The following is an 88,219-nucleotide window of genomic DNA, read 5'->3' on the forward strand; positions in this document are numbered from 1 at the left end:
GGGCGAACTCTTCGGCGACCGTCGCCAGGACGCCGGGACGGTCGGCTACGTCGAGCTGGATGTAGTAGCGCGTCACCGTCTCGCCCATGGGGAGAACGGGCAGCTGCGCGTACGTCACCTCGACCGGTCCGGACGTGCCGCCGACCAGGTTGCGGGCGACGGCGACCAGGTCGCCCAGCACGGCCGACGCCGTGGGCGCGCCGCCCGCACCCGCGCCGTAGAACATGAGGGAGCCCGCCGACTCGGCCTCGACGAACACCGCGTTGTACGCCTCGCGGACGCTCGCCAGGGGATGCGACCGGGGGATCATGGCCGGGTGGACGCGCACGGAGACGCCGCGCCCGTTGCGCCCGTCCTCGGACGGCACGCGTTCGCAGATGGCCAGCAGCTTGACCACGCTGTCCATCTCCTGGGCGCCGGACACGTCGGCGGCGGTGACCTCGGTGATGCCCTCGCGGTGCACGTCGGCGGCGGTCACGCGGGTGTGGAACGCGAGCTGCGCCAGGATCGCCGCCTTGGCCGCCGCGTCGAAGCCCTCGACGTCGGCGGTCGGGTCGGCCTCGGCGTACCCAAGCGCCTGGGCGTCTTCCAGTGCGTCGTTGAACCCGGCGCCGTGGGCGTCCATCTGGTCGAGGATGTAGTTGGTGGTGCCGTTGACGATGCCGAGCACCCGGTGCACATGGTCACCGACCAGCGACTCGCGCAGCGGGCGGAGCAGCGGGATCGCCCCGGCCACGGCGGCCTCGTAGTAGATGTCGGCCCCGTACTCACGGGCGGCCGCGAACAGCGTCTCGCCGTCCTCGGCCAGCAGCGCCTTGTTCGCGCTGATCACCGACTTGCCGGCCTTCATGGCCTCGAGGATGAGCGTCCGGGCGGGCTCGATCCCGCCGATCACCTCGATGACGATGTCGACGTCGTCGCGGGTGACCAGGGTGTGCGCGTCGGTGGTGAGCAGCGCCGGATCCACGCCCTCGCGCTGCCGGTCCAGGCGCCGCACCGCGATGCCGGCCAGCTCCAGGGGGGCGCCGACGCGCGCGGCGAGGTCCGCCGCCTGCTCGCTCAGCAGCCGGACGACCTCGGTGCCGACGACGCCGCAGCCCAGCAGCGCCACCCGCAGGGCCGCCCCGGGTTTCAGCGCCCGGCCGGGTTTCGGCGCCCGTTCGGGTTTCACGCTCCTACCTCCGTTTTCACGCCCCCGCGCCCGGCGCCGTCGAGCCCGTGCTCGGCGTCCGCACGCCCGCGCCAGGTGCCGTCACGTCCGCGCCCGGTGTTCACACGCCCGCCTCGGCGTCGAGCCGCAACAGGTCGTCGTCGGTCTCGCGGCGGACGATGATCCGCGACGTGCCGTCCTTGACCGCCACCACGGCGGGCTTGGGGACGTAGTTGTAGTTGCTGGCCATCGATCGACAGTACGCACCGGTCGCCGCGACCGCCACCAGGTCCCCCGGCGCAAGATCTTCGGGCAGCCAGAGGTCGCGCACGACAATGTCGCCGCTTTCGCAGTGCTTACCGACAAGTCTGCTGAGCATAGGCGAGGCGTCGGACGTCCGGCTGGCCAGCACGCAGGTGTACTCGGCGCCGTAGAGGGCGGTGCGCAGGTTGTCGCTCATCCCGCCGTTCACCGAGACGTACGTCCGCAGGCCCTCGACGTCCTTGACGGTGCCGACCTCGTACAGCGTGACTCCGCCAGGGCCGGTGATGGCGCGCCCAGGCTCAACGGTCAGGCGCGGCATGCTCAGCTCGTACGCCTTGCACTCGCGGGCCACGATCGCCCACAGCCCGTCCGCGATGGCCTTGGGGTCGTGCGGCTCGTCCCCCGGCACGTACGCGATGCCGTAGCCGCCGCCGAGGTCGAGCTCGGGCAGCTCGATCCCGTGCTCGTCCCGGATCGCGACGAGCAGCTCGGCGAGCCGGTGCGCGGCGACCTCGAAGCCGTCCGTCTCGAAGATCTGCGACCCGATGTGGGAGTGCAGCCCCACGAGCTCCAGCTGGTCGAGCTGCAGGACGCGCCGCACCGCCTCCAGGGCCGCGCCCGAGCTCCGCGAGAACCCGAACTTCTGGTCATCGTGGGCGGTCGCGATGAACTCATGCGTATGCGCCTCGACGCCCGTGGTCACGCGGATCATGACCTTGGGCCGGACGCCCCGCTCGCGCGCGAGGAACCCGAGCCGCGCGATCTCCTCGAACGAGTCGAGGACGATCCGCCCGACGCCGGCCTCCAAAGCACGCTCCAACTCCCAAGGCGCCTTGTTGTTGCCGTGCAGCGTGATCTTCTCCACCGGGAAACCCGCGGCCAGAGCCACCGCGAGCTCTCCCCCGCTGCACACGTCCAGGCCGAGGCCCTCCTCGTTCAGCCACTTGGCCACGGCCGTGCACAGAAAGGCCTTGCCCGCGTAGTGGACGTCGCCGTCATGGAACGCCGCCGCGTACTCCCGCGCGCGCGCCCGTACGTCGTCCTCGTCATACACATAGAGAGGCGTCCCATACTCAGCCGCGAGATCCCGCACGTCGATCCCGCCGACATTCAGCACGCCCTCCTCCCGCTTGGCGCCGCGCGGCCAAACGCTCGGCTCCAAAGCGTTCAGGTCCTGCGCCGGCGGCATCGGGTGGTCTTCGGGCAACACGTCCGCGTGCCGGGGCCCGGCCGGGTGAACTCTGCTCATATCCGCTCTCTAGGGGTCTCACCGATCATCTTCAGGCCATTTCCGAGGGCGATGCGCGCGGCCTCCGCCAGAGTGACCCTGGCCCCGTGCACCGCCCCGGGTTTCTCGTCGCCCTTGGGCAGCGCCGGACACCGCTCGTACGCACCATGAAAAGCGTCGGCCAGCCGCTCAAGACACTTCACCAAAGCCGAGGCATGACCCTCTCTCCCAGCCTGCGAAGCACGGCCCGGAAGATCCCCGAGAACCCCCACCACCAAGAGCTCCTCGGCCCCCAGCCCCTCGGCCGCTCCCCGCGAAACCCCAAGATCCCGGGCCCGCCGCCCCACAGAACAGGCTCGCGCATAGGCATAACGCACGCGAAACCCAGGATTCTCAAAAGTCCGCGGCCGATCGTGCCACCCCCCATGGGGCACCTCAGCGACCCCATAGGCATCGCCCGCACGCAGAACACCCTGAACGGTCTCCGCGACCCCCACCGAAACCGTCAGGAACCCCCCGGAGGTCTCAACCCCCAAGATCCCCGGCTCCGTGCGCACCCGCTCCGCGACACCCTCGACATCGAGCCCCAGCCGCAAGGCCACCGGACTGCCATAGGTGCCCGGCCCCAGGCAGCTCAACGGCACATCACGCACGCCGACGGCACGCGCGATGGCACTGCTGACATCGGCTGGGGTCACCCTGGTGAGACTATCCGACCACTATCTGGACAACGCCGCGAGCTTGCGCACCGTCTGGATCAGCTGATTGGGGTCGAACGGCTTGGTCACATAGGCGTCCACACCGATCTCATGCCCCCGCCGCACATCATGCTCCTGCGCCCGCGCGGTGATCATGACGACCTTCACATGCTCGGTCTCCGGGTCCTCCCGCAGCCGCACCGCCGTCACCCACCCGTCCAGCCGCGGCATCATCACGTCCAAGGTGATCACATCGGGCCGGATGTCCCGCACCTTCTCGAGGCAGTCCTGCCCGTCGACCGCCGTCGTCACCTCGAACCCCTCAAGCTGCAGATTCACGGCGATGAGTTGCCGGATCACCTCGTCATCGTCGACAACCAGCACGCGTCCCAGTGGCTCGGTCACGGCGTCGAAGTTAGTCGACTCCACACAGCAACGCACAACGAACGCCCAGGTGCGCGCAAGCCCCCGAACCCTGATAGCCTTCATCTCGCGCCGAGCGAGCTCAGCGCGACGCCCCCTTAGCTCAGGGGATAGAGCAACGGCCTCCGGAGCCGTGTGCGCAGGTTCGAATCCTGCAGGGGGCACCCCTAAACGATCAGCCGGTTCCCGCGTTTGACCTGCGGAAACCGGCTGTCTGGGTTCATGGGCAATGTGACATCAGATGCCACCCTGGGACGCCGTATGCCACGGCGCGTGTTCCATTTGTGTTCCAGCCCTCAGCCGTCGAGGGCGTCGTCTATCAGCCCCTCCCATACGCGGTCTTGGCCTGCAATGACCTTGGCGTAGATCTTCAAGAGCACCTCGACACTGTGGCCGGCCCACTCGGCGACCTGCGTAGGCGGGACGCCGGCGTTGAGCCGGAGCGAGACGCCAGCATGCCGGAGGTCGTACGGGCGTCGGGCCAGACTCGACGCCTCCTCCGCGGGTGTCAGGGCCAGCGTTCGCGCCTTGTGCCATGTGCGCCCGTAGCCGGACGGGAGCAGCACTCCCCCGCGTTCCGTGCGAAACAGTCGGCCGTCCGGAGCGACGCCGTACCGGTTGATGTGGTCTCGCAGGATCCGGACCAGTTCCGGCGGGATCGGTACGGGCCGCGTGGCCTTGCGGTTCCGGCCTTTTAGCCCGCGGTCATCGTGGTACTCCCCCGAATCGGTCCATTCCGTTCCGACGGATGGTTTGGAACCAGCGAGCCTCAGTCGTCCCCATCCTGTCGCGGGGAGCTCGCAGTCAGTTTCCCGTAGCGAGACGACTTCACCGGGCCGCATCATCGCGTAATAGACGCAGGCGAAGAACGCCACCATTCGCGGGCCGCGCCGAGGGCCAGCGTAGCTGACCGCCGTCAGCAATTCCGTCATCTGGCGCGGCGCCGGGACGACGGCAGGATCTACCTCCTCCCACACTTCGTCATCTTCGGTCGGCTTCCAGTCGAGACCGTCGATGGGGTTTGCCGCCAGGCGTTTCCGCTGAACGGCGTATTTGAGCACGTTGTAGAGAACGCGACGGCGCCGGGTGTAGTAACTCGGCGCGGCGGGGGTGCCGTCGAGCTTTCGAGCGCACGCGCCGAGGGCCAGTGTGATGCCCTCGAACTCGGCGAGATCAGCCAAGGGCACGGAGACCTTACGCGCCCAATTCAGGGCGGCGGTCACCTCGGCGGGCCGGTTAGCCTCGCGCCGAGTCTTGTTGTACTCCCAGCGCCGGAGTGCGTTTCGCAGCGTCTCGGAGTCCGGCGCGCCCTTGTGGTTGGACGTCAGGGCTACGGTTACGGCGGTGAGCGTTTCAGCGATCGAGATTCGCTGTTTGGCAGACACCTTGTCCCATCGGTCGTCTACGTAGTCCCGTGCGTGCTGATACCAACTCACGGACAGGGCCGCGCGGATCATCGACTCGGGAAGACCGCTCTCGATGTCGAATGCCTCGCCTCGCCGGGCGGCTTGGATGAGTTCCGACTTGAAGCTGTCTGCGAGTTCCCGCACGGTGAACGGCTTGGTTTGGACCTTGCCGCCCACGAGCCAGCGCAGGACGTAGGGCCTTTTCCTGCCCTTCTTAACGGTGACGTTCCAGAATCGGACGTCGTAGCTCTTGTTCACGCGGCCCTCTCTTCAAGGCTGGAAAGCCAGTTCTCGAAGTCCACTCGGCGAATTCGGAGTTTGCGGTTGGGCAGGACGGTGCATGGTGGCGTCTTGCCGAGGACGCGCCATCGCTGCCACGTCCGGCGCGTGATGTCGAGTTCTTCGAGGATCTCGGGGACCGTGATCCACGTCTTTGACCTACTCGCCATGGCGGGATTTCACCTCTGCAAAGCGGGTGTGATCGGTCGGGGGGAGTTGGCCAGCGGCGTGCGTGGTGGCTTGGGCGCCGGCGTCGGTGTGGCGGTGGTGGGAGGGGTAGCCGTACCAGCCGTACCAGCCTCGTTTTTGCTGGTCATCCCTGGTACGGCTTGGTGGGTTGGTACGGCTTGAGCCGTACCAGGGCGGCTGTAGTGGTACGGCTTGAGCCGTACCAGGGGGTTAAGCCGTACCGGGTCTGACCTGGGTTGTTGAGGCTGGTACGGCTGGTACGGCTACCCCTGGGGTCAGGGGCAGCACGGTGGCCGCCGGCCGGTCTGTTTCGGGGGTGTCGTGGGTGGGGCAGTAGCGGGCCCAGGGGTCGAGGAAGTCGGTGCGGCGGTAGCCCTTGGCTTGGCCAGTCTGGAAGCGGATGGTGTCGGAGCGGATGTCGTATTCGCGCAGGATGGTGCCGAGTTTCATGGCGGTGAGCCCGTTGGGGCCGTAGTCGCCCCAGGGTGCTTCCGGGTCCGCTTTGAGTCGGTCGAGTAGCACGGCAGTGGGCAAGGCGGCGTCGGTGCCGAACGCGGTCCGGCAGTCGGTGAGCAGCCGCAGCCGGGTGGAAATCTGGCCGTTGTCGTCGGCGTCGGCGGTGAGGGCGAGGACGGCGGCGCGGGCGCGGTCGGGCCAGTGGCCGCCAGCGTGGTCGGCGACGACCACGAGGGGTTCCCAGGTGTCGGCGGCGCGATCTTCCACAGGCATGGGCGGTTCGGCTTTCTCCAGGGTTTTCAGGTCGGCGCGCAGCCATGCCGACAGGTCTGCTGCCAACTGGCGGAGGTTGGGGCGGTCGCGGCGGTGGCGGAAGGGTGCGACGGTTTCACCGGGGCCGCGGCGGCGCATGCGGATGATGACGGCGCGGTCTTCGATGGTGTCGGGCATGGCGCCGATGCCAGCGAGCGCGGCCATGGCGAACGTCGGGATGGACTCGACGCGGCCGGTATTGGCGTCGTAGCGCTTGGCGGGGCGGTTGCGTTGGTGTCCGGCGTTCAGCAGCCCGCGGAGATCCTCGTTGCCCTCGGCTTTGGGGCCAAAGATGGTGTCGGCTTCATCTACCAGCAGAGTGGGCGGGTCATCGGTGATTGACCGGTAGACCGCGGCCGGTGAGGAGTTGACCGTGATGAACGGCGCGTGGCACGTCGCCTCTGTCACGTCCAACAGGCGGGACTTGCCGCACCGCTTTTCCGGGGCGCGGATGACCAGGCGCGGGGCGTGTGGCCATGCGGGTTGGGCGTGGCTGGCTGCGATCCACAGTGTGACCGCGTCGGCGGCGTGCGGACTCGGCAGGATCACGTATCGGGTGAGCGCGTCGCGTAGTGCGTCCAAGAGCGCGGCGCCGTCAATGGGCGGCCGGTCGGCGGGGTTGGTCGTGGTCATGCGGCGTTCCCCCTGGTGATGGTGCGTGGGTTGCGGATGCCGGCGGTCAGGCCGGAGGTGATGGTGGTGGCGATTTCGGCGGGGGTGAGGCCACCGGCTCCCAGGTGGGTGGCGGCGGCGTCGGTGAGGTGGGCGGTGGCTTGTTCGGTGGTGAGCAGACCGGCGCCGATCAGGCGGCCGAGGTTGTAGGCGGCCTTGTTGAGCGCGTGGTTGCGTCCGCCGGGTTGAGCATCGGCGACGCGCTGCCTCTCCCCTTGGAGTGCCGTGCGGGCATAAGCCGACAGGTCACCGATGCCCTCAGCAGAGGAGGACGGGCACTCCAAGGGGGGAGATGGCGGCGGGGTGGCGGTGAGCAGTCCGGTCAGCCAGGGCGGGAGTGGGGCGGGGGCCGTGTCGTGGATGAGGCGGTAGGGGCGGCCGGTGTTGGTGCTGGGTGGGGCCAGGACGTAGCCGCCCCAGCCGCGGACATCGACTTTCCAGCCCAGTCCGGTGCCGCGGTCACCGGCGCGGTTGCCGATCCGGGAACCGGTGGGAGCGGTGTAGTACAGGTGCATGCCGCCGCGCGGCGTGGCCACGGCGAAGGTGTCGAAGTCGACGACCGCGCCAGCGCGTTCGGCCAGCACCGCAAGCACGTCGGCACCGTCACCAACGCCGGGCAGTGCCCACCGCTCGGAAGGTTCCTCGCCGGGTTCGGGCACATCCAGATCGATGACCACCAGCCCCGATGGGCCGCACGCTATCCCGACACCGTAGGGCGCGTGTCCCCATGCGGCGGTGATGCGGGCAGGGTCGGTAGTGGCGCGGTCCTCCCATTTGCGGTGCCCACTTGCACATGGGCCCGTTGCGGGGCATGCGGTTTGGCTGTGCAGCGCGGGCGGCTTCTTGGCGTCCGGCCGGACCGGGAACACCCGCCACCCTCGGCGGGCGTAGTCCAGCGCCGCGGTGGTCAAGCGCCGTGAGCGGTCGGCTGCGTTTCCGGTCGGCCGGTGCCCGACAGGCGAGATCGGGTTACGGTCGAGGTCATGACCGATGAGACCCGTATCGCGCTGAAGAACTACGACAATCTCGTCCGCTCCCGCGGGTTGGACGACGTTCAACTCGACTGGGACACCGACACCCTTGTCTACGGCGACGGTGGGGCCACCATCGACACCCTTCTCGATCCCGATTTCACCGGCGTCTCCTGACGTTCGGCTCGGACAGTCACAACCGGGCACCGAGCACATTCCCGTGGCGTCCCGCCAGATGGGGTCGTAGATGGCCCAGCCGCCGCGGCCGGCGCTGCGGGTGTGGGCGGCGTTTTGGTGCCCGCAGCGTCCACAGACCGCACCCAACTCCGTCAGATCGGCGGTGGGCCGGGATGAGGGCCGGTGTGGTGACTGCGAGGTCATGCGGCCCTCCCCTCGGTGGCCAGGACCGTGGCGAGCCCCTGCCCCACGAACCGGGTGTAGACCGGCGGGAGTGCCTCACGGAGCCCCTGGGCGTCGCTGCTCCAGTGGATGTCTTTGGCGGTCTGCATCTCTGGCACGGTGGCCTTGCCGCCGCCGTTGCCGTAGGCGGCCACGTACGGGCCGTCGTGGTAGACGCCGTGTCGCCATCCCCGCACCCGTCCGCGGTGCGGTGGGTGCGCGGGTTGGGTGATGGTGAAGCCGCCGCCGGTCTCGAAGTAGCGGTGCATGATCACGTCGAGTCCGAACATCTCGCCGCACAACCGCAGGTCTTTGCGCACCGTCGAGCCAGCCACGTTTTCGATCACGTAGGGGCGGCCGGTCGCTTCGAGCGCGGCGCGGGTGGGGGTGATCAGCCGCGGGTGGCGGCGGCCGGTCGCGCTGTTGCGGGCGGCGTTGCTGCCCTTGGTCGGCGCACTCTCCCCTTGGCAGGGCGGTGAGGTGTGGATGAAGTCGAATTCGTGCCCGTGGTCGCGGATGAACGCCACCGCGTCCGCACGGATGAAGTGGTCTCCGCAGTAGTCGGGCTGGGGGATGATATCGACGCCGGTGACGTGCGCTCCGAGTGTCTGGTAGCCGTGGGTGGCGCCACCGATGCAGCAGAACGCGTCAAGGATGCGCAGGCCGGCCAGCGGGCCAACCACGTCGCACGGCCGGGCGGTCATGCGGCGTCCTTGGGCAGCACGATGACGCCCTCGGGGGTGAGCACGAATTCGTGCCAGTGCTCGCAGTTCCACAGGTCGCCGAGGTAGTTGGGGGCAAAGGTGGCCCAGCAGGTGACGGAAGTGAGGCAGTACGGGCAGTCAGGGCCGTCGTTGATAGGCCAGTGGGTAACGGGGGTGGTGAAGTCGGTGCAGCAGGCCCGACAGGTCCACAGGTGGACCTTGTCGCCGGTGTCCAAGTCGTTGGCCGTGCCGATCCACACGACGTCGCCGGGGGCGTCGGTCTGGCAGCCGGGGCAGTCGGGGCCGGTGAGGATCGGCCATTGGTCGAGGGGCGGGAACTTCGGTGGGACGGGCGGCGGGTTGTGCGTCATGATGGGTGTACCTCTCGCTGGGGCCTCGTTGGGGTCCGTGATCGGTTGGAGGGGTGGCCCTCGGCGGCGTGCTTGGTGGCTTGTGCGCCGAGGGCCGCTTTGCGCCCGGTCTTGCGGACCGGGCCATGGTGGTGTTAGCGGTCGCGGTTGATGCCTTTGATGTGGGTCCAGATGCGGCGGCCTGCGCGGAGTTGGGCGCCCTTGCCGTTGCAGCGGTTGCAGTAGCGCCAGGCGCGGCCGGACGGGGAGCGGAACCGTCCCGCGCCGCCGCATTTACGGCATGGCCGATACGGCCAGATCACGCAGTGGATCAGGTAGCCGGCGGCGGCCAGCACCGCGAGGACGACCCATCCGCCAGTGCCGGCGCCGGTGTCGTTAGCGGCCAGGATGAGGGGGGTCACAGGTGCCTCCCAGGGCGTTTTTGGCATGAGTGCAGGTAGCGACCGCTAGATGCTTGATCGCTGGTAGGTGCGGGGATGGGGCGCTAGCGGGGCCGCTAGGTCTAGCGGGGTGGGCTGCTAGACCTAGCGGCGCCCGCAGCGGTCACGGCGCGGGGGCGCCGGTGGGGTTGAGGGCGTCGGTGATGTGGGTCGCGTGGATGCCGCGGCGGTTGGCGCCCTTGCCGGTTTCGTCCTGTCCCCAAACCTGGGTCGTGGTGATGCCGTGGGGCTTGAGTGCGTCGGCCAGTTGGGCGGGTGTCCAGCCGGCGTAGACGCCGGGCCGCAGTTCGGCGAGGCGGGTGACGATGGTTTCCGACCACACCTTGTCTTCGCCGGGGGCGATGACGGCGGCGACGTCGCCCAGTATTGAGACACCGTTGTCGGTGGTGGGGGTGGTGTCCTCGCCGGCGGCGTAGCCGGTCAGGGTGCCGACGGCGCGGCGGGCGCCGCGGGCGCGGTCGGCGATGCGGTCGGCGGTGGGCCCGTCGAGGTAGTAGCCGCGGGTGATCTGGGGTTCGTCGGACTCGCCGGCCAAGTAACCGATGCCGCGGTCTTGCTTGGTGAACGTGGTCGCCCGGATGCCGTTCTTGTACATCGAGGTGCCCAGGATCATGTCGTTTTCGAGCTGGCCCATGACGCGCAGGCAGAACCGGATGCCCACGTTCGCGCTGATCCCCGTGGGCAACGAGTCCTTGTCCGGCCGCTGCGTCGCCAACAGCAGGATCACGCCGAGGGCACGGCCGCGTTTGATGATGGCAGTGGCCAGTTCGCCGGCTTCCTTGCCGTACTCGGGGTGGGAGAACAGCTCTTGGCATTCGTCGATCACGAACACCAGCGGGTACAGGCCGAGGGAGGTCTTGGCGGCCAGTTGCGGGGTGACCTTGTTCTCCGGCCGCACGTCCTTGGGCAGCCGTGCGAGCGTCTTGGCGCGCTTCTCCAGGTCCTTGTAGACCTCGCGGAGCGACGCCAGGCACTCGCCGATGGTGGTGTCGTCGGGGCCAGAGCCGTAGTGGTGGGCGACCTTCTCGGCAAAGTCGAGGTCGCCGGTGCCCTTGAGTTCGAACACGCGTAGCTGCGCGGTGGGGTCGAGGGCGGCGGCCAGCAGCGGCACCTTGAGCGCGAACGTCTTACCCGCGCCGGGCATCGCTCCGATCAGCATGTTGGCGTACATCAGCGTGAGCGTGACCGGGCGTCCGCGCTGGTCGGTGCCGAACGGGATCGCCTTGAACACATCAGCGGTCGCGGCGGTCTTGGCCAGCGGCCACGTCGGCGGGCGGACTTGGTTCATGTCCTGGTCACCGACCCACAGCACCAGCCGGCCGGCGTGTTGGTGGTGGGCAGGTTCGGGCCACACGCACCCAAGCGGGCGGCGTAGTCCGGAGGCGAGGCGGTCGCGGCGTTCCATGATGTCGGTCGCGGTCACCCCGTACGGGAGATCGACCTCGGCGCGCCAGCCGGGACCATCGCGCGTGATCGGCGCGGGGAAGGTGATCCCCGTGCCGCCCTTGCCAACGGCCTTGTTGATCTCAGCGATCCCCAGCGCCGACAGGGCACGCACGACGATCTCTGAGGTGAGCTTGGGTGCCTTGGTCGACACCACCGCGGTGTCGAGGATGCGCTTGTCCTGCGGAGAACCGATCCAGCCCAGCAGGAACACCAGCGCGGCCAGGATTGCGGTTTGCGTGACGCCACCGGCCGCGGCCACCGATGCGGCGGCCAGCCCCGCGCCGACCATGCCGGCGCCGGTGACAAACAGCCGGGCGCGAACGCGGTCATTGCGTTCGCTCATCAGCTTCAGATACGCCTCGTCGTTGCGGCGGTCGATGGCGTGCGTCCGCAGCGGACGCGACTCCAGATCAAACGTCCACCGCGCGGCGCCGGCGGCCACTCGGTACAGCCCGCGGGGCGACCGCAGCGCAAGGCGGAGCGAGTACAGCGGAATGCGGGCGGCGTGGTAGCCGGTGACGTGACCGGCGTACCCGACCGCCCACCGCACCGTGGCACGCGCCTCGTTCCGGTCGCGCAGCCACGGGGCGATGATCGGACGGCGCTGGTCACGCTCGCCGGCCATGCGGCGGGCGCGCACATCCGGGCGGAAGGTGTCGGGACCGTCCACCAACACGCGGCCCTCAAGCGCGTCACCGTCGCCCCCGCCGCTCTCGTCCTCGTTGCGGTCGTCTTCAGACGGGACGGGCAGCGGCGCCGGCGGGCGCGGCGGGGTGCCGTCGCCGGCATTGCCGGGCGCGGGCGGGGTGCCGAGGTCCGGTGTCGGGTTGGTGGCGTGGTCGGGGTGCTCGACGGGCAGGTGGACGACGTCGCCCATGGCTTTGGTGTGGCTCATGATGCGTGCTCTCCCTCGGCGGTGGACGGCGCCGCGGCGATGCCCTCGGCGGCCGGGTCAGCGTGGGGCGGGGTGGCGGTGGGGTCGGTGGGTGCTTCGGTCTTGAGCCGGGCCAGCAGGGCGCCGACGCGGGCGTTACCGGCGGTCTGGCCAGCGGCGCGCAGCCGCGCGGCCAGGGTGTTGCGGGTCAGGGGTTCGCCAGCGTTGTCGAGGTCGGCGGCGATGCTCCATCCCAGCGGCATGAGGTCGTCCACGTCCGGCGGCGGCGCGGTCTTGGCGGTCTTGCGGGTGCGGGACGAGCGGGCGGACCGTCCACCGGTGCGGGTCTTGGTGCCGGGTGCGGCAGTCCGGTTGCGCGTCGCGGACGGCGTGTTGGACGGTCCGGCGGTCGGTGGGGTGGACGGTCCGGTGTCCAGCGCCGGACGGTCCACCGGCGCGATGCTCGGACGGTCCGGCGCCGGTCCGCCGGTCGGCGGGGTGGACGGATCGACGGTGAGTGGGGCGGGGGTGAGTTCGCCGAGTCGGTACAGGGCGCGGACGCGGCGCGGAGCCTTGCGGCGCCATGCCCACCGGCCGTAGGTGTCTTGCAGATCGGTCAGGGCCAGGACGCGGTCACGCTCGCGGGCGAGCGCGTCGGGGTAGGAGCGGGTCTCCCACAGCACCATGCGGCGCCACAGCTTCAGCGTGGGCCAGGGTGCCAGCACCCACCGCGATGCGCGGATGCCGTCCATGCGGGTGCCGGCAACGATGCCGGCGCGGATGCGGATGACGTGGGAGCCGACTTCCACCGCGATGACCCACAGGCACGGCAGAACCGCATGCGCGGTGACGCCAAAGGCGGTGGTCTCCTCCGCCACGTTCAGATAGACGGTGGCGGCGGTCAGCGTCCATGGGATCAGCCGCAGCCACCGCACCCGCATGTCGAGGCGAGCAAGCACGATGTCCAGGGCGGCGAAGATGGCAATGCCGAGGTCGATGCCGAGCGGGACGGTCCAGGCGAACAGTCCGAACGAGGGACGCGCGGCCTCTGCAACAGCGGCGAAGCTGTTGGCGAAACCCACAAATCCCAGCACCGCAACCAAGAGGACGGTGGCTTGGACGGCAACGCGCTCGCCTGCGCTCAGCGCGCGGGCTTGGGGACGGGGTTCGGTGTGGTGGCCGAACGAGGGCGGCGGCGTGGCGGTGGACGTCGCCGGGGTGTCGTTGAGGTTCGTGATCGGTCGGAGCGGCGTGGCGGTGGTCTCGGCGGCGTGCTTGGTGGCTTGTGCGCCGAGGGCTGCCGGGACGTGGAACGGCGTGGCGGTCATGAGATTGGCCTCCCTTCGGGGGCGTTGTGCGACGGGTTGGCGCCGGTGTGGGTGCCGTCGTCGGCGTGGCCGGTCGCGCGGTGGGGCCGGTATTCGGTGTCGAGGTCGGCGGCCATGACCGGTGTCCCGCACGGGTAGCAGCGGAAGCGGACCGGGCCGCCGTCCAGCGGCGTGTGGCAGGACGGGCAGTGCTTGACCGGGCCCGCGCGCAGCGGCCGACCGGACGGAGCCGTGTACGCGGCCGAGATGGTCGAGGCGGCGGGGTTCATGCCGCGGTCACCTCCGTCTCGGCGAGGTCGGCGCAGTCGATGCAGGTGCCGAGGTGGCGGGGCAGGACATAGCCGGCGTCGCGTCCGCATACCGGGCAGCGGCGGCGGGCGGCCAGAGCCTTGCCCAGCGCGGCGCGCTGACGGTCGGTCGGGGGGCGCTTGGGAAGGGCAAAACGCACGTCGTAGAGGTAGGCGGCGCGGACTCCACCGGGCGCGCGGTATCGGCGTGAGCGCCACAGCACTTGACCGGCGATGTCCTGACCACCGGGCCGCAAGCCCTCGGCGGCCAACTGGCGGCGGGTGCGCAGGTGCGGTGGCGCCATCCGCCATGGCCAGGTAGGGATGCCGTAGCGGGCGCCGGTCGGGTCAAAGAACCTCGCGGAGGTACGGCGCCGTGCCATCACGCGTCTCCGTTCGTGCGGCGCGGCCGGCGGGCGTGGGAGGTGGTGTCGTTGGGGTGGTCGGTGGGGGTGGTCACGCGGCCGGTGCGGGAGGTGGCGTTGACGGTCAGTCCCTCGGCCAGCGCCGTGCCGGTCGCGGTGACGGTGACGTCGCCCGACACCGACCGGGCAGTGATGATGCCGCCCTCGGTGGCACGCACCCGCACATCCCCCGACACGCTCGACACCTCGGCGCGGCCGGCGAAATCGCCTACCGTGATGTCGCCGGAGGTGGCGTTGGCAGTGACGTCGTCGGCGCGGCCCAGGTGGACATCACCCGACACCGACCGCACGATGGCGGCGCCATCCACGATGGCGGCGGTGATGTCACCGGAGGTGGTATCGGCGCGCAGCGTGCCGACACCCCCGACCGACAGGTCACCCGAGGTCGAGGTGAAACCGACCACGGCGAACTCCCCCGAACACTCCAGGTGCGCCGACCGAGTGACGGCGGCCACGATCGAGCCCTCGGGAACATGCGCGGTGATCTCGACACGGCCCACGGTCACGCCGCGGCCGGTGATCTCGACGCCGTTGACGGTGACGCGGCCGAAGCTGACGATGCCGTCGCCGGTGATCTCGACGCCGTTGACAGTGACACCAGCGGCGATGTCGCCGAACGACTGAAGGACGGTCGCGCCACCGGTGCCGATGATGGTCTGACTCCCGCCGATCACCGTTACGCCGCCGGCGGGCGCGTCAACCTTGACGGTGAGTTCGCCGGTCGACTCGTCGTAGCGCAGCCCGGCATCGCGGACGGCGTCGTGAACGGCGCGGTCGTCGCCATGGGCGGTGACGGTGACCTCGGCGACCGTGCGGTCAGGGTCGGTGATCACCTTGATGTCGCCAGCGGTCAGATCGACCGACAGGGCCACCGGGCCGCGGCGCGTCGCGGTCAGGGTTCGGCTCGTGGGGGCGGTCATCACTTGCCCCACTTGGAGATCTTGCGGCCCTGGTCTTCCAGGCTTTCGGCGGCGCGGTGGTCGCCCTTGGCGCGGTACTTCTGCGCCTCGCTGAAGCACTCGGCGGCGGCGATGCGGGCGTTTTCCTTCTTGTCGCAGTCGCGAAGGTTGTTGCTGCGTCCCATGACGGTGGTTCCTTCCGGTGTTCCGGTGGGTGGGGTGGTGAGCTGGTCTTTCACGGGATGAGGTGGGCCAGGACGACTACCGAGAAGCAGCCGAGCAACAGCCACCACGTGGCGAAGCGGACCCATTCGCGGCCGGTCATGACGCCCCCAGGCAGGCCAGGAGCGCGGCCAGGAATAGCCATCCGATGTGCCAGGACTGGTCAAGGGCGTAGGCGCCGGTGCCGAGCGTGGGGTTGTCGTCGCGGTCGGGCCGCGGCGCCCCGAGCCGGGCGAAGTCGCCCTTTCCGGGGACCACGGTGCGGCCGAGCCAGTCGGCCAGCGCCACGAGCGTGGTACGGCGGTCCGCCCAGTAGTGCGACACTGCATCCACCGCCAGCGCCGCGGCTACCGCGAGCGGATTGACCGGCAGGTCAACCACGAGCGCAGCCAGCATGAGCGCGGCGGCCTTGACGACGGTCAGCACGGCCACGTGCTTGCCGCACATCAACCGGCCAGACCAACCGGCCGCGCCCTTGCCGCACGCCTGAGCGTGCGTCTGTGCCCAGTGGTCGCCCACCTCGTGAGCGGCGTACAGAGCAGCGAAGACAGCGGCGAACACGCCAGGGTCAGCACCCAACATCGTGCGCCCCCGCGTTCTCCTCAAGCCTGTCCACCAGGGCCAACAGGCGCCGTTCGACGTCTTCGAGGGTCAGTTGCCGGTCAGCGGTCCACTTGTCGGCCGACTCGTCAAAGCACGCGGCGATACGGTCGGTGATCTCGGTGAGTTTGGCGGTGATCTGCTGGGTGGTCATCGCCATGTCAGGCCACCTCCCCCAGCTCAACCGTCGGCAAGGTGACCTCGGAGGACAGGGCGGCCAGCTCGTGCGGCCGGTAGCCGGCCCAGATGCCGTGCGCCGGCCGAACCTTGAGTGCGTAGGTCAGGCACGCGGCGCGGACCGGGCAGGACCGGCAGACCTCAATCGCGACGTCCTCACGAGCGGCCCTCTCGAACCGGGGCTCGTACTCGAACGCGTCGGGGCCGGTGTGCAAGTAGGGGTCGTGACAGTCGCCATCGGCCAACTGCTGGATCAGGTCCACCAACGGCAGGGCGGACAGGTCGGCGTTCATCACACCTCCGGTGATCGGTCGGCAGGTGCGGCCCTCGGCGGCGTGCTTGGTGGCTTGTGCGCCGAGGGCCGGCGTCTGCGGGTGGCGGGCGGTCATCACTGGTCAGCCCAGCGATCCGGCAAACACGGTGATCGCGTGAATCACCTGGTTGACCAGCGCGGCGGCCTTCTCCGGGTTGTTGATCGCGAAGATGGCGAGCGCGATGCCGGCGAGCCACTGGGGGATGTTGCTGGACTTCTGGGGGAACATCGTGAACCTCTCCACATCTGCCTTAAGGCAGATGCTCTGCATGCGACAGTAGGTCGACGTCTTGGAGCTGTCAAGGGCCTGACTTAAGTCAGTTGGGTACGCTTGAGGCGTGGTGAATCACGACGCGGGACGCCTTGCCAGTCGGGAGCTCGCAGCCCGTCTGCGGGCTGACATCGAAGAGGGCGACGACTACCCGCCTGGGACAAAGCTCCCCTCGTACCGGCGCCTTGCCGAGACGCACGGGGTGGCGCCGAACACGGCTCAGGCAGCCGTCCGCCTCCTGGAGGCGGTTGGCCTCGTGACCATCAAGCCCAAGAGCGGTGTCTACATCAGCGACCCCTCGAAGGTCGTCGAGCAAGGTGACGATCTCCGGGCTGAGTTGACGGATCTGCATCATCGACTGCATCAGGCGCGAAAGGAGCTCGCGACCGCAGAGCGAGATGTCGCGGCCCTGCTTCAGCGCCTCCCGAAGGCGAGCCCGGACCAGTGAGGTTGCCGCCGCGCCAGCAGAATGCGGTCGATGTGCGGGCCGCGTACGATCAGCGATTTGGAGTGCCATGCATCACACGATGGGGCACTCAAGACGCCAACTGAAGATGTTCCGTACCGACACGATGACTGTCGGTAAACGCGGTTAGGTGAGACTGATGGCCCGTCCTGAGCGCCGCTTGACCCCCGAGAAGTCGGCGCTACACCGGTTCGGCTATGAGCTTCGAGAGTGGCGCAAGAGTCGGCGGCTCTCCCAAGCCAAGCTTGCCGTGAAAGTGCACGTCAGCGACGACACGATCCAGAAGGTCGAGACCGCCGACCGCAAGCCCGCCCGCGACCTTGTCGAGCGCCTTGACCGCTGCCTCGACGCGGCCGGCGCCCTGATCCGCCAGTACGAACTGGTCGAGCGTGACGGGAAAGATACCGACAGTACCGACAGACACTCCGGCGATACCGACAAACCACTTGTCGGTATCCAGACCCCCGAATCGGGGCTGATCACTCCTCCCAGCGACGAAATGATGGTCATGTGGATGACCGCGCTGAACGGGGAGCAGTTGCCTGTGATGATCAATCGGCGAGCGTTCGTAACCGGTATGGCCGCCGTCCCTGCCGTTGGATGGCTCAGCGGGCAGGTGGGCGCATCACGACTGGCCACCCCCCTGGCCGGTGGCGACATGGCTGACGTCCTCCGGAGCATGGCGGAGCTGCGCACAGCGCTCGCCACTCAGGACAACATCCTTGGGCCACGCACCGTTGTCCCCACCGCTCTCCACCAATTGACTCTCCTCAATGAGCTAAGCGACGGCGCAGCCGGGCGCGCTCGTGAGGCAGTCATGAATCTCCAAGCCGCATATGCCGAGTTCATCGGTTGGCTTGCAGACGACTTGGGAGACCGGAAAGCCGGGCTCTACTGGATTGACCGCGCTCTCGAATGGGCGCACGAGGGCGGCGACGAACTCGTCATCGGCTACACCCTGGCAAGAAAAGCACAGAGGGCGACCGAAGAGGGCAACCCCTCGGCAACCATAGGACTCGCCAGAGCCTCCCAGCGCAGCGGAAACCTTCCCCCACGAGTCCGCGCAGCAGCGGCTTTGTTTGAAGCCCAAGGACACGCCGCCAGCAGCGAGCGCAACAATGAAGCGTTTTACGCATCAATCGACCGGGCTCGCGAAGCTCTCGCATCCGTTAAAGGTCCACCGGCCCACGGCGAGTGGGCGCCATGGTGCGACGCAGGGTACGTGGCCATGCATGAAGCTGACGGCTGGATGCGGTTGGGGCAACCCGCGAAGGCCGTCGATATCTACAGGGATGCTCTGGCGGACTGGCCCACAGATATGCGTCGCGATCAGGGTGTCTATTACAGTCGCTTCGCCCGCGCCTTGGCTGCGGCAGGGCAAGCAGAGCAGGCAGCTTCCGCCGGAAGCACTGCCCTTGAAATCGCCAGCCGAACGGGTTCGGCGAGGATCGTAGCCCAACTCAAGCCTCTCCCCGCTGTGCTGTCTGGGCACTGCGATTCGGGCACCGTGCGCACGTTCGCAGCCAATCTCAATGAACATCTGAACAACAACAGAACGGAACTGAAATGACCCGCCCGTACGTTCTGCTCAGCGCCGCTATCAGCGTCGATGGCTTTCTTGACGATGCAACCGATGAGCGCTTGCTGTTGTCGAACGCGGAAGACTTCGACCGGGTGGACCAGGTCCGCGCCGAGAGCGACGCAATCATGATTGGCGCGGGTACGATTCGCGCAGATAATCCGCGTCTGCTCGTCAACTCCCCCGAACGGCGGGCTGCAAGAGAGGCGCAAGGGCTCCCCACCTTCCCACTGAAGGTGACCATCACGAACACGGGCGACCTTGATTCGGAAGCGAAGTTCTGGCATCACGGCGGAGAGAAAATCGTCTACTGCCCGGCATCGGTCACAGACAAGGTGAAGCACACTCTCGGCGACCTAGCGACCGTTGCCGCAGCCGGTGATTCCACGGTCGATCTCGGCGTGCTACTAGATGACCTAGGCAGCCGCGGCGTCCGTCAGCTCATGGTCGAAGGCGGTAGCTCAGTGCACACTCAATTCCTGACTGCCGGGCTCGCAGATGAGATTCACCTTGCCGTGGCACCGTTCTTCGTGGGCGACTCCCGCGCGCCACGACTGGTCGGCGACGGCGACTTCGTCAACAACGCCAGCCGTCGCATGGCTGTGGCCGAAAGTCGGATGATCGGCGATGTGGTCCTCATTCGCTACCTCCCCAAGGCTTAATCGGACGCAACTCGTGGCCACTTCCGATCTTCGGAAGTGGCCTCTTTGCGCTCTGCGTAGCGTCGCCAGCATCAAGGTTACGAGGCTCCGCCCGCAGGTCATGCAGTGTCCAGCTTGATTCGAGCGGGTTCATCGGTCCAAGTCATTCTTGATCAGGCATGATAGTCAAATGGCCAGAGATGACTTCACGAAGCAGGTCAAGGACCAGATCGAACGCCGGGCCGGTCATCGGTGTTCGATGCCGAACTGTCGCCGCGCAACGTCAAGCCCGAATCCCACAGCGCCATCACAATCAATTAGGACGGGAGTAGCCGCTCACATTACTGCTGCAAGTCCACAAGGTCCGCGCTTCGATGCCAGTTTGACGCCGCAAGAACGAGCAAGCACAGAGAATGGCGTTTGGATGTGCCAACTATGTGCACGCGTAATCGACATCTCGCCAAACGTTTTTACCATCGAAGTTCTGAGGGCGATCAAGTCAGACGCAGAAAGGCGAGCAGTCCGAGCGTCTACAGCAGAAGACGTCTGCTCAAAGCTGATAGTTGATCTCCAAGAGTTTCGCGATGACCTCATAACTTTCATCACACAGCGAGCGATAGACGAGCCAAACTATGGGTTCAGCAGATCCACCAACGAGGAAGAGAGGCAGCGACATTGGGACATGAAAACTCGGGCAACGATTGACTTTAGCAAAGAGACTCAATCTCTCTACGAATCCCTTCTAGAGCCTAGAATTATAGAGCTGCTACCCCGGACCGGAGCTATCCTTGGAGAGGCTGACAAGGATTATCAAGATCTGGCCGAAGCCGCCGAATTTTCTTCAGTAAACTCATTGGCGCAAAAGGATCTTGCCCGCCGCGTCGGTAATTGCATCGGCATACTGGAAATGCGCTAGCAACAAAGAGGTCAGCCCTGTTGTTCTGGACCGACCCCCTTGCGCGTCCGAGAGCTACGCGCCCGAACCGGATCCAGGAGTAGCGCTGTCGCTACCCGCTCCACCTTGCCTGGTACGGCTCAAGTCGTACCACTCCACCAAGCCGTACCGCCTCTGACCAGTACGAACGAGGCTGGTACGGCTGGTACGACTACCCCTCCCGTCACGCCACTCCCACGCTGGCAGCCGATCAACTCCTCCCGACCGATCACACCCGCTTCCCCCTCCCTCAGACGGCCGGAGAGCCCCGTTCTGGGAACATCGCGATACCTAGGGCCAGCGCGGGACCGATCTCGCTAGAACGGCGCTCACGCTCGCGGCGTGTTCCACCTGCGTCCAAAGGAGGGGCACCAGAGGGCATCTGCCCAGGTGAAAGCCGTGTTCGGTACTGGCCTCCGGAGCCGTGTGCGCAGGTTCGAATCCTGCAGGGGGCACCCTCACTTGATCAGCAAGAACAAGGTTATGACCTGCACAGACATAGCAGGAACGGGCGGGGTCTCAGTCCAACTGAGTCCCGCCCGTTCTCACTGTCTATGGCTGATCACGAGAGACCTGCGAGAGAGCTTCTCGCGCCCCTTAGCCGTCTTCTAGGCCGCGTTCGATGCGCTTGTTGATGTTGCCCTCCTGACCGTCGAGGCAGCCCGCGTAGCGCCTGGAGATGACCTCTGGGGAGTTGCCTGCCCGCTTGGCAGCGTCCGCGAGCGAGACGCCGGCGTTGAGCCACGTCGTGATGGCGGCGTGGCGCAGGTCGTACGGTCGTCCAGCTAGCGGCGATTCCACCTGTGCGGGCTTGAACGCGAATTGGCGAGCTTCTTCCCATGCGCGGGAGTAGGTCGTCGAGCCAAGGATGCCGCCGCGCTCGTTACGGAACAGACGACCGTCGTCCGCCGTGCCGAACTCCTTGACATGGGCCTTGAGCGTCGCCACCAATTGCGGCGGGATGGGGACCACACGAGCGGCTTTCCTGGGGCGCTGTTTGAGTCCACGCCGGTCGTGTCGTTCGCCGTCGTCGGTCCACTTCTTTGTGGTGACCGGAAGCGTCTTGACCAGGGTGAGACGTCCCCAGCCTTCTTCCGGTAGCTCGCAGTCGATTTCTCGCAGCGCGACCGCTTCCGCGGGTCTCAGTCCGCCGTAATACAAGGTGGCGAAGAACGCCACGAGTCGGCGACCCCGGGCACGATGCCACGAGCCGACGTAGGAAAGCGCGGCCAGCAATTCGCGGGCTTGGGTGTGGGTGACGACGACTCGCGGATCGATCTCGTCTTGCGTGGCTACACGAGTCCGCTTCATTCCCTTGACCGGATTCTCGGTGAGCTCCCCCAGCTCGATGGCGTAGACCATGGCAGTATTCAGCCCGCGGCGCCGGCGCTTGTACGTATCGTCAGCCACCGGTCTGCCGTCGAGAGTCAGAGTCAAGCGGCGACCAACGCGCCGCGCGGTCTCCGGGTCTGCGATGTCCTTGAGGGACTTGGAATGCTGTTGCAGCCAGCGCAGGGCGACCGCGAACTCCCCAGGCGCCTCACTTTCTGAGTTGGCGGGGAGCACAGCCCACAGAAACGCCCTTCGGAGGTCTCGGAGAGGCGGACGGCCCGGACCTTCGGCCACCATGGCGAGGGTCGCGGTGGCGAGGCTGTCGGTGATGGAATCGCGGGTCTTTGCGGCGGCGCCCTCCCATCGGATTCCGACGTACGCCTTGCAGAATTCGAGCCACGTGCGCGCCTCCCCGACTTTGAGCATGGACACCGGCAAGCCGGTGGCGACGTCGAATTCCTCTCCCCTGTTCATGGCCTGAATCAGGTCCGATCGGAATCCATCGGCAAGTGGGAAGGTGGCAAACGTCGCGGTGCAAACGTCACCAGCCACGACCCATCGCACCATGTGCGGCTTGGTCTTGCTGTTGGCCTTTCCGATTTTCCAGGGGCGACGAACGTTGCGAGTCTCGCCCTTGCTGCCCGGCGTTCCACGTCGTCCGGGCCGACCCTTTTCGCCGCTCAACTGGCAACCTCCTCGCGGCTCGTGAGCCAGCGCTCCAATTCGGAACGACGGATGCGAACGTCGCCGTTCGGGTATTTGATGCCACGCGGCGCCTTGCCTTGCTGGCGCCAGCGGAAGAACGTCGAGCGCGCTACGCCCTTCAGTTCCTCCAGAACTTCATCGATCGTGAGCAATTCATCGGCGATGAGCCTTCCATTGGCCACGGGTCACCTCTTCGGGGTTTCGTGATCGGTTGTGAGGGCACCGGCGGCGTGCTTGGTGGCTTGTGGCGCCGGTTGGGTCGTGCGCTCGGGGGGAGGGGTAGCCGTCCCAGCCGTCCCAGCCTCGTTTTTGCAGGTCACCCCTGGGACGGCTTGAGGGGGTGGGACGGCTCAAGCCGTCCCAGGGACGTCTTGCGGTATGTCTTGGGGCGTGTGGTGGGACGGCTTGAGCCGTCCCACCGGTGTGAGCCGTCCCAGGGGTGACCTGGGGTTATGAGGCTGGGACGGCTGGGACGGCTTACCCTCCCTCGCTGGTCAGGGGCAGGGGTGTGACGGTGGCGGGGGTGAGCTTGTCGGGGGTGTCGTCGGGGGTGCAGTAGCGGCCCCACGCGTCGAGGAAGTCGGCGCGTAGGTAGCCCTTGGCCTGGCCGCCGGGGAAGCGGACGTTGCCGGATCGGATGTCGTATTCGCGCAGCAGCGCGCCGAGCCGCATCGCGGTCAGCCCGGTGTGGCCGTAGCTCGCCCAGGGCGCTTCGGGGTCGGCCTTGAGCCGCTCTAGCAAGGTGGCGGTGGGCAGGGCGTTGTCGTGGCCGAACGCGGCCCGGCAATCGCCCAGTAGCCGGAGCCGGGGCGACATTTGGTCGGGGTCGCCGCCCTCGGTGGTCAGTGCGGTGACGGCGTGGCGGGCGCGTTCGGGCCAGGGACCGCCGGTGTGGTCGGCGACGATGACCAGGGGTTCCCAGGTGTCGGCGGCGCGGTCCTCGACCGGCATCACCGGTTCGGCGGTCTCCAGGGCGGGAAGATCGGCGCGGAGCCAGCGCGTCACCTCGCGCGCGAGGCGCCGTAGCGGTTCACGGTCGCGTTTGTGGCGGAACGGGGCGACGGTTTCGCCGGGGCCGCGGCGGCGCATACGGATGATGACGGCGCGGTCCTCGATGGTGTCGGGCATGGCGCCGATACCAGCCAAGGCGGCCATGGCGAAGGTGGGGATGGATTCCACGCGGCCGGTGTTGGCGTCGTAGCGCTTGGCGGGCCGGTTGCGCTGGTGGCCGGCGTTCAGCAGTCCGCGCAGATCCTCGTTTCCTTCGGCTTTGGGGCCAAAGATGGTGTCGGCCTCGTCCACGAGCATGGTGGGCGGGTCTTGGGTGATCGACCGGTACACCGCGGCGCTACTGCTGTTGACGGTGATGAACGGCTCGTGGCACGTCGCTTCGATCACGTCCAACAGCCGGGACTTGCCGCACCGCTTTTCCGGGGCGCGGATGACCAGGCGGGGGGCGTGCGCCCAAGCGGGTTGGGCATGAGTGGCGGCGATCCACAGCGCAACGGCGTCGGCGGCGGCCGGCGACGGCAGAACGACGTACCGGGTGAGCGCAGCCACCAGCGCGTCAAGCAACGCGACGCCGGTGCGGCCGGTCTCGGGTTCGGGGTTCATGCGGCGTTCCCCTCGGTGATGGTGCGCGGCTTGCGGGCGCCGGCGGCCAGCGCGGAGCGGATGGTGGCGCGGGCGTCGGCGGGGGTGAAGGCGTTCGGGCCGGTGCTGAAGTGGACGGTGGCGGCGTCGTACAGGACCGATCCGGCGAGGTCGGGGTCAAGGGCGCCGGTGGCGGCGAGGCGTCCGAGGTTGTAGGCGGCTTTGTTGAGGGCGTGATTGCGGCCGCCGGTCATCGCGGCGGTGACCCGCTCGGTCTCTCCCTTGAGTGCCGCTTGGACGTAGGCGGGCAGGTCCGCTACCTCCCCTGCCTCGTTCTTGGCACCCAAGACGGGAGTGGGGGCGGTAGTTGGGGTGAGGAGCCGGGCCAACCATGCCGGGAGTGGAGCGGGCGGCACGTTGTTGACGACGCGGTAGGGGCCGGTGCCGTCTGGCAGGTCCACATGCGAGCCGGGGGCGACGACGTAGCCGCCGGTGGCGCGGGTGTCGATCAGCCATCCCAGACCGGTGCGGTTCCGCCCTGCGGTGTTGCGCAGCTCGACACCGGGCGGGGCGGTGAAGTACAGGTGCATGCCGCCGCGGCGGGTGGTCACGGCGAAGGTCTCGGCCGGGAACCTTTCGCCGTGCCGTTCGCACAGCACGGCGAGCACATCGGCGCCCTCGTTGACTCCCGGCATGGCCCACTGGCGGGGTGGGGTCTCGTCCGGCTTGGGGGTGTCGAGGTCGATCACCACGAGGCCGGACGGGCCGCACGCGATGGCGACGTTGAACGCCGGGCCGCGTCCCCAGAACGCGCGGATCCGGTTGGGGTCGGTGGTGGCGTGGGTCTCCCAGTCGGTGAACCGCGCCAGGGGCCGCTTGTCGCGGGGGCGGAGCGGAAACACGTGCCATCCTCGCGCCGCGCACGCCAGCGCCGCGGCGGCGGGGCCGGGGGTGATCGGGGCCGGGTTGGTCATGCTGCGCCCCTTTGCGGTGTGGTGTGGTCGGCGGTGAGTTGGGTGAGCAGGGTGGCCAGGGCGGCGGCGCCTTGCCGGGGGACGACGCCGTTGCCCAGGGCTTTGAGCTGTTGGTTGCGGGTGAGGCCGGGGACGGCGGTGACGTGGCCGACGGGCAGGCCCATGAGCCATTCCACGAACGCGGGGTTCAGCTGGTCGGCGCCGTGGCGTCCGGTGGGAAGCCGGGGATCAGGAGCTGGCCGCCCGATGAGGCGTTCCCATCGGTGGATGGCGGGCCGGTAGGCGCCCCAGTCGACATCTGGGCCACCGCCGAGGGCAGCATCAGATCGCCCGACGACCCCCGCTGATTCGGGCCGCCCTTGATGCCGTCGCTCGCGCGTGGTGTCGGCAGCAGGCTGCACACCTCGGCCGCCAGGTTCAGGCCGTGCGTTCCCGCTTCCTGTGACGGCGTACGGCGGGTCTGCCGGTTCTCGTTCGCCGATGCACGCGGCGTCGGCAACAGCGCGATGCGTGCTCTGAGGGTGTCGTTGCGCGGGCTGTCGGGTGGGCCGGTGCCGTTGGTCTCCGAGACGGTCGGGGTGGGCAGCAGCTCCACCACCGCCGGTAGGCCGTCGTGGTAGCCGCGGCCCTTGCAGTCGCGGGCGCGGGGCGTCGGCAGGCCAGGCCAAGAGAAACCACCGTTCGCGCTGGTGGGGGGCGCCGACGTCGGACGCTCGCAGACACGTCCACTCCGCATCGAACCCCAGGGCGGCAAGGTCGGCGAGGACAACATCGAGCCCCGGTCGTCGAGCAACGATGGCGCGCACGTTCTCCAGCACGACGATTCCAGGTCGTAGTACACCGATGGCGGCGGCGATGACGTACCAGAGGCCACTACGCGTTCCCTTCGCGATGCCGGCGCCACGGCCGGCGTAAGACAGGTCTTGGCAGGGGAACCCGGCGCACAGCACATCCACCGGCGGGACCTGACGGAAGTCGGTGGTGGTGATGTCGCCGAGGTTGGGCACCTTGGGGAAGCGGTGCGCCAGGATGGCGGCGGCGCCGGGGTCGGGGTCGGCGACCCACACCGGGGCGACGTCGAGCACCTGGGCGGCGGCCAGGTCCAGCCCGCCATACCCCGAACACAGCGAACCCAGGGCCAGCGGGGCCGGCGCGCTCATGCGGCGTCCTCAGGCAGCACGATGACGCCCTCGGGGGTGAGCACGAACTCGTGGCCCTGCTCGCACATCCACAGGTCCCCGTCGTGGTCGGGGTCGATCGCGGCCCAGAACGTGCTCTCGGTGGCGCAGTACGGGCAGTCGGGGCCGTCCAGGATGGGCCAGTGCGTGATGGGGATGGTCCAGTCGGTGCAGCAGGCGCGGCAGGTCCACAGGTGGACCTTGTCGCCGGTGTCCAGGTCGTTGGCGGTGCCGATCCACACGACGTCGCCGGGAGCGTCGGTCTGGCAGGCGGGGCAGTGGGGGCCGGTCAGGATGGGCCATTGGTCGGGCGGCGGGAAGGATGCGGGGACGGGTGGCTGGTTGTGCGTCATGATGGGTGTACCTCTCGCTGTGGCCTCGTTGGGGGCCGTGATCGGTTGGGAGGGGTGGCCCTCGGCGGCGTGCTTGGTGGCTTGTGCGCCGAGGGCCGCTTTGCGTCTAGTGGTCTTCTGTGCGGCGGGGGTGGGTGGCGCGGTCGGTGGCTTTGCGGTCGCGTTTGCGCTGGCGTTCTTTGGCCATCTCCGAGCGGACCGACAGGACGGTGCGGTGCGCGGTGCGCGAGCCGACTCGTTGGGTGCGGCCGGTGCCGCTACAGCGGTTGCAGGGGCCGAACCGGCGGCGGGTGGAGCCGGGTTTGCGGCCGGTGCCCGAGCAGCGGCGGCAGGGCCGGAAGGGGTAGACGTAGACGCTGAGGGCCCACACCGCGAACGCGGCCATGCCGAGCAGGATCAGGGTTGCCATGCCGGGGTGTCTCCTTACTGGTGTGGGAGGGGGCAGGCGGCTTGGCCGGCGGGGAACCCAACGGCGTAGCCCTCCTCTAGGCCACGCCGGTGGCCTTGTTCGTAGCCCTGCTGGTAGCCCTCTTCGAGGCCGGTGGCGCGGCCCTCGGCGAACGCTTCTTTCCACGCGATGCACGCATACCGGCGGCATTCGCTGTCGGAGCAGGTGCGGTAATCGTGTGTGGCCTTGGCCGCTGTCGCCTTGCCGGTGGGCTTGGTCGCGGTGGGCTTGCGCGCCTTGCTGCTGGCGGTGGTGGGGCGGCGGGCCGCCGCGGCGGCTTTGCGGCGGGCGGCCTGCTTGCGTTTGCGTTCGGCGGCGGCGCGGCGGGCGGCGGCGGCCTTGCGCTTTTTGAAGTCGGTGGTGATCTTGCAGGTGTGGGTGAGGCCGCGGGGCTTGCCGCACGTGCCGCACTTGGCGGTGACGGTGAGGCGTGGCTTGAGGCGGGTCTTGCCTGGCTTGGTCTTGCGGTCCATCCGCGTGATGCAGGTGTGGGCCAGCCCACGGGGCTTGCCGCACCGGCCGCACTTGAGTACCTGGAGTTTTAGGGCCATGGGGTCCTCACATGGTGGGTGTGGGGGTGGGTGCCGCTACCCGCTACTGGGCAGGTCAGCGCGGGGGTGCGGGTAGCGGCAGGTAGCGGCATTCGGGGTTTGTGCAGGTCGACCGGGTAGCGGTGCCGCTACCGGGTAGCGGGTGTTGGTCAGCCGGTTGCGGTGGTGTCGGCGGCGCGCTGGACGGCTTGCTTGCGGCATCCCTTGCGGGTGATGCCGCCGCGTTTGACGTCCACGCTCGACACACCGAGATCACGGCATTGCGCGGAGATGGCGTCGGCGGTGACGTCGGCCCACCGGTCGCCGATCTGGTCGGCGAGGCGGTCGGCGAGTTCGGTCCAGTGCAGGCCGGGGTCGCCGCCGAACACCGCCAGCACGTCGCCCAGGACGTCGCGGTCGGGGGTGCCGGTGGCCTCGTTGGCGGCGTAGCCGGTCAGGGTGCCGGCGCGTTCGCGCATGCGGCGCGCGGCGGTGAGGATCTTCTCAGCGTCGCCGTGGTCGGCCAGGTGGGTGCGCACAGTCGGGGTGTGGTCGAACGCGTCGTGCAGGTACCCCACGCCCAGGAACGGCTTGCCGACCGGCAGCGTTGAGGCGTCATATCCCTGCTGGTATGCGTCACCGCCCAGGATCGCCTCAGACACCGTGCGGTTGCCGCACTTGAGCGCGAACCGCACGCCGTGGTTGTCGCGGTAGCGGTTGAACAACCGCTGCACATCCCCCGCGCCGATCCCCGACGGCTTCTGTGAGGAGGACACCAAGATGACACCGGAGGAGGGGCCGACCGCCAGGATGAACGACAGCAGTTCGGCGACCTGCTTGTTGGCGTCCTGGTCGGGGAGCTCGAAGTAGTTCTGGAACTCCTCCATGACCAGCATCCAGATGAACAGCCGCTTGGGGTAGCGGCGGCACAGCTCTTCGGTGAGCTTGCCCTCGGGGCATTCGTCGGTGGACAGGGTGGACAGGAAGTCGTTGGTGTCGATGATGTGCTGCTTGATCTCGGCGAGTGCGGCGATGAGCTGGCGGACCGGGTCACCGCCGCGGTTGGGCATGACACCGCGAATGAAGTGGTGCGCGACCAGCGCGAACTTCTTCCAGTCCGGCGAGTTCTTGCCGTCCACGATGCTGATCCGCACGTGCGCGTCCAGCACCGCATACAAAGCGAGCAGCCGGGCGGCGAACGTCTTGCCCTTGCGCGGCTGCGCACCGATCAGGATGGAGATCCACAGCAGCGCGATGACGACCTTGCGGCTGTGCTCGTCCAGCCCGAACGGCGCGGGCTGCCAGATGTTGCGGGGCTTGCAGTCCAGCAGCGGTGTCTTGCCCGCTGGGATGGCGAGCGGGTCGCGGTCCATCACCGTCAGGGTGTGCCGCCGGTGGCTGGACGGGTCGTGCGTCAGATACACCTGCGACGGCGCGACATCCAGCCCAGAGGCGAGCTTGTCCTTGGCCTTGACCACGTCATCGAACCCCGTGCCGTGCGGCAGCACGACCTTGACCTGCGACCCCTGCCCCTCCTTGGTCCGCGACATGGTGGTCTCGAAGGTGACCTGCTCGTCTGGCTTGTCCGGGTGACCCAGGCCGGCGCGGTAGTAGGCGCGCAACACCACATCGTGATTCAGCAGCCGGAACCGCGGCACCGTCATCGCCGGAACGATGATCGGATGATCCTCCGGCCGGCCCAGGTGCGCCAGCCACGGCACTACCACCGCAGCGGCGGCGGCCCATCCCCACCACGGCGCCACCGAGATCATGACCAGCACCGCGAACAGCACGCCGAACGCTTGGCCAGCCAGGATCCAGCCGCGGACACGGCGGGTCTCTTTCACCTCGCGGTGCAGCTTGTACCACTCCCGCGAATCGCCCTGCGCGACCGCCAGCGACCGTAGATAGTCCTGCTCGGACACCCACCACCACGACAGTTGCCGGTCGATCAGCCGCCACAGCCCGACCGTGCCCCACAGCACCGCCAGCAGCAGGTAGCGGGGGGCACGGACGCCATGGAAGGCGATCCGGTGCCCGAACCGGCGGGCGTGCCGGCCGATGGCCTCACCGACACCGCCCACGCTGCGCAGGTTCTCGGGGATGACCGGGTAGGCGTCGCCGTCCGGGTCATCCAGCAGGTACCCGATGCCGTCGTCCACCGGTTCGGGCGCGGTGTCGGGTTCGGCGTCAAGCTGCACCTCGAACGAGGTGTCAAAATCCGCCGTGTCCGCCGGGTCGGCTGCCTGCGCGGGGATGGCGGTGTCGGTCTGCCGGTCAGTCAGATCGTCATCCGGGGCCGCCGCGGCGCGGTCGGGGAATGGCACGATCTCGGCGTCACCGGCCGCGGACTTGTCCAGGAAACTCATCAGGAGTCACCGTCCTTTGCGAGCTCATCAGCGGTCCGGCTGCCGGTGCCGGTGCCGGTGGCGTGTTCGGTCGAGGCGGTGAGGCGGTTGCGGAGACGGCTTCCGGTGCGCTCGGACACCTTTAGGCGGCGGCCCAACTCGGCGCCGGTCATGTCCGGGTCGGCGGTCAGCAGGGCGCGGGCTTTGTCCGCCACCTTGTCCGGCCGCGTTCCCCTCTTGGGTGCCGGACGGGTGGCGGTCCGGGTGGCGGACACCGGACGCGGCGCGCGGGCCGCCTTGTCCGCCTGGCTGTCCGGTGTGGTGTCCGCCTTGTTGTCTGGTGCGGTGTCCGTGCCGGTGGCGCGTGGCGCGGGCAGGGCGGGTAGGTCTCGGCGGGCCGGGAGAGCGCGGCGGCCGGGCGCTACCGGGGCCTCGTCCAGCACCCAAGACCGGAAGCCGCGCACGGTGCTGGACGGCGCCATCCCGAACCGCAGCGTCCAGAGCGCAACACCGCGGGCGGCGGCCAGTGGCGAGCCGTCCTGCTCGCCGTCACGACCGGCCAGCGCTCGCCGCCGGACCACGGCGATGAGGCGGTCGGAGGCGGCGGCGTACAGCGCGGCGGGCATCACCCACGCCGCCACCGACTTGGCCGAACCCGGATCGGCCGACAGGGCGTTCATGCACAGCGAGCCCAGGACACAGGCCAGGTTCAGCGCGCGTTCGGCGACCGCCGGACGGCCAAGCCGGGCCTGCGCCAGCGCTAGCAGGGCGAAGATGACCGCGGCGGCGTCCAGCCCGAGCGCTTCCAGCATGGACGCGGTGTGCTCGCCCTTCTCGGCGTGCACGAACGCATACTGAGCCCGGTAGGACACGTAGCCCTGCGCGACCGCCAGCGCCAGCAAGAGCACGCTGGCGACCGCCAGCAACCACCCGCCGGCGCGGTCGGTGCCCGCGGCGGGCGCCTTCCCTTCCGCGGTGTCGGTGCCGCGGCGGCGGGCCATCCAGCCGGGCAGGTACCGCAGGTTGAACACCTGCACCGTTCGCCCGTGCCGGTCGGTGGTGTGGCCGTTGGTGGTCTGCGGTGGGTCGTAGGTCGTGGTCATCGCCGGTTCCTCCCTTCGTGGTCGCCGGTGACGCGGTCCGGGTTGGGCAGCGCGCCGGGGTGGTATTCGGTGTCGATATCGGCGGCCATGACCGGAGTCCCGCAGGGGTGGCAGCGGAAGCGGACCGGGCCGCCGTCCAGCGGCGTGCGGCAGGACGGGCAGCGCTTGACCGGACCGCTACGCAGCGGTCGGCCGGTGTGCGCGGCGTCGTAGCTGTGCGGGGTGTCGTTGAGGCCCGTGATCGGTTGGAAGGTGCGGCCCTCGGCGGCGTGCTTGGTGGCTTGTTCGCCCAGGGCAGCGGACACGGTGCGGGTGGTCGCGATGGTGGTCATGCCGCCAGCTCCATTCGCTCAGCACAGTCCAGACAGACACCCAGACGGCGTGACAGGACGTATCCGGCGTCAGTGCCGCAGTCAGGGCAGATGCGGCGTGCTTGGAGGGCTTTGGCCAGCGCGGCGCGCTGGCGCCGGGATGGGATGCGCTTGGGCAGCGCCAAGCGGATGTCGTACAGGTAGGCGGCGCGCACTCCACCGGGCGCGTTGTAGCGGTGTGAGTGCCACAGCACTTGACCGGCGATGTCCTGGCCTCCGGGCCGCAATCCTTCGGCGGCGAGCTGGCGGCGGGTGCGCAGGTGCGGCGGCGCCATCCGCCACGGCCACGTGGGGATCCCGTACCGGGCGCCGGTCGGGTCGAAGAACCGCGCGGAGCTACGGCGGCGCGTCATGACGCCACCCCCGCCCGGCTGACCGCGAACGCCGGCCGCTGCACGGTGATCAGCCACCAGCCGCCCTCACCCAGCGACCGGTAGGCCATCCACACCGCGGCCATCGTCAACGCCACCGTCGCCACGGCGGTGACCGCGAACGTCGGCACCGGGTGCGCGATCATCAGCACCGCACCGGCGACGGCGAGCCGGACCGGCGACGCGCACACCCACACCGCAGCGGCGAGCACGCCCAACAGCACAACGGCGGTCATCACGCGCCTCCGTCCGTGCGGCGCGGCCGGCGGGCACGGGCCGCGGGCGACGCGGTACCGGCCGGGGTGTCGGTGGGCGTGCTCACGCGGCCGGTGCGGGAAGTGGCGTTGACGGTCAGTCCCTCGGCCAACGCCGTGCCGGTCGCGGTCACGGTGACATCGCCCGACACCGACCGGGCGGAGATGGTGCCGCCCTCGGCGGCGCGCACCCGCACATCCCCCGACACCGTCGACACCTCGGCGCGGCCGGCGAAATCGCCTACCGTGATGTCGCCGGAGGTGGTGGTGGCGGTGACGTCGTCGGCGCGAGCCAGGTGGACATCGCCCGACACCGACCGCACGATGGCGGCGCCGTCCACGATGACGGCGGCGATGTCGCCGGAGACGGTGTCGGCGCGCAGCGTGCCGACACCACCGGCAGACAGGCCACCCGACGTCGAGGTGAAGCCGACCACGGCCAGTTCCCCCGAACACTCCAGGCTCGCCGACCGGGTGACGGTGGCCAACACCGTGCCCTCGGGCACGTGCGCGGTGATCTCGACATGGCCCACGATCACGCCGCGGCCGGTGATCTCCACGCCGTTGACCACGACACGGCCACCGAGGTTGACCATGCCGTCCCCGCTGATCTCAACGCCGGTCACCTCAACGCCGGTGCGGATGTCGCCGAACGACTGAACGACGGTCGCGCCGAAGTTGCCGCGCACGGTCTGAGTACCGCCCATGATGGTGACGCCGGCCGGTGGGCGAACCCGGACGGTCATCTCGCCGGTCGACTCGTTGGTGTGCAGGAACGCGTCACGGACGGCGTCGTTGATGGCGGGGTCGTCGCCCACGGCGGTCACGGTGACCTCGGCGAGCGAGCGGCCGGGGTCGGTGATCACTTTGATGTCGCCGATGGGCAGGTCGATCGACAGCGCCACCGGGCCGGGCCGGTTCGCGGTCAGGGTTCGAGTTGTCACTTGGTTGTCTCCTCCTGTGTTGGCAGGCAGGGGGGTCATGCCGCGATGGCGGCGAAGGTGGGCAGGGGGCGGTGAAGGTGGGCGTGGTAGGTCACGCCCTTGGCGGTGATGCGTGCGGGGTGGAAGCGCTCAGGTGTCAGCGCGCACAAGCCGGTGGTCACCACGTCGCGGAACAGCGCCGCGGAGATGATGAGCGCGGTGTCGTGGCCGGACTGGTGGCTGAGCAGGCGACGCAGGGGCGTGGCGTTGAGCAGTCGCGCGGCCACGATCGGCGCGTCTCCGGCCGGGCCGAACGGTCCGGGCAGCAACGTGCCGTGATGCAGCGCGATCCGCAGCCGGAGTGGTCGCTCGGCGCCCTGGTTGCGGTCGCTGACCGCGGCGGCCAGGTGGCGGGTGAAGTCCCCGACTACCAGGGCGGGGCAGGTGTCGGCGGGCAGCACCGACAGTTCACCGTCGCCGTTGACCTGCCGATACCAACCGGCGCGATCCAGACCGGCAGCGTCGGCCGCGGCGGTGAGCACCGCGTCAAGCGTTGTTTGGGCGTCGAGCTGGCCGCGCACGTCGCGGGCGCTGTACCGCTCGATGTCCACCGCGGCCACCAGGCGGTACACCAGGCGGCGGCCGGACCGGTTCTCACCGGGGAAAGCGTCCAGTGGGCGTGGTGTCAGGCGGGCACTCACGATGACTCACCCCTGCCGGGCTGGATCGTGAACAGGCACCACAGCGTCGCCACCATGCCGAGACCCGAGATCAGCGAGAGCGGCATCGCCGCGTGGCCGGTGGTCCGGTAGATCACGGTGCAGGCGGTGAAGCACGCCAGGTGGAAGGCGAAGATGCAGGGCATAACCCGGATGGCCAGGTTCAGAAGCCGGCCGTGCAGCCTGCGCAGGGTGGTCATCTCAGGCCACCCCCATGCAGCCGATCAGGGCGGCGATGAACAGCCATCCCACGTGCCAGCTCTGGTCAAGGGCGTAGGCGCCGGTACCGGTCGGGGCAGTCTCGCCGTTACCGAGCCGGTAGAAGTCGCCCTTGCCGGGGATGATGCGGCGGCCGAGCCACTCGGCCAGGGCGGCGAGGGTGACGCGCCGGTCCGCCCAGTAGTGCGACACACCGTCCACCGCCAGCGCGGTGCCGACCGCGGCGGGGTGCAGCGGGATGCCGATCACCACGGCCATGAGCGTCAGGGCGGCGGCCTTGGTGGCAGCGAGCGTGGCCACGTGCTTGGCGCACAGGATGCGGCCGGCCCAACCGGCTGCTTCCTTGCCGCACGCCTGTGCGTGCGTCTGCATCCAGTGGTCCCCCACCTCGTGGGCGGCATACAGCGCCGCGAACACCGCGGCGAACGTCGTGGCGTCGGCGCCCAACATCAGGCCACCTCCCCCAGCTCATCGAGCGGCCGGCGCTGCTCGTGGGCCAGCGCCGCGAGCTCGTTCGGCCGGTAACCCGCCCAGATGCCATGCGTCGGCTGCACCTGGAGGGCGTAGGCCAGGCAGGCGGCGCGGACCGGGCACGACCGGCACACCTCGATGGCCACCGCCTCACGGGGCGCCCGCTCGTCCAGCGGCTCGTACTCGAACGCGTCCGGGCCGGTGTGCAGATACGGGTCGTGACAGTCGCCCTCGGCGAGCGACTGGATCAGGTCCACCAACGGCAGGGCGGGCAGATCGGGATTCATCAGACCTCCGGTGATCGGTCGGGAAGAGCGGCCCTCGGCGGCGTGCTTGGTGGCCTGTGCACCGAGGGCCGGCGTCTGCGAGCGGCGGGCAGTCACGGGATCAACCCAGCGATCCGGCGATCACGGTGACCGCGTGGATCACCTTGTTGACCAGCGCGGCGGCCTTCTCCGGGTTGTTCACCGCGAAGATCACGAGCGCGACGCCGGCGAGCCACTGGGGGATGCTGCTGGACTTCTGGGGGAACACTGCGAGCTCCTTTGGTTCGTTAGCGCTAATATGAGCGCTAAAACTAGCGCTGTCAAGAGCGCGGTTATTTCGGTACTCTTCGGGTGGGTGGTAGGTGGTAGTCAGCCCTGGTCAGGAGGACTCTGTGGGCAACTGGACCGCAGTCGCGAAGGTCGTCAACGACCGGATGCGGGAACTGAACATCACCCAGCGCGAGCTGGCGGAGAGGTCCGGTGTCTCACCCGCGACCCTCCGGCAGATCCAACAGGGGGTTGCCCGCCAGCGTTCACGCTCGACGCTGGCAGCGATCTCTCGCGCCCTAGGTCTTCCGGAGGACCGACTACGAGAGGTCTCTCTAGACGGTCGCTACAGCGAGACCCCGGATGATGTCGAGGCATCATCCCTTGGCCAACTGCGCGAGGAGCTGGCCGAGTTGCGCGGGCGGGTCGAAGCTCTCGAATCTCACCTGCCAGAGCGTAAGAAGGTGCCGTGAACATCCATCCGAATCGCTGTCGGCCGGCGTCTGTCCCGTTCATCGCTTTCACCTCCTCTCACCCCTGTTCGGCTGCAATCTCATTGAAGCCAGGGCAGCGCCCTTGGCACGATGAACCGGCAGTGCACTCCCAGTGCACCGGCAGTGCACCCAGCCCCCCAGCTACGGAGTAGCGCCACCGTGGACGTCGTTGACGAATGGACAGGCAGACACGCCAAAGCGCTGCTCAAGGCCATGCGAGCGACCAACGAAAGCTTTGCCGAAACCCTCGGCGTTGCCGTCCGGACAGTGGCGAAATGGAATGCCAACCCGGACATGGTCCTGTCAACAGAAATGCAACAGGCCCTAGACACCGCTCTGAGACGCGACGCCACCGAGGACGCCAAGGCTCGGTTTGCATCGGCAATCGGCGGGCCGATGCAAACGCAACGAAACGACCGCCAACTGATCACGCCAGAGAATGAGCTTGACGCACTCACTTCATGGATAGCCGGAACCAACACAAGCCGGGATGCCGTCGACCAGGTTGCCAGGGCGGTGGTGTCGCTTGCGCGAGCACATCCACGTGCCCCGACCAAGCCGCTTCTTAGAGAGGTTCTACGGGTCCAACAGCAAACTCAAGCGATGATCGAGAGTGGGCATCACCGATTCCGCGAGACCCGCGAACTACTCAAACTAAATTCCGATCTCCTCGCCCATGCATGCATGCTCTTGGGCGATATCAATGAGGACTACAGAGCCGAACAGTACGGGCTCGCCGCTCTGATGTTCGCCCAGGAAGCCGAATCCACCGAGGCTTTCGCTTGGAGCGCCCGCGCTAAAACAGCGCGATGGCAGGACAGACTAATTGAGTCTGCGGATTTTGCTCATCAAGGCTACGAGCGCAGCCCTGAGGACTCCATCAAGGTGCAACTTGCCTGGTACGAGGCCAATGGCGCCGCCTTGCTCGGCGACATCGAACGAGCCAAGATGGCAGCCAACAAAGCCGAAGCAGCAGCCGAGACCCTACTCACAACCGAACCCGACATAACCGTCTGGTCATTCCCTGTCGAACGCCAAGCGCTATTTGCATCATCCGTTGCAACGCTGACAGGTGATGCCGATGCCGCTCTACGCGCGGCGATACTGGCGGACAAAGGATGGGAATCGGGGGCCCCTCGAAATCCCGCAACCTGGGCACAGATTCGCGTAGGCGCCGCGCTCGCTCACCTAATGAGGGGGTCGCTGGAGAAAGCCGCCGCGGAAGTGAGGAGCATGCTCTCCCTGGAACCAGGGTTCCGCATGTCCACCGTTACACGTCACCTAGAAAAGGTGGAAAGGAAGCTCCGCCACAACCGTTATGAGGATGTCGCGATCGTCACCGAACTCCGTGAGGAGATCCGGCTTTTCAACTTGGCCGCACTAGACTCAGAGGGCGACACTGCGGAGGAGAGTACGTGAGCCAACTTCCCGTTCAGATGCGAGATCGGTGGCTCAACCGCACCGAGGCAAGTCCTGGCACCGGCACGATCTATTGGCACATCCTCCTAGGTGGAAACCCGGACGTGCGCTCCATCGCCCAGTCTGCCCAGGAACGTCTGGCACAGTTCGAGGGGCTTCATATGACTCCGCTCGATTGGCTGCATATGACGGTGCTAGTTACGGGGTCGACCACAGAAATAACGCACGACCAGATGGAAACGATGGTCGCGCTTGCCTCGGACTCCCTGGCGGACGTGGCGCCGGTGACCGTGAAATTGGGGCCCGTTCTCTACCACCCAGAGGCAATCATGCTTGGCGTGCACCCTCAGGAGTCACTCCGCCCCGTTCTCAGGGCCGCGCAGGCCGCTACGCGCACTGTCACCGACCGTGCGGGCCGATCCACCAGCGGTCCAGGCGAGTGGGTCCCGCACATGACCCTCTGCTACAGCACGGCCAACCAGCCCGCGCGGCCCCTGATCGAGTCGCTGGGCCTGGCTCTCCCCGAGCGGGAGGTCACGATCTCCGCGCTCACGCTCGTCGTGCAGTGGGATGAAGAGCGTCAATGGAAGTGGCAGCCCGTGGCGTCGATCCCGCTCGGTGGCGCGGCTCCTGAGTAGGTTCAGACCGTCGGGCGAGAGACTTGCGAGAGAGTTGCTGGCTCTCCACTAGTCCCAAAGAGAGTTTGGGCTGGTCAGGACCCACTGAGGAGTGTTCCCCTGGCATGGCCTCCGGAGCCGTGTGCGCAGGTTCGAATCCTGCAGGGGGCACCACACAAACCTGTGCATGATCGCCATTATGCACGGGCTTTCGCACTTCTAGGGCCTGGTTCGCTGCCTCTCGCTGCGCTGAGACTAATTCGGGCGTGATGGTGATCTGGCAGTGCATCTTGTTGGTGTCGCGGTTTCTCCTCCGGAATGTTCGCGAGGTCGATCACCCCGGTGGGCAACGCGTCGAGCAGAGCGGGGCATTGCGGGGTCGGCTGAGTGCGTTCCAGCTCGGCGAGGCGGACCTTCTTCAGTTCGCGTTCGGCGCTGAGTTCGGCGGCGCGGGTGTTGATGTCGCGGGTGAACTCGGGGTCCGGGAGGTCGAGGTGTTCGAGGCTGGCGATCAGGACCTCGCGGCGTCGGGCCAGCGCCCTGCGGACCGCTGCGATGGACGCCTGGTGGTCTGCGTACGCCCGGCTGTTCGCCTCCGCCAGGAGGCTCGACAACCGGTAACAGCGGTTCTCGCCGAACGGCGATCGCCTGGTATCCCAGACATTCGGTCACCCGCCACATGAAGATGGTGGTGACGACCGGCCCGCGCACCGGGTCGGGTTGCAGCAGGTGCTTGGACGCACCCTCGGCCCGACGGGCGGGGACTGGGTGCGGGACCTTCTTGGCGATGTGGCCGTACGGAGGCTTGCCGACGTTGAAGCCCTGCTCGGCGTGGGCCTCGAACCCGCCCCAGGACTTCTCCAGCAACTCCAGCACGTACCACTCGGCTACGCCTTGCTTGACGCGCCGGGTGAGGATCTGCGATGCACGTTTGCCGTCCAGGTTGATCGGCTCGTCGGCCGCGAGCAGGAGTACGCCGGCCCCTTCGAGACGGTTCTCGATGAGAGTGCCGATGTAGGTATGGCGGTCGATCGATTCGCAGATCACCGCATCGAAGCACCGATTCGGACGCTCCGCCTCAGCGAGCAGGTCTTGTATAATCCGGACGACAAAATGCGAGACACCTCCGCACGCTGCGCCACCCGTGTGGGAGTTCGCTATCGTCCGGCCCGTCCTTTGTGAACCCTCGGCGAAAACGCCTTGCGCCACGAGTTCGCTGATCGTCATCGGCGTTTCCGGAGTGACGTTCTGCGGCGACTACGCCTCCTTGACGTTGCCTGTCCGCCGTGCGTCCGGTGTTGTTCAGGGGCGAGGCGAAGAGGTCGCCGTTGAGTTGCTCGGTGTTGGGCCGGAGGTCTGCGCGGATTCCACTGTCCACGCCAAGGTGCGGAGGTCGTCGACGGCTTGGTCGAGCCTGTCGATGACGTGATGGTCCGGGTGAGGGTCAGGGTTGCGTGGAGGTCCAGCCCGATGGCGAACAGTTTGTTGAGGAGCACGTCCGCCGGGTCGGGTGGTGGGGTGCCGCCGGTCGGTGTCACGGCGGAAGGCGGCGGGTCATCGTGCCGAGGCACGCTCGCGGCGGGTCTGCTCTGATCGAGGGGATTGAGAATGGGCCTGGCCTGCTCGTCGCTTGCCGTTTGTTGGCCAGGGCGGCTGCTTCCAGCACGGCGAACAGTCCCTCGAAGGTCGCGGCGGGTGGCGCGGCCGCCGGAGTGGCGGACGTGGGTGATTCGGGAACGGGCGCCGGGTTCATGTTCTGCGACCCCTTGATCCGGCCGGGCATCGGCCGGGTGGGATGCCGCCTGGTCCGGAGCGACAGGCCATCGCCACCGGCACGCTCACGCGTCCGATGGGATGTTGCGTTCGCCGCCACCATACGCCTCGCGGGATCCGCCACAAGGCGCGGGCGATCAGGCTTCGTCGTCCAACGTCCCGGCGTCGTGGTCTCGTTCGGGTCGCCGCACCAGAGGCGGAATGCGGAGGCTGCCGTCGATGACGGCGCCGGCGATCTTGGTGATCTTGGTGTTGGTGCTGCGGGCATGGCCGCGCAGGGCGGTGAAGGCCTCGTCGACGGTGATGTCCAGGCGCTGGGCGAGAACGCCCTTCGCCTGCTCGATCAGGATCCGGCTGTTGAGAGCGGCCTGAAGCTGGTCGGCCACCTCTTCGTGGCGCCGAACGGTCCTTTCGTGCAGGATCCCGATCGTCGCCGTGTCCGCCAGTGCCTGCCCGAGTTCGAGGTCGTCACGCGTCATCGGGCCTGGTGTGGCGCTGAACAGGTTCATCGCTCCGATGATCTCTTCGCGCAGGCGCATCGGGAGGGCGTGGACGGCGGCGTAGCCGCTGGCGACGGAGGCCGGGGCGAAAAGCGGCCACCTTGAGTCGGCCTTGGTGAGGTCGTCGCACTGAACGCTGCGACCGCTCCGAAAGCACTCCAGGCAGGGGCCCTGTGAGCTCTGCAATTGGAACAGCTCCAGCAGCCTGGACTGTTGGGAGGAGGCGGCCAGCAGATTCAGGTTGCCGCGATGGTCGGCCAGCAGAACCCCGCACGCCGCGACGTCCAGCAGTTCCACCACCCGCTGGGCAAGGGTGTCCAGGAAGTCGATGACGTCGTAGTCGTCCACCAAGGTGTCGGCCAGTTCCACAAAGGTGGCGCGCACCCGCCGGTTCACCGCCGTGCTCACTCCGCCCCCTCCTCACCTGTCGTGTCGGTACCTGGCAGGGGACCGGTGTCCTTACTCCCATTGTTCTGCTCTCCGGGTGGATCGCCAACGGCCCCCACCCGGCCGTCCGCGGCGGCGTTCGCCCCACCGCCGTGTATGCGGGCATCAGTGCGGCCGTCCCTCTCCGGATGGAACTGCAACCGCCGCGCCACGACATCGGCCGATACGTCCGCCAGCCGCCGATCGTGAGCGTAGGCATGGGCGCGGAGCCGGGCCAGCGCCTCGGACATCCCGACTCCGAGCTGCACGCTGATCATCCCGGTCGCCTGGTGGACCTCGGCCCGCCGCTCGGTGAACTCGGCGTCAAGGAAGGCTCCCATCCCCGGGCTGATCCCGACACGCCGGTCGAGCGCGAGTACCAGCAGAGCGTCGGCGTAGGCCAGCACATCGGCCAACTCCTCCCCGGTCAGCGGGCCGGGCCGTCCACGGTAGAGGTCGAGCACTCCCATCCTGACGGCGCCGGCCCGGACGGGGATCGAGAACAGTCCGCCCACTCCCATCCGGGCGGCGGCCGGGGCGAACCCCGGCCAGCGCCGGCGGTTGCTCTCGGAGGCCATATCCGCGACCAGGATCGTGTCGTTCGTCCTCAACGCGTCCAGACAGGGTCCCTCGCCCAGCGTGAACTGCAAATCGCTCACCTCTTCGCTGCGCCCGCCGGTGGTGAACATCGGCTCCCGGAGCCCGTCGCCGCGGCTCATCGACAACCCCGCACCGAACGCGCCGATGGAGTGGGCGGCGGCGATGCAGGCGTGCCCGACTGAGACCGGCACGCCCTCGGTACCGGCGCAAGCGTTGATCTGCGACCACACCCGAAGCATCCGGGCCTCATCCACCACATTCGCCCGCCATCCGACCGCTCCTCACGAACGAACCGTCCGCGGTGACTCGATCATCCGGGCCCAGAACCCATGTCGCGGAGCCCGGCGACTGCTCGCTCCACCGGAAATCGTTGGGTCAGGCCCGTGATGTCGAGCAGCCTGGCTACCATCGGCGACACGTCGCCCAGCCGCAACATGGTGTCATGCTCGGCCGCCGACTCGGCCAACGCCACGAGGACGCCCAATCCGGCCGCGGCGATGAACGACACCTCGGTCATGTCCAGGACCACGCCGGTCACGTCACCGCGCAATGTCCGATCGACATGACGAAGAAGGCGATCGGCGGTGGCGACGTCCAACTCCCCGGTGATCGTGACGGTCACCGTGTGGCCATTCCGGTGGTTGGACAGACACAGCACGCCCGATGACGTCGACACGCCCACGACCAGTACCTCCACCCGTGATGAGCTGAACTGCCCGGTCTGCGAAGGCGCCTCGTTCACTCAGGTGAGACGGTGCGGCGGCAGCCAGCCGGAATAGCGGTTGGGTGCGGCGCAAGGTCTGGACGACACACGGATCGATGAGGGAAAGATCACCGTCGGTGACGGTCACTATCTCCTTGTGCAGCTTACCTCTCCGTGGCCGATACGCCAGGGAATTCATTCCCGGGCCCTTTTCTGCACACATGGCCGTCCAATTCGGCGCGGCTCATCGGGGCGGGCCGCCGGGTGCGACCGGCGCTGTCACCGCGCGGGGCGGTCGAGTTGGGCGTTGAGTTCGGCGCCGAGTAGGACGGCCAGTGCGGTGACGTAGAGGAACAGGAGTGCCGCGGCGGGTGCGGCCAGGACGCCGTAGGCGGGGTTGTGGGTGATCGCCGCTGACAGGAACCATCGCAGCGCGAGGCTGCCGCCCAGCCATAGCAGCATGGCCACGATCGCGCCGGGCAGGTCGCGGTGCCATCGGCGGCGTACGGGGGTGGCGAGGTGGTAGAGGGTCACCAGCAGGCCGGTGCAGACGACGATCAGGAAGGGCCAGTATCCGTAGCGCACCAGCGGGGTGAGGGCGGGGCGTGCCCCGGCCGGGGTGGCGGCGATGATCCAGCCTGGGGCGGCTACCAGGACGGGGAGTGTGATGACGCCGGTGGCCAGGGCCCCCAGGTAGAGCGCGAAGGCCAATGCGCGGGCCCGCACCGCCGATCGCACGTCTCGCATTCCGTAGGCGATGGTGATGGCGTTGACGTAGGTGCTCATCGCCGCCGATCCGGTCCACAGCGCCAGGATGAATCCGGCCGACACGATGCCGCCGCTGCCGTGCCGCAGCACGTCGGCCAGGACGGGTTTGACGACCTCCCGCACGGCTGAGGGGGCCAGGACCTGCTCGGCAGCCGCCAGGATCCGGCTCTCCACGTCGGCGACCACGTCGGTGCCGAACAGCGGGGTGAGGTAGCCGATGCAGGCGACCAGCACCACCAGCAGCGGAGTCAGCGACAGCAGCGCCCAGAAGCCGGCCTCGGCCGACAGGCCCAGCACCCGGTCCGACCATGCCTGCGCGACGGTTCGACGGGCCAGCCGCCCCCCTTGCCGCGCCCGTTCCGCCAACCGTTCCGCCAGGCGGCGGCCACGCCGACCACCGAAGGTTCTGGCCGGAGGAGTCGCCCCGGGCGGGGGCTCGGCGGGCTGTTTCTGGTCATCTTGCCTGGTCATCGGTGGCCACCCCGTCTCAGGTCACGACTGATGGGGTGACTGGTCGTTGGTGAGTCGTTCGATGGCCTTCTGCCGGTCTTCGCGGGTGGGCAGGCTGTAGCGGCGGGCGGTTTCGACGGACTGGCCGAGGAGTTCGGCGACGATGACGATGTCGGTGCCCTGGCGGGTCATGGTGGTACCGGCGGTGTGCCGCAGGACGTGCGAGGTGAACAGGCCGTCGCGGCCCAACGGCAGGCCTGCGGCGTCCGCGATGGTGCGCAGAACGGTGTAGGCCGAACGGGCCGAGAGCCGGCCGCCGCGCCGGTTGAGGAACAGTGCGGGGGTGGCGTCGGCGCCCTTCCAGGTGGAGCGTTCGCGCAGCCATTCCTCCAGCACGGTGCGGAGCTTGGGGTGCAAGGGAATCTCGCGGTATCTGCCGTTCTTGCCGTAGCAGACGTCCAGGTGGCCCTCGCGGGCCGTCAGGTGGACATCGCCGGTGTCCAGGCCGGTGGTCTCGCTGATGCGGGTGCCGGCGTAGAAGGCGGTGAACGCGATCGCCTTGTCACGCAGCGCGGCGCGGTCGGCCTCGCGCAACAGTCGGATCTGGTCGCGTTCGTCCAGGGCGCGGGGGGCGGCGGGGGACCGGTCGGCGCGTTCGGTGGCGGCCGGTCCCAGTCCGCGACGGCGGTAGAAGTCATCGACCGCCGTCAGGTGCGCGTTGACGGTGGCGGGTTTGCGCCTGGCCACGGTCTCCAGGTGGGCGCGGTAGTGGCGGGCCGCCATGTCGCGGGCGCCGGGATCGGCCAGCGGGTCGCCGCCCGCCGGCCCGTCGGCTGAGGCGGCGGCGAGCCAGGCCAGGTACTGGCGGACCCTCGAGGCGTACGCGCGGACGGTGTCGGCGTCCAGTGGGCTGCCCGGCTTGGCGACGTCGCGCTCGTACTCGGCGAAAATCGACCGCAGATCCGCCGGCAGCGGGGTCGGCCGGGCGCCTCGCCGGCCCCGCCGTCTGCTCGGTGACGGCGTCTCACCTGGCAGGCGCCGCGAAGTATCGGAAGCCGCCCGAGGGGGCCGAGATTCCGCTGAGGGAGAGGTATCGGAAGCCACTCGCTCAGGTTAATTCAGATATTCGTAGATATCGGAAGTTGCGCCGCGTAGACTCAAGACATCCGGCAACGACGACATCCCATCCTGAGGCTGACCCGCCACACCGGCTCACCCCGACAAGGGGGATGTTCATGCCGACCTTCGATCGCGCTCGTCGATCCGGCCGACCAGCGATGGCCCCCGGCCGGTCCGCCACCTGGACGCACCAGGCTTGGCCTGCTGTGATCGCGCTGGCCACGGTGCTCGTGCTCATCGTGTTCCTCGTACAGGTCGACCTGCTGATGGCAGTTGTCATGGCGCTGGCGACCGCGGTGGCCGCGACGATCCTGGTCACCCTGGTGACCGGGACCCAATGGCTCTCCCGGCTACGCCGCCTCACCCCGCATCTGCGGGGACACCACTGACGATCTGACCCGTCCTGATCACGCATTCTCCCCGAGACCGCCTCCGGGCGGCCCGGGGGAAAGGGGCATCGCCCCCATGTGGACGACAACTGAACGAAGAACAACGATCAGCCTCTCGCAACCCTCGACCCCCCGGCTGCGGCTCCGGCCGGCGCCCGCGACGGGATCGCCCCGGACGCCGCTGGACGGCGGCTGGTGGCCCCGCTCGGCCGACCCGGTCGCCGAGTTGCCCGGGCTGATCCTGGCGCTCCAAGAGAACGGCCCCGCCGACGACCACCGGCTCATCGCCCACGTCATGCTGCGGGCGTCCGACTGGGACGGCCGGCCTCGCCGGCTGCGCGTCGACGGCCCTGCCGATACCCGGGTGGTGCGTCTGAGCTGGTTCGACACCCTGCCCGCCGGGCTGCTCACCGCGATCTACGCCGACGGCCGCCGCGTCGACCTGTTCACCGTCCCGTCCGGCACCGGCCATGCGGCGGCTATCGCGGGGCTGGAGTTGGCGGCCCACCCCACCAACAACCTGCGGCCTTCCGAACTGCTGGCCGCGCTCACCGCACCGACCGGTCCGGACGCCCTGGCCGCGGCGGAAAGTGCTGACCACGGCGCCTGGGAATCAGAGGGCGGACACCTAGGACACCACGCTGTCGCGCATTGACCCGCCGCCCGGCCCCCAGGGACCGAGCCCCACGTCCACCCTCTGCGATCGGAGATCGCCATGACCATGACGACCACCCCCGCCACCAAATCCGGCCGGCACTTGGGGTACGGCGGCTTCACCGCCGCCCGCCGGCCCCAAGCCGCAGGCAAGCCCCAGGCCGCCCGCCGGCCACGAGCCGCGGGCAAGTCGGTCCTGCCCGCCCACAGGCGTCCCGGCCACACCATCGTCGCCCTGCACGGCGACCTCGACATCGCGTCCGCCCCAGCATTGCGCGTGCTTCTGATCGGCGCCCTGCACCACAGCGCCGGTCTCCTGACCATCGACCTGGGCGAGGTGGCGTTCTGCGACGCCGCCGGACTGGCCGTGCTGATCGGCGCCCAGCGCCGCGCCACCGGACTCGGCGTCTCGCTGCGCCTGGCCAATCCCCGTCCGCAGGTCACCAAGCTGCTGGGCATCACCGGCCTGGACCGCGTGCTCACCATCGTCCACCCCACCCTCCATCCCCTGTCCGCGGGCCCCGACCGTCGCGGCGAACCTGCCGGGAGGATTCCGTGACCATCGAGCGCCCGCGCGACCACGGCGCCGACACCCCCGAGACAGTCGCACCACGGGCAGCGCCCTGCATCGGCAGATGGCAACTGCCCGACGGACGGTCCACGGCCGCCCACGCCCGACGGACGATCCATGCCGCCCTGCGGCGGTGGGGACTGGGCCCTGCCGCAGACACCCTCACCAATCAGATGGCGTCCCTCCTCCAGGACCTCACCACCCGCGTCCCCACCCGAGGCCCGCTCGAACTGCGTCTGGAACTACGCGCGGCCGATCGCCTGCTGCTGGGGGAGATCCAGAGCACCGCCCCCGATGAGCGGTTCCCCACCGGAAACAGAGGCCGCAGCATCATCGCCCTCACCTACGGGCACCGCCCCGCACGCAACGGCACGGTGACGTGGTACACCCACGCCTTCACCTGGTCACTCCCGGGCGGAGTCCCGGCCGGCGCATGATCCGTCTGCGCCATCGTCCCGTGAGGATCCGCCGATGCACGGTTCTGCCATATCGCAGCCGCCTGCCTTCAGTATCCGCGGCCGGGGCACCTTCGGGAAAGGGAGCCCCTGCGCGGGCGCCCGCCGGTCCGTTCGGCCCGTTCTGGCTGATCATCCGATCCACGACGATCCGGTCCCGCTGCGGGATCGGGAATGGGGCCCACGACATGCCCGGTGACCACGAACGATTCGCGTCCATCCTGCCATTGCCCGTACCCGCCGAGTTCGCCCTGCCCGCGCCGCCGCCGCTCACCACGCGGATCAAGCTGGCCGTCGGCCCGGAACGTCGCGGCGCGCTGGACGGAGGCTGGTGGCCGCACTCGCGCGAGGCGGTCACCGAGCTGACCGGGCTGGCGGAGACGCTGGGCGGATCCCTGGGCACGGTGACCCACCTGATCGTCGACTTCGACGACTGGGACGACGTCCCGCCCCAGATCACCGCCGGCGGACGAACGGTCGCGGTGGGCCGACTTTCCGATCTCCACAACCTGATCGTCGTGACGCTGGGCGTGGCGGACGACTACCTGTTGCTGGTCGTTCCCCCGGAAGCTCCAGAACCGGCCGCGCTGACCGCGCTGAGCAGGGCCGCCGACGGGATCGACAGCCGCCGGCCACAGGAGATACTCGCGACTTGCGACATCTCCACCGTCCGCCGGCGGACCCCCGGACCCGCTCGGCCACCGGTCCTCCGGCTCATACGGGACGCACAGTACGCGCAAGACGGACAGTACGCGCAGGACGCGCAGCACGCGCAGGACCTTCGAGCGCGACCGTCAAGGCCGAGGTGAGCACGATGCCGAGTACCGCTACTGAGATCTGGATCGCCGGCAACGACGGCCACGACATGATCCGCGCCGACGCCATCGTGCTCCTCCGCCTCGACATGACGGGCAGACTCACCGCCCAACTCCGCGACGATGCCAAGGTCACCGTGACCCTGCTCGACGGAGGCGGCACCGGGCATCCGCCCGGCGACTTCCACCGCCGCCTGCTCCAGACCGTCGCCGAACTCGCCGACTCCAGCGGCGCGCGTCTCGTCCGTCCCGAACGAGACGACAAAGGCTGGCGCTGGCTCAGCGAGCCCCTCTGACAGCCGTCAGGCCGACGCCCTGAGAACTCCAAAGCGCATCCGTCCCGGGATGCCCGGTCCTCAAGGCGCTTAAAACCCGCTGTCAGCCCAGGTCGTAGGTGTTGGCGATCACGACCGTGCAAACCGGGTGTGGGTGCCGGGGGTGCAGGGGGCTGTGTGGCTCCGCCCAGGGGGCACCCTCCAAGAACCCGGTCGACCAGAGATGGCAATGGTCGCCGGGGTTTTGTGCGTCTACGGCCAGGCACGCCGGTCGCCGGCATTCCACTCCCGCCACCAGAATCATTGACTGTGCGGAATGGGTACCGCGCGGGCCACCGACAAGACGGCGACAAATGTCTACGGGTCCATCACTCATATCGATAGTGACGACGCCTTCAGGGTCTGCGATATCCGGGCCGACGGGTACGCCGTCACGGGTCAATCGTTGCCGTCGAGAATTTGGTTCGGGAGGCGAGAGCGGCTAGGGGTCTGGGCTGCTTTTGCGTGGTGGTGGGCTTCTGGAGGGGCTACTCCGGCGGCCATGAGGACTGTGGCTGCTGCGGCTTCGCCTGTGGGGTCTGGCCAGTCGGGGGCGTCGGCGTGCTCTACGAGGGCGAGGGTCAGCGACTCCAGTGCGTGGGCTAGGACTGGTGCCGGTAGGTGGTCTACGAAGACGCCCTCGCGCATGCCACGTTCGAGGATTGACGCGGCTTCCTGGCGGGCGGGAGTGAGGATCTCCCGGACCCGGGCTTCTCCCAGGTCTCGGCGGGCGAGCGAGAGCAGCATGCGATAGCGGTCGCCTACTCCCCATGCCGCCAGTGTCATGCGTGCCAGCGCCGTGAGTGGGGGCGCGTCGAGTCGGGCTTGGGCGAACGCCTCTTCTAGAGCCCCCCGAGCCTCTTCTGCCAGGGCGTCGAGCAGTGCCTGGCGGTTCGCGAAGTGCCCATACAGGGTGCGGCGGGCTACTCCGGCGGCACGGGCTACCTCCGCCAGGCTCGCCTCCGGGTCGCGCGCCAACTCCTGCCGCGCGGCCGACAGGATGCGGGCGCGGTTGGAACGGGCGTGGCTGCGCTGCATGGTCAAAGTCTCCTTGCTCACACTCGACCCTTCCATAGTTGCACATCGGTGTGCACGAACGTATGTTGCACAGTGATGTGCAAGTTTATAGGCTGAGCAGGAAGGCAAGGATCATGACCATGCTCGCGTCCACGCCGGTGGAACGGATGGAGGGGCCCTACAGCCGTCGGTGGTGGGGGCTGCTGGTGCTGTGCCTGAGCCTGCTGATCGTGGTGATGGCGAATACGGCGCTGATCGTCGCGGCGCCTGATATGACCCGGGATCTGAGGCTGAGCAGTAGTGATCTGCAGTGGGTCATCGACGGCTACACCGTCCCCTACGCGGCGCTGATGCTGGTGCTGGGCGCGGTGGGCGACAAGTACAGCCGACGCGGGGCCCTGATCGTGGGCTTGGTGGTGTTCGCCGTCGGCGCGGTCGCCGGGAGCCTGGCCGGCAGCGCGGGGACGGTCATCGCCGCCCGCGCCGTGATGGGCGTCGGTGCGGCGACCGTCATGCCCGCGACCTTGTCACTGCTGGTCGCGATGTTCCCGCGGGACGAACGTGCCCGCGCCATCACCGCGTGGACGGCCACGTCCGGGCTGGCCATCGCGCTCGGGCCGCTGCTCGCCGGATGGCTGCTGGAGGACCACGCCTGGGGCTCGACGTTCCTGATCAACGTGCCGATCGCGCTGGTGGCGGTCGTGGCGGCGGTGGTGCTGGTGCCGCCGTCGCGGGCCACCAGCATGGGGCGCCTGGACCTCATGGGCGGGCTGCTCTCAGTGATCACGGTCGGCTCGCTCGTCTACATGATCATTGAGGGGCCGCACTTCGGGTGGGGAACCGCCGCGATCACCGCCGCGATCGTCGCCGTCCTCGGGCTGGTCGCGTTCGTGGCCTGGGAGCTGCGGCACCCGCGTCCGCTCCTGAATCTGGCGATCTTCCGCGACCGTGAGGTCGCCGGCGCGGTGCTGGCCGTGCTGCTGTTCTTCCTGGGGACGTTCGGCACCATCTACTACGCCACCCAGGACCTCCAGTTCGTCCTCGGCTACGAGCCCCTGACCACCGGAGTGCGGTTGTTGCCGCTTGCCGGCGCCGTGTTCGCCGGCGCCGCGATCACCGGTCGGCTGACACCGCGGTTCGGCATGAAGCCCGTTGTCATCACGGGCATGGCGCTCGGCACGATCGCCATCCTTCTGCTGACGCGAATCGACGACGGTTCCACGTACGTGGACTTCGTGCCCACGCTGGTGCTGCTCGGCTTCGCCATCGGCCTCAGCACCGCCCCCTGCACCGACACCATCATGGGCGCGTTCCCCGAGTCCGAGCTCGGCGTCGGCGGCGGCATCAACGACACCGCGCTTGAGCTCGGCGGCTCACTGGGCATCGCCGTCCTCGGTTCGATTCTCGCCACCACTTATGAGGACCGGATCGGCGGAGCGCTCACCGGCCGCCTCCCGGCCGCGGCCGTCGACACCGCGAAGGACTCCATCGGCGGGGCCTTGGCCGTCGCGCAGCAGGTCGCCCACAATCCGGCGGGCGGCTCCCAGCAGGCACAGCTCCTCATCGACGCCGCCAACCACGCCTTCACCGACGCGGTCGCCCACACCAGCCTGGTCGGCGGCATCGTCCTCGCCGCCGGGACCATGCTGGTGGCGCTGGTCCTCCCCGGCCGCCGCCGCTGCCCCGCCCGGACGGAGTGACCGCGCGGTGGGGGATGCCCGGGGCCCGGAGGTGAGGCTCCCCCCACCGCCGTTCTGGTGGTGGCCCGATCGCCCCGGGCGGCGCGGATTCCTAGCGTGGACGATCATCGATGATGCGGAGTCCACATGGTCAAGAGACTTGCCTTCTGCGCCGCCGGGGTCAGCGTGGCCGCGCTTTTCGCGCCGTTCCTCGTCTCCCCCGCCTCAGGGTCGCCGAGCTATTCGCGGGAACAGCTGCAACGCGACGTCGACGCGATCCGTGACACGGGGACGACCGGAGTGCTGGCGCAGGTCAATCACAACGGGCGAAGCCTGAAAGCGCGTAGCGGTGTCGCGGACCTCCGTACACGGCAGCCCGTTCCCTGGGACAGCTACTACCGCGTTGGCAGCAACACCAAGACGTTCGTCGCCACCGTGATGCTGCAGCTGGTGGGCGAGGGGAAGGTCAAGCTGACCGACACCGTGGAGCGCTGGCTGCCCGGCCTGGTCAAGGGCAACGGAAACGACGGCACCAAGATCACGGTGCGGCACCTGCTGCGGCAGACCAGCGGCCTGTACGACTACAGCTACTACCTGCCGCAGGACGTGTCGCACACCCCCGAGACCTACCGCAAGGTGCGGTTCCGGTCCTATCAGGCGCGACAGCTCGTCGAGATGGCGATGCGGCACGCGCCCGAGTTCCCGCCGGACGAGCGGCGCTGGAACTACTCCAACACCAACTACATCCTCGCCGGGATGATCATCGCGAAGGCGACCGGCAACCCCTGGGAGCACGAGGTCCATGAGCGGATCATCGCGCCGCTCGGCCTCCAGCACACCTACAGCCCTGGCACTTCCGCTTACGCGCCGCAGCCGCGACCCGTCTTCTACGAGCGGTTCACACCCGGCGGTCCGCTGGTGGACGTGTCGATCTTCTCCGACGGCCATGCCGACGGCGGGCTGATCAGCACCACCGACGACATGAACCGGTTCCTGCGGGCCCTGCTCGGCGGCAGGCTGCTGTCCCCGGCGCTGATGGCGCAGATGAAGGACACCGTGCCGGCCAAGGAATGGCAGATCCTCTACAAGGAGGCCGGCTACGGACTGGGCCTGGCCAAACGGCGCACCTCGTGCGGCACGTGGGCCTGGTACCACGGCGGCAGCATGTTCGGTGTCGCCAGCGTCAACTCCGTCTCCGCCGACGGCCGCACCAGCGTGGAGATCATGCTGCCCACCCAGCCCGGCGAGGAGAAGGCGAAGCTGGCGCAGCTGACCGCCGCCAACGACCTCACCGATCACGCCCTCTGCCGCGACCAATGACCTGTGGCCGGCGCGGCTGTCGGCCACCGGCTGGTAGCCGTCTGGCCGTCAGGCCTCCGGCGCTAGCCGTCCGGCTCGTAGCGCTCCTTCAGCAGGGCCTTGTGAATCTTTCCGACCGGGGTCAGCGGCACCTCGACGGTGACGACGAACTGCCGGGGCACCTTGTAGTCGGCCAGCCGGTCCCGGCAGTAGTCGGTCAGCTCCGCCGCGGTGGGCGGCTCGGTGTCCGGGCGCGGCACCACGTAGAACCGGCCGACCTCGCCGAGCACCTCGTCGGGCACGCCGATCCCGGCGGCCATGGCGACCTTCGGGTGCGTGGCCAGCACGTTCTCGATCTCGACCGGGTAGACGTTGAAGCCGCCCTGGATGTACATCTCCTTCTTGCGGCCGCGCAGCACCAGGTGCCCGTCCGGCTCCATGGCGACCATGTCGCCGGTGGCCAGCCAGCCGTCCGGCAGGAAGACCTCGGCGGTCTCCGCCGGCAGGTCCCAGTACCCGGAGACCACGCAGTCGCCGCGGATCTGGAGCTCGCCGGTCTCGCCGGGCGGCAGGACGGTCCCGTCCGGCCCGGCCACCCGGGCCTCGAAATCGCCGATCATCACGCCCAGCGTGCGCGACACCGTCTCCGGGTCGTCGTCCCGCCTCGACAGCACGCACGCCCCCGAGCACTCCGACAGGCCGTACAGCCCGTACAGCGGCGCCCCAGGGAAGGCGCGGCGGATCGCCTCGGCCAGCGCCGGCTCCACGTTGGACCCGCCCGCCGTGCACATCCGCACGGACGAGACGTCGTGGTCGGCGAAGTCCTTCCGGCCGAGCATCAGCACGTACATCGTCGGCACCGCGCCGAGGAAGGTCACCTTGTAACGCTCGATGGCACGCAGCGCGGCGTCCGGGCTGAACGCGGGCAGCAGCGCCACGGAGCCGCCGCTGACCAGCGTGGCCAGGACGGTGCAGGTGAGGCCGCCGACGTGGTTGAACGGCAGGTGCCCGAGCAGCACGTCGTGGTCGTCCATCGCCAGGTGGTCCGCCTGCGCCGACGCCGAGGCCAGGATGCTGCGGTGCGTGAGCATCGCGCCCTTGGGCCGGCCGGTCGTGCCCGAGGTGTAGAGGATCACCAGCGGGTCCGCCGCGTCCACCGCCTGGCGCGCCGCCATCAGCTCCGCCGGGTCGGCCGGCGTCGCGGTCAGCTCGTCGAACGACGTCCTGCCCGCCCGGGCGGCGCCACCGAAGAACACGTAGTCGGTCACGCCGGGGACCTGCGGCCCGAACTCCTCGAAGAACGCCGCGAAGTCGAAGTCCGGGACGGCGTCGAGGCTGATGACCATCCGGGCGCCGCTCTGGCCGAGCATGTGCGACAACTCCCGCTCCCGGTACCGCACGTTGAGCGGGACGACGACGGCGCCGATCCGCGCCGCGCCGAAGAACGCCGCCAGCCACTGCGGCGTGTTGAGCCCCAGCAGCCCGATCCGGTCGCCCCGCCGGATGCCGCGGGCCAGCAACCCGGCCGCGACCCGGTCGGTCAGCTCGTCGAACTCCCGGTACGTGACGGTGTCGTCGCCGTCGTAGAGGAACGCCTTGCCGCGCGCCGCCGCGTCCTCAAGCGCGCCCCCGACCGTCGCCCCCATGTGGTCCTCCCTCGCCCCGGTGATCCATAGACGATCACTGATCCGGGGCGGCCTTGCCAAGACCTCAGGGCCCCGGAAACTCAGGACTTGCGGCCCACGCCCGCGTAGAACCAGACGCGCACGGCCTCTTCCAGGCTGACCGGACGCCCGGGACGCCACAACGGCGCCCACACCAGGCCGGGGTCGAGCATGCCGAAGTCGCCGAACAGGCCCGTCACCTGGTCTTGGGTACGCGGCGTGCCGGGCGCGGACGTCCTCTTGTAGACCTCGACGACCTTGGCGACCACGTCGGGGACGCCGTCGGCGGAGGCATGGGTCAGCGCCAGGTGGCTGCCCGGCGCGAGCGCGTCGCGCAGCTGGGCCATGATGCCGTGCGGATCGTCCTCGTCGGGGATGAAATGGAGGGTGGCCACCAGCAGCAGCGCCACCGGCTTGCTGAAGTCGAGCATCCGGTTGACGTCGGGGTGGTCGAGGATCTCCTGGGGGCGGCGCAGGTCGGCCTGCACCATCCTGGTCTCCCGCGATTCGGCGAGCAGCGCCCGCCCGTGCGCGACGACCTGCTCGTCGTAGTCGACGTAGACGACCCGGGCGGCGGGGTTCACCGAGTGCGCGATCTGGTGCACGTTCTGCTGGGTGGGCAGGCCGGTGCCGATGTCGAGGAACTGATCGATGCCCTGCTCGGCGAGGTACCGCACCGCGCGGCCGAGGAAGGCGCGGTTCTCCCTGATCAGGGTCAGCAGGGTGGGGTCGGCGACGAGCGCCTCCTCGGCACGTTCGCGGTCGACCTGGTAGTGGTCCTTGCCGCCGAGGTAGTAGTCGTACATCCGGGCGATGTTCGGCACGTTCGGGTCGAACTCGCTCGGCCGCGGCCGCTCGCTTGCCACCGATTCTCCTTACCAGCCGCGCCTACTGACTCCGGGCTCACAGCGTACGCCGCCCGGCGCGGCCGATCACCGGGACCCCATGATCAACTCTTGCCGGATTCCTGGCGGATGCTCCTGCCGGTGCCGCGCCGGACGTGCGAGACGTCAGTTCGGCGGCGGCCCGATAGGCGCTGGGGCTGACCCGCTCACCACGATCGGCACGACACCCCCCGTGATCCCGGTCATCGGGGGGTTTGTGCTTTCGGTGCTCAGGGGCTAAGGGTTGGGGAGGCGCTGGACGGATCTGGCGTGGAGGGAGAGGCGGTGCACGAAGGACGTGTGCTGGGCGGCCGCTACCGGTTGGAGACGCATCCCGGCATCACCGTCGTCCACGACATCGACGAGGACGACGGGCTGCTCTACCTGCCGCTGGCCGATCACGCGGCGCGGGAGCGGGGACGGCTGCTCGGCGTCGACCATCCCGACACGCTGACCGCGCGCCACCTGGTCGGCCTGGCTCTCTACCAGCTCGACCGGGAGATGGAGGCCGTGCCCGTCATCCAGGCGGTCGCGCACGCCAGGTCGCGGGTGCTGGGCCAGCGCCACGCCGACACGCTCGACAGCCGGCATCTGCTGGCGACCACGCTCTACATGCTCGGCCGGTACGCGGAGGCGCTGCCCATCGCGGCGGGCGTCACCGCCGACCGGCAGCTCACGCTGGGCCCCGAAGCCCCCGCCACGCTGGAGAGCCGCAGCACGCTGGCCTGGACGCTGCACATGCTCGACCGCAACGACGAGGCGCTCGCCGCGGTGTACGACCTCGCCGCGACGCAGGCGAGGGTGCTCGGGAACGACCACGCTCGGGCCCACCGCCGAGGCGACCGTCCAGGCGCAGACACTGCTGGCGGCCTGCCGAAACCCTCCACGCCGCAGACGCCACTGATCGTCCTTCACCCATAGCCCGGGCACTCCCCCGCCGCGGAGCCCGCGAGCCGGGAGTGATGCTCGGCGTGGCCGGGTCCGGCCTCTCGTTTTGTCCACCTTTGTGCGGGTAACCCGCGCTAGGACCACGGCCTACGACGAGGTGAAGTGCCGATGAAATTCAGGACCGGCGTGGCCGTCGGCGCCACGGGCTACCTGGCCGCCCGGGCGGCCGTCCAACGATGGCGCGGGCGCCTGCTGAAGGCACTCGTCGCCCGGTACGAGGCGAAGCTCGACCGGCTGGTGCGCCGGCTCACCGCCAAGGCGGAGACCGGCGGGCCGCTGGTCAAGGGCGCCCTCGCGGGCGCCAAGGCGCTCGCGGACGGCAAGTCGCCGATCCGCGCGGTGCTGAGCGCCGGGTGGGCGGTCGTCAAGGCCGTCCTGGCGGGCATCTTCGGCGGCCGCAAGAAGGTCAAGCCGACGTCGATCGTCGAGCAGATCGACATCGGCGCGCCCCGGCGGCTGGTCTACGACCAGTGGACGCAGTTCCAGGACTTCCCCACCTTCATGAAGAAGGTCATCAGCGTCGACCAGCCCTCCGAGGAGAAGCTCAACTGGAAGGCCAAGATCTTCTGGTCCAACCGGACCTGGGAGTCCACCATCATCGAGCAACTGCCCGATGAGCACATCGTGTGGCGCTCGAAGGCCCCCAAGGGACACGTCGACGGGAGCGTGAGCTTCCACGAGGTCGCCCCGGACATGACCCGCGTGCTGCTCGTCCTCGAGTACCACCCCAGGGGTCTCTTCGAACGCACCGGCAACCTGTGGCGCGCGCAAGGCCGCCGCGCCCGGCTGGAGCTCAAGCACTTCAGACGGCACGTGATGACCGAATCCCTGTCGCACCCCGAAGAAGTCCAGGGCTGGCGCGGCGAGATCCGCGACAGCCAGGTCGTCACGTCCTCACAGAACACTTCATGACGCCGAGAGAGGCGGAGGTACAAGCACCATGAAACTCCCCGTGGGAGACATCGCCAAGCGGCTACCGGGCCGGAAACAGTCGACCCTGAGCCGCATCACGAAGAACGTGCCCACCGGCGCGCTCAAGAACCTGCCGGGCGGCAAGGCCACCGGCGCCGCGGGCGGCGCGCTGGTCGGCGCCGGAGCGGCCGTCGCGGCCACCCAGGCCGTCAGCCGCATGAGGAACGAGCGGCGGAACTCGTCTTCGGACGACGAGTCGTCGTCCTCCGAGGGCAAGTCCTCCGGCAACCCCAAGTCCTCTGGCAACCCGAAGTCCTCAGAGAACAAGTCCTCGGGAAGCGAGGTCGCGAAGAAGCAGAGCGACCAGCCCGACAAGGCCGACCAGTCCGACCAGGGCGACGGTGGCGAGAAGAAGGGCATCCTCGCCAAGCTGTTCAAGCGCGGCGGCGGAGGCGGTGGTGGCAAGAAGATCAAGGTCACCAACATCGTCGAGGAGATCGACGTCGGCGCGCCCCGGCGGCTGGTGTACGACCAGTGGACGCAGTTCCAGGACTTCCCCACCTTCATGAAGAAGGTCATCAGCGTCGACCAGGCCTCCGAGGAGAAGCTCAACTGGAAGGCCAAGATCTTCTGGTCCAACCGGACCTGGGAGTCCACCATCATCGAGCAACTGCCGGACAAGCGCATCGTGTGGCGCTCGAAGGCACCGAAGGGCCACGTCGACGGCGCGGTGTCCTTCCACCGGGTGGCGCCGAACCTCACGCGCGTGCTGCTCGTCCTCGAGTACCACCCGCAGGGGCTGTTCGAGCGCACCGGCAACCTGTGGCGCGCCCAGGGCCGCCGCGCCCGGCTGGAGCTCAAGCACTTCCGCCGGCACGTGATGACCCAGAGCCTGCTGAAGGCCGACGAGATCGAGGGCTGGCGCGGCGAGATCCGTGACAGCGAGGTCGTCATGACCCACGAGGAGGGCCTCGCCGCCGAGGAGAAGGCGCAGCAGGAGGGCTCCGACCAGTACGAGGAGTCCTACGACCGGGAGTCCGGCAGGACGTCCGCCTCCGAGAAGACCGGAGAGAAGACCGGAGAGAAGGGCGGCGACAAGAAGGCGTCGTCGTCGGCCTCATCGTCTTCGGAGAAGAAGCCCGAGAAGGAGCCGCAGACCAGCCGCTGAGCCGGCCGCGGAAGACACGGGCGGCGCCGCCACTCACCCGGGTGGCGGCGTCCCCCTGTGAATGTGACCGGACGTGGCGGCGCATTCGGCACGCCGCAATCGTGGAATCAGCCGAATACCATGCGTGACGAAGGCGCCCATCGCCAGGATGGACGCATGGCCTTCCCGTTGATGCCTGGATACGACCACATCAATCTGGTCGCCGACCTCGATCCGGTCGCGGCAGTGCGGGATGAGGAGACCGGCGAGCGGATCCGCCGGTTTCCCAAGCTCATCCCGGCCGGGTCACCCGACTTCGGCTTCGCCGTGCAGACGAAGACGGAGTGGCGCATCGGCTGCACCGGCGCGTCCGACCCGTCGGGGGCACGGTACGACCTGGCCCGCAACCTGCGGCTGGAGGCGGAGTACGAGAAGGACGCCGAGGTCGTCCGCGCCTTGCGGGCGGCGGCCGAACGGCTCGATCCGGCCGAGGGCGAGCAGTTGCCCAAGGACGAGTGGGAGATCGGCGACCATCGTTACCGGGTGATCCGGATCGAGAAGTTCACGCTGATCAACCAGGGCGTGATGGAACCGCCTCGCCTCACCGACACCGACAACCCCGAAGAGGACTCGCTCCTGCGCGACTACCTCCTCGAACCGCGCGCCCCCGCCGGCCAGTGGGAGGCCCAGCTGAGGCTGAACCTCGTCGGGTACATCCCCCGGCCGGGCGACCTGCCGGACGAGATCATGGCCGAGGCGCGCCACGCGATCCGTACGCACGCCGGGGTGCTCCTGCTCCCGCCCGCGTTCACCGTGCTGGAGATCATCGGCACCAAGGCGAAGCCGATCACCGGCGGCCGGGATCCGGGTGAGGCGCGCCGCCGCCTCGCCGGCTACTTCTCGGACCTGCTGCCGGGGCTGCGCGAGTTCCAGGGCGATCCGGCGACCACCGCCGAACTCGCCGAGTGGGCGGCCGCCGCCGAGCGGATCGAGGCGACGAACGGGCACGACTTCACCGTGCTGGGGCGCCGGTTCCGCACCATCCGCGTCTCCCGGATGCTCCGGCTCGGCCGCGACGGGCCGGAGGCGCCGCGTGCCTCCGACCAGCGTCGCTACGGCCTCCCCGAATCCGCCGCCGACTGATCGGGGAAGGCGTGGGTGCGGGCGGCGACCACGGTGACAAGGACGGGTGCGGCTAGCGCCAGGACGCTCCATGGGAACGCGGTGGGTCCGAACACATCCAGGAGGACGCCCCCGACGACCCCTCCGCCTGCCATCGCCACGTTCCAGAGGGTGACGAGCATGGCCTGCGCGCCGTCGGCCTGGTCGCCTCCCGCGTCCGCCACCGCCGTCTGCAGCAACGTGGGGGCGCCGCCCCAGCCGAGCCCCCACAACGTCACCGCCACGTACACCAGGGCAGGGCTGTCCGCGAAGAGCGCGAGGAGCGCGGCGGCCACGGCGAGCAGAACGGTGCTCGCGATGGTCAGGCCGCGCAGGCGCCGGTCGATGTGCGCGCCCACGATCCAGATGCTCGCCAGCGAGGCGGCGCCGAAGACGAGCAGCACGAGATCCGTCGAACCGCCCATGCCGAGCCGGTCGAGGAACGTCGCGATGTAGGTGTAGAGGATCGTGTGGGCCAGTACGAAGACCAGGGTCACGAACAGCACCGGACCCACCCCTGGAACCGTGAGCGCCCGCAGGATCTGGGTCCGTCCCTCGCGCCGCTGCCCGGGGTGGTCCGGCACCAGCGCGATGATCCAGGCGATGAGGACGAGGGTGAGCACGGTCATGAGGGAGAACGTGACGCGCCAGCCGAGCGCCTTCCCCAGGAACGTGCCCGCGGGCACGCCCAGCGACAGCGCGATCGGAATGCCGGTCATGACGATCGCGATCGCCTTGCCCTGGAGGTGGACGGGGGCCATCCGCCGGGCGTATCCGGCCAGCAGCGCCCAGGCCACGCCCGCCGCCACCCCGGCGACGAACCGGGCGGCCATGGTCAGCGGGTAGTTCGCGGAGGCCGCCGTGACCGTGTTGGCGACGGCGAAGGCGCCCATCGCGGCCAGCAGGAGCCGCTTGCGCCGCCACCCGGCGGTGGCGGCCGACAGCGGGATCGCGGTGAGCGCGGTCCCGACCGCGTAGATCGTCACCGACTGGCCCATCGCGGACTCGCCGACCCGCAGGTCACCGCTCATCGCGGGCAGCACCCCGGCGGGCAGCGTCTCGGTCAGGCTGGTGATGAAGACGGCCGTGGCCAGGGCCAGCAGCGACAGGAGCGGAAGCCCGCCGTTCTGGGTTCCGGCCGTACGGGCGTCTGGGGTCTCGGCCGCCTGGGCGGCCCTCTTCGTGGATCGCATGCGACGAATGCTCAGCCCTGACATTGGTGTGAAGTTCAAGGGCGCGAAGTTCAAGGCCGTGAGGTTCCAGCCGGTACGTGATGCGGAATCGATCTCCGCCGGGCTGTCACATCTCCGCGACGCGATCCGTCAGTGCAGTGATTGAAGACGGAACACCGAGCAGGGAGCGCAGTGATGAGCGAGACCAAGAAGATCGCGGTGGCCGGGGCGACCGGGCGGGTCGGGCGGCATGTCGTCGACATCCTCACCGCCGCCGGGCACGACGTCGTGGCGATGTCCCGGGCCGGGGGCGTGGACATCGTCACCGGCGATGGTCTGGCGACGGCCCTGGAAGGTGTGGAGGTCGTCATCGACGTCGCGAGCACGCCGTCCCCGGACGAGAAGGAGGCCACCGCCTTCTTCACCACGGCGGCACGCAACCTCCAGGAAGCCGGTTACCGGGCCGGGGTGCAGCGCATCGTCGCCGTGTCCATCATCGGCATCGAGAAGTTCAAGTCCGGCTACAACGTCGCCAAGCTCGCCCACGAGAGGGCCCTGCAGGAGGGGCCGGTCCCGGTCCAGATCCTGCGCGCGGCGCAGTTCCACGAGTTCGTCGAGCAGATGGTGCAGTGGGGCACCCAGGGCGACGTCGCCTACGTCCCCCGGATGCGGACCCAGCTGGTCGCCGCCCGCACGGTCGCGCAGACGCTGGTCGATCTCGCCCTCGCCCCGGCGGCCGGCGGGATCGTCGACGGCCCGTTCCCCGAGATCGCCGGTCCGCGCGCCGAGGACCTGGTCGAGATGGCGGCGCTCCTCGCCCGCCGTCGCGGCGGTCCGGCGCGGGTCCAGGGCGTCGGCGACCTCGACGACCCCGACCAGGTGGCCTACGAGAACGGCGGGCTGCTTCCCGGCCCGCACGCGACCCTCGGCGGTCCCACGTTCGCCGAATGGCTCGGCTGAGCGTTGCGGCCCTGTCTGCTGCCCTATTCGCGGCCCGACGTTTCCTTGAGCGTGGTCAGGAGTTCGGCGCTCTGCCGCTCCCAGTGGGTGAGGCCGAGGCGCCGGTGCGCGGCCAGGGCGGCTTCGGCGTGCTCGATCGCCCGGTCCGCGCGTCCGAGGCGTGCGGCGAGCTCGGCGAGGACCTGGTGGTTCGATCCCCAGCCGGCGGTGCCCATCCCGGCGATCATCAGCTGGCCGGCCGCCGGCGCCAGCCGGTCGTACAGATCTTGCGGGTCCGGGACGCCGAGCCGGGCGGCGACCAGGCCCCAGACCGGGATCAGGAAGTCGGCGATCCAGGTCTCGGCGATCTCGGTCCCCCAGCGCGCGATCAGCTCGCGGGCGAGGCCGGTGCGGCCCGCCTCGGCGGCGGCCAGGACGGCGACGGGCCGGAGGGGCACCAGGTCCGGCGCGTCGGCGGCCGCCACGAGGTCGTCGACCATCTCGGCTCCGGCGCCCTGACCACGCCTGCGCGTGTACGTGGCCAGCAACATCCGGAACTGCGGGCCCCACGGCACCGAACCGAAGCGCAGGGTCGTGTACGCGCCGACGAGCGCCTGGACGTCCTCCCACCGGGCGTCGAGCGTGGCCCGGGCCGTTTCGGCGATCCGCACCATCGACTCCAGCTCGGGTCGCGGCCGTTCGCCCAGCAGCGCGCGGCACCGCGCCATCTCGCGGTCCCATCCGGCCAGGTCCCCGGACCGCAGCAGGCAGGAGAGGAGGAAGATGCGCGCGATGAGCTCGGTGGACCGGGGGATGTCCGGCAGCGCCGCCATCTCCTCGGCCGCCCGGCGCATCGTCGCGGTACCGCCGGGGACGAACGCGGCGAGCAGCAGATTGTTGAGGGTCTGCGCCCGCAGCGCCGGGTCGCCGACCGCGCGGGCGAGCTCGACGCCCGCCGCCGCGTGGCGTTCTCCCTCGGCCCGGCGCGGGCCGTAGTACAGCTCCACGCCGAGCGCCCCGAGGAGCCCGGCGCGGTCGCGGTCGGCCAGAGGACGGGCCAGGAGTTCCTCGATCACGTCGACGACGGGCTGCTTGACCACGCCGAACGGGCGCCACGTCCACAACGTCGGCCCGCTGAAGGCGGTGAGGACGCCGACCAGCGCCTCCTCGTCGCCGGACCGCCGGGCCAGGTCGAACGCCTCGTCCAGGTCCCGGCCGGCCCCCGCGGCGTCGCCCACGGCACGGCGCGCCTTCCCCAGCTCGGTGAGCAGGCGGGCCCGCTCCGGCTCGTCGGCCGGGCCGAGCGCGGTCAGCGCCAGCTCCCAGAACTCCACCGCCTCGGTGTACGCGAGCTGCCCGGTGGCGTGCCGGGCCGCGCGCGACGCGTACTCCACCGCCCTGGCCGCGCCGCCGACCCTCGCCGCCCCGCCGAAGTGCCGCGCCAGCGTGGCCGACTCGGCCATGGGCAGGACGGGCTCCAGCGCCTCGCCCACCTTCAGGTGCAGCCGCGATCTTTCGAGGCGGCTCAGCCCCGCGTAGAGCGCCTGGCGCACGAGCCCGTGGCTGAAGCGGTAGTCGGCCGCCCCGAACGACGTGGCCGGGGGTTCGGTGAGCAGCCCTGCCGCGACCGCCGGTTCGAGCGCCGCCATCACCTCCTCGGCCGTGGTCTCCGTGACGGCCTCAAGGAGATCGATGTCGGCCTCGGCGCCGACGACCGCCGCGGCCCGCAACAGCCGCCGGGTCTCCTCCGGGAGCTTGGTGACCCTGCGTTCGATCACCTCGCGCGCGCCCTGCGGGACGGCGTCCGGCAGGCCGCGCTCGCTCTCGCGCAGGCGGAGCACTTCGCCCAGGTAGAACGGGTTGCCGCCGGTCCGTTCCAGCAGGACGTCCACCAGCCCCGGCTGTTCGGCGATCCCGCGCGCCCGGAGGTAGGCCGACACCTCGCCGGCGTCGAACGGGGACATCTCGGCGTACTCGGTGCCCTCCAGCCGGGACAGCGAGCCGAGGACGGCGCGCAACTGGTCCGGGTGGTCGCCGGGCTCCGCGCGCAACGTGGCGACGATGAGCACGGGCCGCCGGACGACCGCGTCCGCCACGTACGCGAGCAGCCGCAGCGACGACACGTCCGCCCAGTGCAGGTCTTCCAGGAGCACCATCAGCGGCGCGCCGTCACCCGATCCCGTCAGCGCCGCGACGACCCGTTCGTACACCTCGTACAGCGCCGCGTCAGGGTCGGCGGACTTCCTCTCGGCCGACAGCAGGGCGGGGTCGGCGTCCGCGTCGCGCAGCACCTGGATCCAGGGCCAGAACGCGGGAGCGGTGCCGTCCACGCATCCGCCCTGGGCGACCCGGAAGCCGCGGGCCACCGCCTGTTCGGCGATCTCCCGGGCGAGCCTGGACTTCCCGATCCCGGCCTCGCCGGTCACCAGCAGCACCCCGCCGCGGCCGCGCCGCACTTCGCCGAGCCGCTCGTCCGCCCGGGACAGCTGGCCCGCCCTGCCGATGAGCCCGCCGGACGCGGCCCTCCGTTCCCGCCCAGGGGGCTGCTCCGCCGGCGCCGGACGCTCGACGGCCGGGACCTCCAGGTCGGCCGACTGATCGAAGACCGCCTGCTCCAAGCGGCGCAGCTCAGGGCCCGGCTGCAGGCCGAGGTCGGCGTCCAGCCGGGTGCGGACGCGGCGCAGCGCGGCGAGCGCGTCGGCCTGGCGGCCCGATCGGTAGAGGGCGAGGACGAGCAGCGCCCAGGCGCGTTCCCGGTAGGGATGTTCCTCGACGAGGGCTTCGAGTTCGGGAACGGACGTCGCGGCCTCGCCGAGCGCGAGCCGGGCCTCCAGGCGGTCTTCCCGCGCCACCGCCCGTACCTCGGTGAGCTTCGCGATCACCGGCTGCGCGAACTCCTGGTCGGCGAACTCCCCCAGCGGCTCCCCGCGCCAGAGATCGAGGGCGCGGTCCAGGATCTGGAGCGTCTCGGCGTGCGCTCCCCGGGCCAGCGCCCGGCGTCCCTCCTCGGCCCACGCGGCGAAGCGTTCGAGATCGACCTGACCCGGAGCGACGGCGAGCAGATAGCCGGGCTCGCGGGTGAGCAGCACCTGCGGCGGTGTGCGCGGTGCGCGGTCCGGCTCCAGCACCTTGCGCAGATGGGCGATGTAGGCCTGGAGCGTGCGGGTGGCCCCTGCGGGCGGCTCCCCGGCCCACAGCTCCTGGATCAGCCGGTCCAGCGACACCACCCGGCCGGGCTCCAGGGCCAGCATCGCGACGAGGGCGCGCTGCTTGCGGGTGCCCAGGTCGAGACGGGTCCCCGAGCCGTCAGCGACCTCCAGCGGGCCGAAGAGCCCGATCGACAGGCCTGCTGACATGTCCACCCCGAAGTCCATTGAGAGCCGAGCGTCCACAGCATAGGACCGACCTCAGCTCGGACCTCAGCTCGATCCCAGCTCAACCCCAGACAGTTCGCCCGAAGCTAGGGCCATCGACACGGAGGGAAAGACAATGAACATCGCATACGACCTGCGCGACACGATCAAGGGCCGGGTTCTGGCGGCGGGCGACGAGGGCTTCGAGCAGGCCACCCGGCCCTGGAACGTCGCGGTGGCCCAGCCGGTGGACGCCGTCGTGGACGCGGCCGACGCCGACGACGTGGCCGCGCTCGTCCGCTACGCCCGGCTGAACGGGCGGACCGTCCTGGCCCAGCCGAGCGGCCACGGCGCCACCGGCGACGTCGAGGGCGCGATCCTGCTGCGCACCGGCCGCCTCGACGAGCTCGACGTCCGGCCCGCCGAGCGGATGGCCCGGGTGGGCGCCGGGGTGAAGTGGGGCCGGGTGCTGGCGGCCGCGAGCCCGCACGGCCTCACGGGCCTCGCCGGCAGCTCTCCCGTCGTGAGCGTGACGGGCTACACGCTGGGCGGCGGGCTCAGCTGGTTCAGCCGGACGCACGGCTTCGGCGCCGACGCCGTCCGCGCGTTCGACATCGTGGACGCGGGCGGCGACAAGGCGCGCGTGACCGCCGACTCCGACCCCGACCTCTTCTGGGCGCTGCGCGGCGGCAGCGGCGACTTCGCCATGGTCACGGCCATCGAGTTCGACCTCTTCCCCGCTCCCCGGCTCTACGGCGGCCGGTTGATGTGGCCCGCCGCAAAGGCGCCCGAGGTGCTGGCGGCGTTCAGGGAGGTCACGTCCACCGCGCCTGACGAGCTCTCCGTCTGGTTCGACCTGCTGCAGTTCCCCGGCGCTGCCCCGCTGGTCGCCGTTGACTCGACGTACCTGGGGGACGCGACGGACGCCGCCGCGCTGCTCAGCCCGTTCGACAAGATCGAGGGCGTTCTCAACGACAGCCGCCGCGTCCTCCCGGTGGCCGAGCTCGGCTCCATCACCGCCGAGCCCACCGACCCCGCCCCCGGCTGCTCCCGCGCCGAGCTCCTGACCGAGCTGACCGACGACGTGGCGGCGACGCTGCTGGAGAAGCCGATCGACCCGCTGCTCAGCGTCCAGCTCCGCCACCTCGGCGGCGCGCTGGCCCGCCCGGACGGCGACGCGGGCGCCAGCGGCCGGATCACCGAGCCCTACTTGCTCTACCTGTTCGGGATCCCCACCACCCCGGAACGCGGCGCGGCCGTGCGCGCCCGCCAGGCCGAGATCGCCACCGCCCTCACGGCGTCCACCAGCGGACGCAAGCCGTACACGTTCCTGGCCCCGGGCGAGAAGGCCGTGAGCGCGTTCTCCCCCGCCACCCTGACCAGGCTCCGCGACATCAAGCGCGACCGCGACCCCCTCGGCACCTTCCGCGGCAACTTCCCGATCAACGCCTGACCATCGATCCCCGGCACCATGGCCCCGGCCGGCGGTTTCGCGCGACCCGCGATGACACCGCCGGCACCGGCCCGTCCGCGCCGGACGCCGGTAGGTTGATCGCGTGCTGTACGTCGAGACTCCGCTGACCGAGTCCATGCGCCTCGCGATCGAGGAGGCGTGGGGATTCGGCGCCGAGGGCGAGGCCGTGCGGCTGTTCGGCGGCGAGGAGTCCGCGGCGTACCGGATCGGCGACGTCGTGGTGCGGGTGGGGCCGTCCTGGCGTGGCGGCGCCGAGGCGGAGTGGTGCCACTCGATCGCCTTGCACGCCGCGACCGTCATGCCCGAGGCCGTCGCTCCCCTCCGTACCTCCGCGGGCGGCACGGTCGTGCGGGCGGACGGCAGGCCGCTCTCGCTCTGGCCCTACGTCGAGGGCGAGTGGCCCGACGCCGACGAGTCGTGGCCTTCGCCGGGACGGGGCACAGCCCGTTCGAGGGCCAGCTCGTTCCCGAGATCCTCTACAAGGTCGTGCACGAGCGACCCGGGCTCGACGGGCTCGACCCCGCGCTGCGCGAGGTGGTGGAGGCCGCGCTCGCCAAAGATCCGGCGGACCGGCCGTCGGTGCCCGAGCTGCTCGAACTCCTCGCGGGACGCCCGCGGTCCGGCGCCGCGCCTTCGACCACGCGGCCGGCTCGTTCAGGGGTGATGGCGATCGGTGGCGTGGCGGCCCTGGTCTTCGTCGCCGTCACCGCGATCGCGGCACTGATCATCCGGCCCTGGGACGGTACGCCCCCGGCGGGCGGTGACGCCTACGCGCGGTACGTCGGAATGTGGACCGGCAGCGTCGACCACCGGCGCGGAGGCAAGGTCGTCTCCACCTTCGAGGCGACCCTGACGATCGAGCGGGGCAGGCCGGGGCAGATCGTCGGCACCAGCGACTACGCCTCGCTCAACTGCAACGGCGCCCTGAAGCTGATCGACATGACCGGCGAGGCGCTGCGGGGCACGGAGACCATCGGCCAGGGCTCCTGCACGCCGGTCGTGACCATCACGCTGTCGGCCGAGAAGGACGGGACGCTCGGCTACTCGTACACAACGGTGAACAACGAGGGCACGGGCCGCCTTCACAAGATCCAGTGAACGGCCTGAGACGTTCTGACCCAGAATAGGAGCATGTCCAAACGCCGCGACGCCGCTCCCTGCCCGTGCGGGCTGCCCACCTCCTACCGGGACTGCTGCGGGCGGCTGCACCGCGGCGAGGCGCAGGCGGCGACGGCCGAGCAGCTCATGCGGTCGCGGTTCAGCGCGTTCGCCGTCCAGGACGCCGCGTACCTGATCAAGAGCTGGCACCCGGCGACCCGGCCGCCCTCGATCGACTTCGAGCCCGGAATGCGGTGGGAACGCCTCGACATCCTGGACGTGAGAGAGGGCACACCGTTCCACACGAAGGGGACGGTCGAATTCCGCGCCGCGTACGCCGGAAAGGGCGGCCAGGGCGGGGAAATGCACGAGGTGAGCCGGTTCGTCCGCCACGAGGGAGCCTGGGTTTACCTCAAGGCCATAGTGAATTGACCCTGGAGTCGTACGAACCAAACCGGGTAACTTGCCATCAAAGCTGAACAGGCTTTCTCTCTTTCGGCTCCCCCGGGCCGGTGCCCCGGGCCGGTCAGCAGGATGGCAACGTTGCGTGTGAGCAAGCGATCTCGGTTCCTTGGAGTCCTGCTGGCCGCCGGTCTGGCCGTGTCCGCGTGCCAGTCCGGTTCGGACGGGTCCGGCGGGGGCGGCGGCGGTGGGGGCGCGAAGGCGGCCCCGGCCAAGGTGACCATCACCCCGGCGGCCGACACCAAGAAGGCGCGGCCCGACAGCGGCGTCACGGTGACGGCGGCCGGCGGCAAGCTCGACACGGTCAGCGTCAAGGCGGGCTCCAAGGACGTCGCCGGCACGTTCAACGCCGCCCGCACCGAGTGGAAGTCGACGTGGACGCTCGCCCCGAGCACCTCCTACGAGGTGGCCGCGAGCGCCAAGAACGCCGACGGCGTCGCCGCGCAGGCCAGCAGCAAGTTCAAGACCCTCAAGCCCGACGAGACCGTCTCGGCCGAGCTGGACTGGGTCCTCGAAGGCAACCGGGGCAAGAAGTACGGGGTCGGAACGCCGATCATCCTCAACTTCGACCGTGAGGTCCGCAACAAGGACCAGGTCGAGAAGGCGCTGGAGGTCAAGGCCGAGAAGCCGGTCGAGGGCGCCTGGCGGTGGATCGGCGACCAGCAGGTCGTCTACCGCACCAAGAACTACTGGCCCGCGCACCAGAAGGTCACCCTCATCGCCCACCTTGCCGGAGTCCGGGCGGCCAAGGGCGTGTACGGGACGAAGGACCTGACCCGCACGTTCAAGATCGGGGCGTCCCGGATCTCGACCGTCAACCTCAAGAAGCACAAGATGACCGTCAAGGTCGACGGCAAGAAGGTGCGCTCGGTCCCGGTGAGCGGCGGCAACGGCAGCACGCTCGAGTACACGACCACCAGCGGCGTCCACCTGGCGATGGAGAAGGACAACCCGACGCGGATGATCTCTCCGGGCCGCAAGAAGGGCGACCCGGGCTACTACGACCTGCTGATCAACTACGCGGTCCGGATCTCCAACAGCGGCGAGTACCTGCACCAGACCGCCGGCGAGTACGGCTGCCTCGGCAATGCGAACTGCAGCCACGGCTGTGTCCGCCAGCCCGACAAGGACGCGGTGTGGTTCTACCGCACCGTCCAGCCCGGCGACGTCGTGGTGGTCACCGGCACGCGGCGCGACCTCTCCTGGGACAACGGGTGGTCGTTCTGGGAGATGCCGTGGAGCAAATGGAAGAAGGGCAGCGAGCTCCAGTGACCGGTCGGTTCGATAGGGCAACCGACTAGGATCGACGGGGTGAAACGCACCCCGTTCTCCCGCTGGCCCTGCTCCGTCGCCCGCACCGTCGACATCCTGGGCGACTGGTGGACGCCGCTTGTCCTGCGCGAGGCGTTCTACGGCGTGACGCGTTTCGATGACTTCGCCAAGAGCCTGGGGATCGGACGCAACGTCCTGACGCAGCGCCTCAACCGCCTCGTCGAGGAGGGGCTGCTCGAACGGGTGCCCTACCAGGAGCGTCCCGTCCGCAACGAGTACCGCCTCACGGAGAAGGGCCGCGACTTCTTCCCCGTGCTCATGGCGATGACGCGGTGGGGCGACAAGTGGATGGCCGGCGACGGCGGCCCGCCCGTCCTGATGCGGCACACGACCTGCGGCCACGCCGCGCACGCCGAGATCGTCTGCTCGGAGTGCGGCGAACCGCTCGGGCACGACAACGTCATGCCCGAGCTCGGGCCGGGCTTCCCCGAACGCCTGCGCGAGCGGGCCGAGGAGCTACCCCGCTTCGCCGGCGACGGCGCCCGCACCGCCGGCGACGCCTGAGAGAGCCGACACGCGCGCCGGCACGTGCTTGTGCCACGGCGTGCCCGCGAACTCGTCGCGGTCCTCGGCCGCGGTGAGCTCGTTCGGCGCGACCCCGGTGATCACCGGCGCGCCGTCCTCGCCGGGGCCCTGTACCGCGAGGCCCAGGCCGTTCGGCAGCGAGATGTGCCCCGGGCGCATCCGGTCGGTCGGATCGACGGTGACCTCGGTGCTCCCGCGCCGCGTCGTCAGCCGGACCCGATCGCCCGCGACCACGCCCAGCCGCTCGGCGTCCGTCTCGTTCATCCGCAGCGTGCCCTCGGGGTCGCGGTGGCGCCAGCCGGGGTCGCGGATGATCGTGTTGGCGGTGAACGCGCGGCGCTCGCCCGCCGAGAGGACGAACGGCCACTCCGGCGCGAGGTCCGGGCGCGGGCGCGCGGCGAGCCCGGCGACCTCGGTGAGGAGCTCGGGCACGTCCAGTTGGATGCGCCGGCCGCCGAGGCGCCGCCAGGTCTCGTCCTGCTCGTCGTCGGTGATGACCACGCCGTGCGGGTTCGTCACGATGGCGTCGAAGAGACGTTCGCCCGCTTCCAGCCCCTCGCCGTAACCTGCGCGCTTCACCCCTGCGGGGTTGTCCTGGGCACACTTGTGCGCGAGCGCCCAGAGCGCGGCTGCGGACGCGGCACCGTTCGGGAGGGTCGGGCCAAGTGTCCTGTAGAGCAGGACAGAGGCCAGCCTCATGAGCTTCGGTTTCTCGCCGAGCGCGCCTAGGAACGCCTCTGCGAATGCCTGCCGCCCCTTGGCGGCGGCTTCGCGCAGTGGGGCGTAGTCGTCCTCGCTCAGCGCGCCCGCGGCCTCGACCAGGCGCGCGTGGATCTCAGGCTCCGGCAGGACGCCCTCGGGGGCGTCCACCACTGGCTGGCGCAGATGGAAGATGTTGCGCGGGAAGTCGAAGTTGAAGAACGTCGCCTCGTACTTCTCGTACTGCGTGGGCGCGGGCAGGACGTAGTCGGCGAGGCGCGCGGTCTCGGTCATCGCCACGTCGATGACGACGACGAGGTCGAGGGCGTCGAGCGCCTCGCGCATGCGCGCCGAGTCGGCGAGCGAGTGGGCGGGATTGGCGCTCTCGACGAGCATCGCCCGGTAACGGCCGGGGTGGTCGGTGAGGATCTCCTCGGCGATGACGTTGCACGGCACGAGCCCGCCGATGATCTTCGCTCCGGCCACCGGGCTCCGGGGCCCCTCGTCCGCGGGGTGGCCGCGGTCCCGGCCGATCGGCGCCATGCTGGAGAAGACGTACTGCGCGCCCTCCTTGCCGAGGTTGCCGGTCAGCAGCCAGATCAGCTTCTCGACGTAGCTGACGAGCGTGGAGTCGCGGTTCATCTGCACGCCGAGGTCTTCGAGGACCGCAACCGAGGACGCGCCCGCGAGCCTGCGAGCGGCGGCCCGGACGAGCGCCTCGTCCACGTCGGCGATCTCGCAGTAACCGGCGACGTCCACCTCGTTCAGCACGGCGGTCACCGCCGCCAGGCCGTCGGCGTGCTCGGCGAGCCAGTCCGTCGCGATCAGGCCCTCCCGCACGAGGATCGCCGCCAGCGCGGTCAGCAGGTAGAGGTCGGTGCCGGGCCGCACCTGGAGGTGGAAGTCGGCCAGCTCGGCGGTCTCGGTCCGGACCGGGTCGATCACGATCATCGAGCGGCCCGGATCCTTGGCGATCTCCTTGAGCACCGACCGGGCCCGCGGGAAGCCGTGCGACTGGTAGGGGTTCTTGCCGACGAACAGCGCGACCTCGCAATGCTCGACATCGGCGCGGTTGGGGAGGCCGAGCATCCGCGCGTTCACCCAGAACTCGCCGGTCTTCTCCTGCGCGAGCGCGCTGGAGCGGTAGCGCATGCCGAACGCGCGCATCGTCGCGGGCGCGTAGGCGCCGCCGAGATGGTTCCCCTGGCCGCCACCGCCGTAGTAGAAGATCGTCTTGCCGCCGTGGGCCGCCTCGATCTCCTTGAACCGCGCGGCCACCTCGGAGATCGCGGTGTCCCAGTCGATCTCCTCGAAGGTGCCGTCGGGACGGCGGCGCAGCGGCCGGGTGAGCCGCCCCGAGCGGCCGTTCTGATAGTGATCGAGGCGCAGCGCCTTGTTGCAGGTGTAGCCGTGCGAGGCGGGGTGCGCCTTGTCGCCGCGGATCTTGTCGAACGACCTGCCGCCGGGGCCCACCAGAATCTCGATCCCGCAGTTGCACTCGCACAGGATGCAGGCGCTCGACCGCCACTCCCCCGCCGCCGGACCGCCCGCCGCCCGTCCCGCGCCCGCCGCTCCGGTTCCGTGCTCGGCCATCGTCATCGCGACCTCCCTCGACCCGCACTCTAACGGAGTCAGTTCTTTAGCGAAACCCACCTCCTGGGCGGCGGGATAGCCTTCTCACATGGCCGACCGCCGAACGCTGCGCACGACGTTCACCCAAGACGCCGCCCGCTACGACCGGGCCCGGCCGCACTACCCGCCCGGGATCTTCAACGATCTGGCGGCGCTGGCGGGCATCGGACCGGGCTGCCGCGTACTGGAGATCGGCTGCGGTACCGGCCAGGCGACGGTGCCGCTGGCCGCCCGGGGCTGCGAGATCGTCGCCGTCGAGCTGGGCGCGGAGATGGCCGAGGCGGCGCGCCACAACCTGAAGAGGTTTCCCTCGGCCGAGGTGGTGCACGCGACGTTCGAGGAGTGGCCGCTGCCCGCGGAGCCGTTCGACGTGGTGTTCGCGGCGACCGCGTTCACCTGGGTCGACCCGGAGGTGCGGGTGCCGAAGGCCGCCGCCGCGCTCCGGCCCGGCGGCGCGCTGGCCACCGTCGAGACCCACCACGTGGCGGGCGGAACGGAGGCGTTCTTCGCCGAGGTCCAGGACTGCTACGAGCGGTACGACGCGGAGACGCCCAAGGGGCTGCGCCTCCCGGCGGCGTACGAGGTGCCGCGCGACAGCGCGGAGGTGGACCGCTCAGGGCTCTTCGGAACGGCGATGTTCCGGCGGCACGAACTGGACCTCTCGTACACGACGTCCGAATACCTCGACGTGCTCAGCACCTACTCAGGGCACCGTGCCCTGCCGGCCGAAACGCGGACCGAGCTGCTCGACTGCATCGGGCGGCTCATCGACGACCGCTTCCGCGGGCGGATCACCAAGCGCTACATGTTCGAGCTGCGCCTGGCGTACCGGAAGCGGGCATGACCGGGCGTCAGCGGCGGGACGTCAGCAGGTCCAGATCTCGAAGCTCTCCGAGTCGGAGACGCCGCCGGACACCTTCACGGTGACCGTGACCCTCGCCTTGCCGTTCATCGATCCGTTGCCCTGCCCCTCCGCCGCGGAGCCGCCCTTGCTGTGGCTGCCGCCGTCGACCCGCGCGCCGTCCACGTACACGCCCCAGTCAAAGCCGGCGCCGCCGCTCGGCTCTCTGATCGCGAAGCCGTAGTAGTAGCGGGCACTGTTGCAGTCACCGTTCAGCGAGATCAGGTCGACGCTGCCGGTGCCGCCGCCCCCGCCACCGCCACCGCCTCCACCGTCGCTTCCGCCTCCTCCGCCGCCGCCGCTACCTCCACCGCCACCGCCGCTGCCGCCCCCGCCGCCTCCGCCGCTCGAAGGCTTGGGACCGGGGGCGTCCGGCCCCTGATCGCCACTCCCGCCGGAGCCCGCCCTCGGTTTGCCGCTCGCGCTGGGCTTGCCACTGGCGCTCGGGGACGTGCTGCCGGACGGGCTGCCCTTCCCGCCGTTTCCAGCCTTGCCCGCGTTGGGCCCGGCGTTGGTGCCGTTCTGCGTGCCCGCCGTACCGCTGTCAGCGCCAGAGCCGTTGCCCTTGGCCGAGTTGGAGGCGTCCGACTGCTCGGGCCAGAAGATGATCCCAGTGGTGACGAGCACCGCCGCGAGCGCGACGGCGGCGGCGACCGCCAGGACGAGAACGCGGTTCTGCGCCGAAGAACCCTGCTTGCCTTGCTTGCCCTGCCGCGCGCCGGGGGCGCCCATCGGCATGGGGAGCGGCGGCGAAGCGGCCCCTGGAGGCCGTGTCACAGCGGCCGGCGGTTGCGGACCGGTCCCCAGCGGCGGCTGCGGGCCTGGGACGGGCGACTCCGCCACGGTGACCGGCGGCTGCGGAGGGCCAGGATCGGGAGCCGGGATGGGCTGCTGGGGAGCAGTCGATACCGCACGGGCGCTGAGCAGGCGCAACACCACGTCCTGCATCGTGGGCCGCTGAGCGGGATCCTTCGCCAAACAAGCCAGCACCAGAGATCGCAGCGGCTCGGACAAGTCGCCGAGCCGCGGCTCGCCTTGCAGGACGCGGTGCATGATCGCCGGGAGGGTGTCGGCGCCGAACGGCGGGTGCCCGGTGGCGGCATAGGCCACGACGGCTCCCCAAGCGAAGACGTCGGCCGCAGGCCCGACGACTTCTCCCGCGAACTGCTCGGGCGCCATGTAGGCCGGGGTGCCGATGATGCTGCTGGTCATCGTCAACGGCGCCGCGCTGTCGCGGGCGATCCCGAAGTCGATGACACGCGGGCCATCACTGCCGAGCAGCACGTTGGACGGCTTGAAGTCGCGGTGCACGATCCCGGCACCGTGGATCGCCGCGAGCGCCGTAGCGGTGGCCACCGCGAGCCGCTGAACAGCCGCCGCGCTCTCCCGCGCCCCGGCCTGCTGCAGCGACGGCCCCTCGATGTACTCGGTGACGATGTACGGACGCGGTCCCTCCAGCGATGCGTCCAGGACCTGCGCGATACAGAACGGGTCGACCCGCCGGGCGGCCGCGATCTCCTTCATGAACCGCTCACGCACACGCGGATCGGCGGCGAGCTCCTCACGCAGCAATTTGACCGCTACAGGCTCGCCCCCAGCCGTGGAGCCGAGGTAGACCACGCCCTGGCCGCCCATCCCCAGCCGCCGGGTCAGCCGGTACGGCCCGACCTCCCTGGGATCGTCCGGGTGCAGCGGATCAGCTTCGAGCATGGGAGACGGCTCCTGCACACGTAATGATCATGGGAGGTTTAGCACACTATTGCACCTTCACGATCTACGTCCGTAATTCGCTGATCTTGGAGCGGAACGTCAGCACTTCCTGATCGTGACGCTCTGCCGGGCGCTCACGGCGCCGCTGACCTGGATGGTGACGACCACCGTCGGCTTCGAGCCGAATTCGCCCGAGGCGGATCCGGTCACGGGTCTGGTGCCCTTGATGTGGTTGCCCTTGTGGGTCCACGAACCGTTCTCGTAGATGGTGTACGAGAAGGCGGTGGGACGGCCCGAAGGCTCCTTGATCTGGTACTGGTAGCCGTACCGGCTACCGCTGCAACCGCCGGAGAGCGTGATCATCCCGAGGCTGTCACCGCCGCCGCCCCCACCACCGCCGCCTGATGGCGGCGGTTCGGGAGCGGGGTCCGGGTCGTCGGGCTCTTGGTCACGTGGTTTACCGCCCGAGCCCGGCTTCGGATTGGTGCTCGCGCCCGGCTCGCGGCCCTTCTTCGGCGAGGTGGGAGTGGTCGACGGCTTGCCCTTGCCGCCTCCGGCATTGCCCGCGTTGGGAACCGCGCCCTTGCCGTTCTGCTGCCCTGCCCCTCCATCAGCGCCGGAGCCGTTGCCCTTGGCCGAGTTGGAGGCGTCCGACTGCTCGGGCCAGAAGATGACCCCGGCGGTGACGACGGCCATAGCCAGAACGACGGCGGCGGCGACCCCCAGGGCGACGACGAGATTCTGCCCCGGCGAGCCCTGCCTGCGCTGCCGGGGACCAGAAGCCCCCATCGGCAGAGGAAGCGGCGGCGACGCGGTCCCACCCTGCACCCGAGTCACCGCGGCCGGAGATTCCATCACGCCACCCGGTGCCGGACGGGTGCTGAGCAGGCGCAACACCACGTCCTGCATCGTGGGCCGCTGGGCCGGGTCCTTCGCCAAACAAGCCAGCACCAGGGACCGCAGCGGCTCGGACAAGTCGCCGAGCCGCGGCTCGCCTTGCAGGACGCGGTGCATGATCGCCGGGAGGGTGTCGGCGCCGAACGGCGGGTGCCCGGTGGCGGCATAGGCCACGACGGCTCCCCAAGCGAAGACGTCGGCCGCAGGCCCGACGACTTCTCCCGCGAACTGCTCGGGCGCCATGTAGGCCGGGGTGCCGATGATGCTGCTGGTCATCGTCAACGGCGCCGCGCTGTCGCGGGCGATCCCGAAGTCGATGACACGCGGGCCATCACTGCCGAGCAGCACGTTGGACGGCTTGAAGTCGCGGTGCACGATCCCGGCACCGTGGATCGCCGCGAGCGCCGTAGCGGTCGCGACCGCGAGCCGCTGAACAGCCGCCGCGCTCTCCCGCGCCCCGGCCTGCTGCAGCGACGGCCCCTCGATGTACTCGGTGACGATGTACGGACGCGGTCCCTCCAGCGATGCGTCCAGGACCTGCGCGATACAGAACGGGTCGACCCGCCGGGCGGCCGCGATCTCCTTCATGAACCGCTCACGCACACGCGGATCGGCGGCGAGCTCCTCACGCAGCAGCTTGACCGCCACCGGCGCACCCCCGGTTACGGCACCGAGGTAGACCACGCCCTGGCCGCCCATCCCCAGCCGCCCGGTGAGCCGGTACGGCCCGACCTCCCTGGGATCGTCCGGGAGTAGGGGCTCAGCGTCGGGCATGGGAGACGGCTCCTGCACACGTAATGATCATGGGAGGTTTAGCACACTATTGCACCATTACGCCCTACGTCCGCAATTGCTGATCTTGTAACGGCGGCTCGGCGGCGGACGGGCCTGGGGCGGTTTGATAGACATGAGCCGTGATCAAGGTGCTGCTCGCCGATGACCACCACGTCGTGCGCGGCGCCCTCGCCGCGCTGCTCGACCTGGAGCCCGATCTGACCGTGGTGGCCCAGGTCGACGCGGGTGACAAGGTGGTCGCCGCCGCCCGCTCGTACCGTCCCGACGTGGCCGTCCTGGATGTCGACATGCCCGGGCTCGACGGCCTGGCCGCCGCCGCCGACCTGCACACCGAGTTTCCCTCCTGCCGCGTCCTCATCCTCACCGGCCACGGCAAGCCCGGCCACCTGCGCCGCGCCCTGGCCGCCCACGTCAACGGCTTCCTCCTGAAGACCGCTCCCCCGGACGACCTGGTCGCCGCGATCCGCGCCGTCGCCGCGGGCCGGCGCGTCCTCGATCCGAGCCTCGCCCTCACCGCCTGGGACGTCACCGACAACCCGCTCACCCCGCGCGAGACCGACGTCCTGCGGCTGGCCGCCGAGGGCGCCGAGGCCCCCGAGATCGCCGAGCGCCTCCACCTCACCGCCGGCACGGTGCGCAACTACCTGACCGCCGTCGTCACCAAGCTCAACGCCCGCAACCGCACCGACGCCGCCCGCATAGCCCGCGAAGCCGGCTGGATCTGACCCGGCGCTGACAGGGCCCGGACGGCTGTTCCCGATTTCGGGGCCTCATGCGGTCATCGCCAATTGATCATTGACACGAACCCCCCGGTGCCGGTGATGCTCTAAATCAGGGGGCGGGCGGGGGACGCCGGCCACGGGCTCATCGGAGAGACCATGGATGTGAGCGGCGACGCGTCGTTAGAAACCGGTCACCGGAGCATTCTCCGCGCCGTTCAGGGCAGGCGTTCGCACCTGCTCCGGCCCCCGCCTAGAACGATCTTTGCCGTGTCGCGGGCGTGATCGGCCGGTCCAATGTACGGTGACGTGCGGCGGTCCCAAAGCCCTTGCCACAAGGGCTTTCATGTGCTCGGCACCGGGCCGCCGGAATTCCCTGAAACACCAGGCCCGTGCGATGACGGACATCCTCGTCATCGCATGGGTCTTGCTCATTTCCAGCAAACCCCAGTTCACCGGACCGCAGTCAGGGTAATCGCAGAAACGATGACGACTCCACCATTGTCCCGGCGGCGCATCCGGCCGATATCCGGCGCCTCATGGCAGCGCGACTTCATGTTGTTGTGGAGCGGCTCCGCGACCTCGTTGCTGAGCGGGATGAGCGCCACCGTCGCCGCTCCGCTGCTCGCACTGTCGCTGACCGGGTCGGCCGTCAGCGCCGGCTGGGTCGTGGCCGCCGGCACGCTGCCCCAGCTTCTGCTCCACATACCGGCCGGCCTGTGGGTCGACCGCATCGGGACGCGGCGGGCGATGGTGATCAGCCTGGTGCTCCGGGTCGTGGTCGCGGCGACCGTCGCGGTGCTGCTCTCGATCGGCGATGTGACGGTGTGGCTGGTGGTGGCGGCGGCGATCGTCTCCGGCGGTTGCGTGACGCTCCACGGCGTGGCCGAGGTCAGTGCCGTGCCGATGATCGTGCGGCGGGACCGGCTCGCGGGCGCGATGAGCACGAACGAGGCGCGCAGCCATCTGGCCCTGCTCATCGGCCGGCCGCTCGGCGGGCTGCTGTTCGGGTTCAGCCGGGCGCTGCCCTACGCCGTCGACGCGGTCTCGTGCCTGCTGTCCGTGTACACGATCGGAATGATCCGGACGGAACGTTTCCGCAAGCCCACGACCCGCACCACGGGTCATGCCGGGTCGCTGACCCAGGAGATGGGCAAGGGCCTGGCCCGCCTGTGGAGCGACGGATTCCTCCGGACCTCTCTGATCATCTGCACCATCACCAATTTCCTCTTCCAGGCGATCATCCTGTTGCTGGTGGTCCTCGCCCAGGGCCAGGGCGTGTCGACCACCCTGATCGGCGTGCTGCTGGCGGCCCCCGGGTTCGGCGGGATCCTCGGGTCGATGGCGGCGCCCAGGGTGCTCAGGAGGCATGGGCCGCAAAGGGTGGTGGTGACCTGCGTCTGGGCGTGGTTCGGCCTGGTCGCGATCATCGCCGTGTCGTCGCACCCCTGGCTGTGGTTGTTCGCCTGGAGCGGGGTGGGCCTGACCGGCGCCCACATCAACGTCGCGATCGCCACCCGCCAGGCCGAGACGACACCGCTGTGGCTGCTGGGACGCGTCGTCGGCGCCAACCGGCTGCTCTCGCTGGGCGCGGTTCCGCTCGGCACGGTCTGCGCCGGTTACGTCATCTCGGCCGTGGGGACCAAGCCCACGGCGGTGGCGGTCGCCCTCACGATCCTGGTCCTGGCGTTAGTCGTGACGTTCTACCGGCGACTCCTGTCTCCTCCGGCCGAGGGCGACCGCCTCCAGCAGCAGGTACGGCAGCCGAGGCCGAAGCTCCGGACGAAGACGCTCCAGGTGAAGCAGAGCAGAGAACAGGCCCGCAGAAGACGTCAGCGCCGCCGCTACCAGAAGAAACTCGCCCGGGAACTGGAGCGCCAAGATCGACGGTGGCTGAGCCGGGAACGCCAGAAGCAGCAACGTGAGGAACGCCTGCGCAAGGACCAGGAACAGCAGCGACAGCAACTCGAAGAGCAGCGGCGATGGGACCTTCTCAGCCAGAAGCGGCAGGCGGAGAAGCAAGACCGCCGGAACCTGAGATGTCACCTGAGGCGAACGCCCGTTCCCGACGCCCCTCCGGACACCGGGCCGTTGCCCGACGCGACCGATCCATCGGGCACCGGCGCATCGGCGGACTCCGCCAGGGCCGATCGACGGCGCGAGAAGGGACGGCGCAACGATCTGGTCGCCAGCTGAGCCGGACCATCGCCTGCGTCCCCTGCCGACTCGTCCTGCGCCGGAGTCGGCGGGCACACCGTCCGGCTCACCGAGCGCAGCGCCGCACGCACCCGTCGTTCCACCTCGTCCGGATCGCCACGTTCGCTGCCCGCCGTGCTCACATGTCCGTAGGCCGTGGCGACCTCCGCCTGGAGCTTGTCGATCGCGACCTTGGCCGTCTCGTCGTCACTGGTCAGGGTCCAGAGCGCTTCGATCGCCACGTTCGCGTCCAGGTATTCCGTCCTGGCACGGGTCAGCGCGTCCGGGAGGTCGCTCGCGCTGTAGCGCGCGACCGCCGAACCTTGGCGAATGTCCATGCACACCCTGACGGTCACGACCAGCCGGAACACGGCGGATCTCGTCTCGGCGAGCGCCCGGCGCAGCCGCCGTTCCACGTTGGCCGTCCGTTTCGCCTCGCGTGCGTCCGCGACGCGGCGGCGCTCGTGGGCGGCCCGGCGGCTCTCACCGAGCAACTGCCAGCCTCCGGCCAGCGCGAGCACGATGGCGGACGAGGTCCCGGTGAACAGTGCGACCAGCGCGGTGTCCTGCATGCCGTCAGGATGAAGCGTGACAGGGGGTAGTGACAGTGCCACGCATCACATTTCCCGAAGAAGTCTCAGAACCTCGTCCTTCTGGTGGCGCGGCAACGGCGGGTCAGTGGCGCGCACCGCGCGTGAGGCCAGCTCAGTGGCGGCGCCGACGTTCCTGCTGAGGCGCTGCACCTGCGCCGCCCGGAAGAGAACGGGGCCGCTGTCGGCCGCCTCGGCGATCACCGCGTTGAGCTCCCGCCGCGCCGCGTCCACGTCCGAACGGGTGGCGAGCGCCAGCGCCCGTGCCGCCCGCGCGGCCGGCCGCGCGTGCTTCCCTATCCGTTCGAGGTCGCGCAACGCGGAGTCGGCGTACGCCCTCGCGGACTGCTCGTGCGCCCGCGCCGAATCGACATCGCCCCGGGCGGACTCGGCGTCGCTCTTGAGCGACTCCGCATAACCCAGATCGGCGCGGATCTCGGCCCGTGCCCGCAGCGCCTCGTAGGTGTCCCCGTGATGGGCGAGGACGTCCCCGAGCACGGCGAGCGCGGCGGCCGACTCTCCTGCCTGCCACAACGCCCGGCCCAGCTCCGTCTGGATCATCGGATCGTTGGGCATGCGCGCCGCCGCGGCGCTCAGCTTGTCGACGGCGGCCGCGTGATCGCCCTGACCGAGCCTGAGCATGCCGACCGCCGCCAGCAGCCACCCGACCGACTCGGTGTCGCGGAGCGCCTCGAACATCGCCGCGGCCCTGCCGTAGTGCTCGGCCGCGTCGTCGGGCCTGCCTTGCTGCAGGGCCACGTTCCCCAGGAACGAGACCGCCTCCGCGTGGGCGCGCATATCGTCCGAATCGAAGCTCCGCACGGCTTCGGCGGCACGTCTCTCGGCCAGGTCGGGTTCCCCCGAGGACAGCGCGACCTCGGCCGCCCGCAGCAGGGCCTCGGGCTCGGACTGGTGCACGGGCCATTGACCATGCCCCAGCCGCCGGATCGCGGTGACGAGCAGCGGATGGAGAAGCTCGTACTCCCTGGAGCCGTCCGACCGCATTTTGATCAGGTGCTGGTCCTCCAACGCCCGGATCACCGAATCCGGCAACTCGGCCCCGCGCTGCTCGGTGGAGTGCCGCTCAGCCGGGCCAGAGCCGCGCGGGAGGAAACCGCGCAACCACGAGAGCAGATCGCCGGGCCGGGCGTCGTGGTCGGCGGCGACCGCCGCCAGCGTCCGCGCGCAGAAATCGGCGAGCGCCAGATCGACGTCCGGCAGCAACCCCGCCGAGATATCGCCTTCGTCAGGGAGTTCGTCCCACATTCTGCGGCACACCGCTTGCAGGAGGACCGGTTCGACCATGGCTGGAGGCTCTGGATCGACCGCCGCGGACGGTGCGCCGGCCTCGCGTGCCGACAACGCGTCCACCAGCCGTCCGGCGGCGTCCGGCTCGAAGGCCCGTCCGGCGGCCTGCGCAGGTCCTGACACCGCCTGGATCGCACTTTCGCGATCGAGGGGACGCACCGGGAACGGCGGACCCATGTCACCGTCGAACGCCTTCGCGATCCGCAGCACGTCGTCGAGATGGTCCGAACGAACGGAGAGCAGGAGATGGGTGCGCGGCCGTGTCTCCATCGCCTCCTGCAACTCGTCGACGAAACGGAGGCGATGCCGCTGGTCGGCGGACGTGAAGAGCCGCTCGGCCTGATCGATCGCCACCAGCGTCGGGCCCGTCCGGCCGTGGCGATCCGGTGGTTCACGGCGGCTCAGGAAGCCGGAGATCGACAAGGGTGAGACCCTGGCCGCCGACTGCTCCGGCCACCACGACGCCAGCAAGGCCAGCGTGTAGGGGTTCTGGTCCGGCAGGGCGGCCATCGGAAACGTCGAACTGTGCGAGACCCGGCCGATGGGAAGCACGTCGGCACGCATCGCCGCCAGCATCGGGAAGACCCCTGCCCGCAACAATGACGTCTTGCCCACACCGGAAGCGCCGTAGAGCACCGTGAGCCGATCGTCACGCCATTGCGCGGCCAACTCCTCGATCTCCGCGTCCCGGCCGCAGAACCACCGATGATCGTTCTCGGTGAGCGGGCGTTGCCCCACGTAAGGAATCGGAGGGGGCCCGGGCTGCCGGTCCAGGAATCTGCTGACGGCTCTCACAAGGTCGCCTCCGCAGCGAGAGCGGACCTCAGCGGTGACGGCCCTTTCGTTCTGGGGCCTACGCACAGTACGGCATTCCTGGGCGAGCGTGGACGAAATCGCCAATAAACCACGGGAGCGGGAGATGTTTTCATGGCAATCACCCCTCCATGGCCACGTCAGGTCACCTCGGCCGCTCCGCGCCTTTCAGACCGGGAGTGACCATTCGGATACAGACCGCGTGTGTGCGCTATTCACATGGCGGAGCCGAAACTGGCGACGACGTCGCCCTCCCAGACTTGCGGGTCAAGGCGTTCTTGCAGCTCGTGCGCCAGCGCCGACTCGCTCAGCTCGCCCAGATCTCGCAGTGAAAGCTCCGACAGATCGACGAGATCGCCGCCGAATTCGGTCTCCTGGAGCATCCGCCCTCCTCCGCTCAGCGCCGACCGGCCCTGAGACCAGGTGTTCCCCATCTGCTGCCGGGCGCACCCGTCCGGATCGCACCAGAGGATGACGGGCGCGGCCACGGACAATGACCCATCTATGGACATACCATCAAATCACCCGGAAATCAATTACGGACCTGAACAACGCCCATAATACGGAAGTCCGGAGTCGCCTCAAAGATCTCGACCGAAGATCGCGGGGATGGCCGGACCTCCCGTTTCGGGGATCTTGAATTCCCTTCTCTCACATCAATCGTTTTGCGGCATAAGATGTCTCCACCTCTAGATTGACACTTATTGACGCGGAGGCGGTTCCTGTGACGAATTTTGCGCATCAGCCACAACCGCTGGGAAGGGCCCCCAAGGTCTGGGAGAACGTCCCTCCGCGCAACCGCAACTTCACCGGCCGCGAGCAACTGCTCGCCGAGCTCCGGGCCAGCATCGCGGGCGACGTCACCGCGGTCGTCTCGCAGCCCGAACCGCACGCTCTCCACGGAATGGGCGGTGTCGGCAAGACCATGCTGGTCGTGGAGTACGCCTGGCGATATCGCGGCGACTACGACCTCGTCTGCTGGATCCCCTCGGACCAGCCCGTCCTCGTCCGATCGACGCTGGCCAGCCTCGCGGTCGATCTCGGCCTGCCGCCGGCGACCGCCACGGGCATCGAGGACGCCGCGCGAGCGGTCCTGAACGCGCTGCGGCTGGGCGAGCCGTTCCGCGACTGGCTCCTCATCTTCGACAACGCCGACCAGCCCGAGGAGATCAAGGACATCATCCCGGCGGGCGGCCCCGGCCATGTCCTGATCACCTCACGCAACCCCAGGTGGGACGCCGAGGCCAACGCGATCTCGATCGACGTCTTCACCCGCTCGGAATCGGTGGAGTTCCTCAGCAAGCGGGTGCCGCGCGCGATCAACGACAAGCAGGCCGACGAGCTGGCGCAGGAACTCGGTGACCTTCCGCTCGCGCTGGAGCAGGCGGGCGCGCTGCAGGCCGAGACGGGAATGCCGGTCGAGGAGTACCTTCGGCTGCTCAAGGAGCGGACGGCGTCGCTGCTGGCGGAGGGCAAGCCGACCGAATATCCCGCGTCGATGACCGCCGCGTGGGGCCTGTCGGTCACCAACCTCAAGCGCAAGCTGCCCGAGGCCGAGGAACTGCTGCGCTGCTGCGCCTTCTTCGGTCCCGAGGCCATCCCGCGGGCCGTCTTCGACCGCGGCCCCGAGAACATCGGCGAGCGGCTGGCGTCGCTGCTGCGCGATCCCATCGAGTTCAGTCGCGCCATCGGCGAACTGGGCCGCTTCGCACTGGCCCGCGTCGACACCGCCAACCGGACCATCCAGGTGCACCGGCTGATCCAGGCGCTCGTCCGCGACGACCTGCCCGAGTGGGAGAAGGACCGCTTCCGCGACGACGTCCGCCGGCTCCTGGCCGCCGCCACTCCCAAGGCTCCCGACAACACCTCCAACTGGCCTCGCTACGCCGGTCTTCTCGCACACGTCGTCTCCTCTGGAGTGGCCGAAAGCCGCGATCCGCAGATGCGTTCGCTCGCCCTCGACTACGTGCGTTACCTCTACGTCTCCGGTGACTACCGATCCGCTCGCCTTCTCGTGGAGAACTTCGAGAAGCTCTGGGAGACATCGCTCGGCCCGAAGAGCGTCGACGTGCTGAACGCCCGCCGCCATCGCGGCATCATCGTGCGCGAGCTGGGGCAATACAGCGAGGCGTACGAGCTCAACCAGGAGACTCTGTCGCGGATGGACGGCGTCAGCAGCACAGATCCCGGCTTCCAGGAGTCAAGACTCCTCCTTCTCAACAGCATCGGCGCCGACCTGCGAGCCCGTGGCAGGTTCATCGACGCGCAGGAACACGACGAGAGGTCCTTGCACCTCCACACGGAGGCTTACGGCCCCGACCACCCGCGCACCCTGCTCGTGACCAACAACCTGGCGCTCGACCTCGGCCTGATCAGCAAGTACGAGGAGGCCAGGCAGAGCCACAAGCTGAGCTATCTCGGAATGCGGACGACCAGCGGCATCGGCCGTGGCGACATCCTCAACTCCTGGAACGGGCTGGCCCGCGCCGTCCGCCTGTGCGGTGAGTACCAGGCCGCCAGCGACGCCGGCGCCGAGGCCCTCGCGTTCGGCGTGGAGGAGCTTGGCGCCGACCACCCCCTGACACTGCGCACCATGAAGGACCTGGCCATCGCTCGACGCCGCGCCGGGGACTTCGAAGAGGCACTCGAACTCGCCCTCGACTGCCACAGCCGATACGAGCGCCTCTTCGGGCTCAACCACCCCGACTCGCTGGCGTCCGCCATGTGCCTGGCCAACGCCTGGCGGAGCATCGGCCAACTCGACGACGCCTACGAACTCGCCGTCAAGACGCTGGACCTCTACCCGAAGATGTACGGGCCGGACCACCCTTACATCCACGGCTGCGCGGGAAACCTGGCGATCCTCCTCCGCGTCCGCAGTGAGGTGGCCGAGGCACGGCAGCGTAACGAGGCCGCGCTCGCCGGGCTCGAGGCCAGGCTCGGCCGTGACCATCACTTCTCGCTGACCGTGGCCACCAACCTCGCCAGCGACCTGGCCGCCCTCGGCGACCTGGAGTCCGCCCGCCGCCTCGGCGCCGGCACCCGCCGACGGCTCATCACGGTGCTCGGCGAAATGCACCCGATGACCCTGGCCTGCACCGCCAACCTCGCCGCCGACATGATCGCCGACGGCATCGAGGACGAGGGCACCGAGCTGTTCAACCAGACCATCGACCAGTACACGAGGACACTCAGCCTCGACCACCCCGACGCCATCGTCGCCTACGAAAAACGCCACCTGGACTGCGACTTCGACCCCGCGCCGATCTAGTCACTCGTGTCGGCGACGGAAGGTGTGCCGTTGTTGGCGCGCCAGCGTGCCTTGTGGGTTTCGGCGAAGGTGCGGGCGCGGTCGAGGGCCTCGACCGGGACTGGTTCTCGGCGCCACGTTCGCAGCGTCCGGGTCATCTCGGCTACGAACAGTTCGCCTGCGTCGGTGAGCCGTCCGCTGGAGGCGAGCGTTCGCGCGCCCAAAGCCGACGCGTCGCGCCAGCGGGCGAATTCGGTGTGCGCACGCAAAGCTGTCTCGCCTCGTTCGTGGGCGCGCTGGCGGCGCCAGAATCCGGCGATGCCTAGGTGGGCGTACACCCCGTGGAGGAGGCCGCCGATGGGGCGTGGATCGTCTCGCCAGGGGGCGTAGTGGCGGCTGCCGTCGTCTGGCAGCACCAGCGGAACGATGTCCATGAGGGCGCCGAGCTTGGTGTGCTGTAGCTCGTGTGCCAGCGTCACCGCCATGGCGTGTTCGTCCGGCGGCAGTGACATGGCGATGCTGCCGAACGTCTGGTGCGCGGTGGCGCTGGTGTGCTCACCGGCCTGGGCCGAGGGCGCGAGCGGGGTCACGACCGAGACGGCGGCGGCGATCTCCTCGGCGGTCGTCCAGTGCCGGCGCACGAGCAGGCGCCAGGCGCGGCGCAGCATGGCGCGCCATGATTCGATCTCGGCGTCGGTCAGGCGCCTGTCCGGAACGTCGCCGCCGGGCATCCGGTAGGGGTCGCCCTCGTCGAACGACAACGCGATCGCCAGGCCGTGATACTCCGCGTTCAGGCGGCGCACGCCCTGCCAGCCAGGGGCGTCCCGGTGCGGGTCTGGTGGGATGCGCACGCTCGCCCCTGGGACGGTCACTTCGGCGACGTCCGGCCTAACCATCGCAGGGCTTCCGGAGGGAACGAAGGCTCGGCCCAGGGACGGCAGTACGACGGTGCCGTTGTCGGAAGGCACCTCTATGGGACGGGAGAACCCGGCCTGGATGGCAGCCGCAGCGGTGAGAGAGGCCAATCCTCCTGAGTCGCCCTTGCCCATGAGGACGTCGCGCGCCCACGCCCCTACGGACGGGTACCGGATGACCGCGTCGACCGCATCGGGTGCGCGTTCCTGGATTTCGGCGAGCACGGCGTAGGCCTGGCGGGCCCGCCGGGCGCGAGCGGGTTCCTCGGACTTGGCCGCGTCCCGAACACCGCGCAGAAGGAGCAGGCGCTTGCTGTACTGCGCGGCCTGCAGATGGCCGATCGCATGGGCCCCGCCGCTGCCGGCGGCGAGCGCGGCGAACACCTTTCCCGGCATCCGGTGGCGTCTCATCGGCGCCCTTCCCTCAGGTCGTCGGCGACTCTGCGGTGGACGTGGGTGATGAGCCGGGAGAGGTCCCGGCAGTAGACGGACGGATTCGAGAAGCCGGAGCCCGACTTGTAGCGGTGCGCGTACATCCCTCCGCCGCAGACCTTGCGGACCGGGCAGGCTCGGCACGTCCGCGACAGAGCGCGTTCACCGATCTGCCTGGCGGCGACCGAGGGCAGGGCCAGCGCCGCGTCGAACCCGTCCCGGAAGAGGTGAAGCCCGGTCGCGGCCGCGCCGTCGTAGGCTGACTTGAGCGTGTCGACCTGCTCGATGCTCCCGTCGGTCTCCACGACCGCCAGGGCGACCGGGGACAGCCCCACCGACTCCGTTCGCGACCGTCCGCCCAGCAACATCTGGATGATCTCGCCGAACAGCCGGACGCGCGTCTCCCGTACCGGCGCCCCGTACCAGCGGTCGAACACCGCGACCAGCCAGTCCCCGTAGGGCGTCGCCGGATCGGCGGGATCGCGTCCTGGCGGCGGGGTGTCCCAGTTGCCGTGCGGCAGGAGGAAGTCGATCGCCGGCGGCCCGAAGGACACCAGCGCGTCGAAGGTGGCGGACGGGTCGTTGCGCAGGTCGATCGTGCTCAGCAGGCCCGAGAAGAGGTGCCGGCGGCCGGGGGCGGTGAGCCGTTCGAGCCCCTTGCGCGTCTCTTCGAAACTGCCCCGCCCGTCAGCGTGGCGGCGGTGCAGATCGTGGCCGGACGCGTCGCCGTCCAGGCTCACCCCGACCCGGATGCCCAGTTCGTCGAACAGCCCCAGGAACTCGTCGTCGATCAGCACGCCGTTGGTCTGGACGCGCGCGTGGACGGTCGCGCCGGTGGCCGATCGCACCGCCGTCACCGTCCGGCGCACCAGCTCGGGCCCCGCGAGCAGCGGCTCGCCGCCGTGCAGGACCAGCTCGATCTCGTCGAGCTCGTGCGCCCGCGCATGCTCGGCGATCCGCTCGGCCACCCTGTCGATGACGGCGGGCGCCATGCTCCGGGGCTGGTTGCGCCAGCCCTGGTCGGCCATCTCGTACATGTAGCAGTAGTCGCAGGCCAGGTTGCACCGGCTGTGCAGCTTCAGGACGAACTGCCGGAACGGTACGGGCCGCCAGCCGCCGGCCAGCAACGCGCTGACATCGAGACTTTCGGGCCATTCGAGCTCGTTCACGCGACCTGCCACGCCGATCAGCTCCCACATGCGTTTCGACCCCGGCGCGGCGTTGCGCATATTCGCTTGTGCACGATTATGTGCACGCTCGCCAAGATCAACAAACCCTGCGCCAATGACCGGGTTCCGTCACCCCGGCCCACCGTCGCCCACACCTCTGGTGAACCCTCCGTCACGCTAGGTGTCAGAACGATTCCCTTGCCTCCGACCGAGGCCCGGGCACCCGAGCGAATCGCCGCATAATGCTGAGCGAATCCGTTCCATGTTCACGCATGAAGCGTTTTTCGCAAATAGTCAGATGCCATGAAAGTGCGCCTGCCTGGACCATTCAGCGCAGGTGGCGACGCTGAATACCAGCGCAACGCCAGCCATCGCGCCCCCGCACGGCCGATTGATCACGAAGACGGTCCGGCAGACGCGGCATTTGCGGCCGGGGGCGGGATGGCGAACGAACGCGTGGGTGGTTGCGCGATGTGCGGGGAGTAGCCGGGGCTTGCCGTCGCGGCGCACGGACGGTGATCGGCCGGGGTGGCCAGGGCGGTGGCGTGGAGGTTCTGTGGGGAAGGCCCGGCGGGTAACAGTTAAGACTCCTATCTAACTGTCCCCTTGAACTGGTACGGACCGGCTCTTATCTTCGTGGCCACGCGCGATTCTGCTCGTTGGGCACTCGCCTCGCGCGCAATTTTTCACGTCCGAAAAAGGGGGTGGCGGCGGCTTTCCGGCCGCGCAGGGACCACGCCAAGGACCGGGGGGTTGGCGGACAAGCGGACCAGGGCGCGTTCGCGCCTCACAGACGCCGGAGAAGGCGGGGACAGATGAAGCGGCACCTCACGGGCGCCATGGCGATGGGCCTGGCATTGGCCCTCGGCGTGAGCGGATGCAGCAAGGGAAGCTCGTCGGGCGACGGCGACTCCGACGGCAAGACCATCACGTTCGTCGCGGCGATCTACGACGACAACACCAAGGGTTTTTGGGACGGCCTCATCAAGGATTTCGAGTCCAAGAACTCCGGTTACAAGGTCCAGCTCGAGATGGTCGACTGGACGCAGATGGACGCCAAGGTCAAGACCTACGTCCAGACCAAGCAGGTCCCCGACATCCTCAACTACAACGCGTTCTCCGACTTCGCGCGGGACGGCCTGATCTACAAGGCCGCCGAGGTCACCTCGCCGCAGGTGCTGGGCGACTTCACGCCGACGTTCGTCGAGCAGGCCAAGTACCAGGGCGAGCAGTACGGCCTGCCGTTCATCAGCAGCGCGCGGCTGCTGTTCTACAACAAGGACCTGCTCTCCAAGGCCGGGATCAAGGAGCCGCCGAAGACCTGGGCCGAGGTCAAGACCGCCGCACAGAAGATCAAGGCGGGCGGGACGATCGGGTACGGGCTGCCGCTGGGCCCGGAGGAGTCGCAGGCGGAGTTCTACTCCTGGGCGATGAACAACGGCGGCGGCTGGGTCGACTCGTCCGGCAAGTGGGTCATCAACCAGAAGGCCAACGTCGACACCCTCAACTACCTGCGCGACCTCACCAAGTCGGGGCTGACGCAGCCGAACCCGGAGACCACCGACCGCAAGACGGTGTTCAACCAGTTCGCCCAGGGCAAGATCGGCATGGCCATCGGCGGCCCGTTCACCCGTGAGGCGTTCATCAACAAGGCGAACAAGGACCTGCCGTTCGGCGTCACCTCGCTGCCGAGCAAGACCGGCGCCGAGCACAACACGCTCGGCGTCATGGACGTGCTCGCCGCGTTCAAGAAGAGCGACGGCAAGAACAAGGAAGCCGTCACCAAGTTCCTCAACCACTTCTACCAGGCGGAGAACACCTCCAAGTTCCTCAAGCTGGAGGGCTTCCTGCCGGTGACCAAGTCCGCCGGCGACGCGCTGAGCGCCGACCCGTACTTCAAGCAGTTCGTGGACGCGCTGCCAACGTCGAAGTTCGCGCCGACCAGCAACCCGGCGTGGAGCGCGGTGGCCGGTGCCGTGAAGCAGAGCCTCGGCACCGCGGTGTCGACCGAGGACCCGAAGAAGGTCCTCAACGACATCCAGAAGACCGCCGAGAAGAGCGGCTGAGTTGCAGGACCTCGAGACCCGTGGGGGGGGGGGGGGGGCCCCCCCCCCCCCCCCCCCCCCCCCCGGGGGGGGGGGGGCCCCCCCCCGGCCCCCCCCGCCCCCCCCGGCCCCCCCCCCCCCGGGGCGCGCCCCCCCCCCCGAGCGGC

The 88,219-nt window shown here is 69.5% G+C and carries 91 protein-coding genes, 1 tRNA gene and 1 pseudogene (1 of these 93 only partly in view); 33 read left to right on the forward strand and 60 right to left on the reverse strand.

Features of this window, described 5'->3' with window-relative positions; all coding sequences use genetic code 11:
• The 4 genes from ACGFNU_RS23305 to ACGFNU_RS23320 form a co-directional block, all read right to left on the reverse strand.
• On the reverse strand, window positions 1-1,111 hold the 5' portion of the coding sequence (locus tag ACGFNU_RS23305) for a homoserine dehydrogenase (protein WP_392597731.1). The gene continues 176 nt to the left of window position 1, outside the view; the window shows 1,111 of its 1,287 coding nt (coding positions 1-1,111); the start codon lies at window positions 1,109-1,111; its stop codon lies beyond the left edge, outside the window.
• Window positions 1,112-1,271: 160 nt separating this feature from the next.
• Window positions 1,272-2,663 carry a diaminopimelate decarboxylase gene (gene lysA / locus ACGFNU_RS23310; RefSeq protein ID WP_392596727.1) on the reverse strand — a complete coding sequence of 464 codons (1,392 nt, stop codon included), beginning with the start codon at window positions 2,661-2,663 and terminating at the stop codon, window positions 1,272-1,274.
• Window positions 2,660-3,340 (reverse strand): DALR anticodon-binding domain-containing protein, encoded by a 681-nt coding sequence (locus ACGFNU_RS23315; RefSeq protein WP_392596728.1) that lies wholly within the window; start codon window positions 3,338-3,340, stop codon window positions 2,660-2,662. Before ACGFNU_RS23315 ends, lysA begins: the two co-directional genes overlap by 4 nt.
• Before the next feature lie 21 nt (window positions 3,341-3,361).
• Window positions 3,362-3,724, reverse strand: coding sequence for a response regulator transcription factor (locus tag ACGFNU_RS23320; RefSeq protein WP_392597733.1), 363 nt, complete (start codon window positions 3,722-3,724; stop codon window positions 3,362-3,364).
• 131 nt (window positions 3,725-3,855) lie between these two features.
• Here ACGFNU_RS23320 and ACGFNU_RS23325 point away from each other — a divergent pair.
• Window positions 3,856-3,927: transfer RNA gene (locus ACGFNU_RS23325), tRNA-Arg, on the forward strand.
• A gap of 132 nt (window positions 3,928-4,059) precedes the next feature.
• On the opposite strand, the gene ACGFNU_RS23330 is transcribed toward ACGFNU_RS23325, so the two are convergent.
• The 4 genes from ACGFNU_RS23330 to ACGFNU_RS23345 form a co-directional block, all read right to left on the reverse strand.
• A complete protein-coding gene (locus ACGFNU_RS23330) occupies window positions 4,060-5,427 on the reverse strand; it encodes a tyrosine-type recombinase/integrase (RefSeq protein ID WP_392596730.1) in 1,368 nt (455 codons plus the stop codon).
• Window positions 5,424-5,618, reverse strand: coding sequence for a helix-turn-helix transcriptional regulator (locus ACGFNU_RS23335; RefSeq protein WP_392596732.1), 195 nt, complete (start codon window positions 5,616-5,618; stop codon window positions 5,424-5,426). Before ACGFNU_RS23335 ends, ACGFNU_RS23330 begins: the two co-directional genes overlap by 4 nt.
• A gap of 229 nt (window positions 5,619-5,847) precedes the next feature.
• Window positions 5,848-7,038: a DUF3631 domain-containing protein gene (locus tag ACGFNU_RS23340; protein ID WP_392596734.1), complete on the reverse strand. Its 1,191-nt coding sequence runs from the start codon at window positions 7,036-7,038 to the stop codon at window positions 5,848-5,850.
• Window positions 7,035-8,135, reverse strand: coding sequence for a bifunctional DNA primase/polymerase (locus ACGFNU_RS23345; protein ID WP_392596736.1), 1,101 nt, complete (start codon window positions 8,133-8,135; stop codon window positions 7,035-7,037). The genes ACGFNU_RS23340 and ACGFNU_RS23345 overlap by 4 nt, the downstream gene beginning before the upstream one ends.
• Between ACGFNU_RS23345 and ACGFNU_RS23350 the strand changes: the two genes are divergently transcribed.
• The gene (locus tag ACGFNU_RS23350) at window positions 8,061-8,225 is read left to right on the forward strand and encodes a hypothetical protein (RefSeq protein ID WP_392597777.1); all 165 of its coding nucleotides are present in this window, start codon (window positions 8,061-8,063) and stop codon (window positions 8,223-8,225) included. The two genes, ACGFNU_RS23345 and ACGFNU_RS23350, sit on opposite strands and share 75 nt — an antisense overlap.
• Window positions 8,226-8,425: 200 nt before the next feature.
• Here ACGFNU_RS23350 and ACGFNU_RS23355 read toward each other — a convergent pair whose 3' ends face one another.
• From ACGFNU_RS23355 to ACGFNU_RS23415, 13 genes are all read right to left on the reverse strand, one after another.
• Window positions 8,426-9,151: a hypothetical protein gene (locus tag ACGFNU_RS23355; protein ID WP_392596737.1), complete on the reverse strand. Its 726-nt coding sequence runs from the start codon at window positions 9,149-9,151 to the stop codon at window positions 8,426-8,428.
• Window positions 9,148-9,522 (reverse strand): hypothetical protein, encoded by a 375-nt coding sequence (locus tag ACGFNU_RS23360; protein ID WP_392596738.1) that lies wholly within the window; start codon window positions 9,520-9,522, stop codon window positions 9,148-9,150. The genes ACGFNU_RS23355 and ACGFNU_RS23360 overlap by 4 nt, the downstream gene beginning before the upstream one ends.
• A 134-nt stretch (window positions 9,523-9,656) precedes the next feature.
• Entirely contained in the window at window positions 9,657-9,923 is a 267-nt protein-coding gene (locus ACGFNU_RS23365) for a hypothetical protein (RefSeq protein ID WP_392596740.1), read from the reverse strand.
• Between the two features lie 142 nt (window positions 9,924-10,065).
• On the reverse strand, window positions 10,066-12,303 hold the full coding sequence (locus ACGFNU_RS23370) for a cell division protein FtsK (protein ID WP_392596742.1): 2,238 nt from the start codon (window positions 12,301-12,303) through the stop codon (window positions 10,066-10,068).
• Window positions 12,300-13,610, reverse strand: coding sequence for a DUF2637 domain-containing protein (locus tag ACGFNU_RS23375; RefSeq protein ID WP_392596744.1), 1,311 nt, complete (start codon window positions 13,608-13,610; stop codon window positions 12,300-12,302). The genes ACGFNU_RS23370 and ACGFNU_RS23375 overlap by 4 nt, the downstream gene beginning before the upstream one ends.
• Window positions 13,607-13,879, reverse strand: coding sequence for a hypothetical protein (locus ACGFNU_RS23380; RefSeq protein ID WP_392596745.1), 273 nt, complete (start codon window positions 13,877-13,879; stop codon window positions 13,607-13,609). The genes ACGFNU_RS23375 and ACGFNU_RS23380 overlap by 4 nt, the downstream gene beginning before the upstream one ends.
• The gene (locus tag ACGFNU_RS23385; protein ID WP_392596747.1) at window positions 13,876-14,280 is read right to left on the reverse strand and encodes an RRQRL motif-containing zinc-binding protein; all 405 of its coding nucleotides are present in this window, start codon (window positions 14,278-14,280) and stop codon (window positions 13,876-13,878) included. The genes ACGFNU_RS23380 and ACGFNU_RS23385 overlap by 4 nt, the downstream gene beginning before the upstream one ends.
• A complete protein-coding gene (locus tag ACGFNU_RS23390) occupies window positions 14,280-15,242 on the reverse strand; it encodes a DUF4097 family beta strand repeat-containing protein (protein WP_392596749.1) in 963 nt (320 codons plus the stop codon). Before ACGFNU_RS23390 ends, ACGFNU_RS23385 begins: the two co-directional genes overlap by 1 nt.
• Window positions 15,242-15,406 (reverse strand): hypothetical protein, encoded by a 165-nt coding sequence (locus tag ACGFNU_RS23395; protein WP_392596751.1) that lies wholly within the window; start codon window positions 15,404-15,406, stop codon window positions 15,242-15,244. Before ACGFNU_RS23395 ends, ACGFNU_RS23390 begins: the two co-directional genes overlap by 1 nt.
• Before the next feature lie 136 nt (window positions 15,407-15,542).
• Entirely contained in the window at window positions 15,543-16,004 is a 462-nt protein-coding gene (locus ACGFNU_RS23400) for a transcriptional regulator (protein WP_392596752.1), read from the reverse strand.
• 7 nt (window positions 16,005-16,011) lie between these two features.
• A complete protein-coding gene (locus ACGFNU_RS23405) occupies window positions 16,012-16,203 on the reverse strand; it encodes a hypothetical protein (protein WP_392596753.1) in 192 nt (63 codons plus the stop codon).
• 1 nt (window position 16,204) lies between these two features.
• Window positions 16,205-16,609, reverse strand: a complete 405-nt coding sequence (locus tag ACGFNU_RS23410) for a WhiB family transcriptional regulator (RefSeq protein ID WP_392596755.1) — start codon at window positions 16,607-16,609, stop codon at window positions 16,205-16,207.
• A gap of 6 nt (window positions 16,610-16,615) precedes the next feature.
• Window positions 16,616-16,762 (reverse strand): hypothetical protein, encoded by a 147-nt coding sequence (locus ACGFNU_RS23415; protein ID WP_392596757.1) that lies wholly within the window; start codon window positions 16,760-16,762, stop codon window positions 16,616-16,618.
• A 109-nt stretch (window positions 16,763-16,871) separates the two neighbouring features.
• Here ACGFNU_RS23415 and ACGFNU_RS23420 point away from each other — a divergent pair, with 109 nt between their 5' ends.
• The 4 genes from ACGFNU_RS23420 to ACGFNU_RS23435 all read left to right on the forward strand — a co-directional run bounded on the left by ACGFNU_RS23420 (window position 16,872) and on the right by ACGFNU_RS23435 (window position 20,406).
• Window positions 16,872-17,252, forward strand: coding sequence for a winged helix-turn-helix domain-containing protein (locus ACGFNU_RS23420; protein ID WP_392596758.1), 381 nt, complete (start codon window positions 16,872-16,874; stop codon window positions 17,250-17,252).
• A 157-nt stretch (window positions 17,253-17,409) separates the two neighbouring features.
• Complete coding sequence (locus ACGFNU_RS23425; RefSeq protein ID WP_392596760.1) at window positions 17,410-18,840, forward strand: helix-turn-helix domain-containing protein; 1,431 nt, start codon at window positions 17,410-17,412, stop codon at window positions 18,838-18,840.
• Window positions 18,837-19,511: a RibD family protein gene (locus ACGFNU_RS23430; protein WP_392596762.1), complete on the forward strand. Its 675-nt coding sequence runs from the start codon at window positions 18,837-18,839 to the stop codon at window positions 19,509-19,511. Before ACGFNU_RS23425 ends, ACGFNU_RS23430 begins: the two co-directional genes overlap by 4 nt.
• 169 nt (window positions 19,512-19,680) lie before the next feature.
• Entirely contained in the window at window positions 19,681-20,406 is a 726-nt protein-coding gene (locus tag ACGFNU_RS23435; protein WP_392596764.1) for a hypothetical protein, read from the forward strand.
• Between the two features lie 615 nt (window positions 20,407-21,021).
• Here ACGFNU_RS23435 and ACGFNU_RS23440 read toward each other — a convergent pair.
• The 21 genes and pseudogenes from ACGFNU_RS23440 to ACGFNU_RS23540 form a co-directional block, all read right to left on the reverse strand.
• The gene (locus ACGFNU_RS23440; protein ID WP_392596766.1) at window positions 21,022-22,440 is read right to left on the reverse strand and encodes a tyrosine-type recombinase/integrase; all 1,419 of its coding nucleotides are present in this window, start codon (window positions 22,438-22,440) and stop codon (window positions 21,022-21,024) included.
• Complete coding sequence (locus ACGFNU_RS23445; RefSeq protein ID WP_392596768.1) at window positions 22,437-22,643, reverse strand: helix-turn-helix transcriptional regulator; 207 nt, start codon at window positions 22,641-22,643, stop codon at window positions 22,437-22,439. The genes ACGFNU_RS23440 and ACGFNU_RS23445 overlap by 4 nt, the downstream gene beginning before the upstream one ends.
• 295 nt (window positions 22,644-22,938) lie before the next feature.
• Window positions 22,939-24,075 (reverse strand): DUF3631 domain-containing protein, encoded by a 1,137-nt coding sequence (locus tag ACGFNU_RS23450; protein ID WP_392596770.1) that lies wholly within the window; start codon window positions 24,073-24,075, stop codon window positions 22,939-22,941.
• Window positions 24,072-25,028 (reverse strand): bifunctional DNA primase/polymerase, encoded by a 957-nt coding sequence (locus ACGFNU_RS23455; RefSeq protein WP_392596772.1) that lies wholly within the window; start codon window positions 25,026-25,028, stop codon window positions 24,072-24,074. The genes ACGFNU_RS23450 and ACGFNU_RS23455 overlap by 4 nt, the downstream gene beginning before the upstream one ends.
• Window positions 25,025-25,204, reverse strand: coding sequence for a hypothetical protein (locus ACGFNU_RS23460; protein ID WP_392597779.1), 180 nt, complete (start codon window positions 25,202-25,204; stop codon window positions 25,025-25,027). Before ACGFNU_RS23460 ends, ACGFNU_RS23455 begins: the two co-directional genes overlap by 4 nt.
• An 11-nt stretch (window positions 25,205-25,215) precedes the next feature.
• Entirely contained in the window at window positions 25,216-25,626 is a 411-nt protein-coding gene (locus ACGFNU_RS23465; RefSeq protein ID WP_392597780.1) for a hypothetical protein, read from the reverse strand.
• A 64-nt stretch (window positions 25,627-25,690) separates the two neighbouring features.
• Window positions 25,691-26,188, reverse strand: a pseudogene (locus tag ACGFNU_RS23470) (DNA cytosine methyltransferase); the annotation flags it as partial.
• Window positions 26,185-26,559, reverse strand: coding sequence for a hypothetical protein (locus ACGFNU_RS23475; protein ID WP_392596773.1), 375 nt, complete (start codon window positions 26,557-26,559; stop codon window positions 26,185-26,187). The pseudogene ACGFNU_RS23470 and the gene ACGFNU_RS23475, both read right to left, overlap by 4 nt.
• 106 nt (window positions 26,560-26,665) lie before the next feature.
• Window positions 26,666-26,968, reverse strand: a complete 303-nt coding sequence (locus tag ACGFNU_RS23480; RefSeq protein ID WP_392596775.1) for a hypothetical protein — start codon at window positions 26,966-26,968, stop codon at window positions 26,666-26,668.
• A 14-nt stretch (window positions 26,969-26,982) separates the two neighbouring features.
• Window positions 26,983-27,480, reverse strand: coding sequence for a hypothetical protein (locus tag ACGFNU_RS23485; RefSeq protein ID WP_392596776.1), 498 nt, complete (start codon window positions 27,478-27,480; stop codon window positions 26,983-26,985).
• A gap of 227 nt (window positions 27,481-27,707) precedes the next feature.
• Window positions 27,708-29,906, reverse strand: a complete 2,199-nt coding sequence (locus ACGFNU_RS23490; RefSeq protein WP_392596778.1) for a hypothetical protein — start codon at window positions 29,904-29,906, stop codon at window positions 27,708-27,710.
• Window positions 29,906-30,988 (reverse strand): hypothetical protein, encoded by a 1,083-nt coding sequence (locus tag ACGFNU_RS23495; RefSeq protein ID WP_392596780.1) that lies wholly within the window; start codon window positions 30,986-30,988, stop codon window positions 29,906-29,908. Before ACGFNU_RS23495 ends, ACGFNU_RS23490 begins: the two co-directional genes overlap by 1 nt.
• Window positions 30,985-31,320 (reverse strand): hypothetical protein, encoded by a 336-nt coding sequence (locus tag ACGFNU_RS23500; protein ID WP_392596782.1) that lies wholly within the window; start codon window positions 31,318-31,320, stop codon window positions 30,985-30,987. Before ACGFNU_RS23500 ends, ACGFNU_RS23495 begins: the two co-directional genes overlap by 4 nt.
• Window positions 31,317-31,712 carry an RRQRL motif-containing zinc-binding protein gene (locus tag ACGFNU_RS23505; protein ID WP_392596784.1) on the reverse strand — a complete coding sequence of 132 codons (396 nt, stop codon included), beginning with the start codon at window positions 31,710-31,712 and terminating at the stop codon, window positions 31,317-31,319. The genes ACGFNU_RS23500 and ACGFNU_RS23505 overlap by 4 nt, the downstream gene beginning before the upstream one ends.
• Window positions 31,709-31,966 carry a hypothetical protein gene (locus tag ACGFNU_RS23510; RefSeq protein WP_392596786.1) on the reverse strand — a complete coding sequence of 86 codons (258 nt, stop codon included), beginning with the start codon at window positions 31,964-31,966 and terminating at the stop codon, window positions 31,709-31,711. The genes ACGFNU_RS23505 and ACGFNU_RS23510 overlap by 4 nt, the downstream gene beginning before the upstream one ends.
• Window positions 31,966-32,928: a DUF4097 family beta strand repeat-containing protein gene (locus ACGFNU_RS23515; protein ID WP_392596787.1), complete on the reverse strand. Its 963-nt coding sequence runs from the start codon at window positions 32,926-32,928 to the stop codon at window positions 31,966-31,968. Before ACGFNU_RS23515 ends, ACGFNU_RS23510 begins: the two co-directional genes overlap by 1 nt.
• Before the next feature lie 35 nt (window positions 32,929-32,963).
• Complete coding sequence (locus tag ACGFNU_RS23520; protein ID WP_392596789.1) at window positions 32,964-33,608, reverse strand: hypothetical protein; 645 nt, start codon at window positions 33,606-33,608, stop codon at window positions 32,964-32,966.
• Window positions 33,605-33,826 carry a hypothetical protein gene (locus ACGFNU_RS23525; RefSeq protein WP_392596791.1) on the reverse strand — a complete coding sequence of 74 codons (222 nt, stop codon included), beginning with the start codon at window positions 33,824-33,826 and terminating at the stop codon, window positions 33,605-33,607. Before ACGFNU_RS23525 ends, ACGFNU_RS23520 begins: the two co-directional genes overlap by 4 nt.
• Before the next feature lies 1 nt (window position 33,827).
• Window positions 33,828-34,295 (reverse strand): transcriptional regulator, encoded by a 468-nt coding sequence (locus tag ACGFNU_RS23530; RefSeq protein ID WP_392596793.1) that lies wholly within the window; start codon window positions 34,293-34,295, stop codon window positions 33,828-33,830.
• A complete protein-coding gene (locus tag ACGFNU_RS23535) occupies window positions 34,295-34,603 on the reverse strand; it encodes a WhiB family transcriptional regulator (protein WP_392596794.1) in 309 nt (102 codons plus the stop codon). Before ACGFNU_RS23535 ends, ACGFNU_RS23530 begins: the two co-directional genes overlap by 1 nt.
• Window positions 34,604-34,703: 100 nt before the next feature.
• A complete protein-coding gene (locus tag ACGFNU_RS23540) occupies window positions 34,704-34,850 on the reverse strand; it encodes a hypothetical protein (protein ID WP_392596796.1) in 147 nt (48 codons plus the stop codon).
• A 124-nt stretch (window positions 34,851-34,974) separates the two neighbouring features.
• Here ACGFNU_RS23540 and ACGFNU_RS23545 point away from each other — a divergent pair, with 124 nt between their 5' ends.
• From ACGFNU_RS23545 to ACGFNU_RS23555, 3 genes are all read left to right on the forward strand, one after another.
• Window positions 34,975-35,322: a helix-turn-helix domain-containing protein gene (locus ACGFNU_RS23545; RefSeq protein WP_392596798.1), complete on the forward strand. Its 348-nt coding sequence runs from the start codon at window positions 34,975-34,977 to the stop codon at window positions 35,320-35,322.
• A gap of 180 nt (window positions 35,323-35,502) precedes the next feature.
• Complete coding sequence (locus tag ACGFNU_RS23550; protein ID WP_392596799.1) at window positions 35,503-36,762, forward strand: hypothetical protein; 1,260 nt, start codon at window positions 35,503-35,505, stop codon at window positions 36,760-36,762.
• On the forward strand, window positions 36,759-37,400 hold the full coding sequence (locus tag ACGFNU_RS23555) for a 2'-5' RNA ligase family protein (RefSeq protein ID WP_392596801.1): 642 nt from the start codon (window positions 36,759-36,761) through the stop codon (window positions 37,398-37,400). The genes ACGFNU_RS23550 and ACGFNU_RS23555 overlap by 4 nt, the downstream gene beginning before the upstream one ends.
• A 176-nt stretch (window positions 37,401-37,576) precedes the next feature.
• On the opposite strand, the gene ACGFNU_RS23560 is transcribed toward ACGFNU_RS23555, so the two are convergent.
• Window positions 37,577-37,993: a hypothetical protein gene (locus tag ACGFNU_RS23560; protein ID WP_392596802.1), complete on the reverse strand. Its 417-nt coding sequence runs from the start codon at window positions 37,991-37,993 to the stop codon at window positions 37,577-37,579.
• Between the two features lie 106 nt (window positions 37,994-38,099).
• On the opposite strand from ACGFNU_RS23560, the gene ACGFNU_RS23565 reads away from it, so the two are divergent.
• Window positions 38,100-38,561: a hypothetical protein gene (locus ACGFNU_RS23565; RefSeq protein ID WP_392596804.1), complete on the forward strand. Its 462-nt coding sequence runs from the start codon at window positions 38,100-38,102 to the stop codon at window positions 38,559-38,561.
• A 728-nt stretch (window positions 38,562-39,289) separates the two neighbouring features.
• On the opposite strand, the gene ACGFNU_RS23570 is transcribed toward ACGFNU_RS23565, so the two are convergent.
• The 5 genes from ACGFNU_RS23570 to ACGFNU_RS23590 form a co-directional block, all read right to left on the reverse strand.
• Window positions 39,290-40,060 carry a GAF domain-containing protein gene (locus tag ACGFNU_RS23570; RefSeq protein WP_392596806.1) on the reverse strand — a complete coding sequence of 257 codons (771 nt, stop codon included), beginning with the start codon at window positions 40,058-40,060 and terminating at the stop codon, window positions 39,290-39,292.
• Window positions 40,057-40,917, reverse strand: a complete 861-nt coding sequence (locus tag ACGFNU_RS23575; RefSeq protein WP_392596807.1) for a GAF and ANTAR domain-containing protein — start codon at window positions 40,915-40,917, stop codon at window positions 40,057-40,059. Before ACGFNU_RS23575 ends, ACGFNU_RS23570 begins: the two co-directional genes overlap by 4 nt.
• Before the next feature lie 71 nt (window positions 40,918-40,988).
• Entirely contained in the window at window positions 40,989-41,360 is a 372-nt protein-coding gene (locus ACGFNU_RS23580) for an STAS domain-containing protein (protein WP_392596809.1), read from the reverse strand.
• A gap of 300 nt (window positions 41,361-41,660) precedes the next feature.
• A complete protein-coding gene (locus tag ACGFNU_RS23585; RefSeq protein WP_392596810.1) occupies window positions 41,661-42,620 on the reverse strand; it encodes a YihY/virulence factor BrkB family protein in 960 nt (319 codons plus the stop codon).
• Window positions 42,621-42,641: 21 nt separating this feature from the next.
• Window positions 42,642-43,703, reverse strand: coding sequence for a tyrosine-type recombinase/integrase (locus ACGFNU_RS23590; RefSeq protein WP_392596812.1), 1,062 nt, complete (start codon window positions 43,701-43,703; stop codon window positions 42,642-42,644).
• A gap of 131 nt (window positions 43,704-43,834) precedes the next feature.
• Here ACGFNU_RS23590 and ACGFNU_RS23595 point away from each other — a divergent pair, with 131 nt between their 5' ends.
• The 6 genes from ACGFNU_RS23595 (at window position 43,835) to ACGFNU_RS23620 (ending at window position 46,898) form a co-directional block, all read left to right on the forward strand.
• Window positions 43,835-44,107, forward strand: coding sequence for a hypothetical protein (locus ACGFNU_RS23595; RefSeq protein WP_392596813.1), 273 nt, complete (start codon window positions 43,835-43,837; stop codon window positions 44,105-44,107).
• Between the two features lie 76 nt (window positions 44,108-44,183).
• Window positions 44,184-44,762 (forward strand): DUF5994 family protein, encoded by a 579-nt coding sequence (locus ACGFNU_RS23600; protein WP_392596814.1) that lies wholly within the window; start codon window positions 44,184-44,186, stop codon window positions 44,760-44,762.
• 60 nt (window positions 44,763-44,822) lie between these two features.
• On the forward strand, window positions 44,823-45,320 hold the full coding sequence (locus ACGFNU_RS23605) for an STAS domain-containing protein (protein WP_392596815.1): 498 nt from the start codon (window positions 44,823-44,825) through the stop codon (window positions 45,318-45,320).
• The gene (locus ACGFNU_RS23610) at window positions 45,317-45,769 is read left to right on the forward strand and encodes a hypothetical protein (protein ID WP_392596817.1); all 453 of its coding nucleotides are present in this window, start codon (window positions 45,317-45,319) and stop codon (window positions 45,767-45,769) included. Before ACGFNU_RS23605 ends, ACGFNU_RS23610 begins: the two co-directional genes overlap by 4 nt.
• Before the next feature lie 206 nt (window positions 45,770-45,975).
• Entirely contained in the window at window positions 45,976-46,596 is a 621-nt protein-coding gene (locus ACGFNU_RS23615) for a DUF5994 family protein (protein ID WP_392596818.1), read from the forward strand.
• A gap of 5 nt (window positions 46,597-46,601) precedes the next feature.
• Window positions 46,602-46,898: a hypothetical protein gene (locus tag ACGFNU_RS23620; RefSeq protein WP_392596820.1), complete on the forward strand. Its 297-nt coding sequence runs from the start codon at window positions 46,602-46,604 to the stop codon at window positions 46,896-46,898.
• A gap of 417 nt (window positions 46,899-47,315) precedes the next feature.
• Here the strand turns inward: ACGFNU_RS23620 and ACGFNU_RS23625 are convergent, their stop codons facing one another.
• Window positions 47,316-47,954, reverse strand: a complete 639-nt coding sequence (locus ACGFNU_RS23625) for a TetR/AcrR family transcriptional regulator (protein ID WP_392596822.1) — start codon at window positions 47,952-47,954, stop codon at window positions 47,316-47,318.
• Window positions 47,955-48,067: 113 nt separating this feature from the next.
• On the opposite strand from ACGFNU_RS23625, the gene ACGFNU_RS23630 reads away from it, so the two are divergent.
• Both ACGFNU_RS23630 and ACGFNU_RS23635 read left to right on the forward strand, forming a co-directional pair.
• Window positions 48,068-49,633 (forward strand): MFS transporter, encoded by a 1,566-nt coding sequence (locus ACGFNU_RS23630; RefSeq protein WP_392596823.1) that lies wholly within the window; start codon window positions 48,068-48,070, stop codon window positions 49,631-49,633.
• Between the two features lie 126 nt (window positions 49,634-49,759).
• A complete protein-coding gene (locus ACGFNU_RS23635; RefSeq protein WP_392596825.1) occupies window positions 49,760-50,932 on the forward strand; it encodes a serine hydrolase domain-containing protein in 1,173 nt (390 codons plus the stop codon).
• A gap of 62 nt (window positions 50,933-50,994) precedes the next feature.
• Here the strand turns inward: ACGFNU_RS23635 and ACGFNU_RS23640 are convergent, their stop codons facing one another.
• Both ACGFNU_RS23640 and ACGFNU_RS23645 read right to left on the reverse strand, forming a co-directional pair.
• Window positions 50,995-52,557 (reverse strand): class I adenylate-forming enzyme family protein, encoded by a 1,563-nt coding sequence (locus tag ACGFNU_RS23640; protein WP_392596826.1) that lies wholly within the window; start codon window positions 52,555-52,557, stop codon window positions 50,995-50,997.
• A gap of 80 nt (window positions 52,558-52,637) precedes the next feature.
• On the reverse strand, window positions 52,638-53,441 hold the full coding sequence (locus ACGFNU_RS23645) for an SAM-dependent methyltransferase (protein WP_392596828.1): 804 nt from the start codon (window positions 53,439-53,441) through the stop codon (window positions 52,638-52,640).
• A gap of 303 nt (window positions 53,442-53,744) precedes the next feature.
• Here ACGFNU_RS23645 and ACGFNU_RS23650 point away from each other — a divergent pair, with 303 nt between their 5' ends.
• The 4 genes from ACGFNU_RS23650 to ACGFNU_RS23665 all read left to right on the forward strand — a co-directional run bounded on the left by ACGFNU_RS23650 (window position 53,745) and on the right by ACGFNU_RS23665 (window position 57,609).
• Window positions 53,745-54,380 carry a tetratricopeptide repeat protein gene (locus ACGFNU_RS23650; RefSeq protein WP_392596830.1) on the forward strand — a complete coding sequence of 212 codons (636 nt, stop codon included), beginning with the start codon at window positions 53,745-53,747 and terminating at the stop codon, window positions 54,378-54,380.
• Between the two features lie 135 nt (window positions 54,381-54,515).
• Entirely contained in the window at window positions 54,516-55,319 is an 804-nt protein-coding gene (locus ACGFNU_RS23655) for an SRPBCC family protein (protein WP_392596831.1), read from the forward strand.
• A gap of 28 nt (window positions 55,320-55,347) precedes the next feature.
• A complete protein-coding gene (locus ACGFNU_RS23660; RefSeq protein WP_392596833.1) occupies window positions 55,348-56,487 on the forward strand; it encodes an SRPBCC family protein in 1,140 nt (379 codons plus the stop codon).
• Window positions 56,488-56,643: 156 nt separating this feature from the next.
• Window positions 56,644-57,609: a DUF5954 family protein gene (locus tag ACGFNU_RS23665; RefSeq protein ID WP_392596835.1), complete on the forward strand. Its 966-nt coding sequence runs from the start codon at window positions 56,644-56,646 to the stop codon at window positions 57,607-57,609.
• On the opposite strand, the gene ACGFNU_RS23670 is transcribed toward ACGFNU_RS23665, so the two are convergent.
• Entirely contained in the window at window positions 57,579-58,820 is a 1,242-nt protein-coding gene (locus ACGFNU_RS23670) for an MFS transporter (RefSeq protein ID WP_392596836.1), read from the reverse strand. The genes ACGFNU_RS23665 and ACGFNU_RS23670 overlap by 31 nt on opposite strands.
• A gap of 174 nt (window positions 58,821-58,994) precedes the next feature.
• Here ACGFNU_RS23670 and ACGFNU_RS23675 point away from each other — a divergent pair, with 174 nt between their 5' ends.
• The gene (locus ACGFNU_RS23675) at window positions 58,995-59,759 is read left to right on the forward strand and encodes an SDR family oxidoreductase (protein ID WP_392596838.1); all 765 of its coding nucleotides are present in this window, start codon (window positions 58,995-58,997) and stop codon (window positions 59,757-59,759) included.
• A gap of 23 nt (window positions 59,760-59,782) precedes the next feature.
• On the opposite strand, the gene ACGFNU_RS23680 is transcribed toward ACGFNU_RS23675, so the two are convergent.
• Window positions 59,783-63,094 carry a BTAD domain-containing putative transcriptional regulator gene (locus ACGFNU_RS23680; RefSeq protein WP_392597734.1) on the reverse strand — a complete coding sequence of 1,104 codons (3,312 nt, stop codon included), beginning with the start codon at window positions 63,092-63,094 and terminating at the stop codon, window positions 59,783-59,785.
• A gap of 133 nt (window positions 63,095-63,227) precedes the next feature.
• Here ACGFNU_RS23680 and ACGFNU_RS23685 point away from each other — a divergent pair, with 133 nt between their 5' ends.
• From ACGFNU_RS23685 to ACGFNU_RS23705, 5 genes are all read left to right on the forward strand, one after another.
• Window positions 63,228-64,544, forward strand: coding sequence for an FAD-binding oxidoreductase (locus ACGFNU_RS23685; RefSeq protein WP_392596840.1), 1,317 nt, complete (start codon window positions 63,228-63,230; stop codon window positions 64,542-64,544).
• Window positions 64,545-64,961: 417 nt separating this feature from the next.
• On the forward strand, window positions 64,962-65,663 hold the full coding sequence (locus tag ACGFNU_RS23690; protein WP_392596841.1) for a hypothetical protein: 702 nt from the start codon (window positions 64,962-64,964) through the stop codon (window positions 65,661-65,663).
• A 33-nt stretch (window positions 65,664-65,696) separates the two neighbouring features.
• Window positions 65,697-66,095, forward strand: coding sequence for a YchJ family protein (locus ACGFNU_RS23695; RefSeq protein ID WP_392596842.1), 399 nt, complete (start codon window positions 65,697-65,699; stop codon window positions 66,093-66,095).
• 117 nt (window positions 66,096-66,212) lie between these two features.
• On the forward strand, window positions 66,213-67,397 hold the full coding sequence (locus ACGFNU_RS23700) for an Ig-like domain-containing protein (RefSeq protein ID WP_392596844.1): 1,185 nt from the start codon (window positions 66,213-66,215) through the stop codon (window positions 67,395-67,397).
• 39 nt (window positions 67,398-67,436) lie between these two features.
• Complete coding sequence (locus ACGFNU_RS23705; protein ID WP_392596846.1) at window positions 67,437-67,961, forward strand: winged helix-turn-helix transcriptional regulator; 525 nt, start codon at window positions 67,437-67,439, stop codon at window positions 67,959-67,961.
• Here the strand turns inward: ACGFNU_RS23705 and ACGFNU_RS23710 are convergent.
• Window positions 67,914-70,280 carry a molybdopterin-dependent oxidoreductase gene (locus ACGFNU_RS23710; RefSeq protein WP_392596848.1) on the reverse strand — a complete coding sequence of 789 codons (2,367 nt, stop codon included), beginning with the start codon at window positions 70,278-70,280 and terminating at the stop codon, window positions 67,914-67,916. The genes ACGFNU_RS23705 and ACGFNU_RS23710 overlap by 48 nt on opposite strands.
• Window positions 70,281-70,362: 82 nt before the next feature.
• On the opposite strand from ACGFNU_RS23710, the gene ACGFNU_RS23715 reads away from it, so the two are divergent.
• Window positions 70,363-71,157, forward strand: a complete 795-nt coding sequence (locus ACGFNU_RS23715; RefSeq protein ID WP_392596850.1) for a class I SAM-dependent methyltransferase — start codon at window positions 70,363-70,365, stop codon at window positions 71,155-71,157.
• Window positions 71,158-71,178: 21 nt separating this feature from the next.
• On the opposite strand, the gene ACGFNU_RS23720 is transcribed toward ACGFNU_RS23715, so the two are convergent.
• Window positions 71,179-72,924, reverse strand: coding sequence for a protein kinase (locus ACGFNU_RS23720; protein ID WP_392596851.1), 1,746 nt, complete (start codon window positions 72,922-72,924; stop codon window positions 71,179-71,181).
• A gap of 99 nt (window positions 72,925-73,023) precedes the next feature.
• Window positions 73,024-74,595 (reverse strand): serine/threonine-protein kinase, encoded by a 1,572-nt coding sequence (locus tag ACGFNU_RS23725; protein WP_392596852.1) that lies wholly within the window; start codon window positions 74,593-74,595, stop codon window positions 73,024-73,026.
• Window positions 74,596-74,735: 140 nt separating this feature from the next.
• Here ACGFNU_RS23725 and ACGFNU_RS23730 point away from each other — a divergent pair, with 140 nt between their 5' ends.
• Window positions 74,736-75,341: a DNA-binding response regulator gene (locus tag ACGFNU_RS23730; RefSeq protein WP_392596854.1), complete on the forward strand. Its 606-nt coding sequence runs from the start codon at window positions 74,736-74,738 to the stop codon at window positions 75,339-75,341.
• A gap of 480 nt (window positions 75,342-75,821) precedes the next feature.
• On the forward strand, window positions 75,822-77,531 hold the full coding sequence (locus ACGFNU_RS23735; RefSeq protein ID WP_392596856.1) for an MFS transporter: 1,710 nt from the start codon (window positions 75,822-75,824) through the stop codon (window positions 77,529-77,531).
• Between the two features lie 617 nt (window positions 77,532-78,148).
• Here ACGFNU_RS23735 and ACGFNU_RS23740 read toward each other — a convergent pair.
• On the reverse strand, window positions 78,149-80,167 hold the full coding sequence (locus ACGFNU_RS23740) for a tetratricopeptide repeat protein (RefSeq protein WP_392596857.1): 2,019 nt from the start codon (window positions 80,165-80,167) through the stop codon (window positions 78,149-78,151).
• A gap of 290 nt (window positions 80,168-80,457) precedes the next feature.
• Window positions 80,458-80,625, reverse strand: a complete 168-nt coding sequence (locus ACGFNU_RS23745) for a hypothetical protein (protein WP_392596858.1) — start codon at window positions 80,623-80,625, stop codon at window positions 80,458-80,460.
• A 341-nt stretch (window positions 80,626-80,966) separates the two neighbouring features.
• On the opposite strand from ACGFNU_RS23745, the gene fxsT reads away from it, so the two are divergent.
• Window positions 80,967-83,513, forward strand: coding sequence for an FxSxx-COOH system tetratricopeptide repeat protein (fxsT, locus tag ACGFNU_RS23750; protein ID WP_392596859.1), 2,547 nt, complete (start codon window positions 80,967-80,969; stop codon window positions 83,511-83,513).
• On the opposite strand, the gene ACGFNU_RS23755 is transcribed toward fxsT, so the two are convergent.
• Both ACGFNU_RS23755 and ACGFNU_RS23760 read right to left on the reverse strand, forming a co-directional pair.
• The gene (locus ACGFNU_RS23755) at window positions 83,510-84,817 is read right to left on the reverse strand and encodes an HEXXH motif domain-containing protein (protein WP_392596860.1); all 1,308 of its coding nucleotides are present in this window, start codon (window positions 84,815-84,817) and stop codon (window positions 83,510-83,512) included. The genes fxsT and ACGFNU_RS23755 overlap by 4 nt on opposite strands.
• Window positions 84,814-86,037, reverse strand: a complete 1,224-nt coding sequence (locus ACGFNU_RS23760) for an FxsB family cyclophane-forming radical SAM/SPASM peptide maturase (protein WP_392596862.1) — start codon at window positions 86,035-86,037, stop codon at window positions 84,814-84,816. Before ACGFNU_RS23760 ends, ACGFNU_RS23755 begins: the two co-directional genes overlap by 4 nt.
• 785 nt (window positions 86,038-86,822) lie before the next feature.
• On the opposite strand from ACGFNU_RS23760, the gene ACGFNU_RS23765 reads away from it, so the two are divergent.
• Window positions 86,823-88,073 (forward strand): extracellular solute-binding protein, encoded by a 1,251-nt coding sequence (locus ACGFNU_RS23765; protein WP_392596864.1) that lies wholly within the window; start codon window positions 86,823-86,825, stop codon window positions 88,071-88,073.
• Window positions 88,074-88,219: the final 146 nt, after the last annotated feature.

The sequence above is a fragment of the Spirillospora sp. NPDC048911 genome, from assembly GCF_043198015.1.
Lineage (GTDB): Bacteria > Actinomycetota > Actinomycetes > Streptosporangiales > Streptosporangiaceae > Spirillospora.

Coding starts and splice junctions, on each gene's coding strand:
- ACGFNU_RS23765 (WP_392596864.1), top strand. CDS start 86,823: ATGAAGCGGCACCTCACGGGCGCCATGGCGATGGGCCTGGCATTGGCC.
- ACGFNU_RS23615 (WP_392596818.1), top strand. CDS start 45,976: ATGCCCGGTGACCACGAACGATTCGCGTCCATCCTGCCATTGCCCGTA.
- ACGFNU_RS23500 (WP_392596782.1), bottom strand. CDS start 31,320: ATGACCACCATCGCGACCACCCGCACCGTGTCCGCTGCCCTGGGCGAA.
- ACGFNU_RS23410 (WP_392596755.1), bottom strand. CDS start 16,609: ATGACCGCCCGCCACCCGCAGACGCCGGCCCTCGGCGCACAAGCCACC.
- ACGFNU_RS23450 (WP_392596770.1), bottom strand. CDS start 24,075: ATGAACCCCGAACCCGAGACCGGCCGCACCGGCGTCGCGTTGCTTGAC.
- ACGFNU_RS23625 (WP_392596822.1), bottom strand. CDS start 47,954: ATGCAGCGCAGCCACGCCCGTTCCAACCGCGCCCGCATCCTGTCGGCC.
- ACGFNU_RS23390 (WP_392596749.1), bottom strand. CDS start 15,242: ATGACCGCCCCCACGAGCCGAACCCTGACCGCGACGCGCCGCGGCCCG.
- ACGFNU_RS23620 (WP_392596820.1), top strand. CDS start 46,602: ATGCCGAGTACCGCTACTGAGATCTGGATCGCCGGCAACGACGGCCAC.
- ACGFNU_RS23340 (WP_392596734.1), bottom strand. CDS start 7,038: ATGACCACGACCAACCCCGCCGACCGGCCGCCCATTGACGGCGCCGCG.
- ACGFNU_RS23630 (WP_392596823.1), top strand. CDS start 48,068: ATGACCATGCTCGCGTCCACGCCGGTGGAACGGATGGAGGGGCCCTAC.
- ACGFNU_RS23385 (WP_392596747.1), bottom strand. CDS start 14,280: ATGGCACGGCGCCGTACCTCCGCGAGGTTCTTTGACCCGACCGGCGCC.
- ACGFNU_RS23530 (WP_392596793.1), bottom strand. CDS start 34,295: ATGTTGGGCGCCGACGCCACGACGTTCGCCGCGGTGTTCGCGGCGCTG.
- ACGFNU_RS23710 (WP_392596848.1), bottom strand. CDS start 70,280: ATGACGATGGCCGAGCACGGAACCGGAGCGGCGGGCGCGGGACGGGCG.
- ACGFNU_RS23380 (WP_392596745.1), bottom strand. CDS start 13,879: ATGAACCCCGCCGCCTCGACCATCTCGGCCGCGTACACGGCTCCGTCC.
- ACGFNU_RS23490 (WP_392596778.1), bottom strand. CDS start 29,906: ATGAGTTTCCTGGACAAGTCCGCGGCCGGTGACGCCGAGATCGTGCCA.
- ACGFNU_RS23525 (WP_392596791.1), bottom strand. CDS start 33,826: ATGACCACCCTGCGCAGGCTGCACGGCCGGCTTCTGAACCTGGCCATC.
- ACGFNU_RS23685 (WP_392596840.1), top strand. CDS start 63,228: ATGAACATCGCATACGACCTGCGCGACACGATCAAGGGCCGGGTTCTG.
- ACGFNU_RS23600 (WP_392596814.1), top strand. CDS start 44,184: ATGTGGACGACAACTGAACGAAGAACAACGATCAGCCTCTCGCAACCC.
- ACGFNU_RS23640 (WP_392596826.1), bottom strand. CDS start 52,557: ATGGGGGCGACGGTCGGGGGCGCGCTTGAGGACGCGGCGGCGCGCGGC.
- ACGFNU_RS23575 (WP_392596807.1), bottom strand. CDS start 40,917: ATGCTTCGGGTGTGGTCGCAGATCAACGCTTGCGCCGGTACCGAGGGC.
- ACGFNU_RS23665 (WP_392596835.1), top strand. CDS start 56,644: ATGGCCTTCCCGTTGATGCCTGGATACGACCACATCAATCTGGTCGCC.
- ACGFNU_RS23655 (WP_392596831.1), top strand. CDS start 54,516: ATGAAATTCAGGACCGGCGTGGCCGTCGGCGCCACGGGCTACCTGGCC.
- ACGFNU_RS23680 (WP_392597734.1), bottom strand. CDS start 63,094: ATGTCAGCAGGCCTGTCGATCGGGCTCTTCGGCCCGCTGGAGGTCGCT.
- ACGFNU_RS23495 (WP_392596780.1), bottom strand. CDS start 30,988: ATGACCACGACCTACGACCCACCGCAGACCACCAACGGCCACACCACC.
- ACGFNU_RS23635 (WP_392596825.1), top strand. CDS start 49,760: ATGGTCAAGAGACTTGCCTTCTGCGCCGCCGGGGTCAGCGTGGCCGCG.
- ACGFNU_RS23715 (WP_392596850.1), top strand. CDS start 70,363: ATGGCCGACCGCCGAACGCTGCGCACGACGTTCACCCAAGACGCCGCC.
- ACGFNU_RS23505 (WP_392596784.1), bottom strand. CDS start 31,712: ATGACGCGCCGCCGTAGCTCCGCGCGGTTCTTCGACCCGACCGGCGCC.
- ACGFNU_RS23435 (WP_392596764.1), top strand. CDS start 19,681: ATGGCCAGAGATGACTTCACGAAGCAGGTCAAGGACCAGATCGAACGC.
- ACGFNU_RS23745 (WP_392596858.1), bottom strand. CDS start 80,625: ATGCTCCAGGAGACCGAATTCGGCGGCGATCTCGTCGATCTGTCGGAG.
- ACGFNU_RS23595 (WP_392596813.1), top strand. CDS start 43,835: ATGCCGACCTTCGATCGCGCTCGTCGATCCGGCCGACCAGCGATGGCC.
- ACGFNU_RS23605 (WP_392596815.1), top strand. CDS start 44,823: ATGACCATGACGACCACCCCCGCCACCAAATCCGGCCGGCACTTGGGG.
- ACGFNU_RS23350 (WP_392597777.1), top strand. CDS start 8,061: ATGACCGATGAGACCCGTATCGCGCTGAAGAACTACGACAATCTCGTC.
- ACGFNU_RS23725 (WP_392596852.1), bottom strand. CDS start 74,595: ATGCCCGACGCTGAGCCCCTACTCCCGGACGATCCCAGGGAGGTCGGG.
- ACGFNU_RS23510 (WP_392596786.1), bottom strand. CDS start 31,966: ATGACCGCCGTTGTGCTGTTGGGCGTGCTCGCCGCTGCGGTGTGGGTG.
- ACGFNU_RS23755 (WP_392596860.1), bottom strand. CDS start 84,817: ATGAGACGCCACCGGATGCCGGGAAAGGTGTTCGCCGCGCTCGCCGCC.
- ACGFNU_RS23395 (WP_392596751.1), bottom strand. CDS start 15,406: ATGGGACGCAGCAACAACCTTCGCGACTGCGACAAGAAGGAAAACGCC.
- ACGFNU_RS23585 (WP_392596810.1), bottom strand. CDS start 42,620: ATGACCAGGCAAGATGACCAGAAACAGCCCGCCGAGCCCCCGCCCGGG.
- ACGFNU_RS23405 (WP_392596753.1), bottom strand. CDS start 16,203: ATGGCGATGACCACCCAGCAGATCACCGCCAAACTCACCGAGATCACC.
- ACGFNU_RS23535 (WP_392596794.1), bottom strand. CDS start 34,603: ATGAATCCCGATCTGCCCGCCCTGCCGTTGGTGGACCTGATCCAGTCG.
- ACGFNU_RS23670 (WP_392596836.1), bottom strand. CDS start 58,820: ATGCGATCCACGAAGAGGGCCGCCCAGGCGGCCGAGACCCCAGACGCC.
- ACGFNU_RS23360 (WP_392596738.1), bottom strand. CDS start 9,522: ATGACGCACAACCCGCCGCCCGTCCCACCGAAGTTCCCGCCCCTCGAC.
- ACGFNU_RS23660 (WP_392596833.1), top strand. CDS start 55,348: ATGAAACTCCCCGTGGGAGACATCGCCAAGCGGCTACCGGGCCGGAAA.
- ACGFNU_RS23370 (WP_392596742.1), bottom strand. CDS start 12,303: ATGAGCCACACCAAAGCCATGGGCGACGTCGTCCACCTGCCCGTCGAG.
- ACGFNU_RS23355 (WP_392596737.1), bottom strand. CDS start 9,151: ATGACCGCCCGGCCGTGCGACGTGGTTGGCCCGCTGGCCGGCCTGCGC.
- ACGFNU_RS23735 (WP_392596856.1), top strand. CDS start 75,822: ATGACGACTCCACCATTGTCCCGGCGGCGCATCCGGCCGATATCCGGC.
- lysA (WP_392596727.1), bottom strand. CDS start 2,663: ATGAGCAGAGTTCACCCGGCCGGGCCCCGGCACGCGGACGTGTTGCCC.
- ACGFNU_RS23675 (WP_392596838.1), top strand. CDS start 58,995: ATGAGCGAGACCAAGAAGATCGCGGTGGCCGGGGCGACCGGGCGGGTC.
- ACGFNU_RS23430 (WP_392596762.1), top strand. CDS start 18,837: ATGACCCGCCCGTACGTTCTGCTCAGCGCCGCTATCAGCGTCGATGGC.
- ACGFNU_RS23375 (WP_392596744.1), bottom strand. CDS start 13,610: ATGACCGCCACGCCGTTCCACGTCCCGGCAGCCCTCGGCGCACAAGCC.
- ACGFNU_RS23455 (WP_392596772.1), bottom strand. CDS start 25,028: ATGACCAACCCGGCCCCGATCACCCCCGGCCCCGCCGCCGCGGCGCTG.
- ACGFNU_RS23335 (WP_392596732.1), bottom strand. CDS start 5,618: ATGGCGAGTAGGTCAAAGACGTGGATCACGGTCCCCGAGATCCTCGAA.
- ACGFNU_RS23485 (WP_392596776.1), bottom strand. CDS start 27,480: ATGGACCGCAAGACCAAGCCAGGCAAGACCCGCCTCAAGCCACGCCTC.
- ACGFNU_RS23475 (WP_392596773.1), bottom strand. CDS start 26,559: ATGACGCACAACCAGCCACCCGTCCCCGCATCCTTCCCGCCGCCCGAC.
- ACGFNU_RS23720 (WP_392596851.1), bottom strand. CDS start 72,924: ATGCTCGAAGCTGATCCGCTGCACCCGGACGATCCCAGGGAGGTCGGG.
- ACGFNU_RS23480 (WP_392596775.1), bottom strand. CDS start 26,968: ATGGCAACCCTGATCCTGCTCGGCATGGCCGCGTTCGCGGTGTGGGCC.
- ACGFNU_RS23415 (WP_392596757.1), bottom strand. CDS start 16,762: ATGTTCCCCCAGAAGTCCAGCAACATCCCCCAGTGGCTCGCCGGCATC.
- ACGFNU_RS23760 (WP_392596862.1), bottom strand. CDS start 86,037: ATGTGGGAGCTGATCGGCGTGGCAGGTCGCGTGAACGAGCTCGAATGG.
- ACGFNU_RS23695 (WP_392596842.1), top strand. CDS start 65,697: ATGTCCAAACGCCGCGACGCCGCTCCCTGCCCGTGCGGGCTGCCCACC.
- ACGFNU_RS23425 (WP_392596760.1), top strand. CDS start 17,410: ATGGCCCGTCCTGAGCGCCGCTTGACCCCCGAGAAGTCGGCGCTACAC.